The organism is Pseudoalteromonas sp. PAST1 (assembly GCF_021532515.1).
Classification (GTDB): domain Bacteria; phylum Pseudomonadota; class Gammaproteobacteria; order Enterobacterales; family Alteromonadaceae; genus Pseudoalteromonas; species Pseudoalteromonas simplex.
The window spans coordinates 115,343-201,144 of record NZ_JAKGBH010000001.1 but is presented as its reverse complement, the minus strand read 5'-3'; the positions used below and the strand labels follow the sequence as shown (position 1 = coordinate 201,144).

General features: G+C 42.0%; 85 protein-coding genes and 1 riboswitch (1 of these 86 cut by a window edge). Of the genes, 32 read left to right on the top strand and 53 right to left on the bottom strand.

Annotated elements, in window-relative coordinates; genetic code table 11:
• On the top strand, positions 1-497 hold a 497-nt coding region (locus tag L1272_RS00895), incomplete at its 5' end, for an IS3 family transposase (RefSeq protein ID WP_235372572.1).
• A gap of 72 nt (positions 498-569) precedes the next feature.
• On the opposite strand, the gene L1272_RS00890 is transcribed toward L1272_RS00895, so the two are convergent.
• From L1272_RS00890 to L1272_RS00845, 10 genes are all read right to left on the bottom strand, one after another.
• Positions 570-2,048, bottom strand: a complete 1,479-nt coding sequence (locus tag L1272_RS00890; protein WP_235372571.1) for an NAD(P)H-hydrate dehydratase — start codon at positions 2,046-2,048, stop codon at positions 570-572.
• Between the two features lie 118 nt (positions 2,049-2,166).
• Positions 2,167-2,979: an adenosylmethionine decarboxylase gene (gene speD, locus L1272_RS00885; protein ID WP_054552422.1), complete on the bottom strand. Its 813-nt coding sequence runs from the start codon at positions 2,977-2,979 to the stop codon at positions 2,167-2,169.
• A gap of 88 nt (positions 2,980-3,067) precedes the next feature.
• Complete coding sequence (locus tag L1272_RS00880; protein WP_054552421.1) at positions 3,068-3,481, bottom strand: OsmC family protein; 414 nt, start codon at positions 3,479-3,481, stop codon at positions 3,068-3,070.
• A gap of 146 nt (positions 3,482-3,627) precedes the next feature.
• Positions 3,628-3,975 carry a DUF3802 family protein gene (locus L1272_RS00875; RefSeq protein ID WP_054552420.1) on the bottom strand — a complete coding sequence of 116 codons (348 nt, stop codon included), beginning with the start codon at positions 3,973-3,975 and terminating at the stop codon, positions 3,628-3,630.
• 128 nt (positions 3,976-4,103) lie between these two features.
• Complete coding sequence (gene astD, locus L1272_RS00870) at positions 4,104-5,573, bottom strand: succinylglutamate-semialdehyde dehydrogenase (protein ID WP_209327654.1); 1,470 nt, start codon at positions 5,571-5,573, stop codon at positions 4,104-4,106.
• A gap of 18 nt (positions 5,574-5,591) precedes the next feature.
• Positions 5,592-6,608, bottom strand: a complete 1,017-nt coding sequence (gene astA / locus L1272_RS00865) for an arginine N-succinyltransferase (protein ID WP_054552418.1) — start codon at positions 6,606-6,608, stop codon at positions 5,592-5,594.
• Between the two features lie 80 nt (positions 6,609-6,688).
• Entirely contained in the window at positions 6,689-7,894 is a 1,206-nt protein-coding gene (locus tag L1272_RS00860; RefSeq protein ID WP_054552417.1) for an aspartate aminotransferase family protein, read from the bottom strand.
• A gap of 369 nt (positions 7,895-8,263) precedes the next feature.
• Positions 8,264-9,424 (bottom strand): HDOD domain-containing protein, encoded by a 1,161-nt coding sequence (locus L1272_RS00855; protein ID WP_138602479.1) that lies wholly within the window; start codon positions 9,422-9,424, stop codon positions 8,264-8,266.
• A 48-nt stretch (positions 9,425-9,472) separates the two neighbouring features.
• The gene (locus L1272_RS00850) at positions 9,473-10,051 is read right to left on the bottom strand and encodes an anthranilate synthase component II (protein WP_235372570.1); all 579 of its coding nucleotides are present in this window, start codon (positions 10,049-10,051) and stop codon (positions 9,473-9,475) included.
• Positions 10,052-10,133: 82 nt separating this feature from the next.
• Positions 10,134-10,532: an acyl-CoA thioesterase gene (locus tag L1272_RS00845; RefSeq protein ID WP_187489512.1), complete on the bottom strand. Its 399-nt coding sequence runs from the start codon at positions 10,530-10,532 to the stop codon at positions 10,134-10,136.
• Between the two features lie 36 nt (positions 10,533-10,568).
• Here L1272_RS00845 and L1272_RS00840 point away from each other — a divergent pair, with 36 nt between their 5' ends.
• Complete coding sequence (locus L1272_RS00840; RefSeq protein ID WP_235372569.1) at positions 10,569-11,273, top strand: 2OG-Fe(II) oxygenase; 705 nt, start codon at positions 10,569-10,571, stop codon at positions 11,271-11,273.
• 99 nt (positions 11,274-11,372) lie between these two features.
• Here L1272_RS00840 and L1272_RS00835 read toward each other — a convergent pair whose 3' ends face one another.
• The 7 genes from L1272_RS00835 to L1272_RS00805 form a co-directional block, all read right to left on the bottom strand.
• Positions 11,373-12,611, bottom strand: a complete 1,239-nt coding sequence (locus L1272_RS00835; protein WP_235372568.1) for a cysteine desulfurase-like protein — start codon at positions 12,609-12,611, stop codon at positions 11,373-11,375.
• A 9-nt stretch (positions 12,612-12,620) separates the two neighbouring features.
• Positions 12,621-13,253 carry a 2OG-Fe dioxygenase family protein gene (locus L1272_RS00830; RefSeq protein WP_054563473.1) on the bottom strand — a complete coding sequence of 211 codons (633 nt, stop codon included), beginning with the start codon at positions 13,251-13,253 and terminating at the stop codon, positions 12,621-12,623.
• Between the two features lie 195 nt (positions 13,254-13,448).
• Positions 13,449-16,046, bottom strand: coding sequence for a bifunctional aconitate hydratase 2/2-methylisocitrate dehydratase (acnB, locus tag L1272_RS00825; RefSeq protein ID WP_054552411.1), 2,598 nt, complete (start codon positions 16,044-16,046; stop codon positions 13,449-13,451).
• 296 nt (positions 16,047-16,342) lie between these two features.
• Positions 16,343-17,413, bottom strand: coding sequence for an OmpA family protein (locus L1272_RS00820; RefSeq protein ID WP_054552410.1), 1,071 nt, complete (start codon positions 17,411-17,413; stop codon positions 16,343-16,345).
• A gap of 449 nt (positions 17,414-17,862) precedes the next feature.
• Positions 17,863-18,924 carry an OmpA family protein gene (locus L1272_RS00815; protein ID WP_199529774.1) on the bottom strand — a complete coding sequence of 354 codons (1,062 nt, stop codon included), beginning with the start codon at positions 18,922-18,924 and terminating at the stop codon, positions 17,863-17,865.
• Between the two features lie 329 nt (positions 18,925-19,253).
• A complete protein-coding gene (locus L1272_RS00810) occupies positions 19,254-20,666 on the bottom strand; it encodes a protein adenylyltransferase SelO (RefSeq protein ID WP_194442212.1) in 1,413 nt (470 codons plus the stop codon).
• Between the two features lie 8 nt (positions 20,667-20,674).
• Positions 20,675-21,370, bottom strand: a complete 696-nt coding sequence (locus L1272_RS00805; RefSeq protein ID WP_054552407.1) for a DNA-3-methyladenine glycosylase I — start codon at positions 21,368-21,370, stop codon at positions 20,675-20,677.
• Positions 21,371-21,553: 183 nt separating this feature from the next.
• A riboswitch (Lysine riboswitch) is annotated at positions 21,554-21,750 on the top strand.
• A gap of 137 nt (positions 21,751-21,887) precedes the next feature.
• On the opposite strand from L1272_RS00805, the gene dapA reads away from it, so the two are divergent.
• The 5 genes from dapA to L1272_RS00780 all read left to right on the top strand — a co-directional run bounded on the left by dapA (position 21,888) and on the right by L1272_RS00780 (position 27,080).
• Positions 21,888-22,772 carry a 4-hydroxy-tetrahydrodipicolinate synthase gene (dapA, locus tag L1272_RS00800; protein WP_138602467.1) on the top strand — a complete coding sequence of 295 codons (885 nt, stop codon included), beginning with the start codon at positions 21,888-21,890 and terminating at the stop codon, positions 22,770-22,772.
• A gap of 14 nt (positions 22,773-22,786) precedes the next feature.
• Positions 22,787-23,527 (top strand): 2,3,4,5-tetrahydropyridine-2,6-dicarboxylate N-succinyltransferase, encoded by a 741-nt coding sequence (locus tag L1272_RS00795; RefSeq protein WP_054552405.1) that lies wholly within the window; start codon positions 22,787-22,789, stop codon positions 23,525-23,527.
• On the top strand, positions 23,527-24,732 hold the full coding sequence (locus L1272_RS00790) for a PLP-dependent decarboxylase (RefSeq protein ID WP_194442214.1): 1,206 nt from the start codon (positions 23,527-23,529) through the stop codon (positions 24,730-24,732). Before L1272_RS00795 ends, L1272_RS00790 begins: the two co-directional genes overlap by 1 nt.
• A gap of 5 nt (positions 24,733-24,737) precedes the next feature.
• Positions 24,738-25,856 carry a succinylglutamate desuccinylase/aspartoacylase family protein gene (locus L1272_RS00785; RefSeq protein ID WP_138602471.1) on the top strand — a complete coding sequence of 373 codons (1,119 nt, stop codon included), beginning with the start codon at positions 24,738-24,740 and terminating at the stop codon, positions 25,854-25,856.
• Between the two features lie 186 nt (positions 25,857-26,042).
• Positions 26,043-27,080 (top strand): phospholipase A, encoded by a 1,038-nt coding sequence (locus L1272_RS00780; protein WP_054552402.1) that lies wholly within the window; start codon positions 26,043-26,045, stop codon positions 27,078-27,080.
• A 40-nt stretch (positions 27,081-27,120) separates the two neighbouring features.
• Here L1272_RS00780 and L1272_RS00775 read toward each other — a convergent pair whose 3' ends face one another.
• Positions 27,121-28,014, bottom strand: coding sequence for a bifunctional GNAT family N-acetyltransferase/hotdog fold thioesterase (locus L1272_RS00775; protein WP_054552401.1), 894 nt, complete (start codon positions 28,012-28,014; stop codon positions 27,121-27,123).
• A gap of 226 nt (positions 28,015-28,240) precedes the next feature.
• Between L1272_RS00775 and L1272_RS00770 the strand changes: the two genes are divergently transcribed.
• Positions 28,241-28,930 carry a spermidine synthase gene (locus L1272_RS00770; RefSeq protein ID WP_138602475.1) on the top strand — a complete coding sequence of 230 codons (690 nt, stop codon included), beginning with the start codon at positions 28,241-28,243 and terminating at the stop codon, positions 28,928-28,930.
• 169 nt (positions 28,931-29,099) lie between these two features.
• On the opposite strand, the gene dtd is transcribed toward L1272_RS00770, so the two are convergent.
• From dtd to L1272_RS00755, 3 genes are read right to left on the bottom strand one after another with little or no spacing between them, the layout of a single operon-like run.
• Positions 29,100-29,537, bottom strand: a complete 438-nt coding sequence (dtd, locus tag L1272_RS00765) for a D-aminoacyl-tRNA deacylase (RefSeq protein WP_130167197.1) — start codon at positions 29,535-29,537, stop codon at positions 29,100-29,102.
• Positions 29,525-30,478, bottom strand: a complete 954-nt coding sequence (locus L1272_RS00760) for an alpha/beta fold hydrolase (RefSeq protein ID WP_235372567.1) — start codon at positions 30,476-30,478, stop codon at positions 29,525-29,527. The genes dtd and L1272_RS00760 overlap by 13 nt, the downstream gene beginning before the upstream one ends.
• Before the next feature lie 25 nt (positions 30,479-30,503).
• Positions 30,504-31,376, bottom strand: a complete 873-nt coding sequence (locus L1272_RS00755; RefSeq protein ID WP_054552397.1) for a virulence factor BrkB family protein — start codon at positions 31,374-31,376, stop codon at positions 30,504-30,506.
• An 86-nt stretch (positions 31,377-31,462) separates the two neighbouring features.
• Here L1272_RS00755 and L1272_RS00750 point away from each other — a divergent pair, with 86 nt between their 5' ends.
• Both L1272_RS00750 and L1272_RS00745 read left to right on the top strand, forming a co-directional pair.
• Positions 31,463-32,119 carry a DUF2959 domain-containing protein gene (locus L1272_RS00750; RefSeq protein WP_054552396.1) on the top strand — a complete coding sequence of 219 codons (657 nt, stop codon included), beginning with the start codon at positions 31,463-31,465 and terminating at the stop codon, positions 32,117-32,119.
• 132 nt (positions 32,120-32,251) lie between these two features.
• Positions 32,252-33,343, top strand: a complete 1,092-nt coding sequence (locus L1272_RS00745) for an MBL fold metallo-hydrolase (protein WP_138602667.1) — start codon at positions 32,252-32,254, stop codon at positions 33,341-33,343.
• Between the two features lie 15 nt (positions 33,344-33,358).
• Here L1272_RS00745 and L1272_RS00740 read toward each other — a convergent pair whose 3' ends face one another.
• Both L1272_RS00740 and typA read right to left on the bottom strand, forming a co-directional pair.
• Complete coding sequence (locus L1272_RS00740; protein ID WP_054552394.1) at positions 33,359-33,784, bottom strand: BLUF domain-containing protein; 426 nt, start codon at positions 33,782-33,784, stop codon at positions 33,359-33,361.
• Positions 33,785-34,163: 379 nt separating this feature from the next.
• Entirely contained in the window at positions 34,164-35,987 is a 1,824-nt protein-coding gene (typA, locus tag L1272_RS00735) for a translational GTPase TypA (protein ID WP_054552393.1), read from the bottom strand.
• A gap of 507 nt (positions 35,988-36,494) precedes the next feature.
• Here typA and glnA point away from each other — a divergent pair.
• The 5 genes from glnA (at position 36,495) to L1272_RS00710 (ending at position 41,594) form a co-directional block, all read left to right on the top strand.
• Complete coding sequence (gene glnA, locus L1272_RS00730; protein WP_054552391.1) at positions 36,495-37,901, top strand: glutamate--ammonia ligase; 1,407 nt, start codon at positions 36,495-36,497, stop codon at positions 37,899-37,901.
• Positions 37,902-38,034: 133 nt separating this feature from the next.
• A complete protein-coding gene (locus tag L1272_RS00725) occupies positions 38,035-38,556 on the top strand; it encodes a DUF4124 domain-containing protein (RefSeq protein ID WP_235372566.1) in 522 nt (173 codons plus the stop codon).
• Between the two features lie 80 nt (positions 38,557-38,636).
• Positions 38,637-39,707 carry a nitrogen regulation protein NR(II) gene (gene glnL / locus L1272_RS00720; protein ID WP_054552389.1) on the top strand — a complete coding sequence of 357 codons (1,071 nt, stop codon included), beginning with the start codon at positions 38,637-38,639 and terminating at the stop codon, positions 39,705-39,707.
• Between the two features lie 18 nt (positions 39,708-39,725).
• On the top strand, positions 39,726-41,111 hold the full coding sequence (gene ntrC / locus L1272_RS00715) for a nitrogen regulation protein NR(I) (RefSeq protein WP_054552388.1): 1,386 nt from the start codon (positions 39,726-39,728) through the stop codon (positions 41,109-41,111).
• 24 nt (positions 41,112-41,135) lie between these two features.
• Entirely contained in the window at positions 41,136-41,594 is a 459-nt protein-coding gene (locus L1272_RS00710; protein WP_138599054.1) for a cyclic nucleotide-binding domain-containing protein, read from the top strand.
• Here the strand turns inward: L1272_RS00710 and L1272_RS00705 are convergent.
• Together L1272_RS00705 and L1272_RS00700 are read right to left on the bottom strand one after the other, a co-directional pair.
• Complete coding sequence (locus tag L1272_RS00705) at positions 41,591-42,253, bottom strand: hypothetical protein (RefSeq protein ID WP_199528584.1); 663 nt, start codon at positions 42,251-42,253, stop codon at positions 41,591-41,593. The genes L1272_RS00710 and L1272_RS00705 overlap by 4 nt on opposite strands.
• A 57-nt stretch (positions 42,254-42,310) precedes the next feature.
• Positions 42,311-42,598, bottom strand: coding sequence for a hypothetical protein (locus L1272_RS00700; protein WP_062566674.1), 288 nt, complete (start codon positions 42,596-42,598; stop codon positions 42,311-42,313).
• 235 nt (positions 42,599-42,833) lie between these two features.
• On the opposite strand from L1272_RS00700, the gene L1272_RS00695 reads away from it, so the two are divergent.
• From L1272_RS00695 to L1272_RS00680, 4 genes are all read left to right on the top strand, one after another.
• Positions 42,834-43,208, top strand: a complete 375-nt coding sequence (locus L1272_RS00695) for an RNA-binding S4 domain-containing protein (RefSeq protein ID WP_138599152.1) — start codon at positions 42,834-42,836, stop codon at positions 43,206-43,208.
• Between the two features lie 70 nt (positions 43,209-43,278).
• The gene (locus L1272_RS00690) at positions 43,279-43,698 is read left to right on the top strand and encodes a hypothetical protein (RefSeq protein ID WP_138618034.1); all 420 of its coding nucleotides are present in this window, start codon (positions 43,279-43,281) and stop codon (positions 43,696-43,698) included.
• Positions 43,699-43,918: 220 nt separating this feature from the next.
• Positions 43,919-46,669, top strand: coding sequence for an aconitate hydratase AcnA (acnA, locus tag L1272_RS00685; protein WP_199528586.1), 2,751 nt, complete (start codon positions 43,919-43,921; stop codon positions 46,667-46,669).
• A 386-nt stretch (positions 46,670-47,055) separates the two neighbouring features.
• Complete coding sequence (locus tag L1272_RS00680) at positions 47,056-47,301, top strand: hypothetical protein (protein ID WP_054552382.1); 246 nt, start codon at positions 47,056-47,058, stop codon at positions 47,299-47,301.
• On the opposite strand, the gene L1272_RS00675 is transcribed toward L1272_RS00680, so the two are convergent.
• The 5 genes from L1272_RS00675 to L1272_RS00655 all read right to left on the bottom strand — a co-directional run bounded on the left by L1272_RS00675 (position 47,298) and on the right by L1272_RS00655 (position 53,021).
• A complete protein-coding gene (locus L1272_RS00675) occupies positions 47,298-47,840 on the bottom strand; it encodes a DUF4124 domain-containing protein (RefSeq protein WP_166338913.1) in 543 nt (180 codons plus the stop codon). The two genes, L1272_RS00680 and L1272_RS00675, sit on opposite strands and share 4 nt — an antisense overlap.
• A gap of 12 nt (positions 47,841-47,852) precedes the next feature.
• Positions 47,853-48,581, bottom strand: coding sequence for a substrate-binding periplasmic protein (locus L1272_RS00670; RefSeq protein WP_054552380.1), 729 nt, complete (start codon positions 48,579-48,581; stop codon positions 47,853-47,855).
• A gap of 100 nt (positions 48,582-48,681) precedes the next feature.
• Entirely contained in the window at positions 48,682-49,422 is a 741-nt protein-coding gene (locus L1272_RS00665) for a phosphoadenylyl-sulfate reductase (protein ID WP_199528588.1), read from the bottom strand.
• Positions 49,423-49,460: 38 nt separating this feature from the next.
• Complete coding sequence (gene cysI, locus L1272_RS00660) at positions 49,461-51,158, bottom strand: assimilatory sulfite reductase (NADPH) hemoprotein subunit (RefSeq protein WP_138599061.1); 1,698 nt, start codon at positions 51,156-51,158, stop codon at positions 49,461-49,463.
• A gap of 48 nt (positions 51,159-51,206) precedes the next feature.
• A complete protein-coding gene (locus tag L1272_RS00655) occupies positions 51,207-53,021 on the bottom strand; it encodes an assimilatory sulfite reductase (NADPH) flavoprotein subunit (RefSeq protein ID WP_199528589.1) in 1,815 nt (604 codons plus the stop codon).
• Positions 53,022-53,369: 348 nt separating this feature from the next.
• Here L1272_RS00655 and L1272_RS00650 point away from each other — a divergent pair, with 348 nt between their 5' ends.
• Positions 53,370-55,010: an endonuclease gene (locus tag L1272_RS00650; RefSeq protein WP_199528591.1), complete on the top strand. Its 1,641-nt coding sequence runs from the start codon at positions 53,370-53,372 to the stop codon at positions 55,008-55,010.
• Between the two features lie 43 nt (positions 55,011-55,053).
• On the opposite strand, the gene L1272_RS00645 is transcribed toward L1272_RS00650, so the two are convergent.
• The 14 genes from L1272_RS00645 to rpsJ all read right to left on the bottom strand — a co-directional run bounded on the left by L1272_RS00645 (position 55,054) and on the right by rpsJ (position 61,900).
• Positions 55,054-55,644, bottom strand: a complete 591-nt coding sequence (locus L1272_RS00645) for a hypothetical protein (protein WP_199528593.1) — start codon at positions 55,642-55,644, stop codon at positions 55,054-55,056.
• Between the two features lie 72 nt (positions 55,645-55,716).
• On the bottom strand, positions 55,717-56,007 hold the full coding sequence (locus L1272_RS00640) for a hypothetical protein (RefSeq protein ID WP_054552374.1): 291 nt from the start codon (positions 56,005-56,007) through the stop codon (positions 55,717-55,719).
• A gap of 65 nt (positions 56,008-56,072) precedes the next feature.
• On the bottom strand, positions 56,073-56,882 hold the full coding sequence (locus tag L1272_RS00635; RefSeq protein WP_235372565.1) for a hypothetical protein: 810 nt from the start codon (positions 56,880-56,882) through the stop codon (positions 56,073-56,075).
• A gap of 50 nt (positions 56,883-56,932) precedes the next feature.
• Positions 56,933-57,190 carry a 30S ribosomal protein S17 gene (gene rpsQ / locus L1272_RS00630; protein WP_054552372.1) on the bottom strand — a complete coding sequence of 86 codons (258 nt, stop codon included), beginning with the start codon at positions 57,188-57,190 and terminating at the stop codon, positions 56,933-56,935.
• On the bottom strand, positions 57,190-57,381 hold the full coding sequence (rpmC, locus tag L1272_RS00625) for a 50S ribosomal protein L29 (RefSeq protein ID WP_054552371.1): 192 nt from the start codon (positions 57,379-57,381) through the stop codon (positions 57,190-57,192). Before rpmC ends, rpsQ begins: the two co-directional genes overlap by 1 nt.
• Complete coding sequence (gene rplP / locus L1272_RS00620; protein WP_036974208.1) at positions 57,381-57,794, bottom strand: 50S ribosomal protein L16; 414 nt, start codon at positions 57,792-57,794, stop codon at positions 57,381-57,383. Before rplP ends, rpmC begins: the two co-directional genes overlap by 1 nt.
• 12 nt (positions 57,795-57,806) lie before the next feature.
• Positions 57,807-58,508, bottom strand: coding sequence for a 30S ribosomal protein S3 (gene rpsC, locus L1272_RS00615; RefSeq protein WP_054552370.1), 702 nt, complete (start codon positions 58,506-58,508; stop codon positions 57,807-57,809).
• An 11-nt stretch (positions 58,509-58,519) separates the two neighbouring features.
• Entirely contained in the window at positions 58,520-58,852 is a 333-nt protein-coding gene (gene rplV, locus L1272_RS00610; RefSeq protein WP_004588690.1) for a 50S ribosomal protein L22, read from the bottom strand.
• Positions 58,853-58,866: 14 nt separating this feature from the next.
• Positions 58,867-59,145 (bottom strand): 30S ribosomal protein S19, encoded by a 279-nt coding sequence (rpsS, locus tag L1272_RS00605; protein WP_010376377.1) that lies wholly within the window; start codon positions 59,143-59,145, stop codon positions 58,867-58,869.
• 16 nt (positions 59,146-59,161) lie between these two features.
• On the bottom strand, positions 59,162-59,986 hold the full coding sequence (rplB, locus tag L1272_RS00600) for a 50S ribosomal protein L2 (protein WP_054552369.1): 825 nt from the start codon (positions 59,984-59,986) through the stop codon (positions 59,162-59,164).
• Between the two features lie 17 nt (positions 59,987-60,003).
• Complete coding sequence (gene rplW, locus L1272_RS00595) at positions 60,004-60,306, bottom strand: 50S ribosomal protein L23 (RefSeq protein WP_054552368.1); 303 nt, start codon at positions 60,304-60,306, stop codon at positions 60,004-60,006.
• The gene (gene rplD / locus L1272_RS00590; RefSeq protein WP_062568199.1) at positions 60,303-60,908 is read right to left on the bottom strand and encodes a 50S ribosomal protein L4; all 606 of its coding nucleotides are present in this window, start codon (positions 60,906-60,908) and stop codon (positions 60,303-60,305) included. The genes rplW and rplD overlap by 4 nt, the downstream gene beginning before the upstream one ends.
• Before the next feature lie 17 nt (positions 60,909-60,925).
• Positions 60,926-61,561, bottom strand: coding sequence for a 50S ribosomal protein L3 (rplC, locus tag L1272_RS00585; RefSeq protein WP_036974218.1), 636 nt, complete (start codon positions 61,559-61,561; stop codon positions 60,926-60,928).
• Between the two features lie 27 nt (positions 61,562-61,588).
• Entirely contained in the window at positions 61,589-61,900 is a 312-nt protein-coding gene (gene rpsJ / locus L1272_RS00580) for a 30S ribosomal protein S10 (RefSeq protein WP_002957900.1), read from the bottom strand.
• A gap of 431 nt (positions 61,901-62,331) precedes the next feature.
• On the opposite strand from rpsJ, the gene plsB reads away from it, so the two are divergent.
• Complete coding sequence (gene plsB / locus L1272_RS00575; RefSeq protein ID WP_235372564.1) at positions 62,332-64,782, top strand: glycerol-3-phosphate 1-O-acyltransferase PlsB; 2,451 nt, start codon at positions 62,332-62,334, stop codon at positions 64,780-64,782.
• Here the strand turns inward: plsB and tesB are convergent.
• Complete coding sequence (gene tesB, locus L1272_RS00570) at positions 64,779-65,636, bottom strand: acyl-CoA thioesterase II (protein WP_054552365.1); 858 nt, start codon at positions 65,634-65,636, stop codon at positions 64,779-64,781. The two genes, plsB and tesB, sit on opposite strands and share 4 nt — an antisense overlap.
• A gap of 79 nt (positions 65,637-65,715) precedes the next feature.
• On the opposite strand from tesB, the gene L1272_RS00565 reads away from it, so the two are divergent.
• Together L1272_RS00565 and L1272_RS00560 are read left to right on the top strand one after the other, a co-directional pair.
• Positions 65,716-66,177, top strand: a complete 462-nt coding sequence (locus L1272_RS00565; RefSeq protein ID WP_235372563.1) for an EVE domain-containing protein — start codon at positions 65,716-65,718, stop codon at positions 66,175-66,177.
• Between the two features lie 85 nt (positions 66,178-66,262).
• Positions 66,263-67,294, top strand: a complete 1,032-nt coding sequence (locus L1272_RS00560) for a cytosolic protein (RefSeq protein ID WP_235372562.1) — start codon at positions 66,263-66,265, stop codon at positions 67,292-67,294.
• Between the two features lie 110 nt (positions 67,295-67,404).
• Here the strand turns inward: L1272_RS00560 and L1272_RS00555 are convergent, their stop codons facing one another.
• The 3 genes from L1272_RS00555 to L1272_RS00545 form a co-directional block, all read right to left on the bottom strand.
• Positions 67,405-68,820, bottom strand: a complete 1,416-nt coding sequence (locus tag L1272_RS00555) for a mannose-1-phosphate guanylyltransferase/mannose-6-phosphate isomerase (protein WP_235372561.1) — start codon at positions 68,818-68,820, stop codon at positions 67,405-67,407.
• Positions 68,821-68,885: 65 nt separating this feature from the next.
• A complete protein-coding gene (locus L1272_RS00550) occupies positions 68,886-69,659 on the bottom strand; it encodes an amidohydrolase (RefSeq protein WP_235372560.1) in 774 nt (257 codons plus the stop codon).
• Entirely contained in the window at positions 69,647-70,789 is a 1,143-nt protein-coding gene (locus tag L1272_RS00545; protein ID WP_328249572.1) for a methionine aminotransferase, read from the bottom strand. Before L1272_RS00545 ends, L1272_RS00550 begins: the two co-directional genes overlap by 13 nt.
• 99 nt (positions 70,790-70,888) lie before the next feature.
• Between L1272_RS00545 and L1272_RS00540 the strand changes: the two genes are divergently transcribed.
• The 5 genes from L1272_RS00540 (at position 70,889) to L1272_RS00520 (ending at position 75,340) form a co-directional block, all read left to right on the top strand.
• A complete protein-coding gene (locus tag L1272_RS00540) occupies positions 70,889-71,518 on the top strand; it encodes a methylthioribulose 1-phosphate dehydratase (RefSeq protein ID WP_166341190.1) in 630 nt (209 codons plus the stop codon).
• A complete protein-coding gene (gene mtnC, locus L1272_RS00535; RefSeq protein ID WP_235372559.1) occupies positions 71,515-72,201 on the top strand; it encodes an acireductone synthase in 687 nt (228 codons plus the stop codon). The genes L1272_RS00540 and mtnC overlap by 4 nt, the downstream gene beginning before the upstream one ends.
• Positions 72,198-72,740 carry a 1,2-dihydroxy-3-keto-5-methylthiopentene dioxygenase gene (locus L1272_RS00530; RefSeq protein WP_138618490.1) on the top strand — a complete coding sequence of 181 codons (543 nt, stop codon included), beginning with the start codon at positions 72,198-72,200 and terminating at the stop codon, positions 72,738-72,740. Before mtnC ends, L1272_RS00530 begins: the two co-directional genes overlap by 4 nt.
• 1 nt (position 72,741) lies before the next feature.
• Positions 72,742-73,083 (top strand): gamma-glutamylcyclotransferase family protein, encoded by a 342-nt coding sequence (locus tag L1272_RS00525; protein ID WP_054552356.1) that lies wholly within the window; start codon positions 72,742-72,744, stop codon positions 73,081-73,083.
• 94 nt (positions 73,084-73,177) lie between these two features.
• A complete protein-coding gene (locus L1272_RS00520) occupies positions 73,178-75,340 on the top strand; it encodes a winged helix-turn-helix domain-containing protein (RefSeq protein ID WP_138618492.1) in 2,163 nt (720 codons plus the stop codon).
• Between the two features lies 1 nt (position 75,341).
• Here the strand turns inward: L1272_RS00520 and mtnA are convergent, their stop codons facing one another.
• Positions 75,342-76,370: an S-methyl-5-thioribose-1-phosphate isomerase gene (gene mtnA, locus L1272_RS00515; RefSeq protein WP_235372558.1), complete on the bottom strand. Its 1,029-nt coding sequence runs from the start codon at positions 76,368-76,370 to the stop codon at positions 75,342-75,344.
• A gap of 145 nt (positions 76,371-76,515) precedes the next feature.
• On the opposite strand from mtnA, the gene mtnK reads away from it, so the two are divergent.
• The gene (gene mtnK / locus L1272_RS00510) at positions 76,516-77,733 is read left to right on the top strand and encodes an S-methyl-5-thioribose kinase (protein WP_235372557.1); all 1,218 of its coding nucleotides are present in this window, start codon (positions 76,516-76,518) and stop codon (positions 77,731-77,733) included.
• Positions 77,734-77,789: 56 nt separating this feature from the next.
• Here mtnK and L1272_RS00505 read toward each other — a convergent pair whose 3' ends face one another.
• Together L1272_RS00505 and L1272_RS00500 are read right to left on the bottom strand one after the other, a co-directional pair.
• Positions 77,790-79,274: an FMN-binding glutamate synthase family protein gene (locus tag L1272_RS00505; RefSeq protein WP_194442458.1), complete on the bottom strand. Its 1,485-nt coding sequence runs from the start codon at positions 79,272-79,274 to the stop codon at positions 77,790-77,792.
• Positions 79,275-79,456: 182 nt separating this feature from the next.
• Positions 79,457-80,212: an SDR family oxidoreductase gene (locus L1272_RS00500; RefSeq protein ID WP_235372556.1), complete on the bottom strand. Its 756-nt coding sequence runs from the start codon at positions 80,210-80,212 to the stop codon at positions 79,457-79,459.
• A 154-nt stretch (positions 80,213-80,366) separates the two neighbouring features.
• On the opposite strand from L1272_RS00500, the gene L1272_RS00495 reads away from it, so the two are divergent.
• The gene (locus tag L1272_RS00495) at positions 80,367-81,266 is read left to right on the top strand and encodes a LysR family transcriptional regulator (protein ID WP_138618500.1); all 900 of its coding nucleotides are present in this window, start codon (positions 80,367-80,369) and stop codon (positions 81,264-81,266) included.
• A gap of 9 nt (positions 81,267-81,275) precedes the next feature.
• On the opposite strand, the gene L1272_RS00490 is transcribed toward L1272_RS00495, so the two are convergent.
• Together L1272_RS00490 and L1272_RS00485 are read right to left on the bottom strand one after the other, a co-directional pair.
• Positions 81,276-81,566 carry a hypothetical protein gene (locus L1272_RS00490; RefSeq protein WP_235372555.1) on the bottom strand — a complete coding sequence of 97 codons (291 nt, stop codon included), beginning with the start codon at positions 81,564-81,566 and terminating at the stop codon, positions 81,276-81,278.
• A gap of 525 nt (positions 81,567-82,091) precedes the next feature.
• Positions 82,092-83,870 carry a DUF885 domain-containing protein gene (locus L1272_RS00485; RefSeq protein ID WP_235372554.1) on the bottom strand — a complete coding sequence of 593 codons (1,779 nt, stop codon included), beginning with the start codon at positions 83,868-83,870 and terminating at the stop codon, positions 82,092-82,094.
• A 359-nt stretch (positions 83,871-84,229) separates the two neighbouring features.
• On the opposite strand from L1272_RS00485, the gene L1272_RS00480 reads away from it, so the two are divergent.
• Together L1272_RS00480 and ubiE are read left to right on the top strand one after the other, a co-directional pair.
• Positions 84,230-85,216, top strand: a complete 987-nt coding sequence (locus L1272_RS00480; protein ID WP_054552347.1) for a GGDEF domain-containing protein — start codon at positions 84,230-84,232, stop codon at positions 85,214-85,216.
• 121 nt (positions 85,217-85,337) lie between these two features.
• A protein-coding gene (ubiE, locus tag L1272_RS00475; protein ID WP_054552346.1) for a bifunctional demethylmenaquinone methyltransferase/2-methoxy-6-polyprenyl-1,4-benzoquinol methylase UbiE crosses the window boundary here: on the top strand, positions 85,338-85,802 show its 5' portion. It continues 291 nt past the right edge of the window; only the first 465 of its 756 coding nucleotides appear in the window; it begins with the start codon at positions 85,338-85,340; the stop codon falls past the right edge of the window.

Below are 85,802 nucleotides of genomic sequence, written 5' to 3'. Positions count from 1 at the left end.
TTAATGTTGATACAGCAAATACCGTGTGGGTATCAGATATCACACAAGTACGCTGTAAAGATGGTTGGCAGTATTTATGCGTCATCCTTGATTTGTATTCTCGTAAGGTTGTTGGCTGGGTAACAAGTCGGATAAACAACGCCGAGTTAGTTATTAAAACACTGAGAAAAGCATGGTCAGCACGCAAACCTGATGGTTCGAACTTGCTCTTTCATTCAGACCAAGGAGCTCAGTATGTCGCAAAGGAAACAGTGAAGTGGTTAACTAATAGAGGTGTCACAGTGAGTATGTCTAGAAAAGGTAACTGCTGGGATAATGCGTGCTCAGAAAGCTTTTTCGCGCAGTATAAAAAGGAGTGGATAAAGAATTTAAATGAACTGAGTCGTAGTGAAATGACAACACAAACGTATTTTTATATTGAAAAATACTACAACTCAGTAAGAAGGCATGGCACCCTAGGGTATAAAAGTCCCATGCAGTACGAACAAGTTAATTAAACCCCGTGTCTACTTTATCGGGGTCAGATCAGACGGCTGACGGCTGACGGCTGACGGCTGACGGCTGACGGCTCAGTTAACCAACTCCCTCACTATCACAAACAAATCACTCGCTAACATGCCTCTTTCGCCTTCACGTTCTGCGGCAATGTCACCGGCTTTTGCATGTAAGGTTACGCCTAAGCAAGCTGCTTGCTGAGGAGTAAGCCCCTGTGCGATTAGTGCCGCTATAATGCCTGTTAATACATCGCCACTGCCACCAACCGCAAGTGCAGGGTTACCGTCGGTACACACCCATGTTTGGTTATTATCAGCAATTAAACTGCCAGCACCTTTGAGTACACAGGTAGTGGTATAGCTACGTGCGAGCTGCTTTACCGCATGAAAGCGATTTTCTTCAATATCACTAGCACGACAATTAAGTAACCTTGCAGCCTCACCGGGGTGTGGTGTAATAACGGTATTAGCCAATGGAAATGACGAAGCATGCTGAGCCATTAAATTAAGTGCATCGGCATCAATAACCAGAGGCTTGTTATTAGTAAAGCAATACTGCATTACTGCTTCAAAGGTTGTTTCCGACCAAGTGTCTTGACCAAGTCCTGGGCCAATAGCCACACAGGTTGCCCACTCTAGGGCGCTAATCAGGTTTGTATCTGTCACCATAAGTTCTGGCCGGCCAATACTCACTGGTAGAATAGAGCTACTATGGGTATACACTTTGACCATACCCGCACCGGTGCGAAGCGCTGCCTCTGCAGTTAAACGAATAGCGCCTCCAGTGCCTGAATTACCACCAATACACAGCAATTTACCATGGCTGGTTTTATGGCTGTTGTTATCGCGATCAGAAAGCCTCGGCTGTGTCTGATAATTGATAAGCTCTGCCGTGGGTGATGTCAGTTTTAAAAAGGCATCTTCAATACCTAAACCATTAAACTCTAATGTCCCTGCATGCGCTCTACCTTGCCCTGTCACTAAACCTTGTTTAATCCCCACAAAAGTCACAGTGAGCGCGGCTTTTATTGCCACTCCTTGTACGACACCTGTGTCTGCATGAATGCCTGAAGGTAGATCAATAGCAACTATCGGCACTTGGCTTTCGTTGGCAGCTTTAATCAGCTGTGAAAAAGGCTCGCGCACCGCGCTTTGAATTCCCGTGCCAAGCAGGCCATCAAGAATGATATCTGCACGCTCAATAGCACTGGCATCAGCGGTTATTTCCCCTCCTGCGTCGAGCCAAGCTTGCTGAGCACTGAGCGCATCACCTTTGAGCGGTTTATCAGGTATTGCTGCAATAACCGTAACCTGTTTGCCCGCTTGTTTAGCTAAACGAGCAACAACATAACCATCACCGGCATTATTACCAACGCCCGCTAACACAACGAATGTACTTGTTTTAGGAAAATAGCTGATAGCTTGCTGATAAGTCGCCAGCCCTGCTCGCTCCATAAGCTCATACAAGGTGATACCAGAACGCTTAGCTGCGGGTCCTTCATGGTCACGCACTTGCTCTGCTAAAAATACTGACTGCGAGAGAACAACTGACATATCTATCCTTAAATTGGCCTTTTAATCAGCATATAAGCACAGATAAGTGCAGTCAATGAGGCATAAAAAAACGGCGCGTAACTTACATTACGCGCCGTTTCTTTAAAGCTTTAGTGACTTACTCAGTGTCTGGTAAGTTGCGACCGTAGAAGATTTCTTGCATCTCGCGGGTCAGCTTAGAGTAGATAACTTCTTCTTCTTCTTCAGAAAGATCTGCTGTAGAAACACCGAATAGGTAAGTATTCAAGTCAGTTTCTTTTAACATCATCTTCGTGTGGAACAAGTTCTCTTGATACACGTTCACGTCCATCATTTGGTACGCTTCTTTGGTATCTTCAGTCATGTAGTTCTGAATTGAGTTAATTGCGTGATCGATATAGTGTTTAACACCATCTACGTCACGAGTAAAACCACGTACGCGGTAGTCAATTGTTACAACATCAGACTCAAGGCTGTGAATTAAGAAGTTTAACGCTTTTAATGGCGAAATAATGCCACACGTTGATACTTCGATATCAGCACGGAACGTACAAATACCATCATCAGGGTGTGCTTCTGGGTATGTGTGAACACAGATGTGGCTCTTGTCTAAGTGCGCTACTACTGTTTCAGGAAGAGGGCCCGGCGCCTCATCAACGTCATACGTTGTTTGTTGCTCAATTGGCTCTTCAGAGATCAAGATTGTCACGCTGGCACCTTGCGGATCATAATCTTGGCGAGAAACATTTAGAATGTTTGCGCCAATAATATCCACAACTTCACCTAAAATATCGGTAAGGCGATCAGCACTGTACTGTTCGTCGATATATTCAATATATTCTTTACGCTGTTGTTCCGTCTTTGCGTAACAAATATCGTAAATACTAAAGCTTAAGCTCTTAGTTAAGTTATTAAAGCCATGAAGCTTAATTTTATCGAAGGGTTTATTCATGCTAAACCAACCTTAAAACGAGTGAAACCTGCACCAGCAGAAATAAAAGTTCGCGGATTTTATACGAATTTTCTGCTCGGAAAAAGCGTTATTTTACCTGTTCTTGCACAACTTCATGACTATGCGTAATTTCTACTGTCTTATCAAGCATTAAGGCTACAGAACAATACTTTTCAGCAGACAGTTGTACCGCTCTTGCAAGGTGCTTTTCAGAGACATTATCACCGGTAACCACAAAGTGTAGGTTAATCTTAGTAAACACGCGAGGCGCTGATTCAGCACGCTCAGCTGTTAGCTTAACTTGCACATCAGAAAATGACTGCTTGGCTTTTTTTAAAATACTAACAACATCAACAGATGAACAACAACCTGCTGACATTAAAACCATTTCCATTGGGCTTGGCGCAGCACTATCGCTACCTGCATCAAAAACTACATTATGACCTGAATTTGAAAGGCCAATAAACGTATCGCCTTCTACCCATTTTACATTCGCTTGCATGTGCTTTATCTCTTAAAGTTATTTTGCTTGATTGTAAGCAAGTCACACACAGATGCAAGGGATAAGAGGTGAGCTTTAAAGGAAAGCGAGTTGCCTAACGTTGAGCTGCTCGCTTAAAGACTAGAAATTGTGTTGTGCTTTATACATTAAGCACTTTCTACAACAGCACTATCAAATAAGTTTTTCACTAATCCAGCAAACTCATCTATAAACGCGTGCTGTTCAACGGTTACTGTATGATTGGTGACGCTGCTTAGCACTTCTTGTAAGTCATATACGATACCGTCGACTTCGCGAACAATTTGGCTGCGTTGTTCAGTACTAAGCTCTGTGTGTTGCTCGCAAAGTAACATGACATTTTCAGCTATCACATCTTCAATCAGCTCTAACACTGTTGGAGCTCCTGGTTTAATTTGACCCGGCTTCTCAAAAAGCGCTAAATTTTGAGTGAGATACATGACAAGATCATCGTACCCTTGCCTATCTAAAACCATACGACTACACACCTAATAAAAAACTATCTCTTTAGATTTAAGCAGAAAGCGCTTTTAATTGCTACCTTTGCCAAGCATCTCATACAAAAAAAGCAGCCGAAGCTGCTTTTTGTAATGATTTACGATTATTAATCAATTTTTAAGCCTGGGCTTAATGTCGCTGGCATTGCTACTTTTTCAAGTTCTACCGAAGCAACCGGATATGCACAATAGTCAGCAGCATAATATGCGCTTGCTCTGTGGTTACCTGATGCACCAATACCACCAAATGGTGCAGCACTTGATGCACCCGTGATAGGACGGTTCCAGTTTACGATACCCGCACGAATACGACGTAGGAAATGGTCGTAATCTGCTGCACTGTCGCTTAATAAGCCAGCTGATAAACCAAAGCTTGTGTCATTCGCTTTATCAATAGCAGCATCAAAATCAGTGAAACGGAATACTTTAAGCAGTGGTCCAAAGTGCTCTTCGTCTGGGAAGTTAGCGACATTTGTACACTCTAAAATACCCGGAGTTACAAAACCGGTATTTTCTTTATGTGTAAGCTCAACAAGCACTTCTGCGCCAAGCTCAACAAGCTGCTGTTGCGCTTTGACCATACCAGCTGCTGCCGCTGAAGAAATCATTGACCCGATGAAAGGTTGATCTTCTGCGTCGTAGTCACCGACTTTAATTGCTTTCGTTGCTTTAATAAGACCCGCTAGGATGGCATCACCCTGCTCGCCTGCTGGTAAGAATAACTTACGCGCACATGTACAACGCTGACCTGTAGAGATAAACGCAGATTGAATAATATCGTGGATAGCCGCTTTAGTATCAGCAACATCAGTAACGATAAGCGGGTTATTACCACCCATTTCTAAGGCTAAGATTTTACCCGGTTGACCAGCAAACTGTTCATGTAAAATATGACCAGTGCGCGAAGAGCCCGTAAAGAATAAACCGTCAATCCCTTTATGAGATGCCAGCGCTTTACCCGTTTCTACTTCACCTTGCACTAGGTTGATAACACCTGCAGGCAGGCCAGCCTTTTGCCATAACTTTAACGTTAACTCAGCAACTGCTGGCGTTAGCTCAGACGGCTTAAATACCACGGTATTTCCAGCTAGAAGTGCAGGCACAATGTGACCATTTGGTAAGTGACCAGGGAAATTATAAGGACCAAACACAGCTACTACACCATGAGGCTTGTGGCGGATCATCGCACGACCTTGTGGCATTGGGTTTTCAACATCACCTGTGCGCTCTAAAAATGCTTTTTCAGAGATAGCAATTTTACCCACCATCGCACCTGCTTCAGTACGTGTTTCCCAAAGTGGTTTACCTGTTTCTTGTGCGATAGCAATCGCTAATTCTTCGCTGTGCTCTTTAAGCGTTTCTGCGAATGTTTTTACAATCGTTAAACGCTCTGCAAATGTTTTATCAGCCCAGCTGTAAAATGCTTCACGTGCAGCAGCGACTGCGCCGTCTACTTGTTCAGCAGTGGCAGTGTTTGCTTGCCAAATTACATCATTATTTGCTGGGTTTACAGATTGAAAAGTATGACCAAGGCCTGCTTGCCATTGACCATTAATAAATTGCGCTGCATGAGTCATTAATATGTCTCCTGAATTCTATAGTTTTGCAAGTGATACTGAATCACCCGCTTCTAAGTGAAGTGCTTTTGCTAATTCACTTGAGATTGTAATGCTATCGGCATCACATGATAGGCTAACTTGAGTCACGGTTGCTCTAAAATCAGCAATTTTATCATTTGCTAACAATACCGTAGTGTCGCCTTGGCTTTCACCAATTTCTACTTTAACCGTTTGGGCATTTCTCACTGTAGCAATGTTATCAACTTTTGCTTCAACAGTTGGGCCTGCATCAAAAATGTCTACATAACCATTGAAGGTAAAACCTTCGCTCTTTAAAAGTTCAATCGCAGGGCGTGTATTATCATGCACTTGACCAATCACAGCTTGCGCATCTTTGCTCAGTAAGTTGACGTAAATAGGATATTTAGGCATTAACTCGGCAATAAATACTTTTTGGCCAATACCCGTTAAGTAATCTGCCGTTGGAAAGTCCATCGAGAAAAAGTGCTCTTCTAGCCATTGCCAGAATGGGCTTTCGCCATTGTCATCAGAAACACCACGCATCTCAGCAATTACGGTGTCAGCAAAACGCTCTTTATGTTGATTAATAAACATAAAACGCGCTTTTGAAAGCAATTTACCGTTATTATTTTTACGGTAGCCATCTTTTAAGAATAATGTGCACAGCTCAGTTGCGCCGGTGTAATCGTTACACAGGGTTAATATATCAACGGCTTTATACACGTCTAACGTACGAGAAGAATGAATCACTTTGCTTAGATGATAATGATAAAAAGCATCATCTAAACCAACTGCAGCTTCAATCCCCGAAGTCCCTACAACTTCACCCGTTTCGCTATCTTCAAGAACAAACAAGTAACCTTCATCACCTGGCTGTTGCGCAGCTTTTGCAAATGAGCTGACAGAATGATCAATTTTCTTTTGTAATAACTCTTCATTATTAGGCAAAGACGTAAAGCCATGGCCTGACTCATCAGCAATCTTTACTAACGCTTGGTAATCGCTTTGCTGGATTGGGCGAAGGATCATCATAAGTCCGCTTGCTCCCTTATAAATAACGGTAAATTAAGAAATGTGGGCAAGCTTAACTTGCCCTGAAATGACAGTTTCGTTTAGCCGTTAACGACTTTTGCAACTGCTTTTTCGAAACGAGCCATACCTTCGCGGATATCAGCTTCTGGAATTACAAGTGACGGAGTGAAACGAACAACATCAGCGCCAGCTACTAAAGACATAACGCCTTCTGCAGTACCAGCCACTAAAAACTCTTTTGCACGACCTTTGAATTGCTCTGTTACTACAGCACCAATTAATAGACCTTCGCCACGGATTTCAGTGAATACATTGTACTTTTCGTTAATCGCAGTTAGTAACTCACGGAATAACGCTGACTTTTCTTTAACGCCGTTAAGTACTTCTGGTGTATTTACTGTGTCGAATGCAGCTTCAGCTACTGCACACGCAAGTGGGTTACCACCGTAAGTAGAACCATGAGTACCCACTTTTAAGTGCTTAGCAATATCAGTTGTGGTGATCATCGCACCGATAGGGAAACCACCACCTAATGCTTTTGCAGTCGTTAAGATATCTGGAGTTACATTTAGACCTTGATAAGCATAAAGCTCACCCGTACGGCCAACACCGGTTTGTACTTCATCAAAGATTAGTAGTGCATTGTGTTTAGTACACAGTTCACGAACCCCCTCAACAAACTCAGCAGTTGGCGAAATAATGCCACCTTCACCTTGTAGAGGTTCCATCATTACCGCACAAGTATTGTCTGAGATAAGCGCTTCAAATGCCGCTAAATCGTTGTAGTCACAGTGAACGATATCACCAGGTTTTGGACCAAAACCATCAGAGTATGCAGCTTGACCGCCTACTGTTACAGTGAAGAAAGTACGGCCGTGGAAACCTTTGTTGAATGAGATAATTTGTGACTTTTGCTCACCAAAGTTATCAAGTGCAAAACGGCGTGCAAGTTTAAGTGCCGCTTCATTTGCCTCTGCACCTGAATTAGCAAAATATACTTTTTCAGCGAACGTTGCATCAGTTAGCTTTTTAGCTAAGCGAAGCGCTGGCTCATTAGTCATTACATTTGATAAGTGCCAAATCTTTTCGCCTTGCTCTTTTAATGCACTTACAAGAGCTGGGTGACAATGGCCAAGACAGTTAACAGCAATTCCACCCGCAAAATCGATAAATTCACGACCTTCTTGGTCCCATACGCGAGAACCTTCGCCTCGAACTGGAATAACACTTGATGGTGCATAGTTTGGAACCATTACTTGATCAAATAATTCGCGATTGACTGTCATTTTATATCCTCATAATTGTAAGCACACACAGAGTTTGGTGGCGCTTTAAAGCAAAACTAAGCCATTTTACTTAGCCGATTGAGCTTAGCGCAAAATCACCAAAATTACTCTTTGGTTCAATTTTCATTCATCCATTATTTCAGAAAATTTTCGTTATGTCTCTTAGAAAACTTTCATGCAGGCCTTGAAAACAAAGGGCTTGAGATATTTTTTCATGGATAGTGAATAACTATTTGAAGGCCTTTTTTTGCTCGAAATACTACAAAAAGGCGTAAGGCTAGTGAGCCAAGCACTGGCTAATGACAAAAACTTTGTCGCTGTGGATTGATAAACAATGAATGAATAGTCGCAAAAAAATTAACAATTTTTTTAATTAATTTGGATATGAAAGTGCTCAAAATTGCATTTAGCTAACTGTTCAAGCTCCTCCTTAGTGAAATCGAAGTGTGCAAACCAACGCTCAGTTTCGTCACTTTCGACCAATTGATGCTCATTTAAACTTAAAAACTGAGCGTAACAACGTGCTTTTAAAATCACCTTGGTAAGCGGCAAATATTCATCGTTTTTAGCTAATGGAGTCGTTAACTGCTGCATCACCGCATTAAATGGTAAATACCTAAAGGCCATTTGTTCAATTACTGTTGCGGTTACTTTTAATGACAACTTGCTAAGCAAACTACTTAAAAACAAAGGATCAGGCTTGAGCTCTAATAATGCAGTATGCAAGTCTTTCTTTTGTTCATCACGAGCCATAGTTACTTTACGCTGCCAAACTCGCTCAAAAGTGCGTAAATACAAACGTACTAAGGCAATCTTCCCAACATCAAGCAGCATTCCAAGCGTAAATGCATGTTCTTCATTTACGCCATTTAGCTTTGCTATTTCTTGCGCTGCAATGGCACACGCCATTGAATTATCTCTTAGTCGACGCTTTAAAAGCGGGAATGGCTCAGTACTATGGGGCATCCAGTGGCGTACAGCAAATGTCGGCACGACAAACTTCAAGTTATCTAAACCAATGTAACGAAGTGCTAAAAGCGGGTTATCAACTTTAACGGAAGTATGCTTATTACGTTGTTGACGGTAAAAAGGCAAGTTCACAAACGCGACTAGCTCGCGCCCCAGCCAGCTTAAATCTTTAACCAAAGGCTCAAGTCGACCCACTGAAGCTGAACGTACAGCTAAAATATCTAAAATAGCAGGTACACTGTCTTGAATCCCAATCGTTTCGTGAATTACAGTATCAATATCTTCAAGCTGCTTATTCATCGCTGTTTCAATAACTTGATGTAACTGCTTACTCGCTTGAGCACGATATTTATGATGCGCCGTACTTACCTTCTGACGTTTTTTTTCAGCAGCAACTTCTACTTCTAATAAAGTACGTTGCTCCATTGACTCGCCATAATCGATTTCTAAGGTATGAATAAAGCCAATTTGGCGCTGCGCAAAACTATGACCAAGCAAAAGATCGTGCGCGCGCTCATTAAGCACCATCGCAGTCCTTTGTTGTCGGGTTTCTTCAGTCATTTGCACAGGCGTATTGTCGGTCATATTTGTTAATTCACTAGCCTAAGATTAGAAGCGAGTTAAAAAGTTAGCAAGTAATTCAAGCCCTTGTTGGGTCAAAATTGCTTCGGGGTGAAATTGCACGCCTTCAAGTGCTAAATCATTATTCATGATCCCCATAATTTCATCAAAATCAGAATTTTGTTCTGTCCATGCAGTAATAGTGAAGTCACTAGGTAAGCTTTGTTTATCAACCACAAGTGAGTGATAACGACACACCGTCAGCGGGTTAGCTAAACCATTAAACACACCTTGGTTGCTATGCTTAACTAATGATGTTTTACCATGCATCACTTGCTTAGCGCGAATAACATCAGCACCCAGAGCCTGAGCAATGGTTTGGTGCCCTAAGCAAATACCGAGAATTGGCAACTGCCCTTTTAGTTGTTCCACCACTTGTAAAGAAATACCCGCTTCGTTTGGCGAACAGGGCCCAGGTGACAGTACGACGTGCTCTGGGTTAAGTTGTTTAATCTCAGCGATACTGATCTCATCGTTTCGTTTAACTAATACATCTTGATCCAAGCGCTGAAAATATTGCACTAGGTTGTATGTAAACGAATCATAATTGTCGATCATTAACAGCATTGCGTGTAACCCAAAATTACTCAGTCAAAATAATGAAGGCGCATTTTACCCCAAGCACACATAAATGTCGGCAAAAAATGGCTTATTCATCAGCGATTAGATGCGCTGTGAGGTCAGCCCTTTCTTGCTCATTAAGTTTTTGCGAGCATTTATTTGCAAAGTCGTAACGTACTAGTACGGTTTTACCAACGGCACAGCAGTTATCCTGCTGCCAAGCCTCTTGGCGCAGTACGAATGAACTAGAGCCGACATGCTCAACACTGGTTTTCACTGTGACATCGTGACCATAAAACAACTCACCCACAAAGCTTACTTCAACCTTAGCAATGATCAGTTTCCATTCATAAGGGTTTAAATCAGGCGTAAAAAACCTGAAAATAGGCGCTCGGGCGGCTTCAAACCATACAGGGAGTACGGTATTGTTGATGTGCCCTAGCACATCTGTTTCGCTAAAGCGTGGTGTGATAGTTTCAGTAAACATAGTAACCCTATAAAAAATATAAACTAAAGGTAGCTCATGACGGACTTTATTCGCGTATACGAAAACGCCCTCAGCAAAGAATTTTGCGACAACTTTATCACGGTATTTGAACAAAGCCCTCATTTAAAACAAGGCACTACCTCAGGCGGAGTAGATTTAGCGAAAAAAGACAGCCGCGATTTATACCTTAATAATCACTCTGAATACGCTGAGCAACTTAAGCATATTCAACAAACGACTGCGGGTTACGTCTTCAAATACCTTGAAGAGCATATTTTTATGATGATTGGCGCCTTTGGTTTAAAGGTTTACCATCCGCAAACAGGCAAACCTGTTGACCTAACACAAGATAACTTTGAAGAAGTCGGCAAACCACAATTGCCATTACTCGTGCAGCAGATTTTTCGTATGGGTCCAATTCAAGCACAAAAATACGATATCAATAAAGGTGGTTACCCTTATTGGCATAGCGAGGTATATCCGCAAGCAGACCACAACGAAGCTCTGCATCGTGTGCTGTTATTTATGTTTTATTTAAATGATGTAGAAGAAGGTGGTGAAACTGAGTTTTACTATCAACAACGAAAAATATCGCCTAAACAGGGTTCTATGGTCGTAGCACCGGGCTATTTTACCCACACACACCGTGGTAATAAGCCAATTTCAAATGATAAGTATATTTTAACCTCGTGGGTCTTATTCAACCGCGCGGAACAAATATATGGCCAACCACAATCTTAGCGGCAAGCTGTTAGTAGAAAGAATGCAACGTTTGATATCACGCTTTTTATGCTAACAAAAAGCAGCCCACTCGGGCTGCTTAAAACCAACAACTCAGCTTTAATCTGCCAGTAATTGATCAAATAAATCAAAAACCTTATCAAGCTCTTCAATTGTGTTGTAATGCATACAACCAATGCGTACTACACCGCCTGATTCTAATACACCTAGCTGCTTACATAAGCCTTGAGCGTAGAAGTTACCATCCCACACACAAATATGTTGCTTACCTAAAAATTCAGACACAACACGTGGCTCGATGCCTTCAAACGTTAAAGCAAAAGTCGGTGTGCGTGAAGCTACGCGCTCTAGATCATCAATACCGAACAACTTGATGCGCGGGTAATCAGCTAAACGCGTTAAGAAATGCTTACTTAATGTCATTTCGTGCTGTTTAGTCATAGCAAATGCAGCAGCTAATTTATCTCGGCGTGAATGAGTATCATCAAGCTCACTAATTGCAGCAATGTAATCAACAGCAGCAATTAAGCCAGCTAGCGCTTCAAAGCTTTGTGTACCCGTTTCCCAGCGACCTGGCGCAACATCTTTTGCAGGTTCAACTTTATATGGTGTGAAACCTTCAAGGTGCTCACGTTTGCCATAGACAATACCAAGGTGAGGACCAAAGAACTTATATGCAGAGCAGGCTAAGAAGTCACAATCAAGTGCTTGTACGTCTACTAGCTCATGAGGTGCATAATGTACGGCATCAACATAAACTAGCGCACCAACAGCATGTGCAAGCTCAACGATGCGTTTAATGTCATTAATTGAGCCTGTCGTGTTCGACGCATATGTCACAGCAACAAGCTTTGTTTTACTAGATAAAAGGCTTTCAAAATGTGCCATATCTAGGCTGCAATCAGCTTCGTTGATAAGGGTAGTTTTTACTGTCGCGCCTTTATCTTCAGCGGCTTGATGCCAAGATGATACGTTTGAGAAGTGATCGGCATTGGTGACGATAATTTCATCATCAGCAGTCCAATCACGCGAGATGGCACGGCTAAAGCTAAACGTTAAGCTTGTCATGTTTGCACCAAACACGATTTGCTCTTTAGATGGCGCATTTAATAAATCGGCTGCAGCTTGGCGAGCATTTGCCATTAACTCTACCGTTTTATCACTTGAGAAAAATGCGCCGCCTAAGTTTGAGTTGAAGTAACCCAAATATGCACTCATAGCGCTTAGAACTGACTGTGGTACTTGCGAGCCACCTGGGCCATCAAGGAAAATAGGTGACTGACCTGCAACTTGTTGCATAAGTGCAGGGAACTGGCGACGTAATTGCGTTAAGTTCATAGTTTACCCTTACGCAGTTAGTACGAAGCAATCAAGGTAACCTTCTTTGCTTGCGTCTAATTTATTCATTGGTGTAGCGTTGTGCCATACTTCACGGTCATTAATCAGTGCGAACATGCCGTCTTTGATTTCCATTTTGAAACATGGTTCAGCTTGTTGGTGTTCATAAACAAGTAGCTCACCACCCTCTAGGTTTTCGTGTGATACGCCACATACGCATACGTGATCAAAACCATCTTGATGAACACCTTCAGGTGCAGCTGGAGTGTCGCTGTCGATCGCAAGCATTCTGAATTGGTGAATTTCAATATCGCGATCATCGCTGATACCCGTCATATCACGGAACTGATTAACGATTTGCTTCATGCCATCAGTCGCTAATAAGCTATCTTCTAGATTTTCATAAGTACGCTCAACATTACCTTGGAATGTATTGATTGAGTCATCTTGCACGAATGCTTTTGTTGGTTGTAGTTTTAATTCACCATCAACAACTTTAATTACTGAATAACGACGCTTACGAAATTCACCATCTGCGTATGGGTTAGCAGGTAGGTTAGCAAAAGAAGGCTTAACTGCGTCAATATGTGCTTGGCTTACAAAACGAAGCTGTAAAAGGTTCTGGTTGTTTAATGTAGTCATTTCGATCTCGCCTTAATACGTTGAGAATATTGGCGAGGATTTTAATGCAATTGGTAGGAAATTTTTGCGTTATTATGTAAACGCTGATGATGATTTATGTAGCTTTAAGATCGTATTTATAAATATTTTAGAAATTTTATCTAAAATAAAAAGCCCGCTAAAAGCGGGCTTTCTTGTCATTTAATTTAGCTAAAATTAAACAGCTTGCTGAACGATTACTTTGTCTGCCTTTTTAGTGTATTGAGGCATACGGTGGAAGTTCAGGTAACGATAAGTATCAGCTGCAGTTGCATTGATCTTATCTGCATACTCTTGGTACTCAGCAGGTGTAGGTAGTTTACCTAAGATTGCCGCTACTGCTGCAAGCTCAGCTGATGCTAAGAATACGTTAGCGCCAGTACCAAGACGGTTAGGGAAGTTACGCGTAGAGGTAGAAACAACTGTTGCTTTATCAGCAACACGTGCTTGGTTACCCATACATAGTGAACACCCTGGCGTTTCGATACGTGCACCTACGCGACCAAAGATACCGTAGTAACCTTCGTCAGTAAGCTGGTCTTTGTCCATCTTCGTTGGTGGTGCAACCCAAAGTTGAGTTGGGATACGGCCACTGAAACCATCTAGTAGTTTACCTGCAGCACGGAAGTGACCGATGTTAGTCATACAAGAACCGATGAATACTTCGTCGATTTTCTCGCCTGTTACGTCTGAAAGAAGACGCGCATCATCTGGGTCATTTGGAGCACAAAGGATTGGCTCTTTGATGTCTGCAAGATCGATTTCAAGTACGTGCTTGTACTCTGCATCTGCATCAGCTTCCATAAGTTCTGGGTTAGCTAACCACTCTTGCATTGCTGTGATACGACGCTCAATAGTACGAACATCGCCGTAACCTTCAGAGATCATCCACTTAAGCATTACGATGTTTGACTCAAGGTATTCAGCGATAGACTCTTTAGAAAGTTTAACAGTACAACCTGCCGCTGAACGCTCAGCTGATGCATCAGAAAGTTCGAAAGCTTGCTCAACCGTTAGGTGCTCAACACCTTCGATTTCTAGTACGCGACCAGAGAATTCGTTGATCTTACCTTTCTTCTCAACTGTAAGAAGACCTTCTTTGATACCGTAGTAAGGGATAGCATGAACTAGGTCACGTAGTGTGATACCTGGCTGCATTTCACCTTTGAAACGTACTAAGATTGACTCAGGCATATCAAGAGGCATTACACCTGTTGCTGCTGCGAATGCTACCGCACCTGAACCCGCTGGGAATGAAATACCTAGAGGGAAACGAGTATGTGAGTCACCACCAGTACCTACTGTATCTGGTAATAACATACGGTTTAACCATGAGTGGATTACACCGTCACCAGGACGTAGTGATACACCGCCACGGTTCATGATGAAATCAGGAAGTGTGTGGTGAGTGTTTACGTCGATTGGCTTAGGATAAGCTGATGTATGACAGAAAGACTGCATTGTTAGGTCTGCAGAGAAACCTAAACACGCAAGGTCTTTAAGTTCGTCACGCGTCATAGGACCTGTTGTATCTTGCGAACCAACAGTTGTCATTTTCGGCTCACAGTATTGACCAGGACGTACGCCTGGCATGTTACATGCTTTACCAACCATCTTCTGAGCTAATGTGAAGCCTTTACCAGAGTCAGTTACAAGCGCTGGCTTACGGAAGATATCTTCTGCTTCCATACCTAGTGATGCACGTGCTTTATCAGTTAAACCACGACCAATGATCAATGGAATACGACCACCAGCACGCACTTCATCAAGAATTACGTCTGATTTAAGAGAGAAAGTCGAGATTACTTCATCAGTACCGTGACGCTTAACAACACCTTCGTATGGGAAGATATCGATTTGGTCACCCATGTTTAGCTCATCAACAGGTAGTTCGATTGGTAATGCACCAGAGTCTTCCATTGTGTTGAAGAAGATAGGAGCGATTTTACCGCCTAAACATACACCACCAACGCGTTTGTTCGGTACGTGAGGAATATCATCACCCATGAACCAAAGTACAGAGTTAGTTGCAGATTTACGAGACGAACCCGTACCAACTACATCACCAACGTATGCAAGAGGTAAACCTTTCGTTTTAAGCTCTTCTAGTTGTGAGATTGGACCAACTTCACCTGGCTTTTCAGGATTGATACCATCACGTTCGTTCTTCAGCATTGCTAAAGCGTGTAGTGGAATATCAGGGCGAGACCATGCATCTGGTGCAGGTGAAAGATCATCAGTATTTGTTTCGCCAGTTACTTTGAATACGGTAACTGAGATTTTTTCAGCAACTGCAGGCTTGTTCACAAACCACTCAGCATTTGCCCAAGATTCGATTACTTGCTTAGCAAATTCGTTACCCGCTTTCGCTTTTTCTTCTACATCATAAAAAGCATCAAACATTAATAATGTGTTTGATAAACCTTTAACAACGATTGGCGCTAACGCTTCGTCATCTAAAAGGTCAATCATAGGCGCGATGTTGTAACCACCTAGCATAGTACCAAGTAGCTCAGCTGCTTTTTCTTTTGATACAAGTGGAGAGCTCGCTTCACCTTTTGCAACTGCAGCCAAGAAACCTGCTTTGATGTAAGCAGCATCATCAACACCTGGTGGCACACGGTTAACTAGAAGATCAACGATAAACTCTTCTTCACCTGCCGGTGGATTTTTGATTAATTCAATAAGATCAGCCGTTTGCTGAGCATCTAATGGCGCTGGTACGATACCTAACGCGGCACGTTCTTCTACGTGTTTACGATATTCTTGTAGCACAATATTGCCCTCTTGGTGACGTGAAAGTACTCGGTAGTATTAAGCTAAATACCAATTAAGACCCAGTACTTATAGTATTCTGACAGTTAATTATAAAGCTTTTAAGTATAGATGAAAATCCATGCGGTAAGTAAGGAGTTTAATAGTCACTATAAATATCATGAATAGTACTAGAAAAAAACGCTATTCAAATGAATATTTATTAAGAATCATTCCTATCTAACCAATTCCTAGTACTTAGAAAAGAAAAAACCCAGCACTAGGCTGGGTTTTTAAAATTTGCGTAAAGAGTTAGATTAACGCTCTACTTTAACACGTTCAATGACAGTTACTTTCGCTTCAACACGACGGTTTTCGGCGTGAGCTTCTGGTGTGTTTGCTGGGTTTTTAAGACGCTCTTCACCCATACCAACAGTAGTTAGACGCATTGGATCAATGCCATCTTCGATTAGTTTCTTAGCAACCGCATCAGCACGTTTCTTAGATAACCACTTATTGTAGTCAGCTTTACCTACTGATGAAGAATGGCCTTCAAGCACTACGTCAGTACCTGGGTGCTCTTTTAAGAATGCTGCTGCAGCATCAATATCATCTAGGTATTGTTGAGATACTTTAGATGTGTTGTTAGGGAACGTGATTAGTAAGCTCTTAGTTACTTCACGATCTTCATATAGCGTACAACCAGTGCCATCCACAGCGTCAGTCATTGGTGTATTTGCACATTGATCGTCTGCATCAGGGATATTATCGCCATCGCTATCTACTGGTTCTACAGCAACAGGAACAACCGTAGGAGCAGGCTCTACAGGCTCAGCTGGCGCGCTTTGAGCACCGAAGATGTAGCTAAGACCTAATTTAGCACCCACATCTGTATAACCACGATCTAGACCTTGGTATAAAGACGTTTCTGCATTAAATGCGAAATGCTCTGTAAAGTAGTGTTGATAACCTGCACCCACATTAGCAAACATTAAATCTTCATCAACCGCATCAAGATTTTTTAAACCAAAAATACCGTAGAAAGGACCACCACCAAAGTGGTAAAGACCATCAATACCGTAACGCTTACCACTTTCTGAACCACTCATCGACGTACCGTCGTTTAATTCAGCTTTCCAGTCAAAATCCATATCAGCGTATTCTAGACGCGCACTCCAGTAATCACTGAAGCGGTAACCTAACTCTAGACCCCAGCCTGTTGAATCATCAACATCAAGACCGCCTGGTGCGTAGTCACGAACATTTTCCCATGAATTATCATAGTAATCGCCAAACGCACCAATATAAAAACCTTGCTTTTCAGCAGCGAAGCTAGAAGCACTTGTTGCAGCAAGCGCTAAAGCTATAGTTAGTGATTTTAGTTTCATGTTTCCTTCCCTTCCATTTAAGTAACTAAAGGCTGTGTAGCCTAAACTCTGTCAAGATAGATGATGAGTAATTAATCCAAACTTAATAAACTAAAACTACAATAAATTTGTTAATTTCAAAACACCACCTAAAAAAGTGACGTTTAGCACCGTCGAAATGCCATAGAATGCCATACCAAATTAACAGTGCTCAAAAAAACTCTAATTTACCTAGTGATAATTACACGAGATAACAATAAGAACATAGTACAATAATCACCCATTTGCTGCGATGATTCAAATCAATATAAGTGTACCTTATTTTTATACCATGCCGTATACCTTTAAGAGTATCGCGTTTATTAAAAAAGTAAATGCGTTTTTAAGGTATAAAAAAAGCTGAACCATAAAAATAGTTCAGCTTTAATCTCAAGATTATTAATAAATTACAATAAGCTAATAGTAATCTATTACTTACGCATAACCTTTACACGTTCAACCGTACTAATTTGTGCTTCAACACGACGATTTTCTGCATGCGCTTCAAGCGTATATGCTTTGTTCTTCAGGCGTTCTTCACCATAACCAACCGTAGAGATTCTATCTGATGAGATACCGTCTTTAACTAACTCTTCAGCTACATCTTTAGCACGTTTTTCAGAAAGCTTCATGTTGTAATCCGCATCACCAACTGCTGATGCATGACCTTCAAGAACAACTGATGTGCCTTCGTTTTCTTTCATAAATGCTGCAACATCAGCAATATCGCTGAAGTATTTATTTGGTACTTCTGCAACATCATGCGGGAAAGTAACTAGTAAAGTGATTGTTGCCTCTTTTTCTTCATAAAGAGTACAGCCCTTGCTATCTACCGCATCAGTCATTGGTGTATTTGCGCATTGGTCATCAGCGTCCATTACGCCATCGTTATCGCTATCTGTAGGTCCACTTACTACAGGAGCTGGCTCAACAGGAGCCGCAGAGCTGCTTTGATTACCAAAGATATAGCTTAAACCTAACTTAGCACCCACATCGGTGTAACCACGATCAAGGCCTTGGTACAAAGAAGTTTCGGCATTGAAAGCAAAGTTATCTGTGAAGTAGTGTTGGTAGCCAGCACCAACGTTTGCAAACATTAAATCCTCATCAACAGCATCAAGGTTTTTCAAACCAAAAATACCGTAAAATGGGCCACCACCGAAGTGATATAAACCATCAATACCGTAACGCTTACCACTTTCAGAACCGCTCATCGATGTGCCATCGTTTAGTTCAGCGGTCCAGTCAAAATCCATATCAGCATATTCTAAGCGAGCACTCCAGTAATCGCTAAAGCGATAACCCAGCTCTAAACCCCAGCCTGTTGAATCATCAACATCAAGGCCGCCTGGTGCGTAATCGCGAACATTTTCCCATGAATTATCATAGTAATCGCCAAATGCGCCGATATAAAAACCTTGTTTCTCAGCAGCAAATGTTGAAGCACTAGTTGCAGCAAGTGCCAAAGCTATAGTCAGTGATTTCAGTTTCATTGTTTCCTTCCCATTTTCATAATAAAGCTCGTAAGAGCTCGTATTTTTTGAGTAATCAAAACTTTAACAATACAAAAAACGATTAGTTACTTTGCATTGACATTCAACTTATTAATTAATCCATAACTATTAAGGTACTAATAATAGCCTAGCCTAATTTCGTAGATAAGCGATTAAATGTATGACCAAACCAGCTTCGAATACCGTATGAGATCATCTTTTAAAGCAATAGATTAGCCTAAAACCTATAATACCACCGCCTATTAGAGCGCTCAATCAGCATACAGTTAAATTCAATAAATAGGAATTTTCCTAGTTAATTTAAATGACTAGGTCCCACAAAAAGTTTGATAATTTTTATCATAATCTTTTGGGGCCTGAAGCCATTCAAATTGACGCTCATCGTAAACATATGGATCGTTAAATGCTTCTAAAAAGGCGTCTTTTAATGAACTTTCTCCCGATGCTTCGTATTCCGCTAGGATCATTTCAATAGTATGATTACGTGGAATGACTGCAGGATTAACAGCGCGCATAGTTTCATAACTTTTAGACGAAGTCCTCACGTTCCACTTTTTATGCCACTCTTTTAAACTAGTTGGAATTGCAAAATCCGCAAGTAAAGATTCAGTCAGAGCATTGAAAGTATTAGTATAATCGAGCTGATGTTGCTTCATTAAACCTAGCAACTCTGAAACTAAAGCATGATCGCCTTCGTGCTGACCTGCTAATCCTAATTTCTGCTGCCACATAGTATTAAATGCATCATTAAATTTAGCTGCAAAGCCATTTACAACCGGTGAGAGTTGTTCGACGGCACTCTCTTGATCAGCAAATAACGGAATTAAGCTTTCAGCCAAGCGTGCAATATTCCAATTAGCAATATTCGGTTGATTTCCAAATGCATAACGCCCTTGATGGTCAATCGAACTAAATACCGTGTCTAGGTCAAACTGATTCATCATCGCACAAGGGCCATAGTCAATGGTTTCACCACTAATCAAGGTATTATCTGTGTTCATCACACCGTGTATAAAGCCAATTCGCATCCAACTGATAACCAGCTCTATTTGCTTATCGAGTACAGCAGTTAAAAACTCAATATAACGCTGCTCACCCGTACTGTTAATGTCAGGAAAATGACAATTAATTGCGTAATCAACGAGCTTCTCTAGCCCTTCTATATCACCTTGTGTAGCTAAGTATTGAAATGAACCAACACGGATGTGACTTTTAGCTAGGCGAGTAACAACTGCCCCCGGGCGTGGTGGCTGACGATATACCGTTTCGCCAGTTGTAACCACAGCTAAACAGCGCGTAGTTGCGATGCCAAGCGCATGAAGTGCCTCACTCATAATGTACTCTCGAACAGCTGGACCAATGGCACAGCGACCATCACCACCGCGCGAGAACACTGTTGCTCCAGCGCCTTTTAGCTGCAAGTCCCACAATGTGCCATCTTTATCTGCAATAGCCCCAAGTAAATGCGCTCTACCATCACCAAGACGCGGTGAAAAATGACCAAATTGATGACCTGAGTAACCAAGAGCAACCGGTGCAACGTCGTTATCTATCGTTGAACCAGATAGCAATTTAGCTAAAAATTCGCTGTCGTGTTTAATTGCGAAATTATCAGCTAGCTTGTCATTAAATAGCAGTAATTGCGGCTCGGCAACGGCGCTCGGCATATCCTTGATAGCAAGTAGTTCACTAATATCTGTGTATCGAGTTTGCAGTTTCATAACTGTCCTTAACGTGTTGCGACACCCACACGATTATCGCCTACACCATAGGCCACTAGTTGGCTTAGTGCCTGCAGGCTGTAACCGCTTTGCTGTTGTAATTCGTTGAAAAAATCTTGCGCTGCTTGCAGTGACTTTTTAGTTTGTAAGCCGCCATCTATCAACTCATGGGCACGCAAATAGGCTTCTACATCCCGAGAAAGTAAAAAAGTATCTTTACCAAGCGCTCGTAAAGCGTATGGGCCAGTATTTCCCCCTAAACGCGCACCATGCTTTTTAAGATAAGCCCACAAACCAATAATATTGTCAGTAGGCCAATCTGCAATAAATTGGCTAAAGCTGCCATGCTTCTCAGCAACTTCGTGGATCATGTACGCATTTTCTGGGATCGTTTGTACTTTTTTAAAATTACGAACAATTCGCTCATCACTGGCTTTTTGCTCGAGCATATCTGGCGGCATCATCAACAATTTTTCTACACTGAAATCCCAAAACACATCACGAAAACCAGCCCATTTATTATTGATAACAGACCAATAAAAACCGCTTTGAAAGACTTTACGCGTGAACTCTTCTAACCATAAATCGTCATGCATTTTAGCAATATCAGCATCGTCGAGCGGGTTTGATAACAGTGCTTGCAGCATTTCTTCACTGCCCTTTCGAGATACGGCTCGTTGATAAATATCGTTAAATTTTTCCATCATTTTTCCAATTGATTTGGTTAGCGCTAAGTGTACGTAAAAACACGGTTATACGTAACCATGTTGCAAATTCGGTCACTAAAAAACAAATTCCTCGCCTTGACACCTAGACGGCTAAAATGCTTTAATCGCTGCAAATACCCTATTTAAGTATGTTGGCTTTAACCTTTAAAGCGAGCATAAAGGGCTGGAAGAGGTGCGTTATTCAGGTAGCGTATGGGAAGAGCACAGACTCTGTTGATCATACGTGAGGGGAATTAACGCCGAGAAGTAACACCGTTTGTGAGGTGCTTATTTCGGGCGACTGGGCTGAATCCCAGCGACTGTCACCAACAATAGCAAAGTGCTATTGATTAGTTTGGTGGAGAGCTTCTGGTCTTAGTATAATAAGGCCGTCGCGTCTTTATTATTTTAAGCCCATTCGCTCTTCGAATTATACCTTGTTCGAACGACGACATGCGGCTCCATTCAAATGTTCCCGCATAAACTCTTCGAATACCTTATAAGTTCGTGAGAGATGATCAACAATTTTGATTTAAACGACTATCCATTATGGACAGCGCTTGTCACGCCATTTTCTGAATCTGGCGAGGTCGATTACACGGCCCTTGAACAACTGGTCGCTGAGCAGCAAGATGCAAATAACGGCATTTTATTACTTGGCAGTACCGGTGAAGGACTGGCGCTTTCACTCAAAGAGCAACAAGCCATCGTTGAGCATGTTTGCCAATTAGCACCGAGTGTACCACTCATGGTTGCTGTGGGCGGCATGAACCTCAAGCAACAAGTTGCTTGGGTTGAATACTGCAACCAACTACCTATTCATGGCTATCTATTGGGCTCACCTCTGTATGCAAAACCTGGGGTAGTTGGCCAAACACATTGGTTTGAAAGCCTTCTTGATGCAAGTAATCACCCATGTATGCTGTATAACGTACCTGGACGCAGTGCAGTTGAGATTTCACCGCAGGTGATCAAAAACCTTGCTGACCACAAAAATCTTTGGGCTTTAAAAGAAGCCAGTGGCGACATTAGCAAATTTGAAGGCTTTAGAACGGCATCGCCAACACTGGCCATATTTAGTGGCGATGATGCTCTTATGCCGTATTTTGCTCAAGCAGGAGCAAAAGGTTTAGTTTCGGTTGCCGCGAATGCTTGGCCGAGTCAAACCCATGAGTTTGTTAAACGCAGTTTAAGTGGTCAATACCCAAATCTATTCACCGATTGGTCGCAAGCGATTCAAAGTTTATTCGCTGTGGCAAATCCAATCCCCGTAAAAGTACTGATGCACCTGCAAGGTAAAATAAATACCCCGCATTTACGTCCGCCGCTTACGCATTTAGAGCTTGAGCAAACAGACAGCATCACCCACGCAAACAACACAATTTTATCTTGGAACTAAAAACAGGTTTTATCATGAGCTGGTTAGAATTATTAAACAACTTAGAATCAGGCGCAGTTCGCGCGGCAACACAAGACGAGAACGGCAACTGGCACGCCAATGTTGAAGTTAAACAAGGCATTTTAGAAGCCTTTAAAAATGGCACAAACACTGAGTTCCCGGGTGGTTTTGTTGATAAGCACAACTTAGCTCCACAAGGCTTTGCAGCCGATGCTGGCGTGCGTATGGTACCAGGTGGTAGCAGTGTTCGTCGTGGCGCACACGTTGCTAAAGGCACCATTATCATGCCACCAGCATATGTAAATATTGGCGCGTTCATCGACGAAGGCACGATGGTCGACAGCCACGCATTAGTGGGTTCATGCGCACAAGTGGGTAAAAATGTTCATCTAAGTGCAGCAGTACAATTAGGTGGTGTGCTTGAGCCAATTGGTGCCAGCCCTGTGGTTATTGAAGATGACGCATTCATCGGTGCAGGCTGCGTTATTGTTGAAGGTGTGGTTGTGAAAAAAGGTGCTGTACTTGCGCCAGGTGTACGCTTATCTGCAACTATTCCTGTCTACGATTGCGTTAACGAACGCCAGCTAGACAAAGGTGAAGCCATCCCAGAAAACGCGATTGTGATCCCAGGCTCTCGCCCAGCTTCAAATGCATGGGCTCGTGAACAAGGTCTTAGCATGTCGTGTGCATTGATCGTGAAATACCGTGATGAACAAAGCGATGCATCATTACTGTTAGAAGAGGTTTTACGTTAATGAGCTTTTTGAGCACGCCCATCAAGCAAGCGGTTGAGCAAGTTTCAACGCATCTTGATACGCCATTTTTTATCTATGATTTAGATAAATTAACTGCACATTTAAATCAACTGACTGCGCAAACCGATGTGAAACTTTGGTATGCCGTTAAGGCCAACCCGTTGTCTCGCATTATTCAATGTTTAGACAGCGCAGGATTTAACTTTGATGTTGCAAGTAAAGGTGAACTTGAGCAAGTACTTGCCCAAGGCATCGATAGCGAGCGCGTGCTCAACACTGGGCCTGCAAAGAGCCCTAAACAAATTTCACATTTTATTGCTCGCGGCGTACGTACTTTTGTCGCCGAGAGCATTAACCAAGTGCGCTGGTTAAACGAACAAGCAACAAAAGCAAATTGTCAGCTGCAAGTTCTATTGCGTGTTCAACTTCGTTGGCCAGACAGCGAAAAGAATCCACTTGGCGGCGATAACCTTACTCCTTTTGGTTTGGGCTGCGATGAGTGGCAAGCACTCACTGCAAGTGATTACCCAGCTCTTAGCTTTGATGGTCTGCATATTTTCCAATGGGGCAATATGCTGAGCACTGACAAGCTCGCCGAGCTATGGCGCGCGATGATTGCGCCACTGCAACAGCTAGCACGCTCATTAAACATTAACCTTAATATTCTCGACTTAGGGGGTGGCTTAGGCATTCCTTATACTCAAAATGCTAACCGACTCGATTGGTCTGCACTTATTGAGACTTTGGCTAGCATTAAAGCAGATGCCGGTGTCAAAGAGCTTTGGATGGAACTTGGCCGCTATGCGGTGGGCGAATGCGGCCATTACGCAACGCCAGTTGTTGAGCGTAAAGTAAATTACAATCAACAGCAGGTGATTTTATCAGGCGGTATTAACCATTTACTTCGCCCAGCTGTGACAAGCCAAGATTTCCCTGCGGCCTTACTTCGCGAATCGACGGCTGAGCCTGCGGCAATGACTTTATACGGCCCACTTTGCACCGCCCTTGATTGCTTAGGTGAACACCAATTAGCGAGCGATTTAAATGAGCAAGACTGGTTGGTATTCAGCCAATGTGGCGCGTATGGCTTTACCGAAAGTATGCCGTACTTTTTATGCCACGAATTAGCGGCTGAATACATCCTTGAACAAGGCAATATTGAGTGCATTCGTAGCGCTGAAGATGCCAGTTATTATTTAAGGTAATCGCCATGAGTAAAGAATTAATCAGCCAAGAGAATATTGTGGTTGGCGAGATTGCCAACGGCCTACCTCTGACAATCCCAGTGTATCGCTTAAAAGGGGATGGCACAGGCCCAAACGTGTATATACAAGCCAATATGCACGGCGCTGAAGTACAAGGTAATGCAGTAATTTATCAATTGCTTGAGCAGCTAAAATCACTCAAGCTGCGTGGCGATATTACCCTAGTGCCTTATGCCAACCCTATTGGTTGCAATCAAAAATCAGGTGAGTTTACTTTAGGTCGCTTCGATCCAATTACGGGCACCAACTGGAACCGCATGTACCGCTTTAATAAAGCGTTACCGTCACAGATTGCTGAACAGCACAAAGACTGTGATGATGCGACCCTTAAAGCGGCGTTTAAACAGGCACTCGTTGCTGACATCGATAGTCAATTAACGGGCCCTGATTACAGCCTAACAACGGGTAAGCGTATTGCCCTTAACTTGCAAAAGCTTGCCCATCAGGCAGATATTGTTTTAGACCTTCACACTGGGCCTATCTCAAGTAAGCACTTATATTGCCCTGAATACGCCAAAGACAGCGCAAGCTACTTCAACATCGAGCATGTGTTACTGATCCCAAGTGATTTTGATGGCGCGATGGATGAAGCGAGTTTCTGCCCATGGTGGTCACTATCTGAAGAGCTTGCCAAACAAGGCCGTGAATTTGCTGTTCAAGTCGAAGCATTCACTGTTGAACTTGGTAGCCAAGAAAAAATCGATTTAAGTGCGGCACTTGAAGATGCAAATAGCATTTTAAGTTACCTCAATCAAAAAGAGGTATTAGTTGATGCTGCGTATCATCCAAAAGCGATGACACGCTATGCCTGCATGCTTGAAGATTATGTAGCTTACTATGCCCCTATGGGTGGCATGGTTGAATACCTTGCCCCACTGGGCGGCCATATTAAAGCTGGTGAGCCTATCGCCCATATTTTAAGAATGGAGCGCTACCTTTCTGAGCAGCCGCTACAAACATTAAGTTTTGATAAAGACGCCATTGCTATTTTGCATTTTGCTTCAGCAAGCGTGAATCAAGGTACCGAACTTTATAAGTTTTTTACCAACGTATTTGAGCTATAAGCTCATCCCTTCTCATTGCGTGAGAGTCAACGGCTTATGCTCTTAGGCCGTTACAGCAGGGCTCCAAGCTTAGCTTGGGGCTCTCTATTTACCTAAAATTTCAACAATTCAGTACAAGTTCACGGTTACTTATGTAAAAATCGTTATAATTATACCTACTTACAAGTCTACTGAAAGGGAACTGCAATGGGATGGCGCATTTGGCTGGCAGCCGCTGGCTTATTTTCTGTACCTGTATTTGCTCAAACTGAACAACCACAAACTAACGAACAAGATGATGCTCTAGAACTCGTAAAGCAGTGTATTTTGAACGAAGCTATTGGCGGTGACGGCAAGCAAACACTCGAAGAACTTCGTAAAAAGTGCTCTGATTTAGATGAAAGCAAAAAGCTCACCGCTTTAGACAAACGTAAAGCGCGTGAAGAAGTGAGCAAGAAAAACCGTAATGTGATCACCCCACATAAGCGTAACTATATTTTACCGCTTTCTTACGTATCTAATCCGAATGAGCGCCCTTTTGATGGCCTAAAAGACCTTGCTGAGCAAACTGATGGCGAGCCACTTGATAACCTGGAAGTAAAATATCAACTATCAATTAAAGTGCCAATCTTCGAAGACTTCTCTGATAAAGATCAGGGCGTATTTTTTGCATTTACCATGCAATCGTTTTGGCAATTTTACAATAAAGATATTTCATCGCCGTTTCGTGAAACAAACTACGAACCAGAGATCTTCTGGGTGAACTACCTTGATCCTGAGCATGTGCTTTGGGGCGATGAAATGGCGATTGCAATTGGTGCTTCACATCAATCTAATGGCCGCAGCCAGCCTAATTCACGTTCGTGGAACCGTATCTATGCTGACTTCTTATGGGAAAAAGATGGCTTTGTATTTAGCTTTAAGCCTTGGTACCGCATTCCTGAAGACAAAAAAGACGATGAACTAGAAGCTAAAGGTGATGACAACCCTGATATCTACAAATACATGGGTTACTTTGAATTCTCGGGTGCATACCGTTACAACGAGCATGAGTTTAGCTTTATGACCCGTAATAACTTAAATTCAGATAACCGCGGCGCAATCCAACTAGACTGGTCTTTCCCTCTTTGGGGCAGATTACGTGGTTATGCACAATACTTTAATGGTTATGGTGAGAGCTTAATTGATTACAACGCCGATATTGAACGTTTTGGTGTGGGTATTCTGTTAACTGACTTGCTTTAACTTAAAGAGCGAGCTTTAGTTAGCTCGCTCTGAATATTCGTTATTTTTTAACGATGAAGTGACCTTCAAATTCTGCTACTAGCACATCACCATCGTATACATTCACTGGCACATGGTAGCTTGCTTTGCCATTGTCCTCTAGCTCCGCCAACTTGCCTTTACAGCCAGCCAACTCAACACTCCCGCGAGGATCGTTATTCAGTGGTTTAAGGTATTTAATGTTGGCATCTGCTAACACGATATTCCCTTCAAGGCCAGCTTCTTTAAGCGCTAGGTAAGTTGCGCCCCAGCCTGTTAAGGTCGCTAAACTATAAATCGAGCCGGCAAACATAGTGTTATGAAGATTTAAGTTCGCATCTAGATCAGCGCGCGTAGTAAACTGCCAATCGGTATAGCTTTCTACTTTAATTCCCATTGCATCGCTGATAGGGATCGACTCACGCCACGTGTTTTGTAGTACTTGTGTCCAGTTTGGATGACGGAACCAACCCGGCTCAGAGGGTTTTTGTTTTACCATTTTCCAATGCTGTACATCGTCATAGGCAAGGTGTGCTTTTTCTTTTAATTCGTAGCCATGACGCTTATAGAAATCAAGGGCTCGCTCACGAGCAAACAATACCAGTTCATCTGCATCTTGAGTCCATGCGATTTTTTCTAATTCATGTAATAAACGGCTACCAATATGCTGGTTACGATTACCTTCAGCAACCGCCATATAACGAACTTGCGCTTGCTGATGATTATTAAAATGCAGGCGAGCTACGCCTAATACTTCGCCATCATTATTTTTGATAAAGCGGTGCTCAGCGTCTTGCTCTAAGTCATCTTGTTCAGAACCGCGCGGCTCGCCCCAGGGTGCTCTTAAAACCTGCCAACGTAATGAATAGTACGCTTGCCAATCTTCGCTGCTTTGCGGGGTGGTCACTTTAAACATAAAAACTCCTGTGATAATTCAGCCACGGGTCTGTTGTTTTTCTCATGGCCTTTTGAATGCGAATTACGATACGCGATCTTCTATCAAGTTGGAATAATACTTTGGTGACCCAGCCTAAATTATTATTCACAGCTGTAAAAACCAATGCACAATTGCACTTTATGCTTACTGGTCTATGCTGAAATAATTGTCTAATTATTATAATAACACGCTAAAGGCCCGAAATATGGAACATTTTCTTGAACCCAGTGGCGCAGTAAAACATAGTTTTATTGAGGACTGTCACCGATTAGGGCAGCTCATTTATTGGCATAAACAAGGCAATTACAGTATTCAAGTTAGGCAACTTAACCAATTACGCTGGTTACTGATCAACGAAACTCTGCAATCGGTCATTGAAAAACGCCGACCTGCCAGATTACTTTTCCCTCATTTACAATACCTTGCAAAGCTATGGCAAGACTTAGAGGAACCGAAAAAGATTTTAGAATTAGGCCTAGGCGGTGGTGCTATTCGTAACTACTTACAGCACACCTACCCTGATAGCCAACTGACATCGGTTGATAAAAACCCCGACATAATTCACTGCTATAAACGTTACTTTGGTGGCGACCATGCCAATAACCTGCACTGTTTTGATGCGCAGCAAGTATTAGAGCAAAACAACGAATACAATTGGATCATCTTAGATTTATTCAGTGAGGTAGATGCACCATTATTTTTATACAAGCACCTGTTTTACACCAAACTAAGAGCAGCGATGGCAAAAGATGGCTTGTTGTTCATTAATTTTTTATCCAATCACCCATCGCAACTAAAACAACTTGAGCACCTGCTAATCACCGAGTTTGGCAAGCGCCCAAGCATTGTAAAAATCCCCGACTACGTGAATCATATCGTGATGATCAAAAAATAAAAATACTTATACCAATCCGCTTAATTAAGTAGTCTATTTTGAGGCAATAAAACCTCGTTGATAACAAGGCAAAAATTTCGTTATTTAGTTGTTCTAAATGAGAAATTTATAACGCAGTTAGCGACAGGTTTAATCCCTCAAAATGATTAAGTATTATTGCGGGTTGGTATTACACAGATAAATTAAAAGTAACTGGACCATCGTTACATAGGCTTACTTGCATATCAGCACCAAATTGCCCTGTAGCCACTGTTAAGCCTGCTTTTTTAGCCTCTGCAATAAAATACTCATAGAGCGTATTGGCTTGCTCTGGCGTGCCAGCACTTGAAAAGCTTGGACGCATACCCTTTTTAGTGTCGGCTGCTAAGGTAAACTGCGAAACCACTAAAAGCTCACCTTTGATATCATTCAAACTTAAGTTCATCTTTCCTTGTTCATCGGTAAAAATGCGGTAATTGCTGACTTTGTGTAAAAGCTTCTGGGCGCTTTGCTCGGTATCCTGTTTTTCAACACCTAATAGCAGCAAAATACCTTGTGAAATTTCACCCACTACTTCGCCTGCCACTTCTACTTTTGCTTGTTTTACTCTTTGAATTAAGCCTTGCATTGATCCCTCGATAACTTGATATACATTAAATCTGCGGCACGTCGCATTGCCGCCAAGTATACCTGATTATCGCTGCTGTGCCCAATGCCATCTAAAATCAATAATTGTGCATTTAACTGTTCAGCAAGCTGCTGTACGGCACTATATCGACAGATCAAATCGGCGCGGCCATGAATAAACCAAATCGGTAAATGAGTCAGTAAATGTGCATTTTCTGCGATAAAGCCTTCTTCAATGAAACAGTGATGACGAAAGTAATGCACCATTAACTTTGCTTGATTTAACCCGACATGGGGCTCCTGTAAACTCCAGTTTGTCAAAGGCTCACCATGACATAGCACCTGCTCCCAATGACACCATAACTTGGCAAATTTACTGGCTTTAATTTGATCATCATTGTTTAGTTGCTGCTGATAAAAGTCGAGTAAGGCGTGCCAATCAGTGTAATCATGTGCAAATTCATTAAAGCACTCAGGGTAAAAATGCGCGCCGGCTCCTTTTGTTGTGTAAAGCCACTCGAAGTCACTGTTACATGCTAAAAAGCTAGCCCGTAAAATAAGCCCTGCAACATGCTCTTGGTGATGAATAGCATAGACAAGTGCCAAAGTGGCACCCCATGACTCACCACACACCAGCCACTTTTCAATACCCAGTTGCTGGCGTAAATACTCGAGATCGGCAACTAATTCTGAGGTGGTATTGGTTGAACTATCATGGGGTGTTGAGTGACCGCAACCGCGCTGACTGAACATGATCACTCGAAAACGTTCTAAGTCGAAAAAGCGGCAATTTTCAGGGCATAGACCCGCACCAGGACCGCCATGGCATAACACCACAGCAATCCCTGTAGACGCACCATATTCTTGCACATGGATTTGATGACCATCGCCAACACTTAAGTGATAATCACGGTTGGCAACATATTGTGGATGTAACTGCACCTCGCTCTCCTTAGGTGCAGTGAATTTAAACCTCTATATCAGGCGTGTCCTCGATATTCTCAGGGCTGATACATACAGTAAATTCTGCACCGAGTAATACGACAATCCACGACAAATACACCCATACAAATAAAATAGGGATTGTCGCCAACGCCCCATAAATAACTTCGTATGATGGGAAGTGGCTGATGTACAAAGCAAAGCCTTTTTTTGTCAGCTCAAACAACATAGCTGCAAACAAAGCGCCCGGAATTGCCGCTCTAAATGGAACTCGTGTGTTAGGAACTAAAGTATAGAGCATAATGAAGCCAATCATTGAAATTATGTAAGGTAATAACTTCAATAAAAAGCCGCTAAAGCCGGGGATACCTTGATCGGCAAACGACACTAACGACACGATGTATGAAGTAACACCAATACTAGCCCCTAATAATACAGGGCCTAGACTAAGCACCATCCAATAAACGGCAAACGAAATCATCATTGGACGCTTTTTCTTAATACGCCAAATTCGATTTAATGTAGCATCGACATTGCGAATAAGTAACAAAGATACCGCCGCTAAAAAACCCACACCAACGGCAGTCATTTTATTCGCATTACCGGCAAAAGCGCTGATATGCTCTTTAATTACATCTGTAGAGGTCGGCACAAGATTAGTAAACAAGAAGTTTTCTATGGTCACTAACGTGCTTTCGAATCCTGGAAAAGCAGAAAAAATAGCCACACCAACCGCCACTAAAGGCACGATTGATAATAAGGTTACATAAGCCAAATAACCCGCATTGACTGTGATTTGATCGTCAATACAACGATTGAGATACTGCATCCACCAAGCAGGTTGTTGTTTTAAGAAAATGCTTATTTGCAGCTTATACCGACTGAGCTTCTCGTCCATAGAATCTAATTTCTGCTAAAATGTTTTGATAATCATAGCAATCCACCACATAATTTGAAATGACAGGTACCTAAAAAGGATTCTCAATGAAAAAACTGACACTTTTAAGTGCACCACTATTTGCAGTTACAATGGCATTATCGGGCTGCCAGTCAGCTTATTACTCAGCCATGGAGTCTGTCGGTGTACATAAACGCGACATTTTAGTGGACCGCGTAGAAGAAACAAAAGAAGCACAGCAAGAGTCACAAGAAGAGTTTCAATCAGCACTAGACAGATTAACCACGCTGATCAACTTTGATGGTGGTGAGCTACAAGATGCCTACAATCAACTGAATGATGATTACGAGTCGAGCTTAGCTGCAGCGAACGACGTTACAAACAATATCAATAAAGTAGAAGATGTAGCTGAGGCACTGTTTGATGAATGGGCCGACGAGCTAGAGCAATACAAAAGCGCCTCACTAAAACGTGAAAGCAGCAAAAAGCTCAACGCAACTAAGCGCCAATTTGATCAACTGCTTCGCTCAATGCGCAGTGCAGAAAGCAAAATGGAACCCGTGTTATCATCTTTACATGACAACGTTTTGTACTTAAAACATAACCTAAACGCACAGGCTGTTACAGCTATCAAAGGTGAGTTCACAAATCTTAAACGCGATATTAAAGTGTTAATGGACGATATGAACAAATCAATTGAAGACTCGAATAAGTTCATTGAGCAAATGAATAAAGCGGGCTAATCAGCTCAAGCTATTAATATCAAAGCCTACTTAAACGTAGGCTTTTTTGTGTAACCTCTTGTTACTTTTTAATGATTTATCTTAATTTTTATTTTGCTAAACTCACGGCAAAGAATAAAAAGTAAGCATAGTATGCATTTAAAAACACTCTCAACACTTATTGCAGCAGCACTTATAAGCGCATGTAGCAACTCAAATACAGTGAATGTTATTGCCGGTGAAGGCACTATAACCCCATTAAAAACTGAAGGAGATTTCGAAGGTCGCTACCACAACCTTTATCCGGGTGATAAAGAATACCCAACAACCTGTACAGACAATTGCTATGAACCATCAGAGCTACTTATATGTGATGACAGCAATTCTCAGTGCCAATATCAAGCAGAACAAATAGTTCCAGCAACAAATACAGGGTTTATAGTCCGTTGGTTAGGTCATGCAGGCTTTTATATTCAATCACCAAATGGTGAACAACTGTTGTTTGACCCTGTTAAAGATCAGTTTGACTCACCCGTAGACTTGGCCTTTAAACTTGCTGGTGGCAGTTATCGTAAGCCCGGATTTTGGCCTACTAAATCAGAGCTCGAAGGTTTAAACGCGGTAATGTACTCACACATTCACTATGACCATTTTAATAAAGCAGATATCGAAGAAATTGGTAATGCTCCCCGCTATTTAGTGCCACTAGGCTTTGCAGATAATTTTCCGACTGGTGGCTTTAATATTTCAGAGATGGCGTGGTATGCAAGTACACAAATTAATGACCTAACGATTCATTCGGTGCCGGCCCATCACTTTAGTAGTCGCATTATGGTTCCCTTTATTTACGACGACCACAATAAAGACTTATGGAATGGTTGGCTACTTGAGCAAAATGGTAAGACCTTGTTTTTTGCTGGTGATACCGGTTACTCAAAACACTTTCAAGATATTAAGCAAAAATACGGCGAGATTGATGTGTGCTTAATGCCAATTGCTTCCTACTACCATGAAGAAGATGGTAAGTGGTATCGTTATGTTCATACTACACCTGAAGATGCATTAAACGCGGCAGAAGAGTTAAGCTGTAAAGTGATGATCCCATGGGGTTACGGCAACTCAAGCTGGCAAATGGGTGACCATTCAAGTCATTCGGCATTACTTAGGTTGTTAAATATGCAAAAGCAGATGAACAGCCAAGTTCCGGTTTATATAATGAACGAAGGAGAGCAAATCTCGCTTTAAAGGTACGGGCTAATATTAAATAACTTTATCCAGCATGGAGTCTCGCAAAGCAAGCATCAATTTGTGAGCACTTCCTGCTGACATTGCTAATGGATTAAAATCGCTAGTACCTGAGTATTTAATATTTAATGGCGTTGTTAGTTTTGAATATGGTATGTACCCCATCGACCATTTTTCGAATTCCCGCTCTGCAATTTCGCAATAGTTCAGCATGATAATGTTGCGATGCCTTTTATCATTCAAAATACGATGATACGTTGCATTCACTGCTTTTCGCGATCCTTCAAGACACTGCATAAAATGAGTACTATTAAAACAAAGTAGCCCTGTTACATTACATTCAGCATTTTTCTTTTTCGCCTTTTCGAGAATATCCTCAATATCATTAGGCCCAAACCCATCGCTAATTTCACTTGTATAAATCAGTCTAACTAAATACATCTTACTCTCCTGCAAGTTGGATTTAGAAAAGATAGTACAGATGGGGGAGTTAGTAAAAAGTGGTTAGTGATTAGTGGTTAGTGGTTAGTGGTTAGTGGTTAGTGGTTAGTGGTTAGTGGTTAGTGGTTAGTGGTTAGTGGTTAGTGGTTAGTGGTTAGTGGTTAGTGGTTAGTGGTTAGAACAAAGTAAAATACATTCCTCAACAACAAGATTGTTTGTGTAATTACATAAAAAATAAAACCACCCTCTCGATCAACTGATATCTGACTTCTGAAATCTAACTTCTCGATTTTTTACGGCTGACGGCTAATCATTACAACAAAAAACCGCCGTATTTTTCAATACGGCGGCTTCTATTTTGCAAAACTAAAAGACGTTATTAGTCTTTAGCTGCACGGCTCGCACGCTTACGCTCACTTTCAGTTAAGTGACGCTTACGAATACGGATGTTCTCAGGTGTTACTTCCACTAACTCGTCATCATCGATGAACTCAATCGCTTGTTCAAGCGTGTAGTTTAGTGGTGGAACAAGCGTTTGTGCTTCATCTGTACCCGATGCACGAACGTTTGTAAGTTGCTTACCTTTAAGCGCGTTTACAGTTAGGTCGTTGTCACGGCTGTGGATACCGATAACCATACCTTCGTAAACTTCAACACCGTGACCGATGAATAACTTACCACGGTCTTGTAAGTTGAATAATGCGTTAGTAAGTGCTTTACCAGTTGCGTTTGCAATCATTACACCATTCTTACGAGCACCGATAGTACCGCCTTTATGTGGACCGTAGTGATCAAATGTGTGGTAAAGAAGACCAGAACCAGACGTTAATGTCATGAATTCAGTTTGGAAACCAATTAAGCCACGGCTTGGGATCATAAAGTCCATACGTACACGGCCTTTACCATCTGGAGACATGTCTGTTAGTTCACCCTTACGAAGACCAATTTGTTCCATGATAGAACCTTGGTGCTCTTCTTGACAGTCGATTGTAAGTGTTTCGTATGGCTCTTCTTTTTGACCATCAACTTCACGAAGGATTACTTGTGGACGAGATACCGCAAGCTCGTAACCTTCACGACGCATGTTCTCGATTAAGATACCTAAGTGTAACTCACCACGACCAGAAACACGGAAGCTATCTGGGTTGTCAGTTTCTTCAACACGTAATGCAACGTTGTGAACAAGCTCAGCTTGTAAACGCTCAAGAATGTTACGTGACGTTACGAATTTACCTTCTTTACCAGCAAATGGTGATGTGTTTACAGAGAACGTCATTGTTACTGTAGGCTCATCAACGCTTAGTGGTGGTAATGCTTCAACGGTGTTTACATCACAGATAGTGTCTGAGATTTTCAGCTCACCAAGACCAGTGATTGCAATGATGTCACCTGCGCCTGCAGATTCTGCTTCATGACGCTCAAGACCTAAGTAGCTCATTACTTGGCCAACTTTACCGTTACGCTTAGTACCGTCTGCGCTTACAACAGTAACCTGTTGGTTAGGACGAACAGTACCACGCTTGATACGACCTACACCGATAACACCGATGTATGAGTTGTAGTCAAGCTGAGAAATTTGCATTTGGAAAGCACCTTCAGGATCTGCATCCGGTGGAGATACTTCGTCAACGATCATCTGGAACATTGGTTCCATGTTATCTGATGGCTCGTCTAAATCCATTGTTGCCCAGCCGTTGATAGCTGATGCATAGATTACTTTAAAGTCTAACTGTTCGTCAGTTGCACCTAGGTTATCGAATAAATCGAAAACTTGGTCCATAACCCAGTCAGGACGTGCGCCTGGTTTGTCGATTTTGTTGATAACAACAATCGGCGTTAAACCTTGTGCGAATGCTTTTTGCGTTACGAAACGCGTTTGCGGCATTGGACCTTCTTGAGCATCAACAAGTAGTAATACTGAGTCAGCCATCGAAAGTACGCGTTCTACTTCACCACCGAAGTCGGCGTGTCCTGGGGTGTCTACGATATTGATATGGTAGTCGTTCCAAGAGATAGCTGTGTTCTTAGCTAAAATGGTAATACCACGTTCTTTCTCAATGTCGTTTGAGTCCATTACGCGCTCTTCGTTACCGCCGCGCGTTTCTAATGTGCCTGATTGCTCAAGCAGTTTATCAACCAAAGTTGTTTTACCGTGGTCAACGTGGGCGATAATCGCTATATTTCTTAACTTTTCGATGCTCATATTTTTTCTCAGAGAAATTGAATCTCATTGATCCTGCAAGATCTACGCAGTCACCTGCGTTTTCACCAGATGTCCCAGCATAGGATTTAAAAGGGCGCATATTATCCCTTAATAATGGCATGGATGAAAGTTTATCCAATATAAATTTATAAACTTTCTTCAGGCTTTTTATAAGTATCTGTTTTATAAATGACAAATTTATGAAAATTAAAGTGAATCTGAGCTCAATACTGGCGAAATTTTAGTTTTTGAACCATATTTTGGCACTAAATAGTGTTCATAACCGAAAAATTGGCACGCTCAATAATTGTGCAAAACAAGGTCGCACTTTTTACGCACCAGAATGATCTTTTTACGCACCAACTTAGTGCAACAAAAGTTAACAAAACGAAGTCCTGTTCACTTTTTACAAGCCTAAACAAGGTGTTAAAAACATGGCACGAAACCAGCTTATATAAGCGAAAAGCAATAATGCAGCAAAAATAAAACCCAACAATTGGAGGACACATGTCACAATCGGTTTTAGATTTTATCAAAGAAAATGACGTTAAGTTCATTGATTTACGCTTTACTGATACCAAAGGTAAAGAACAGCATGTTTCTATTCCTCATCATCAAATTGATGAAGATTTCTTCGAAGACGGCAAAATGTTTGACGGTTCTTCAATTGCTGGCTGGAAAGGTATCAACGAATCAGACATGGTACTTATGCCTGTTCCTGAGTCTGCGAAAATGGACCCGTTTTCTGAAGAAGCTACACTAATCGTACGTTGTGACGTCGTTGAGCCTTCAACACTTCAAGGTTACGAGCGTGATCCACGTTCTGTTGCAAAACGCGCTGAAGAGTACATGCGCTCTACTGGTATTGCTGACACTGTATTATTCGGTCCAGAGCCAGAATTCTTCCTTTTTGATGACGTTAAATACAAATCAGACATGTCTGGTTCTATGTACAAAATCGATTCTGTAGAAGCAGCTTGGAACTCAGATAAAGATTATGAAGGCGGCAACATGGGTCACCGTCCAGGTGTTAAAGGCGGTTACTTCCCGTGTTCACCTGTTGATTCATCACATGACTGGCGTTCAGCAACTTGTTTAGTTCTTGAAGAACTAGGTCAAGTAGTAGAAGCTCACCACCACGAAGTAGCAACTGCAGGTCAAAATGAGATCGCAACTCGCTTCAATACAATGGTATTAAAAGCTGACGAAATCCAAGAGATGAAATATGTTATCCATAACATGGCTCACTTATACGGAAAAACAGCGACATTCATGCCTAAACCAATCGTAGGTGATAACGGTTCTGGTATGCACTGTCACCAATCTCTAGGTAAAGATGGCGTAAACATCTTCGCTGGTGACAAATACGCAGGTCTTTCTGAAGAGGCACTTTACTACATCGGTGGTATCATCAAGCACGCTAAAGCAATCAACGCATTCGCTAACGCGTCAACGAACTCATACAAGCGTTTAGTACCAGGCTTCGAAGCTCCTGTAATGCTTGCATACTCTGCACGTAACCGTTCTGCTTCAATCCGTATCCCAGTGGTACCGTCTGCAAAAGCACGTCGTATCGAAGTACGTTTCCCTGATCCAACAGCTAACCCATACTTAGCATTCTCTGCAATGCTTATGGCTGGCCTAGACGGTATCAAGAACAAGATCCACCCTGGCGATGCAATGGACAAAGATTTATACGATCTACCTGCTGAAGAAGCAGCTGAGATCCCACAAGTTGCATCTTCTTTACAAGAAGCACTTGCATCATTAGACGCAGACCGTGAGTTCTTAACTCAAGGTGGCGTATTCACTGATGACCTAATCGATGCATACATCGCGCTTAAGAGCCAAGAAGTTGAAAAACTTAACATGACAACTCACCCAGTTGAGTTCGAAATGTACTACAGCGTGTAATACACGCTGTATCAGAATTATCTAAAAGATAATAAATGTGTGTTCTCAAGCCCGCTCTGCGGGCTTTTTTAATGGTAATTGAGCGGGTTCTACTCTACAGTTTTAGTTAAGTGAAAAAATGCAGGGTCGCAGGGTGAAAAGCACAACCTTATTGGTATTATCGTTATTATTTGCAAGCTTTTTTGGTTATACAGCAGCACAAAAAGTCTATTCTTGGAAAGATGAGAATGGTGTATTAGTATTTTCTGATACTCCTCGCCCCGGTGCTACTGAGGTCAAGTTAAATACCCAAAACCTTACAATGCCTGCAGCTGATACCAGTATTCTTGATACTGCTCCAAGTGCAGTCCCTGTTAACTTTAAAGTGTCAATTGCAGCCCCCGCAAATGAAGAAACTGTGAGAGAAAATACAGGTTCTGTTTATGTTACTACACGAATCAGCCCCCGTTTTGAAACTGGTTTCAAAGTTCAATTACTCGTTGATGGTTCACCTCATGGCGCACCAAGTAATAGCACGACCTTTGCTCTAAGAGAGGTCTTTCGAGGCGAACACACATTACAAGCGAAACTTTTTGATGCAAATAATAAACTCGTTTCAGTTAGCCCAGTCAGCACTTTTTTCATGCACAGAACTTCAATTAATAACGGAAATTAGAATTTTCGACATGATGTCTCGCAAAGCAAAAAGAGTATGCTAAGCTGCACTAAATTGAAACGCACTAAAATGGTGCAACCATGCTCAGAGATTTACATTTTAATTCTCAATTACTCGACAGTATTTGGAAAAATTTAAGTACTGCTGTTATTTTACTCGATCATGATTTTAAACTGGTTTACGCAAACGATAGCGCCAGTGAGCTTTTAGGTTTAGGCCCAAAACGTATCATCAACCAACCGTTCGACAACCTATTTAACTACCACTCGATAGATTTAAAACGTATTGCTCAGTATTCGTTGTTTGACGGTGTCGATTGCCACCAACATAGAGCTGACGTGGTGTTCGTCGATTCTCGCCATGCCAAGTTAACTATTAGTACACGCCGAATAAGTAGCAACGATGAAAATTATATCCTGTTCGAATGCCGCCAAATGGATGATGAAATTCGCCATGACCAAGCTTCGAATCAAATGCATCAATATCAAGCTGCCCGTAACCTTATTCGTGGTTTAGCACATGAAATTAAAAATCCTTTAGGTGGAATTCGCGGAGCGGCGCAATTATTGCAGTATGAGGTTGATCAGCAAGAACGTGATCAATGTGCCGAATTAATCATTGAACAAGCAGACCGTTTACGCGAGCTTGTCGACCGTTTACTTGGTCCGAATCAACTGCCACACAAATCCCATGGCAATATTCACCAAGCGTTAGAGTCGGTGATTAAACTGAGCATGTTAGACAACAATGCCAATATCACTTTAGTGAAAGACTATGATCCAAGTATACCGAGTGTATACATAGATCAGAGTAAAATTCAGCAAGTGGTACTGAACATTATTCGTAATGCACAACAGGCACTTGTTGATGGTGGCGAGATAAGGATAAAAACTCGCATCAATCATCAACACAGGCGCCCGGGTAAGGCACCAAAAAAAACCTTGCTGATCCAAATTTCGGATAACGGCCCAGGTATAGACAAGAGCTTACGTGAAACCTTGTTCTACCCAATGATCACCAACAAAGAAAATGGATCAGGGCTTGGTTTATCGATAGCGCAAACCTTGGTTGACCAACATGACGGCCACATTGATTGTGACAGTTGGCCAGGCCATACAGAATTTAATATCTATTTGCCTTTTACGGATTAATGGTTTTTTGGAGTAGTCATGAAAACAGTCTGGTTAGTTGATGATGATGCCTCAATTCGCTTTGTATTGGAAAAAGCGTTGGCACGTGCAGGATTTGACACTGAAAGCTATGCAAACGCACAAGATGTGCTTAACGCATTAAAGTTTAGCCAGCCCACGGTATTGGTATCTGATGTGCGTATGCCTGGCATGGACGGTATGGCGTTACTCGAAACAATTGCCGAGCAAAATCCTGGCTTACCTGTTATTATCATGACAGCTCACTCGGATTTAGATTCGGCGGTAAATGCCTTCCAAAAAGGGGCGTTTGAGTACCTCGCCAAACCGTTTGACTTAGACGAAGCCGTGGCACTGGTAGAAAGCGCATGTCGCGCTAACTCAACGAAGAAAACTAAACGCAAACAAGCACCACAAACCAATGCGCATATCATCGGTGAAGCACCTGCAATGCAAGAGGTGTTTCGCGCGATCGGTAAATTATCAGCATCAAGTATGAGCGTGCTGATTAATGGTGAGTCAGGGACAGGTAAAGAGCTAGTTGCAAGCGCCCTGCATAACCACAGCCCACGCAAAGAAAACCAATTTATAGCTCTGAATATGGCTGCCATTCCTAAAGAATTAGTTGAGTCAGAGTTATTTGGCCACGAAAAAGGCGCATTTACTGGAGCCGACAGCATTCGTAAAGGCCGTTTTGAACAAGCGAATGGCGGCACCTTATTTTTAGATGAAATTGGTGATATGCCACTCGACGTTCAAACACGTTTATTACGCGTGTTAGCCGATGGTGAGTTTTACCGAGTGGGCGGCCATCAAAGTATTAAAGTTGATGTACGTATTATTGCTGCAACGCACCAAAACCTCGAAGACTTGGTAAAACAAGGTAAGTTTCGTGACGACTTATTCCACCGCTTAAACGTAGTGCGTTTACGCTTACCCGCGCTGCGTGAGCGTACGGAAGATATTGAACGACTAGCACAACACTTTTTACATAAAAGTGCCAAAGAGCTGCAAGTTGACAGCAAAATTTTAAGCCCAAAAGCCACTGAGCAACTACGCCTATTTAACTGGCCAGGTAACGTGCGCCAATTAGAAAACACCTGCCGTTGGTTAACCGTTATGGCGCCGGGTGAACTTATTAGTGAACAAGATTTACCACCTGAAATCGTCGCAGTTACACCAATCGAGCAAGAAGGCGACTGGCTAGATGCATTTCAACAATGGCTTAACCTTGAACTTAAACAAGGTAAAGAGAATATTTGGCCTGCCATTCAAGCACAACTCGAGACTCGCTTGATTAAAACTGCTCTTGCCAACTGCGCTGGGCACAAGCAAGAAGCCGCAGTGAAGATCGGCTGGGGTCGTAATACATTGACCCGCAAGCTAAAAGAGCGCAATATTAGCTAATTTCGCGCAACCCAATGTGAGTCAATGAATTTAATCGAGCACATTCCACTAATTAAACAAATGGAAATTATTAACAGATTACCATTTTTTAGAGAGTTCACATTAAGCGAACGACAAGTGTTATTAGAGTCATTCAGTCATTTGTATTTGGTCAAACAAGGCCGCGCTGTTTTCAAACAATACGATACTGATAAACGACTTTATATTGTGCTAAGTGGCTCACTGATGGTATTCAAACAAAGCCATCTTCTTGAACTTGGCACGATTGAGCCTGGCGAATTTATCGGTGAAGGTGCTTTTATCAATAACCGCGAGCACAGTACGAGTGCGCGCGCAAAAGTTGATACCATTTTGTTAGCTATCACCCCTGAAGCACTTACCCGCTTGCCGAATGTGATCCGCGAGAAAATTAAAGATCGCATAATCGAAGGTATGAGTGAACGTATTACTAAGTTAAGCACTTACCTTGAGTCACGTAGCTAGTCCATATACACAATTTGAAATGAGCAATTTAACCAACTTGGGCTATTAACGCGAGCCGTGTAACGGTAGGTGTCTGATGGTTTCATACCAAAAGGGGTACTCACTTCTGGCGTTAAATGGCTGTAACTTTGCGAATAGTTTTTATAATAAATGACTAGGTGGCCGTATAAGTATTCCCAATCAAGAGTAACTTTACTACCGCCAGCAAGAGTAAAGTGAGCTTGCTTATCACTGAATGTAACAACAAGATCATTATACTTGTCTTCAACACATCCTGTGGTGAGTACACGAGCCGGCATAGTAAAATTAGTGGTAGTATTTTTAGCTTTTAAATAAAAGCCAATATTGCCATGATTGTAAAAGTGGTTGGCATCTGTGGTGTATTTGATTTCAACTTCATAACCCAATCCTTGCATAATTTCAGCAAGTTGCTCAGTTTCATGAGTGAGGATTTTATCACTCGATAACATTAAGGTTGCATCCGCAAACTCTCTTGGCACTGGGAGCTGAGTGTATTCATAGGGTAAGCTTTGCTTATTTAATGCTTGCTCTAATGATTGCAACTGCGACTGATCAAGATTTTCTGTGTATACGTAGACTGTAGCTTGCTGACAACCAGTCAAAATTAAAAATATGGCTGCCGAAATTATCCTTTTCATATTCTTTCTCACTTTAGATTACAAATGTAGTCTAAAGTGAGAAAAACAATAAATCAATTAATTAAGATGTTTTTTTAGCCAACTATTAACACTTTGACGGGTATATAAAATATCTTTAAATAAACGGTGAGTTTGATGCTGAAGCAGTTTTTCTTTATTTGTTTCCCCTGAACTTAACTGGCTATGGTTATCATTAAAACGCGAAATTAACGCAAAACCTTGTTCTGACTTTTCAGGCTGAGATTTAATTGTTTGCGTTAACAAAGCTCGCACATCATCTGCAGCAAGCAATGACGAATCTTGCAAACCCATTAACTCTTTTCTTAGCGCTGATCTTACGCCCATTACAACTTCTCCTGAACGAATAAAAAATGAAACGGACATGCATTTAGCAATTTGTACACCAATTCCGAACGCGCGCAGTGTACCCAGTAAATACTGCAGTTTTTTTACTGTTTATAAAAATGTCAGATTTTTTATTGCTGTAAATTTTAACCGCCTGAAGAGCTTAAAAATTTAATCTTGGTTCAATTGAGTGCTAGGCTTTATAATGGCTGCGATTGAATTAAGAGAGACCAACATGAACGAAGATTTCATCGAAATTGAACTAGAAGAAGAGCCAATAGAGTTATGCAACTTGTTAAAAGTGCTCGACCTAGTCGAAACAGGCGGCCAAGCAAAAGCCTTAATTGGTGAAGGTTATGTTGGGGTTAACTATGAAATTTGTACAATAAAACGGAAAAAATTATACAGTGGTGACGTGTTGGCTTTCGATGGTGAGTTGTTCCAACTTACTTTAAGCGAAGATGCAACACCGAATCCTCGCCCACCGGAACCTGTACAAAAAGCACAACCACAAAGCACTGAAGAAGCGCCAAAAAAATCGAAGCGTAAACGTACTAAAAAACCAAAAGTAGACGAAAAAACCGGCCGTCGCCCTATCTCTTTTGGTTAACTAGAGCTTGCTTAGTTAGCATAAATCACCTTTAATTGAATGCGATTATAACAACAATAAAAGGTGATTTATGAATCCTCCAGCTTGGCTCAAGCCACTTGCTTGGGCAGCCCTTGTATGGAATCTTTTAGGTGTCATTGCATTTATAATGCAACTGTTGATCACACCCGAAATGATTAACCAACTCCCCGAAGCACAACAAGCCGCATACCGCGACATACCGCTCTGGTCAACGGCTGCCTTTGCGATAGCCGTGTTTGCAGCAAGTTTTGCGAGCATCTTATTACTGACAAAAAAAGCCCTTGCGCGCGAGTTATTTTTAATCTCGTTTATCGCCGTATTAGTCCAGCAATATTATAATTTTGTGGTGATAGATAGCCTTGCTATGTTTGGTACTAGCGCATTAGCAATGCCATTGTGCGTGATCGTTATTGGTTTACTATTATTGTTTATTAGCCATAAAGGTAAACAACAAAACTGGCTTAACTAAAAACACTTATTTCTGAGGGTAGTTTAAAGTGACTACCCTTTTTATCTGCCCCCTTCCCTTGAAATAAATCACATCAGCAGCAACTATATTAGGTAGCATATTTTTTCATCAGCTAGATGAATTTCTCAGCTGGTATTAAGTTTGCAATAACACTGTGTCTATTTCGAAAAGGAAACAACAAAGCAAGCCAAATTGCTTGCTCAAACCACAGGGGCAAATAATGAATAACAGTTTTGATACCCAAAAGCAGCTTACGATTAATGGTGAGCAATATCATATTCACTCTTTACAAGGTTTAGGCGACAAAGCAAAACGTCTGCCATTCTCTCTAAAAATCTTACTTGAAAACCTGTTGCGCAATGAAGATGGCGTTAATATTAAAAAGCAAGATATCGATGCTTTACTAAACTGGGATCCACAAGCGAAACCATCAGCAGAAGTCGCGTTTACGCCCGCTCGCGTTGTAATGCAAGATTTTACCGGCGTACCCGCCATTGTCGATTTAGCCGCGATGCGTGATGCCATGGAAAAACTTGGCGGCGACCCTGCGAAAATTAATCCACTGTCGCCTGCCGAGCTTGTTATTGACCACTCTGTGCAAGTTGACGGCTACGGTGAAGATGATTCATTCGACTTAAATGCAAAACTTGAATATGAGCGTAACAAAGAGCGTTACGAATTTTTACGCTGGGGGCAAACTGCCTTCGATAACTTGAAAGTCGTGCCACCAGCAACCGGCATCGTACACCAAGTAAATTTAGAATATTTAGCCCGCGTGGTATTTAACGATAGTAAAAATGGTAAATCACTCGCCTACCCAGATACCCTAGTCGGAACCGATTCGCACACCACCATGATCAATGGTCTTGGGGTACTAGGCTGGGGTGTCGGTGGGATTGAAGCCGAGGCCGCAATGCTTGGTCAACCAATCAGCTTACTTATTCCACAGGTCGTTGGCTTTAAGCTCAATGGTCGCCTGCCAGAAGGTACGACCGCAACCGACCTTGTACTAACCGTGACAGAAATGCTGCGTAAGCATGGCGTAGTAGGTAAATTTGTTGAGTTTTATGGTGATGGTCTAGCTGATTTACCACTTGCAGACCGTGCAACTATTGCAAACATGGCGCCTGAGTATGGTGCAACCTGCGGTATTTTCCCAATTGATGATGAAACCATCAACTACCTACGTTTAACTAACCGCGATGACAAACAACTTAAACTCATCGAGGACTATGCTAAGCACCAAGGTTTATGGCGTAACCCTGGCGATGAAGCTCATTATACCGACACACTAGAGTTATCACTTGACGATGTTGTGCCAAGCCTTGCTGGACCTAAGCGCCCGCAAGATAGAATTGCCCTTGATAAAGCAGGTAGCATCATTGGTGAGCATTTAAAAGGCTTTCAAGAAGAACGTATGCAACATCGCGATAAAAGCGATGTTCAAGAGGCGCGCATTGAAGACGAGGGCCCAACCACTAACCCTGATGAGCCAGTAAACGAAGCACAGTTTATGGGCGCAGCTAAGGTTAACTTTAAAGGCGAAGAGTTTGAGCTTAATGATGGTGCTTGTGTCATTGCTGCAATTACAAGTTGTACAAACACGTCAAACCCAAGTGTTATTTTAGCTGCTGGCCTAGTGGCTAAAAAAGCCAAACAATTAGGATTAAAGGTTAAGCCATGGGTTAAAACCTCACTTGCTCCTGGCTCACAAGTGGTGACTGATTACTTGAAAAAAGCCGACTTAATGGATGATTTAGATTCGTTAGGCTTTAACCTTGTCGGTTATGGTTGTACAACCTGTATCGGTAACTCAGGGCCTTTAGCTGATGAAATCAGTGAAGCAATTCAAAAACATAAACTGGTTGTAAGCTCTATTTTATCGGGTAACCGTAACTTTGAAGGCCGTATTCACCAAGATGTGAAAATGAACTTCTTAGCCTCACCACCCCTTGTGGTTGCTTACGCAATTGCGGGTCGTACAGATATCGACGTTTACAATGAGCCGCTTGCGCAAGACCCAAATGGTAATGACATTTATCTAAAAAATATTTGGCCAAGTGTTAGTGAAGTGAACGAACTCGTGCGCGAAACTGTCACCAAAGAAATGTTCGCATCAAGCTATGGCAATGTGTATCAAGGTGATGATCGTTGGCAGAAAATTCAAATTCCTGATGGCAAACTTTATGATTGGGATGATGCGTCAACCTACATCAAAAAAGCGCCATTCTTTGATGGCATGGAGATTGAGCCTCCTGGCATTCCTAGCATTAGTGGTGCGCGCTGTTTAGCAAAATTAGGTGACTCAGTAACCACTGACCACATTTCGCCAGCAGGTGCGATTAAAGCAGATGCCCCAGCAGGTCTTTACTTGCAAGAGCACGGTGTGCAAAAAGCACAATTTAACTCGTACGGTTCGCGTCGTGGTAACCACGAAGTAATGATGCGAGGTACCTTTGCTAATGTGCGTTTACGTAATCTATTAGCACCGGGTACCGAAGGTGGTGTGACCCGTATGCAACCAAGCGATGAGCTCGCCAGCATTTATGATGCAGCGATGCAATATCAGCAAGATGGCACGCCACTGATTATTTTAGCGGGCGCGGAATATGGCACAGGCTCATCACGCGACTGGGCTGCTAAAGGTTCACTTCTGCTTGGTGTTAAAGCCGTTATTGCACAAAGCTATGAGCGTATTCACCGTTCAAACCTGATTGGTATGGGTGTTTTACCCCTACAATTTAAAGAAGGTGAAAGCTATGAGTCACTCGGTTTAACCGGCCAAGAGTCGTTCGATTTTGAAGGCTTATACGACAAAACCAATGAAGTCAGTGTGATTGCCACTAACAGCGAAGGCAAACAAATTAGCTTTAGTGTTGATGTACGTATAGATACCCCGAAAGAATGGGACTACTACAAACATGGCGGTATTTTACAGTATGTTCTGCGTAATATGCTGGCTGAGCAGTAATTGCTTTTAAGTTAACTAAGGGGCTGAATTTTCAGCCCCTTTTTTGTTTAGAACACCAGTAATACCAATCCGCAATAATACTTAATCATTTTGAGGGATTAAACCTGTCGCTACCTGCGTTAAAAATTTCTGATTTAGAACAAACTAAATAACGAAATTTTTGCCTTGTTATCAACGAGGTTTTATTGCCTCAAAATAGACCACTTAATTAAGCGAATTGGTATAAATTACAGTTTAGAGCAACACACTTATTTACAAAAAATGAAAAGCGCATAAAAACCAGCGCGTTAAAATTAGACAAATAACCGACACTTGCTTGATTTAGAACAATCCTCTTAATGACAACAGTACCTACACTTTAATTAAGGCTAAAGTGAGGTGCTTGTATGACTGAACAAACCATCATTCGAATCTTAAAAACCTTTATTATTTTAGGTATTTGTCTAATCATTTTGGGGCATTCTTTATTAGCCGGCAATTACTTAAGTGATAGCATGGGTATACATGGCATTATGATAAGCGCAGCGTGTATTGCTGTTGGTGTGCTGTTCTCGTTACCCACCAAAATTTATCTCACTATTTTACTGATGAAAATGGAAAGCGATCTCACAGCTCAAAACAAACAAAGCTAATTCCCACCTTGCTCTTTGAGCTGCTGCTCAAGTTGCTTGTTACGTTGCTCCATAAGCTGTTTTACTTGCTCAGCATCTTGCATCATCTTTTGTACATTTTTAGGGTCGTATATCCCAAGCGCTGAAGGTACTTCGTCAGTTTTAACTGTTGCAGCTTGCTTTTCATCAGCTTGAAAAGTCTCTGCAGGTAACACAGTTATATCGTTCGGATCCAAAGTTACTGTAGTACTAACGTAATTAGGGTGAGGGGTATCAGCATAGTGCCACTGACCATGTTCATCTTGCCATTTATACACGACGACAGGTGCATCCGCGTTTTTGCTAAAGCTCAACGTCTCAGTGAGCTTTTTTGCTTGGCTGGTCAGTGTATCGGCACCTTGCGAAGCAAAATCACTCACATCACCACTTACTTTTTCTGCGTAACGCTCGAACATGCTCAGCTCTAGGTAAGGTTTACCGTCTGGCTTTTTAATGTAAAACAGCAGGGCAACACTGGTCAGTAGCAACATAACCGCAAGATAACAAAAACGCTTAATCATTCCATTTACCGATTATTGGTAGTTACTCTCAATCTTAGCAAATTCACCGGATGATTTAAGATTTTTCATAAATTCGTTAAATTGCTCGCTCATATGCTTACCTTTTTCATTGTATGTAAACTGTAATTGCATCGGCGCTCTACCCACACTGTAATCACTTACCGTGAATTTCTTAAAGACATGATTTCTTGAGGCATACCACTGCAATGTGTTTTTTGAGATGACGGCAACACGTTGATTTTGCTGCATATCGACTAAAGCATTCAACATATCTATTTCAGAGTAAAAATCTTCACGATGCAACTTGCCAGCTGCAAACAATGCTTCAAATTGCGGGTAAGTGTAACCAAAGCGAGCCATCAACACATAGCCGCCGAGCTCATCAATCGCTGGAATATGACAACCTCTGGGCATAACTAAAATATCTTCAACAATCGCAATACTATCACTCCAATAATATTGATTATCTCCACGATACCATTGCTCAGACTCTAAACGAACATCAACCTGACCCTCATCAAGTAAATGCTGCGAACGCACTTCTGGTACCAGCATGTACTGAAGATCATAATTATATTTTTCGGCAAAGCGGCTTAATAGGTCAGCGACTAGGCCTTTTTGACCGCTATCAACAAAATGATAAGGTGGGTAATCCGTGTCATACAACGCAACACGTAAAGTTTCTGCTCGCACTAAAGGCGTAATTAATAGCAATAATAAAAAAACAACGGCACGACTCATAATTTTCTCTCATAAAATTGAGCCAGGGATTGTATATAAATAGCACAAAAAAAGCGCAGGCTAAGCTGCGCTTTGAGAAAATTCTGATAGGAATTTAGGATTAGATACCGTCACCATCAATATGTAAGCCACATTCACGGTTTAAACCGAAGAAACGCGTTTCTTCTTCTGTCATGCCAGGCTCAAGTTTACGGGTGGTGTGAACATCCCCCATAGACACATAACCTTGCTCCCAAAGCGGGTGATACGGCAAATCATGCTTAGTTAGATACTGATAAATATCGCGGTTATTCCACTCGATAAGTGGGTACACTTTCACTGTGCCACGGCTAATTTCAACAATTTGCTTATCAGCACGGCTTGATGACTGGTCACGGCGCAAACCACTAAACCAGGTGCCTGCTTGCAGCTCGTTTAAAGCGCGAGTCATTGGCTCAACTTTATTCAGTTGATTGTACTGCTTAATACCCTCTTCACCTTGCTCCCAAAGTTTACCAAACTTTGCTTCTTGCCACGCTGGGCTAAGCTGTGCTTTATAAACCTTAAGATTAAGCGAAAGTCGCTCCGTCATTTGTTCAATGAACTGATAAGTCTCAGGGAACAAATAGCCCGTGTCAGTCAGTACCACAGGAATATCTGGCTGCTTTGATGTCACTAAGTGCAACATCACAGCCGCTTGAATACCAAAGCTCGACGACAAAAAGTGCGTGCTTGGTAAGTTTTCAAGTGCCCACGCAACACGCTCTTCTGCGCTTTTATCAGTCAGAAGACCATTAATATCAGCCAGCATGGCTGTTTGGTCTTCTTTGCTCATCGTTAAGATGTCTTTAAATTCACTCATGGTTAATTCCAAACCTTAAAGCGGTGTCGCTTATAAAATTATGCGTGAAAATCGGTTACTGAAACTTTAACTTCAGCAACAATGCCTTTGCGAATTACAAAATCACCAAAACACTCGCCTTCATTACGCTCACTTGCCCATTGGCCAATTAGCTTATCGAATGCGTCTAGGTATACGTCTTCGCCGACATTTTCTAAATACAATTTTGGAATACGCGTGCCTTCGCGGTTACCGCCTAAGTACACGTTGTATTTACCCGGACCTTTACCAACCAGACCCGCTTCTGCCAACATGGCGCGGCCACAGCCATTCGGACAACCCACAACACGCATAATGATGTTGTCATCGCTAATGCCGTGCTTAGCTAATAGCGCTTCTGTTTTCTCAATTAAGCTTGGTAAATAACGCTCTGCCTCAGCCATCGCTAGCGGACAGGTTGGTAATGCCACACACGCCATTGAGTTTTTACGCTGCTCTGTATGGCTGTCATCAATTAAGCCATGGTTGCGAGCAATTTCTTCGATTACCGCTTTTTGATCAGCCGGAACACCTGCGATGATCAAGTTTTGGTTTGCAGTCATGCGGAAATCACCTTGGTGAATTTCAGCAATTTTACGACAGCCTGTTTTAAGTGGTTGGTTTGGGTAATCTAAAATACGGCCACTTTGGATAAACAGCGTTAAGTGGTGCTTACCATCAATACCTTCAACCCAACCGATACGGTCACCACGGTGAGTGAACTCATACGGGCGGCTCTGCTGAAATTGAACACCGGCACGTTTTTCAACTTCAGCTTTAAATACATCAGAACCTACACGGTCTAGTGTGTATTTAGTTTTCGCATTTTTACGATTTGAGCGGTTACCCCAATCACGCTGTACAGACACCACGTGCTCAGCAATTTTTAACGTGTGCTCAAGTGGAATGAAACCAAAGTCATCTGCTTTACGAGGATACGTTGCTGTATCACCGTGAGTCATCGCAAGACCACCACCCACTAACACGTTAAAGCCAACCAACTTGCCGTTTTCTGCGATTGCCACGAAGTTTAAGTCGTTCGCATGCACATCCACTTCATTGTTCGGTGGAATTGTTACTGTGGTTTTAAACTTACGCGGTAAGTAAGTTGAACCTAAGATTGGCTCTTCAGTAGTTTCACTCTTTTCGCCATTTAACCAAATTTCAGCGTACGCTTTGGTTTTTGGTAATAGGTGCTCAGAGATCTTCGCTGCCCACTCGTAAGCTTCTTGGTGAAGCTCAGACTCAACTGGGTTCGTTGTACATAATACGTTTCGGTTTACGTCGCCCGCCGTTGCAATTGAGTCAATACCCACGCTATTAAGCATTTGGTGCATACCTTTAATGTTTGGCTTAAGCACACCATGGAACTGGAACGTTTGACGCGTGGTTAAACGAATACTGCCATAGCTGGTTTTCTCTTCAGCAAACTTATCAATCGCTAACCATTGCTCTGGCTTGATGATACCGCCAGGCATACGAGCACGTAACATTACGTTATGTAACGGCTCTAATTTTTGTTTAGCGCGCTCAGGGCGAATGTCACGGTCATCTTGCTGGTACATGCCGTGGAAACGGATCAGTTGGAAGTTATCAGCAGTGAAACCACCGGTGATCTCGTCTTTTAAATCTTGCTCAATTGTGCCACGTAAAAAGTTACTTTCTCTTTTCAAACGCTCGTTATCAGAAAGCTTTACGTTTTTGTCTTGTTCGCTCATGGTATTTCCTAAATTTGTTACAGTGACGGCTGTTAGCTTTTAACGTGATTAGTACACGTCTTTCTGATAGCGATTTGCGCTACGTAAATCTTTTAAGTATTGCTCAGCTTGTTCATCATCTTTGCCGCTATTTTCTTTGATAATGTCTACAAGCGCCTGATGAACATCTTTCGCCATACGGTTTGCATCACCACAGATATAGAAATGAGCACCCGCTTCTAACCAAGCAAATACTTCTTGGCTGTTTTTACGAAGCTTGTCTTGAACATATACTTTTTCCGCTTGGTCACGGCTAAACGCCACATCCACTTTAGTCAATAAACCTGACTTCAAGTAACTTTGAATTTCTACTTGATATAAAAAGTCTTGGGTAAAGTGTGGGTTACCAAAGAATAACCAGTTTTTACCGCTTGCTTCACGGGCATCACGCTCTTGTAAAAACGCACGGAAAGGTGCAATACCCGTACCCGGACCTACCATGATAATTGGCGTTTCATCATTAGCCGGTAAACGGAAGTTATCGTTATGCTCGCTGAATACTTTTACTTTGCAGCCTTCCTCAGCACGACGTGCTAAATAGCCAGAACAACCACCTAAGTGCTCGCTGCCGAATGCATCAAACTCAACCAGACCCACCGTTAAGTGAACTTCTTCTTCAACTTCTGCTTGGCTAGATGCAATCGAATATAAACGTGCTTGTAGTTTACGTAAGCAGTCTACTAAGGTTTGTGCTTCAAGCTGAGCTGGGTTTTGACGAATAATATCGAAGATTTGGCGAGGCTCAATGTACTCACGCATTGCCGCTTTATCTTCAACTAACTTTAATAAATCAGGGTTGCCCGTTGCTGTTGCATATTTTTCAACAAAGCCTGGGTATGACTGAGTTAGTTCTAATTTTTCGATTAACGCATCACGAATACTTAGTTCTTCGTCGCCGAGTTCAACCGTACTAGATGCATCGATTTGTGTAAGCGTAAGTACTTCATCAACAAGCGCTTCGTCATTTAAGAAGTAAACGCCTAGCGAATCACCCGGTGTATAGGTGATGTCTGAACCTTCTAATGAAATTTCAACATGACGCACATCTTTGGTTGAATCACGACCGGTAATTTTTTGCACAACGCTTAGCTCTGCAGCAAATGGGTTTTGCTTGGTGTATTGGCTTGCTGCTGGTGCCGCTGCACCAAATGGCATCGCCACAACTTGACCACCACTTGCTTGCTGCTGCGCTTTAAGATCAGGTTCAAACGCATCAAGTGCACCGTCAATCCACTTAGCAGCTTCATCATCGTAATCAACATCTAAGTCAGCACGCTGGAAAATAGTTTCTGCGCCAAGCTTGTTAAAACGCTCTTCAAAATCTTTTGCTGTTTGGCAGAAGAACTCGTAGCTTGAATCACCTAAGCCGATCACAGCCACTTTAACACCATCTAGTTTTGGTGCTTTTTTAGTCGTTAAGAATTCATGCAGACTTTCAGCGTCTTCTGGTGGTTCACCCTCACCATAAGTTGAAACAACAACCGTGATGAACTTTTCTTTTTTCAGGGCAGTTGGTTTGTAGTCAGCCATGTTTACTAACTTAACCGTTAGACCGCGCGACTCTGCTTGCTCTTTTAACTTACTTGCCACGCCTTTTGCGTTACCCGTTTGAGAGCCGTATAAAATAGTTAGCGGGGCCGCATCACCTGAATCTGGAGCGGCTGCAACACCACCGGTTAATGCACCTGCGTTGGCATTTGCAGCTAAGTAACCACTTACCCACGCTTGCTGAATTGGATTAAGTTCAGCCACTAAGCCTTGCAGCTTTTGTACTTGCTCTTGCGATAGCGGGCTCGCCGCTGCATTTAGTTGACTTAACAACATGAATTTATTCCTCGTAACCCTGAAAAGTTAACTGCGAAACGAACTTGCTACCGTCATTTCGCGAACAATTTTTTCGACTTTAAAGACCTAATAAAAACGCTTTAAAGGTTTATCTGAGCGTGAAGAATAACGAGGTCTGAGGCGATTAAAAAAGAATAGAATCTGCTTTGATATTCCATTTAGTTATTAATTTAGTATTTATCCAAAAAAAACATGTTAAAAGCAAAAATTCCCAAATAAGAAACTTTTATTAATTAACATTATTGCAACATAAGCCAATTAGCCTATACTCGCTGTGTTCATTTTAAGAACAGCAAAAACTATTAAAATATAAAAAAGGAAAATACAATGTCACACGGGACATGTAAAAAATATATGCTAGCCAGTGGCTTACTGTGCCTAGCGAGTTCAGCATTGGCAAATGTTAATAACGCCAGCTTCGAAAGCTGGTCAGCAAACACCCCTGCAAGCTGGAGCACCATAGATAGCGGTATTAGCCTTAGCGCTAATAGTAATGTGGTTTACTCAGGTAATTACTCAGCGCAAGTCGTGGTTAATACTGGCACGCAAAGTAATACCGATTTACAGCAGCTAGTTGATGTAGTGGCGGGTGAAACTTATGAGTTTTCAGCTTGGGTTTACCATACAGAAGGCGGCGTAAAAGCTCGCTTAGTGGTTGATGGCTATCAAGGCTATTCTAATTCAGCATTAACTAATCAATGGCAACAAATCAGTTATCAGTACACAGCCTCTGCTACCACATCAATTAATATTGGCCTGCGCTTTTACGACGTAACTGGTTTTGATGGCAGCGAAGTAGTTTATGTAGATAACTTTGCACCAAGCACTGGCGCAACCCCACCACCTTCGGGCAGCTGCGCCTATAACCAAGTGTCTTTAACCCTCACTACCGATAACTATGGAGAAGAAACCAGCTGGCAAATCACCAATAGCCAAGGTAGTGCAGTAGCATCAGGCGGCAGCTATGCAGCAAATACTCAGTACAGTGAGCAAGCATGTTTAACGGATGGTGACTATAGCTTTACTATTTTTGATAGTTATGGTGATGGCATATGCTGCTCATTCGGCAATGGCAGTTACAGCCTTTCATTAGGTCAAACAGTACTTGCCAGTGGTGCAAGCTTCCAAAGCTCAGAAGCAACGCCGTTTAGCCTAGGCGATAGCTCAGGCGGCGGTGACGGTGGTGGTACAACCCCAACAGAGCCATCGGGATACTATGTTACAACGCAAGGCCTTAGTGGTTATGCACTAAAAACAGAGTTATACAACATCATTAAAGATCACAACTCACAAGGCTATTCTGCGATTTGGAGCTTTTACGATGTTGCTTCACGCGATAAGTATTTTGAAAACGACAACTCTATTTTAGATCGTTATTCAGAAAACCCTGCAGGCCAAGACAGCTACAACTATGTTGCTGTGAGCGACCAATGTGGGACATACAACAGCGAAGCAGACTGCTACAACCGTGAGCATTCTTTCCCGAAAAGTTGGTTTGGTGGAACAATTGAGCCTATGAATTCAGACGTACATCATATTTTTGCCACTGACGGTTATGTCAATTCAAAACGCAGTAACTACCCATTTGGTGAAGTAGCTAGTGCAAACTATACTTCTAGTAACGGCAGCAAAGTAGGTAGTGCAGCCAGCTCATTAAATTACTCAGGAACGGTTTTTGAACCAATTGATGAATTTAAAGGTGACTTTGCAAGAGCGTACTTCTATATGGCAACACGCTATGAAAACGTGATTGGCTCATGGCAAAACAACACAACCTACAGTAACGCTGTACTGAATGGTTCATCTAATCAGGTCTTTGAGAGCTGGGTCGTTACTATGTTATTAAAGTGGCATAACGAGGATCCCGTTAGCCAATTAGAGCTTGACCGTAACCAAGCCGCTTATGAACATCAAGGTAACCGCAACCCATTTGTGGATCACCCAGAATTTGTAGAAATGATTTGGTAACTTCGTTAAGCCAAGGCGCTTAGTTTCGGCTAAGTGCCTTTTTTCAGTCAAGCATAATGACTTTGTTTTCGTGAATTAACTCTGATACATAGCGTTTTTCTAAATGCCACGGATGACGCTTCCAGCCCTGAAAACCAAAACCTGCTATATGCACTTTTGAAAACAATTTAAGGTAGTGAACAATCGCTAAAGTTCCTGAACTTGGGCAATATGGCTTATGTATTGTTGGCCCTAACGTTAAAAGATACTCAAGGACTGATTGGCGAAATTGCTGGGTTAACCTTTCTTGCTGTAATCCTTTGCCATATTTATTAAACAAAGCGTCACCATGGTCAAGCCGGCTTTGACGGCGGATCAGTTTGAATATGTGCTGCATAAGTAAATTTGGCGCAGGATCAGTGACGACAACTTTACTTATCCCTTCAAGCGGCATCACAAGCGGATCAGTAAGTAAGCTTTGCGCCTGCCTTCCTCGGCCCAGTAGCCATAGATCAGTGCATCGCCTACCTAGGTGCGTAGGCATTGCTGCACAGCGGTTAAAACGAACGACACGAGGGCAACAATCAATCAGCTTAGCAAGCTCGGTATTTATTGGGCCATTACCTATAATAATTATCTCTGGCTGCTCATTCATGATGCAGAAACTCCGTTTCAATCCTTAAAACAGTATTATTTCACCCAACCTTTGTGACCTAATAATGACAGCTCATAATAATTCTAACGAATGTGAAAAGCGCTTATGCGCAACAAGTAAATTATTACCGACTTGAGATTGGGCACTATAGCCAAGAAGCTGTAACACCTGCTTTAACAGTGCTTGATGCTGCTGTTGTTTTGAATGGTTTACTACTTCTAATACCTCCAGCATGGCCAGTGCATAGCTAGAGCCTGATTGGAGTGATTGCCAAATACGCGTTTGTATTTCAATAACTTGATAAATTGAAGTTTTATAAGTATTAATCTGCAAGCTTAATAGATAGTTTTCTAATGGATTCATTGTAGCGCCCTTTTAAAAACGCCACTTTAAAAGCTCAAGTTAAGTTGAGGTAAAGTGTTTTTTTATTAGTTTTTACTCCACTTATTCATTATTTCTTTAAATAATTTAGCATCCTTGTCTTCACAAGGTCTGGGCGAACCGCTTGGCACTCCAGATTTACCAAACACTGAATTAAAATCGATGCCATAACACATACCATTTAGCACCTCGATGCGCTTGCTGCCATCACCACTCTGCCAAACGACTTTTGCCTTATCTGATACTGTTAATTGCACAGGTACAAATATCCTGCCTACAGAAGAATTACTATTTGCGGCGTTCACCTGACCAAATAGCGATGCATTAGAAGAGTCATTTTCAAACTTAAGTTCTGGAATTGGCGCATACGGGTTGAGCTTTTTAAAGGGTACTTCGGTTATTTTTGAGTGTTCAGGTGCCTGATCAGGCTTTGCGACCTCAGTTGTCACTTCTTGGGATTCACTAACTGAGTATTCAACAACCTTAGCATCTCTTTTCTGCTTAGGACTGCTATGAGGAGTTTCCTCTCTTAGCGGCAAAGCCTTCGCTTCATCAACTATTTCTGGCGGCTGATCCGATAAAGGTTTGTCTTGAGTCTTCTGCAAACTTGGTAGCTTTGTTAAATCGACACTCACATACGCGTTGATTACCTTGGGCGGTTCTGTGACGGCGGGAAGCTTCACAAACTTGCCATATCGAGCTAGTAACAACAAAAGCACAGTATGTAGCGATATCGAGATGATCCATGCTTTGTAATTCCCTTTTAACACCCAAGCGCCTCGCTTTTTATTTTTAAGAGTGCCAGATGAGTGAAATAGTTCATCAGAAAATGGCGGTAAGCGGTATTTTAAAAACAAAAAGCCCCAGCAGATGCCGGGGCTTTTTAGTAAGGAAACTTAATTAAAAATTAAGCTTTCTTTGGACGCTCAACAACGTCTACTAAAGTCCAAGACTTAGTCTTAGAAATAGGAGCACACTCAGAAATAGTAACTACGTCACCAGTTTGAGCTGTGTTGTTTTCGTCATGTACGTGTAGTTTAGTCGTACGTTTGATGAATTTTCCATATACTGGATGCTTCACGTAACGTGCGATAGCAACAGTGAAAGATTTATCCATCTTGTCGCTGATTACACGGCCTTGAAGAGTACGGATTTTATCGCTCATTATTGACCTGCCTTCTGGTTAATAACTGTTTTTACACGCGCGATATCGCGACGTACTGTTCTTAGCGTGTGTGTCTGAGCTAACTGACCAGTGCTTGCTTGCATGCGCAGGTTGAACTGCTCACGAAGAAGTCCTAGAAGTTCAGCATTTAGCTCTTCTACGCTTTTGTCTTTTAGTTCGCTAGCTTTCATTACATCACCGTCCGAGTTACGAAAGTTGTTGTGAATGGTAATTTACGCGCTGCAAGGTTAAATGCTTCACGAGCAAGCTCTTCAGAAACACCTTCCATTTCGTAAAGTACTTTACCAGGTTGAATTTCAGCAACCCAATATTCAACAGAACCTTTACCTTTACCCATACGAACTTCTAATGGTTTGTTCGTAATTGGCTTATCTGGGAATACACGAATCCAGATTTTACCTTGACGCTTTACGTGACGTGTCATAGCACGACGAGCTGCTTCGATTTGACGAGCAGTCATACGGCCACGGCCAGTAGCTTTCAAACCGAAAGTACCGAAGCTTACTTTGTTACCGTTTTGCGCTAAACCGCGGTTGCGGCCTTTGTGCATTTTACGGAATTTTGTACGTTTTGGCTGTAACATTACTCGCTACCTCTACTTAGCACTTTTTTTGGCTTTCTTTGGCGCGCGTTTAGCTGGCTTCTCTTGCTCTTGTACTAGTGGTAAACCACCAATAACTTCGCCTTTGAAGATCCAAACTTTAACACCAATGATACCATAAGTGGTTAAGGCTTCAGAAGTTGCGTAGTCGATATCAGCACGAAGAGTATGTAGAGGTACACGACCTTCACGATACCATTCTGAACGTGCGATCTCAGCACCGCCAAGACGACCGCTAACTTCAACTTTGATACCCTTTGCACCAATGCGCATTGCATTTTGTACCGAACGCTTCATAGCGCGACGGAACATAACACGACGCTCTAGCTGTGACGCAATACCGTCAGCTACTAGTTGTGCATCAAGTTCAGGCTTACGAACTTCAGCGATATTAATCTGAGCCGGAACACCTGCAATCTTAGTTACTGCTTGACGTAGTTTTTCAACGTCTTCGCCTTTTTTACCGATAACAACACCAGGACGAGCTGTGTGAATTGTTACACGGATAGATTTAGCTGGACGCTCGATAACGATTTTAGACACAGAAGCCGCTTTTAATTCCTTAGTAAGGAAAGTACGTACTTTGTGATCGCCAAAAAGCTGATCAGAGAAATCTTTTGAATTCGCGTACCAGGTAGAAACCCAAGGTTTAGAGATACCTAGGCGAATACCAGTAGGATGAACTTTTTGTCCCATTACTTATACTCCTAGCTATCTGAAACCACAACAGTGATGTGGCTTGTACGCTTAAGGATGCGGTCTGCGCGTCCTTTAGCACGTGGCATAATACGCTTCATTGTTGGACCATCGTCCACAAAGATCGTAGTTACACGAAGCTCATCAATGTCAGCACCTTCGTTATGCTCTGCGTTAGCAATAGCAGACTCAAGTACTTTTTTAACTAATACAGCCGCTTTTTTAGGGCTGTACGCCAGGATTTCTAGAGCGCGATCAACCGGAAGTCCGCGGATCTGATCTGCAACTAGACGTGCTTTTTGCGCCGAACCAGAGGCGAATTTATGTTTAGCTAATGCTTGCATTTATCATTCCCCTCTTAACGTTTCTTCGCTTTCTTATCCGCAGCGTGACCGCGGTAAGTACGAGTTGGTGCAAATTCACCTAGTTTGTGACCGATCATTTCGTCTGTGATGAACACAGGAACGTGCTGACGACCATTATGGACAGCGATGGTCAATCCGATCATGTTAGGTATGATCATTGAACGACGGCTCCAAGTTTTAATTGGCTTCTTGTCACCGCTTTCCAACGCTTTCTCTACCTTCTTCAGCAAGTGTAGGTCAATAAAAGGACCTTTCTTGAGAGAACGTGGCATGGCTATTCCTCAACTATTATTTAGTACGACGACGTACGATAAATTTATCAGTACGCTTGTTCTTACGTGTCTTAGCACCTTTAGTCGGTTTACCCCATGGAGACACAGGATGACGACCACCAGATGTACGACCTTCACCACCACCGTGCGGGTGATCTACCGGGTTCATGGCAACACCACGAACTGTCGGACGGATACCACGCCAGCGATTTGCACCAGCTTTACCTAGTGAACGAAGCATATGCTCAGCATTACCTACTTCACCAAGTGTTGCGCGACAGTCAGCTGGAACTTTACGAACTTCGCCAGAACGAAGACGTAGAGTTACGTATTGACCTTCACGAGCAAGGATTTGAACGTATGCACCAGCAGAACGTGCGATTTGCGCGCCTTTACCTGGTTTTAATTCTACGTTGTGAACAGTCGAACCTACAGGCATGTTACGCATTGGTAACGTGTTACCAGCTTTGATTGGTGCATCAATACCAGATTGGATTGAATCACCAGCTTTTAAGCCTTTAGGTGCAATAATGTAACGACGCTCACCGTCTGCATATAATACAAGAGCGATGTTTGCGCTACGGTTTGGATCATACTCTAGACGCTCAACAACAGCTGGAATGCCATCTTTAGTGCGTTTAAAGTCGATTACACGGTAATGATGCTTATGACCACCACCGATGTGACGAACCGTGATACGACCTTTGTTATTACGACCACCAGACTTAGAGTTTTTCTCTAGTAGTGGTGCGTAAGGTTTACCCTTATGTAGATCTGGGTTAACCACTTTAACCAGGTGACGACGACCCGCAGAAGTTGGTTTACACTTTTGAAGTGCCATAATTCTAACTCCCCTTATTACTCGGCGCCGCCGACAAAGTCTAGCTCGCTACCTTCTTTAAGAGTAACGTAAGCTTTCTTCCAGTCTGAACGACGACCGAAACGCATGCCAGTACGTTTTGTTTTACCCTTAACGTTTAGTGTGCGAACACCAGTTACTTCTACTTCAAAAAGCTTTTCTGCTGCAGCTTTGATTTCAGCTTTAGTTGCATCAGAAGCTACTTTGAAAACAATCGTGTTGTTCTCTTCAGCAGCGATAGTGCTTTTCTCAGAGATGTGTGGAGCAAGGATCACTTTTAAAAGACGTTCTTCACGGATCATGCTAGCGCCTCCTCAAGTTGCTTAACAGCAGCAGCTGTAATAAGTACCTTATCGAAAGCGATTAGGCTTACAGGATCGATACCAGCTACATCACGCGTGTCAACCTTGTATAGGTTACGTGCCGATAAGAAAAGATTCTCATCTACTTCTTCAGTCACGATTAGAACATCTTTAAGCTCAAGTTCTTTAAGCTTAGCAACTAGTTCTTTAGTTTTTGGTGCTTCAAGACCAAACTGCTCAACAACGATTAAACGCTCTTGACGAACTAATTCAGATAAGATGCTTTTGATCGCACCGCGGTACATTTTACGGTTTACTTTTTGGCTGTGATCTTGTGGTTTAGCTGCGAAGCTAACGCCACCTGAACGCCAAATTGGGCTACGAATTGTACCAGCACGTGCACGGCCAGTACCTTTTTGAGACCATGGTTTTTTACCACCACCGCTTACTTCAGAACGTGTCTTCTGAGCACGAGTACCTTGACGAGCACCTGCTGCGTAAGCAACAACTACTTGGTGTACTAATGCTTCGTTAAACTCACGTCCAAAAGTAGCTTCAGAAACTTCAAGAGCGCCAGAAGCGTCTTTAATTGCTAATTCCATCACTAAATCTCCAGGACTTATGCTTTAACAGCTGGTTTAACGATAACGTCACCGCCGATAGCGCCAGGTACTGCACCTTTAACTAAAAGCAAGTTACGCTCAGCGTCAACGCGAACTAGTTCTAAGTTTTGAGTCGTTACACGCTCAGCACCCATGTGACCGGCCATTTTCTTACCTTTAAACACCTTACCAGGTGATTGGTTTTGACCGATTGAACCAGGAGCACGGTGAGATAGAGAGTTACCGTGAGTAGCGTCTTGCATGCTGAAGTTCCAGCGCTTAACACCACCTTGGAAACCTTTACCTTTAGAAGTACCGGTTACGTCAACTTTGTTGATTTCGTTGAATAATTCAACAGTAAGCTCAGCGCCTACTTCAAAATCGCCTTCACCACCATTTAGGCGGAATTCCCACAGACCGCGACCCGCTTCAACACCAGCTTTAGCGAAGTGACCCGCTGCTGCTTTGTTTACACGGCTTGCTTTTTTAGTGCCTGCGGTTACTTGAAGCGCGTTATAACCGTCAGTTGCTTCAGATTTGATCTGAGCAATGCGGTTAGGTGTCGCTTCGATAACTGTCACAGGGATAGATACACCATCTTCAGTGAAGATACGTGTCATACCCACTTTACGACCGACTAGACCTAATGCCATTTTCCTAAAACCTCTCTAATCTTCCGATTAACCCAGGCTGATTTGAACATCAACACCAGCAGCAAGATCTAAACGCATTAGAGCGTCAACAGTCTTGTCAGTTGGTTCTACGATGTCGATCAGACGTTTATGGGTGCGGATTTCGTACTGATCACGCGCGTCTTTGTTAACGTGCGGTGAAGTTAGTACAGTAAAACGTTCAAAGCGTGTAGGTAGTGGGATTGGACCACGTACTTGAGCGCCAGTGCGTTTCGCAGTTTCCACGATTTCCGCCGTTGATTGGTCAATCAAACGGTGGTCAAAAGCTTTTAGGCGAATACGAATGCGTTGATTTGACATTCTTAAACCTCAATATAAAGAGCATTTAAAAAGAGCATAAAAAAACGACCGAAACAATCTTAATAACTAAGATGTCGGCTGCTTTCTTATATCTACGTTGAATTCCAAATCGGAATTCCTGTTTATTAGCTTGAAATCCAAGCTTAATCTTTCCTTCCAAGTTCCCGAGGGAATTTTGAAATCCTGCGTATTATAGATAGATTGGTGATAAATGCAACAACTATTTTGAAAATCTCAAAGGTCTAAATTAAATTTTGTTTAATTTTCGAACTTTATCAATAACATTAGCGTCTTTAAATTATACTTGTGCGAGTAAAGAGGCTAGAAAATCGCTTTTAAATGGTCAGTCCAGTTAATAATTGTTATTCTATGCCGCTTATTTTTGACCAGACTCGGTCTATTTAATATCTACTAATAACTTTGGTGAGTTGATGCGTATCATTAATCGTTGTTTAAATTTCATTTCTGCCGGTATGAACCGCTTGTTTGTAAAAAGTAAGGTGCTGCCAGAAAATCCGATTGAACAATACAACCTAAACCCTGCCAACCCTACTTTTTATATTGTTAGGCTAAATGCACGCTCTGATTTAGCAGCACTGGCAAGGGTATGTAAAAAAAACGGCTTACCTAATCCGACCGAAGAGCAGTTATTAGGTAATGCTGAACTTGATCGCTTTATCGGTATTCAAAACCCACCACCGCTATTTGGTAACAAAAGCAAACCAAGCAATGCCCTGCAGCAAGGCAAACAAATTATTGATCACCTGATGCAATCAGGTGAGAAAAACGTCCAAGTGATCCCAGTGACTATTTTATGGGGCCGAAACCCAGGCAAAGAGAAGCCAGGCTTAGGCACGTTAGTGTCGCATTCGTTAACCCCAAGCTGGTTTCGCAAGTTCTTTGTATTGCTATTTTCTGGGCGCGATAACTTTATTCGCTTTAGTCAGCCGCTCGATTTATCGTTATTGGTCAATGAAAAAGCCGATGTTGATGAACTACCACATAAGCTTTTACGTGTTGCTCGCGTGCACTTTCGCCGTCAAAAATTGGCAGCGACAGGCCCGAAAATGCCATCACGTGAACAGCTATTTAATTCGCTACTTGCCTCACCAACAATAAAAAAAGCAATTCAAATAGAAGCGAAAGAAAAAAACATTAGCCAAGAGCAAGCGCGCCAAAATGCGCTGAAGCTACTTGATGAGATTGCCGCTAATTATAGCGATGCCACCATTCGTGTTGCAGACCGTATTTTAACTTGGCTGTGGAATAAGCTTTATAACGGGATTGATATTAAGTTTTCAGAACAAGTGCATGAGCTCACAGATAAAGGCCACGAGATTATCTATATGCCTTGTCATCGCTCGCACATGGATTACTTATTGCTGACCTATTCTATTTACCATTTAGGCTTAGTTCCGCCGCATATCGCTGCGGGTATCAACTTAAACTTCTTCCCGGCAGGGGGAATTTTCCGTCGCAGTGGTGCTTTCTTTATTCGCCGCTCATTCGCAGGCAATAAGTTATATTCAGCTGTATTTAAAGAGTACCTGAGCCAGTTATTTATCAAAGGCTATTCAGTAAAGTTTTACACTGAAGGTGGTCGTAGCCGTACTGGTCGCTTGTTACCGCCAAAAACAGGTATGCTCGCCATGACATTACAAGCCATGTTACGTGGCATAGACCGCCCTATTTCAATTGTGCCTGTATACATTGGTTATGAGCACGTAATGGAAATTAATACCTACTTAAAAGAGCTTGCCGGTAACGATAAAAAAGGTGAGTCGGTATTAGGTATCTTTAAGGCGATTAAAAACCTGAAAAACTATGGTCGTGGTTATTTAAACTTTGGCGACCCTATTTCGATAAACCAATACCTCAATGACCAACAACCTGACTGGCGCGAGTCTATTCACCCAACCGACGTGCAAAAGCCACAATGGCTTGGTCCCCAGGTTGCCAACCTTGCTGATAAAGTAATGGTTAATATTAATAGCGCCGCTGCACTCAATGCGGTGAATCTACTTGCGATGATATTACTGGTAAATGATAAACACGCATTAAGTAAACCTAAGCTGATTGCTCAGCTTGAGTTTTATCTACATTTACAGCGTAGCGCCAGCTACAGTGAAAAGGTGACCACACCAGACGAAAGCGCCGATCAGCTACTAGAGCATGCCCTTAAACTTAATAAGTTTGATGTGATCAGTGATGAGTTCGGTGAAATTATCGCGATTAACGATAAAGAAAAAACACTGTTCAACTACTACCGTAATAACGTATTGCACTTATTTGCAGTACCGAGCTTATTGGCGCTGCATTTATTCAAAGCACATCAAACTACCATGGCAGATTGCCAAGCCTTAATTGCACGTTTTTACCCGCTATTTGCCAAAGAGTGGTTCTTGCATGAGTTAGATGAAAACTACATTACGCGCGTACTTGCAAGCTTCGTTGATCAGGACCTGATTGAAATTGATGGCGATAATATCAAGATCACAAACAGCAACGACTGCTTAGCGAAACTCGAAATGCTTGGTCGTGCCCTAAGCTTAACACTACAACGCTACGCTATCGTGGTTGGTTTTATTCAAACTAGCAGTGGTATTGAGCGCGAAGAACTTGAACACGAAAGCCAAGTATTAGCAGAGCGCTTGGGCACCTTGCATGGCATTAAAACTCCTGAGTTCTTCGACAAAAAAGTACTTATTGGTTTTATTTCAAGCTTGCGAGAGCAAAAGCTAATTACCGAAACAGAGCAAGGCTTAACGGGTAGCAATGAACTATGTGAGGTGTATTTATACCTTAAAGCATTGCTGCCAGCACGGGTCTGGCAGTCAATTGACGATATAGTGCAAAGCCAAGCTCAGCACACAAAAGATTAACGCTGACGCATAACCCCTTCTTGGATCGTTGAGGCAACCAAATTGCCTTGACGGTCAAAGAACTGACCTCGCACCAAACCACGACCAGAGCTCGCACTTGGGCTATCAATCGAATATAAAATCCAATCGTCTAGTCTAAACGGGCGGTGAAACCACATTGCATGGTCAATCGTTGCAACCTGCATATTCGGCTGCATAAACGATACGCCGTGCGGCTGTAATGCAGTTGGTAAAAACTCAAAGTCAGATGCATACGCAAGTAAGTAATTATGAATGCGCTGATCGTCAGGCATCTCACCATTAGCTTTAAACCAAATATGCTTAACTGGCTCCATCACTTGTGGTTTGAATGGGTTATGAAAAGTCACAGGGCGCATTTCAATTGGCACTTCACGGATGAACTTATTTCGAATTGGTTCAGGAATAAGCTCTGCATTTGCTTGGTAAAATTCAAGCGATGACTTTAATTCTTCAGGCTGTGGTACATCAGGCATCTGCGCTTGATGTGATAAGCCCTCTTCTTCACCTTGGAAAGAAGCGGTCATGTAAAAAATCGGCTTACCATATTGAATTGCTTTTACACGGCGAGTACTAAAACTTTTACCATCACGTATATTTTCTACATCATAGACAATCGGCTTTGCAGCATCACCTGGGCGCAAAAAGTAAGAGTGTAAAGAGTGAACAATACGCCCTTGTGGTAATGTTTCTTTTGCGGCAGATAGAGCTTGGCCCATTACTTGGCCACCGAAAACCGCTCTAAATCCTAAATCTTGGCTTTGCCCGCGATACAAGCCTTGCTCAATCTCTTCTAACGACATTAATGACAGTAGGTCATCTAATACTTGGCTCATTTATTTATCCTCAATCCCGACAAGCGTTTAATGATACTATAGACTAATTGGAAGTAAATCTTTGTAAGAGCACCTCATTATGGCTTATTGGCTTTTTAAAACCGAACCCGATGCATTTTCAATTGATGATCTAAAAAACGCACCTGAGCAAACCTCTATGTGGGATGGCGTGCGTAATTATCAAGCCCGCAACTTTCTGCGCGATGGTATCAAGCAAGGTGACTTGGTGATGATTTATCATTCAAGTTGCAAACAGGTGGGTGTTGCTGGTATTGCTACGATAACTCGCGAAGCTTATGCCGACCCAACACAGTTTGATTTAAATAGCGATTACTACGACGCCAAAGCAACCGCTGATAACCCGCGCTGGTTTGTGGTCGATGTGCAATATCAATCACACCTTAAAAAGCTAGTTAGCCTGCAAGCGATTAAAGCCAATGATGCAATCACCGAAATTGCCCTTAAAAAAGGCGGCCGATTGTCAGTAATGCCTGTCACCGAACATGACTGGCAACAAATCATCGCAATGAGCGAGGGCTAAGCGTATAAAGTAGCGGCCATTTTTAATGAGCTGCTATTTTTGCTATAATTTCGCCCCTTTATTTTAGAGGTACTAAGGGGGATGTATGAAATTACTGTATTGGTTAGAGGAATGGACCCGTCTTCCCCGCGATGAGCAACAAAGCCTTGTACCTATGACTGGCGGTGATTTGCTCGGCGATGTTTATGTAAAATACCATATCATTGATGCCAATAAGCCCCTGCTAATTACCTTCTCTCCTGCTGGAACAAATTATCAAGAACATGATATTAATGATGATTTTTCGCCTTGGGCTTATAAGCTCGCGAAAAAGCAAGATGTGAATATTATCGCCTTTCAACATTTAGGCATTAGCAACTGGTTTAGGCACCGCAATCTGTTGTTTTTCATTGAGCAGCTAGCACCACTGATTGGCGGATTCAAAGAGCGGTTAGGTTATGGTTTGAGCCGAGGAGGCTTTGCCGTTGGCGCCTTTGCCAATCTATTAAAGCTTGATAAAGTTTTACTCTTTCACCCTGTTAGCACAAAAAACAAAGAAAAAGCACCATGGGATGACCGTTCAAGCACTGACATCGCGCAAAAATTCGATTGGAACGGTGACTACCACGATTTAGATTTAGGCCATGCAAAGGGTTATATTATTTACGACCCAACTAATCGTATCGACCGAGCTCATGCTAAACGTTACCCACAACTCACCCACTTACGCGTGTTTGGTATGGGCCATAGTGTTCATGCAACATATTTAAATAAGTTTGGCTTTTATAAAGATGTTGCTGTTGATTTTATAAGCCACCAGCAAGTTGATATCGCCCAATTCCGCCAGCAAACCAAGACGCTGCGCTTTAAAGAAGACTATTATCGTCGTCTAAATAAGGCAAACAAGAGTTCGCCACATCGTTTAGCCTTACTAAGCACCGCGCATACAATTTTAGCTGAAGAAAAAGCCGAGCACATGCAAGAGCAAAAAGATGCGATTGATGTGCAACCGCTGATTGATGTTGCAATCAAACATCAAGATGAGCACCCAAACGATGCAATTAAGGTCTTAGAAGTAGCGCAGCAACTCTCACCGGATGATCCTGTGATAGACCATAAACTAAAACAGTTGAAGTGATACAGCAGCTGTAAGTTTAGAAGCATTAGCAGTAAGCGGCAAAAATCCAACTTATGATTCAAATAAGCTCTGTTAAAAAGCCTCTTTTTCGATAAGCTTAAAGCTTCCAGCTATCCCCTCCCATACCTATCATCAAATCGCTCGATGTCAGTTTCATCAAGTATCGCTCCGGTTTGTACTTCGATAACGATTAGTGGCGTGTATTGTTGATTAGCAAGGCTGTGTAGCTGCTTAGCCGCGATGTAACAAGATTGGTCGGCGGATAATTCAAATTCATCATCACCTACTCGCACGCTTGCCACTCCAGATACGACAACCCAATGTTCTGCACGGTGCTGATGGCGTTGAGTTGAAAGCTTTGCGCCGCTGTTTACGATTATTTTCTTTACTTTAAAGCCAGTGCTTTCAATTAAAGTTCGATAGTTGCCCCAAGGTCTGAATACGGCTTGATGGTGGGTTAGTTTATCGCTATCAACAACAGCAAGCTGTTTAAGTAAATCAGGGAGCTTATCGAGCGCACTTTTGTCTGCCACTAAGGTGGCATCATGAGTATGTATAATTGCTTGATTACTCACGCCGAGCGCCGCAATAGTGTGGTCAGCCTCGCTGATCAGTAGATTATTTTCGCTATCTAAACTCACCCCTTGTGAAGCTAAATAGTTGCCATGATGGTCTTTTACTGCGATTTTCGATAATGCAGAAAAGCTGCCAACATCGCTCCAATTTAAGTCAACAGGTATAACAGCAACGTTAGCGCTACGCTCCAAAATAGCATAATCAATAGAATCACTTGGGCATGCTGTGAGCGCACCCGCAACAGGCCGTTGAAACCCTAAATCTGCGGTGAAGCTAGCCGCTTTTGCGACACTGTCAGCAATCTTTGGCGCAAAACGATTAAGCTCACTCAAGTACACATCTGGCAAAAATAAAAACATGCCGCTATTCCAGCCATACTCACCACTGGCAAGGTATTTTTCGGCTAATTGCAGAGCTGGTTTTTCTTTGAACTCAGCCACCTTAAAACAGCCTTTATGAGCCAACTGTTCACCTTGGCGAATATAACCATAGCCGGTATGTGGCTCAGTCGGAGTAATGGCAAAGGTTACTAATTGTTGTTGCTGACAAAGCGATATCGCATTATCGAAGCAGGCAATAAGTTTATCAAAATCACTGATATGGTGATCAGCAGGCATGACTAGTAAGGGATCGGTTAGACCATTTTGCAATGCAAATTCAGCGGCTAGGGCAATCGCGGGGGCTGTATTTTTACCTTCAGGTTCAAGCAATAAAGTATAGCTATCTGTGATTTCTGCAATTTGCGCTTTAGCGATAAAGCGATGCTCTTCATTGCACACTAGAATTGGCGCATTAAATCGTGAGTCAGCCACTCGTAAAAGCGTGCTCTGTAACAGTGATTTTTCGCTAAGCAAAGGCAAAAACTGCTTAGGCATCGCTTTACGCGACAAAGGCCATAAACGAGAACCTATGCCACCAGCAAGAATAACGGGGGTGATTTTGCGACTCATGATTGCTTAAAGTAAATAATCCAACCATGAGTTTAACAAATTTTTGAGTATGCGGCTTCGAGCAATTACAGTAACTGAAATTGATCAGCATCTAAGTGAGCAGGAAACGCTCTTCGAAAGTCATCAAGCGGTGATTTTTCTAAGCGCTGAATAATGATACCCGATTGGCCATCTTCGAGCTTAGCCAAGGTGTCACCTTTAAAATCATAAACGGCAGTTCCACCACTGTGGGCAACATTATTACCATCAGCACCAATGCGATTGACACCCACGACATAACACAGGTTTTCCATTGCGCGTGCTTTTAGCAGGGTATCCCAGACATGGCGACGAGCTGCTGGCCAATTAGCTACGTTGATCATCACATCGTAGTCGTTGCAATTACGCTGAAATACAGGAAAGCGTAAGTCGTAACACACTTGCGGCAAAATGCGAAAATCATTGATAGCGAATATCTCGCGATGCTCGCCTGCTGCGACGAAATTGCCTTCGTTACCTAAACAGAATAAATGGCGTTTGTCGTAATACTTCACTTCGCCATTTGGCCAAACCCAATAAAAGCGATTAGCCTTTTTGTCGCCTTTTGCAACTAAAACAGAGCCTGCAACCACAGCATTTTTTTGCTTAGCTGTGGCTTTTAACCAGCTAAGTACCTCGCCTTGTTGTGGTTCGCTGCAATCTAGATTAATCGCAAAACCAGTGGCAAATGTTTCTGGCAAGACAATTAAATCAACTTGCTCGTTTAAACTGTTAAGCTGCTCAGTAAAGTGCGCAAGGTTAGCGCTTTTATCAAGCCAATGCAGTGATGACTGCACTAAAGCTAAGGTTAAAGTTGGCATAAAATCTCCGCGGCACATTTTAATGTGTCATCATTTTTAGCAAAACATAAACGAATCACTTTGTCGCTGCTTGCACTATTATAAAACACACTGAGTGGTACAGCTGCAACACCCGCTTGCTCAACCAACCATTGGCAAAACTCAACATCATCAAGATCAGACACATCACTGTAATCGAGTAGCAAAAAATAGGTGCCTTCACTTGGTAATATTTTAAAACGGCTTTGCGCTAGTGCTTCGCTGAGCAAGTCGCGTTTTTGTTGATAAAAACAACTTAGCTCATCAACATGCTCAGGCTCTAACTCAAGCATATCGGCTAATGCATGCTGGGCAGGCGTAAAACTTGAAAAGGTCACATATTGGTGAATTTTACGAAACTCCACCATCAGCTGAGCGGGTGCAACACAATAACCCATCTTCCAGCCGGTGCTGTGAAAGGTTTTACCAAAGCTTGAGATCACAAAACTGCGTGCAAATAACTCAGGGTCAGTCAGCGCACTTAAATGCAAAGCACCATCAAAGGTAATGTGCTCATACACTTCATCACTAATTACATATAAATCATGCTTAGTAACAAGCGCTTTAAGGGCATTTATATCTTCTGCTTTAAAAATTTTACCGCTTGGGTTATGTGGCGTGTTGATGATGATGACACGTGTTTTGTCTGTGATGACATCAGCTACGGCTTGCCAATCGATTTTGTAGTCTGGCGCATGTAAGGCAACGTGAACTGAGCGACCGCCTGCAAGTTCAATTGCCGGCTGGTAAGAGTCATAAGCGGGGTCAAACACCACCACTTCGTCACCCTCTTTGACAAGTGCTTGAATCGCTACAAATAATGCCTCTGTTGCCCCTGACGTAACAGTAACTTGTTGCTCGTAATTTATGTTGTTATGGTATTTTCTCGCTATCAGAGCTGCTATTTGCTGTTGTAGCTTTGCAACCCCACTTGAAGGCGCATATTGATTTGCTCCCTCAAGTACATAATGATTGAGCTGTTTTTTTAGTAATTCTGGTGCATCAAATTCAGGAAAACCCTGAGATAAATTAAGCGCTTGGTGCTTATTTGCTAGAGCGGTCATTTGACTAAAAATACTGGTGCCTAAATTCGGCAATTTACTTTCAAACACAGAGGTTCCTTAAAGATGGTTTTGCGCCCGAAGCGATGCTATCATTGCTTAAAACAGATGTATAGCCGTCTAAATAACTTTTAGAATGTCGAGGAATATATGCATAACAATACCGCTATTTCAGAACTAATTGAAGCTGGTAAATGGGTAAGCCAACGTGGCTGGGTCCCTGCTACTGGTGGTAACTTTTCAGCCCGCACTGCAAGCGGTTATGTCGTCACAGCAAGTGGTTTCGATAAAGGTCAACTCGGCACTCATGCATTTATTGAATTTGATCATGAAGGCAATCGTACTAAAGGCTCTGGCAATCCATCAGCTGAAACTGAGCTACATTTGAATATGTATAAGCTTATCCCATCAGCTAAATTTGTTTTGCACACTCATTCTGTTGCGGCAACCGTGTTATCTCGTGTGATCAAAGGCCACGCTATCAATTTGCATGGCTACGAAATGCAAAAATCTTTAAGCGGTATCAAATCGCACTTAGATACCTTAACTATTCCCATTTTTGATAATGACCAAGACATTGACCGTTTAAGCTTACTAGTCAGTGATCATCACCTTCACACCCCTATTGAGCATGCCGTATTAATTCGTGGCCATGGTTTATATGTCGTTGGTCGAGATATCAAAGAAGTACTTCGTCATTTAGAAGGATTAGAGTTTCTATTTAGCTGTGAGCTTGAGCGCTTAAAACTAGAAGGTATTCAAGCTGGAGTTCAGCCATGATCAAAGCAATTTTAACCGATATTGAAGGCACAATTACCCGCATTTCTTTTGTTAAAGACGTATTATTTCCTTATGCGGCAGGGCAATTACCTGAGTTTGTAAAGTCACATCAAAGTGACCCAGAAGTAGCAGCCCAAATTGAGGCTGTTAAGGCACATATAGAGCAACCAGAAGCCGATATCGACACGGTTATTAGTCATTTAATTCATTGGATTGAAACGGATCAAAAAATTACCCCACTTAAGCAGTTACAAGGGTTAATTTGGCAAACAGGCTACGAAAGTGGTGATTTTACTGGCCACCTTTACCCTGACGCTTATGACTTTTTACAAGCCCAAAAACATGCTGGTAAAAGTTTATATGTCTACTCATCAGGCTCAGTAAAAGCCCAGCACCTGATTTTTGAGTTTTCTGATTATGGTGATGTTAGACCTTTATTTAGTGATTACTTCGACACTAAAGTCGGTGCAAAACAACAGCAAAGCTCTTATGAGAATATTATCGCCGAGCTGCCATTTGACGCTGCCGAAGTATTGTTTTTAAGCGATGTGGTGGCAGAGCTTGATGCTGCCAAAGCTGCAGGACTTGGCACTTTACACCTTGTTCGCGATGGACAAGCAGTAAGCGACGCTCACCCATACATTAACGATTTCACAGCATTTAGTGCGGAGCTTTTAGCATGAGCCAATTAACTATTTTTAATGATAACAACGCAAACAACATACTGTTTCATAGTGAAGACTTAAGCGCGATTGCCAATGAACTAAATACCGTTGGCGTTCGCTTTGAGCAGTGGCAAGCAACAGCACAGATTGACCAAGAGACCAGTCATGACGCAATTTTAACTGCTTATGCTAAAGATATAGAGCGCTTAAAAGCTGAAGGGGGCTATCAAACAGTGGATGTTATTTCGCTTGCTAAGGGTAATCCGAATGCCAGCGAACTACGCGGTAAGTTCTTGTTTGAGCATACACATAGCGAAGATGAAGTTCGTTTTTTTGTGAAAGGCCAAGGCTTATTCTGCTTACACCTAGGCGATAAAGTGTATCAAGTGCTGTGTCAACAAGGCGACCTAATTTCAGTACCAGAACTCACACCACATTGGTTTGATATGGGCAGCGACCCTGAGTTCACAGCAATTCGCTTATTCAATAATACCGAAGGTTGGGTCGCTAAAAGCACTGAGTCAACTATTGCTACCAACTTCCCGCTGCTGGACTAACATGGAAAAGCTATTTTCTTACGGTACATTACAGTACCCGCAGGTTCAGCTTGATACCTTTGGGCGTTTGCTCGAAGGTCAACCTGCTACGCTAACTGGGTATGTCATTGGTGAAGTCGAGATCACCGACGAAGCCGTGCTTAAAAGTAGTGGTCAACGTTTTCACCCGGCGTTAATCAAAACAGGCAAACAAAGTGATATTGTTAATGGCACTATTTATTTAATCACTAAACGTGAGCTCAATCAGGCTGATGCTTACGAAGTAGATGATTATCAACGAATCGCAGAAACATTCCAATGTAACAACCAAGCTTGGCTATATGTTGCAAAAAACAGCCTTTAATTTACAAATATAAAACAAAAAGACCCAAATCAAGAACAAAAGCTGTTATTATCTTCCCTATCAAAATTAATATTTTTTAGTTAAAGGACTAAACATGGGGTCGGCATTTTCACCCTTACGCGATACCGTTATTTATGTGGGTGAGTGGCAATTTAACACTCAGCAGCAAACCATCAGCGATGGCACTCATAAGCGTGAACTAGAACCTTTATTGTTTAAATTGCTGTGTTTCTTTATTGAGCATAATGATCGCATTATCACTCGCCAAGAGCTGGTTGAGAATATTTGGCAACAAAGTTTTGTTGATGACAATGCTATTAACCGTGCCATCTCTGAACTAAGAAAAACTCTCAAATCAGAAAAGCAGCCCGGGCAAACTATTAAAACCCATTACCGCAAAGGTTATAGCCTATTTATTAAAGTTAAGCCTCTTGAGCCCACCCCCATTTCAGACCCACAAATAACAGAAGATAAAAACACAGAACATAAAGAAGCTGAAACTCCAGTTAATACAACTCCCCTTAACGTGCAAAAAGCGCATTCTTCACGCTGGCCATGGTCTTTTGCGGCCTTAGCGCTTGGTTTATTGATTGCGGCTATTTGGTTGTTCTTACAGCAACCTAAAGTAAATGATGAAGCACAAAACGAAGCGCCATTTTTAGACCTGCAAGCCGAAACGATTTCATGGCATAAGGGCACTCACTATCAATTATTGCTAAATCACGACAAAACGCAGCTTGCCTATGTGCTGCAAAATGACAATCAACATATTTATGTTGTCGACTTAACGACAAAAAAAGAGTACTCAATTACATCTGGCGCTGTCTTTTTACAGGGCTGGTCTGAAGATGGCGAGCGGCTATTTTATAGTTCATGTGAAAACAGTGACTTCAATGATTGTAGTGCTTGGCAAGCAAGCAATTTGCTATCAAATGAAGTATTACTAAAGCCAGTTACAAATCAATCTATATTAAATATCACACCAGATCAGTACATTGAAATTGGTAATACGGCAATTACAAGACGTAATAATTACCGTGGCTTAACTCACCTATCTGCTCTGTATGCGCAAGACTTAAAGACCGGTGAAGAAATTCGCATTACATCACCTAATATTACTGGCACTGGCGATTATATTTTAACAACACTTAAAAACCCCAACCGTGTTATTTTTGAACGCCACAATGTTGGCCAAGCAGAAATTTATATAGCGAATTTAGACGGTAGCTCACTCAAACTTTTAACCACCAACGAATACCGAGCTTGGGCTGCAACTTATGATAAACAAACTAACTCGCTTGTTTGGTATAACCGCGGTAAATTAACTATTGAATCATTTTCATTTGATACCATGAGTCGGGGACAAGCCATTAAAGCCCCAGTAAAACGAGCAAATTACGCTTACCCTCTTAATAAACAAAGTGTACTGATCAGCACTGATTTACACGACAGTGATGCGGCTATATTTGACATAAAATCAAAACAAATGAGCTATATTGCCACAGCTAATAAGCATGAGGATGATGTTGTCGCACTACCGAATAATGATGTCTACTTCGCTGATCTTGAATACTATAAACGACAGCACTGGCTCAGAAAAAACAACCAATATATAGATATAACCGACAAAATTGGTGAAGATACCACCATTATTTCTGCAAATAACGACAGCAGTCAGCTGGTGAGTTTTAATAAAAGCAATCAAAAGCTAAGCTTATTAAATGCCAATGACTTTTCAGAAGTTAAACACTGGACACTACCAGGAAACAGCAAACTAGCAGCAGTCAGAGGTAATAAAATTGCAGTAATCTTTACCGAGCTTAGTAACCAGCAAAACCAACTAATGATTTTGCACACCAACAGCGATCAGGTTGTCAAAAGCACCATCGACACCCCATTGGCAATTGCTTGGTATGATGATAATCAGCTAATCGTCCATTCTAAATACGGAAAATATTTGCTTTTAGATAGTGACAGCAATACTTATAGTGAGCTGATAACTCCTGACAAACTAATCGAGCTAAAGCCTTCAATTATCACTATGACAAGCAACCATCACAGCTTATATATTGCCACAAATAATGAAATTTATAGTATTGACTTGGCAAACATACAAGATGTTGATCTAGCAATGAAAATGCGGCCCTTACACTATATAACGCATATCAATGCGAGTAATGACAAGCTGGCGATTTCGTTACTAACCGCAAATAGTCAAAATAGCATTGAGCTCTACACTAAAAAAAGCGCAGAGTAATTTACGATTTTAACTGTTTTAGAATACCTTGCTCGATATCGGATTGGTTATAAACGCCGCTATCGAGCACCCAGCCTGTGACTAGGCTAGCCGGTGTAACATCAAATGCCGGGTTATGAACCTTCGCGTTAGTTGGTGCCCATATTGCTTCGCCAAAACTGCCACTAACACCGCGCACTTCATTAGGGCTGCGTTGCTCAATTTCGATATTCGCACCACACGCCGTTTGTGTATCAAGTGTCGTAAGTGGCGCAACGACATAAAATGGAATGTTATGAAAATGCGCTAACACAGCAAGGTTATATGTACCTACCTTATTAGCAAAGTCACCGTTTGCAGCAATACGGTCAGCACCAACAAAGATTTTATCAACTTTGCCCGCAGCCATTAAACTCGCCACCATGTTATCGCAAATCAAGGTATAAGGAATTTGCCAGCGCTCAAGCTCAAAAGCCGTTAAGCGGCCGCCTTGCAGTAACGGCCTCGTTTCATCAACCCAAACATGAATATCACCGTGGCGTTGCTGCGCTTTATGAATAACCCCTAATGCAGTACCGACACCCGCAGTCGCTAACGCACCGGTATTACAGTGCGTTAAAATGTTATCACCTTTATCAACCAAGGCAGCACCACGTTCTGCCATGCTATCGCAAAGGGCAATATCTTCTTTAAATAACTGCTCAGCAGTAGAGACAACAGCTGCAACATAATCACTCTCTACAAGCGCTACGCGTAACTTGGCCATGCAGTGCATAAGGTTAACGGCGGTTGGGCGTGTTGCTTCTAGTTCATCTATAGCAACCGCAAGTGCTGATTGACTCATGCCCTGCTCGGCTAGGTGTGCAACCAACAAGCTAGCACCTAAGCCGATTAAAGGCGCTCCCCGGATTTTCAAAGTCAGAATCAAATCTTTCATCGTTTCAACATCGTTACATACATGCCAATGCTGTTGATGTGGCAACAAATACTGATCAAGCACGGTTAGCGTACCTTGCTGATATTTAATACTGCTGGCGATGAGATCTTGCATAATGAATCCGAATAACTAATGAATAACTAATTTATGTGAATAGTTATTTTACATCAGTTTTGATAACTAACAAGCTAGATGTATGGACATCTAAACGGTTACAGGTATAGAATGCTCAAAGTTAATTGTATTACGAGATAGAGCCATGGCTAAATACACTGCCTTTAATGCAGAGCATGCTGTTGATTACATTAAAGAACTTGTTAAAAGTGAACTAATTTCAGTCTTCCCTGCTGATGCAACACTGACTGCATACGAGTTTGGAGATGGAAACTTAAACTTAGTTTTTCGGGTTGCTGATCAGCACAACAACAGTGTAATTCTAAAGCAAGCACTCCCTTATGCCCGCTGCGTAGGTGAGTCATGGCCATTATCGTTAGACCGCGCCAGAATCGAAGCCGAAGTATTGATTAATCATGGTAAGTTATGTCCAGAGCATACCGTGGCGATATTACATCACAATGTCGAGCTGGCATTAACCGTGTTAGAAGATTTAGGTGAGTTACAAATTTTACGTGGCGCACAAATCAACGCAGAGCAATTTCCCTTATTGGCCAGCCATGTTGCGCTCTACTTAAGCCGAACAGGCTTTTATAACTCAGACTTTTACTTATCTGCTGAAGATAAAAAAGCCAAAGTCAGTCAATTTATTAACCCTGATTTATGTAAGATCACAGAAGACTTATTTTTCACTGATCCGTACATTGAGCATGAGCGCAATAATTTCCCTGCAGAGCTTACTGAGCACGTCGAAAGTATTCGTAATAATGATGCTTTAAAACTAGCCGCAGCTAAATTAAAAGCGAAATTCTTATCGTGCCCGCAAACTTTATTGCATGGCGATATGCACAGTGGCAGCATTTTTGTTGATAGCAAAACCACTAAAATGATCGACCCAGAGTTCGGCTTTTTTGGCCCTGTTGGTTTCGATATCGGCTCATTTATGGGTAACTTGCTACTAAATTACTGTGCCCAAAACGCCCGTATTACAGAGCAAGCAAAACGCCGCCAGTATCAAACCCATTTATTAACTTGCTTACAAGACTGTTATAGCCAATTTGAACAACATTGGTTAAACCTAGCAAGCAGCGAAGCAACTGATATTAGCTTTGCAAACCGCGCCTTTAGCGAAGATTACTTACAACACGTATTGCGTGATGCGATTGGCTACTGTGGCGCTGAACTTATTCGCCGTACTATTGGTTTAGCCCATGTTGCAGATATAGACGGTATTGAAGATGCACAAGCTCGTTTAGCAGTACAACAGCAAACGCTCGTACTCGGCGAGCAACTGATGCTCAATGCCACAAGCTGTAACAATAAAGACGAGTTCTTTTCGTTGTTAATCAGTTTATTAAACTGATAGTCAAAAAGTAAAAAGGCGCTCAATGCGCCTTTTAATTATTCAACTCAACTAGATTATTTATTGTAGTGCTCATACATTTTATCGAGCGGCTCTGATAAACCATTTTCTTGTACCACTCGCACATGCTGGCGAGCTAACTCGCGGGCACTTGATACACCACATGAATGAGCAATCAGCCCTGCACCATAATGAATAAACTTATTATAATTGGCGACACGTTGTGCCTTATCGGTCACATCTAGGCCCCGCTGTAAGCGCTCATTATGAGTCGTAATACCGGTCGGGCAGGTATCTTTATTACATTGTAGAGCCTGAATACAACCTAGCGAAAACATATGACCACGCGCCGACACAATAAAATCAGCACCCAGCGCGAGTGCCCAAGCCACTTTTGACGGTACGATTAGCTTACCCGATGCAATCACTTTCACTCGTTCTCTGAGACCATGTTTTTTTAGCAAGTCAACAACCAAAGGCAGGCTCTCTCGTAGCGGTAAACCAACTGAATCCATTAAGGGTTGAGGGGCGGCGCCCGTTCCACCGTCGGCACTATCAATAGTGATAAAATCAGGGGCAGATTCAATACCACGGTTATTTATTTCACTAAACAAGGTTTCGAGCCAAGTGTATTCACCAATAACCGCTTTAAAACCGGTTGGTTTACCTGTGGTACTGCGTACCGTTTCAATCATATCGAGTAAATCTGCTGGGCATTTAATCTCTGGGTGACCATTTGGACTAATCGAGTCATGCCCTTCAGGAATACCCCGAATTTTTGCAATTTCAGCAGTCACTTTGCGCCCTGGTAACATACCCCCTTTACCGGGTTTAGCACCTTGACTCATTTTAATTTCGAACATTTTAACTTGTTCGTGCTCAGCAATCGCTTTGAGTTTTTCGGGGCTTAATTTACCGTGCTCATCTCGTACACCATATTTTGCCGTGCCAATCTGAAACACAATATCGGCGCCACCTTCAAGGTGGTAAGGGCTGAGCCCTCCTTCGCCGGTATTCATCCAACAGCCGGCTAATTTTGCCCCTCGCGATAATGCGCGAACAGCGGGCTTAGATAATGCGCCAAAGCTCATACCTGAAATATTAAATAACGAGTTTGTTGTATAAGGAGCTTGGCAATAAGGCCCTAACGTGACTTCGCTTGGATCAAGTGCATCTTCATCTAAAGTCGGAAACGCACAGTTCATAAACATCACAGTGCCCGTTGCTTCAAGGCTTTGGGTTGAACCAAAGGCCGTAGTACGGTCAACATTTTTCGCAGCACGATACACCCAGCTTCGCTCAGCTCGGTTAAATGGTAGTTCTTCCCTATCCATAGCAAAAAAGTATTGTCGGAAGAATTCACCTTGGCGCTCAAAGAAATAACGAAAGCGGCCAATCACCGGGTAGTTACGGCGAATCGCCTGTTTAGATTGCGTCACATCACTAATGTAAAAGCACACAATCACCAGCAAACCTATACCGAGTGCAAAAATAAACAAGCTGGCAAATACATCGATACTAAAAATTATAAAATCACTCATCCAAGGCCCCTTTGTGAAATGACATCCTTCAAAGCATATAAGGTGTTTATATTACGTGCAATAAGCACTTCATATATTTAAGGTTTCGTTGGTTCAAAGAATAAGTATTTACAAAATAGAAGTGATAAGAGCATTGAATTCAAAAAAATAGGTATGCCGAGGTTGACGGCACACCTAATCAATTAGCGTGTTGTATAGCCGCCGTTAGCAAAAATAGTTTGCCCAGTGATCCACCAACCATCAGTCGCTAAAAATTTAACGATCGGTACGATATCTTCAATTTGTGTTAATTGGTTTCCCATTGCTTGTGATTTGTGAAATGCCACACGCTCTGGCGTTTCTTCACCATAAAAGAAAGGCGTATCCATTGGACCAGGACCAATACCTGTAACCGAAATCCCACGACCAGAGAACTCTTTTGCAGCAGCTCGGGTAAAGTGCTCAACAGGTGCCTTACCGCCAGCATATGTTGAATACCCATCTGTAAATGCGGCGAGTAAAGAGGTGACTATTGTGATGATTTTGCCGTTGTTATTTAACTGCTTACCCGCTTCTTTTATAAAGAAATACGCTGTTTTTGAGTTAACATCAAACATCGAATCATAATCCGCTTCTGATGTTTCAACTATTGGCTTTCTTAGGACCTTGCCAACTGTATTTACAGCTATATCGACACCACCAAAAGTAGACTTAGCAAAATCAAAAAGCGCCGTTACATTATCAGCCTTAGACAAATCACCTTGAAACGTCACCACCTCACCTCCTGCCGCTAGAATCGCATCAACAGTCGCCTCAGCTTCCGCTTTCGAAGAGTCACTATGATAGTGTGCAACAATTTTTGCACCCTCTTTAGCAAACTCTTGGCTGATCAAGCCACCTAAATTTTTGCCACCGCCAGCAACAACCACCACTTTACCTTTAACATCAGGTTTTGACATTCCTATCTCCTTTAAGTAATTCATATCAAAGTCAGTAAGTAACCTAAAACGGATTAGGCGTACCTATTCTCAATTCATTACTTTATCCAATTGAATAAAGTGCGGGAATTAGGTGAATATGCAATTACTGATTGTCAAAAATGCAATTAACTAAATGCACGATGCTAAGTCACTGTTTATTCGAGTTGTAGAAGCTGGCAGCCTCAAAAATGCTGCGGCACAATTAGGGATCGAACCTTCCTCTATCAGCCGTAAAGTTGCTGCACTAGAGAAGCGCTTAGGGGTAAAATTACTTAATCGTTCAACTGTTCGTACTACTCCTACAGAACAAGGACAAACTTATTTTGAACGACTAAAAGATATCCTTGATGCTCAACAAGCATTAGACGAAGAAATCTCGAACAGTATTCATAAAGTAAGCGGCACTTTAAGAATAGGAGCCCCAGTCGACTTTGGATCGCAATTTGTCGTCCCAGTATGTAGGGCAATGCAAAAGCAATACCCTGACTTAAATTTTGAATTATTCCTTGGTAGTGATTTTGAGAACTTATTTAGCAATAAAATTGACGTTGCGGTGAGAATTGGTGAGTTAGCCAACTCGCAGCTTATTGCCAGAAAACTTGGAGAAATCCCCAGAGTTCTGGTTGCGAGTCAGCAGTATTTAGAGAAATTTGGTATACCATTGAATCCTATGGATCTTGAACAACACAATTTTATTTTTTATTCACAAAAACAAGCAAAAAGCGATATTGAATACCTTAATTTTACTCGTTTTCCACATGTTAAAATGCACAGTAACTTCACAGTTAATAGTGTGTCTGCGGTGAGAGACCTAGTCATTAATGGCGTAGGTATTCACCTTGGGCCTCTTTGGTTTTTCTCAGAGGCTATCCACAAAAAGCAGCTCATTCCTCTGCTAACAGATTATCAGTTAAAAAGTTACTCATCACATGCAGTGTATAAAAAGCAACCTTACACACCACAAAAAATTAAGGTGTTTATTGATAAAATGAAAGAAGCCGTTAGCACATTACACAACTCAAGTTTCAACTAATATTACTAGTTAATCGTACCGCATTGTCCAGCTAACAATCTTACCCTGCTCTACCACTAATAAAAAATTTGCTGGGCTGGAGTAACCATCATTGTTTTTATAAGTACCAGTGACAACGACTTGATTACCCGTCATTTTTAATACAGGTTCAATTACTTGGCCATGAACATTGATAATGTCTGATTCAAGCCAGCTTTTAAATCTATCACCACTATTCTTACGCTTATACCAACGTTCATATTCTTGGCTTGCATTGTCGGCAAAAACAGCTCGAATTTGTTCCTCATTATTATTTTTCATTGCATTAAGCAATACTGTAACAACCTCTTTGGGTGTAGGTTCCTCTTTTGCAAAAACTGAATTTTGAAAGCTGAATATACCCAAACCACCTCAAGATGCGAGTTTCAGTTGGAATTAAAAGCGATTTAGGCAAGGCATTGATTGCAAGTAATAGTGGTTCTATTGTTAAAATCAATAACGCAGTATAAATCGCTTTTAAACCAACCCTTCGGGCGCTTCACAGGCACTTACTCTCATCGTTGTTACTTCTTAAAAGGGACTGCCATTCTTGCAAAGTAACGCCTTGATATTAAGCACCTGTGAAACGCTGAATTCTGCATCTTGAGGTGGCTTGGGTATAAAAGCAATACACTTAAAAGTAAAAGGCGAGCTTTTGGAATAATGTCCATTTAATCTACTCCTAACAAATTTGATTAAAATAATATTACCCAAAGATAAATAACAAACGCGCTAGGAGAATTCGCATTTTATTAATTAAAAAAGGCGTGATGTAAATCACGCCTCTTCTTTTATACTGCTATACAGCTATGCTACTCGTTTTGCTAATTCAGCTTTAATGTAAAGTTGAATTTGCTCTTCAAGCACTGACATTGGCACTGAGCCATGACGTAATATTTGATGGTGGAATTCGCGAATATCAAAGTCTTGGCCAAGCGCTTGCTCAGCTTCGTGGCGTAGACGTTTAATAGTTAGCTCACCAATTTTGTATGACAACGCTTGTGCAGGCCATGAGATATAACGATCAGTTTCTGTCTTCACATTATGCAATGAAAGCGCGGTGTTTTCGCTCATAAACTTCATTGCACGCTCGCGGCTCCAGCCATACATATGCATACCTGTATCAACCACTAAACGTGCCGCTCGCCACATCTCATAAGTTAAACGACCAAAGTCACTGTATGGGTCTTGATAAAAGCCCGCTTCGATACCTAAAAACTCCGAATATAAGCCCCAACCTTCACCAAATGCCGACAAATATGCATTACGGCGATAACTTGGTAATGACTCAAGTTCAGCATTTAGCGAGATTTGTAAATGATGCCCAGGTACTGCTTCGTGTAAAGTTAATGCTTCAAGAACATACAACGGGCGCTTATCTAGCGCATAGGTATTAACCCAGTAATAACCTGCTTGGTCATCACGGCGAGAGCCTGAGTAACGACCCGTTGTATATTTAGGGGCAATACTCTCTGGCACTGGCGCAACACCGTACGGCATTCTTGGCAAGGTGTGGAATAACTTAGGTAACTGCGCATCCATTTTCTTGGCAATGTAAGACGCTTCTTTTAGCAAATCTTTTGGTGTTTTTGCGTAAAATTGCGGATCAGTACGTAAAAAGTGCACAAAATCAGCAAACGAGCCTTCAAAGCCTACTTTCTCGATAATTTTTTCCATTTCTGCGCGAATACGCGCGACTTCTTGTAAACCCAGCTCATGGATTTCTTTTGGCGTCATATCTGTGGTGGTGTAGTACTTAGCGCGATTTTCGTAAAACGCTTTGCCATTCGGCGTACTTGAAATACCAATATCTGTACGTGCACCCGGTTGATATTCATTGTTAAAGAAGGTTAAGTAACCTTGATATGCCGGAATAACTTGTTCTGTGATAATGGTTTGCGCTTGCTTTTGTAGCGCTGCAAACTCGCTATCACTTAGGCCTGCCGTATTATTTAAAAATGGTTTGTAGAATTCAGACTTAGTAGCATCATCAACAATATAAGCCGTGATTGAGTCTTGATAACCTTCTAAAACAGCCTTTGGCTGGGTTAGGCCCACTTCAAGCCCCTTTCGCATCCAGCCGATATTTTGCGAAAAATAGCGAGGAATTTGCTGTAGTTTAGCAAGATATAGCTGGTAATCTTGTGGTTTTGTGTAATCTGAGCTGGAGATCATAAATGACAAGCTAGAATGGAACCCATATTCAGATGTCAGCGGCATATAGTGCGCATTAAACACATATTCATCGACACTATTTTGCACTTGGCCGCGTAAAATAGTCAGGTTAATGCGATTTTCTTCCGATAACTTATCACGGTCGATAGCGTCTAGCTCGGCAAGTAACTCTGTATTCTTTTGGTATTTTTGTTCTAAAAATTCAGCCGATAGATTTTCTAATAAATAACCATCAACGCCATTATCTTTACCATACGGGCTGATGCTTTGGCGGTAATTAACAATATTTTCGGCTACTTGAGTAAATTGCTGATCAGCATCAATATTTGTTACTTGGCAAGCGCTTAAAGTACACGCTAAAGCAACCGCAATAACAGAACGATTTAAAGTTCGCGACAGTGTTTGTTTCATAGCATTCTTTTTAGTTTTAATCAGTATCGCTAAAGTAGCGCAGCACTGGCTAAAACCCAAACAAATGCGACCAAGCTCAGGTTAAATACGCTCAAATTAACAACGGTGTATAAATAAGAATGAGCAAGGTTTAAGCAATTTTTAATTACACTTGTTAAAGTTGTTGAGAAAATCAGCTAATAGACACAAACGAAACAAATTTAAGTTCCAAAGTAAGCGATTTTGCTTTTAAATAGGCTGATTACAGATTACTGTAGACTCAGTATTTATGCTTGGAAGCAGCTATACCTTACGGAAGAGATGATTAATTGGTTGATATGCGTATTTAGTGGTATTGAAAAATGATGTTCCATGATCCCATGGCTATTGCTCAAGAAAAAATGACAAAGGTATGTATCTTTTTAGAACATCATGCATTACCGCCGTCACCACTTAACTACCAAGTTGTTTACACCTACGTCAGCCAGTCTAACCCTAAACTTAACGCCGCTATTGACCGTGCCATCGCACAAAGAAAAACCATCGATTGTGTCTATGTAGAACAGCTTTATTTCGATTTTATAGAGCAAGGGCATAAAATGAAAACCGCCATTGTTCGCAACGTTGACTCAGTAATTAACACCCTTTCGCGAAATGCTAACAATAACGAGCAAAATATTGTGCGCTTTGCTGATCAAGTCACGGAATGTGTTCATTCAATTGATGAAAACAATATTGAGCAAACGCGTCATGCATTAAAAATGCTCAGTAAGCAATCTGAAGTCCTGCTCAATCAGCATCGTCAATTTAAGCAAGAAATAGCAAAAGCCAAATCACTACAAGAAAAAACCCAAAAACAGCTCACTCAATTACGCAAACAACACATCACCGACCAACAAACCGGCTTATACAAGCGCCATTACTTAAATCAACAAACTCAACTTTGGGTCGGCCAAAATAAAGCGGTTTGTGCTATCTCTATTCACATTGAGAACTTAAACCATTTTATTGAAAACTATGGTGATGTGATTGGTGAAGTAATTTTAAATAAAGTCGCCAAGCAGGTGCAAAAATACGTACAAGAAAGCGGCTTACCTGGGCGCACAAGTAAAGATGAATTTACCATCTTACTTGCTGATATTGAGCCTGAAACTGCCAACTTAATAGCCGAAAAAGTACGAAATGGTGTCGAAAAGCTGCGCTTTGTCAGCTCAAAAAATGGCACCAAACTCCCCGCTATTACCTTAGCCCTAGGTATCGCTAAACATGAAGGCGATGGCGACTTTAACAGCTTAGCCCGTAAAGCCTCTTTAGCAGCTGCGAAAGCCAAGTCGCTTGGGCAAAGTAGTTTTATTGCCGGCCAATAAAGTTTAAAACTGCGCTAAGTCATGAAAAGCCACGCTAATCTGATGATTTAGTTATAATCAAATTGCACCCCACAGCTACAATCAAGTACACTAGTCTTTATTGCCACGATAGAGATTAATCATGAACGAGAATCAAGAAAAGACCACGCATTTTGGCTATAAAACCGTTGCTGAAAACGACAAAGCATCAATGGTTGCAGATGTATTCCACTCAGTCGCTGCAAAGTATGACGTAATGAATGATCTGATGTCGTTCGGTATTCATCGTTTATGGAAACGCCAAACTATTGCAAGTTCAGGTGTTCGTAAAGGTCACTATGTATTAGACCTTGCAGGCGGTACAGGTGATTTAACCGCTAAATTTAGTCAGCTAGTGGGTGAAACGGGTCAGGTAATCTTAGGCGATATTAACTCTTCAATGCTGAAAGTTGGCCGTGAGAAACTTCGAAACCTTGGTCGTGTTGGCAATATCGAATATGTTCAAATGAATGCAGAAGCATTGCCATTTCCTGATAACAGCTTCGACTTAATTACGATTGCCTTTGGTCTTCGTAACGTGACCGATAAAGATAAAGCTCTACGCTCA

Bases quoted from the DNA above. Each gene is read 5' to 3' on its own strand.
- L1272_RS00890 (WP_235372571.1), bottom strand. From the start codon at position 2,048: ATGTCAGTTGTTCTCTCGCAGTCAGTATTTTTAGCAGAGCAAGTGCGT.
- speD (WP_054552422.1), bottom strand. From the start codon at position 2,979: ATGAATAAACCCTTCGATAAAATTAAGCTTCATGGCTTTAATAACTTA.
- L1272_RS00880 (WP_054552421.1), bottom strand. From the start codon at position 3,481: ATGCAAGCGAATGTAAAATGGGTAGAAGGCGATACGTTTATTGGCCTT.
- L1272_RS00875 (WP_054552420.1), bottom strand. From the start codon at position 3,975: ATGGTTTTAGATAGGCAAGGGTACGATGATCTTGTCATGTATCTCACT.
- astD (WP_209327654.1), bottom strand. From the start codon at position 5,573: ATGACTCATGCAGCGCAATTTATTAATGGTCAATGGCAAGCAGGCCTT.
- astA (WP_054552418.1), bottom strand. From the start codon at position 6,608: ATGATGATCCTTCGCCCAATCCAGCAAAGCGATTACCAAGCGTTAGTA.
- L1272_RS00860 (WP_054552417.1), bottom strand. From the start codon at position 7,894: ATGACAGTCAATCGCGAATTATTTGATCAAGTAATGGTTCCAAACTAT.
- L1272_RS00855 (WP_138602479.1), bottom strand. From the start codon at position 9,424: ATGACTGAAGAAACCCGACAACAAAGGACTGCGATGGTGCTTAATGAG.
- L1272_RS00850 (WP_235372570.1), bottom strand. From the start codon at position 10,051: ATGCTGTTAATGATCGACAATTATGATTCGTTTACATACAACCTAGTG.
- L1272_RS00845 (WP_187489512.1), bottom strand. From the start codon at position 10,532: ATGTTTACTGAAACTATCACACCACGCTTTAGCGAAACAGATGTGCTA.
- L1272_RS00840 (WP_235372569.1), top strand. From the start codon at position 10,569: ATGACGGACTTTATTCGCGTATACGAAAACGCCCTCAGCAAAGAATTT.
- L1272_RS00835 (WP_235372568.1), bottom strand. From the start codon at position 12,611: ATGAACTTAACGCAATTACGTCGCCAGTTCCCTGCACTTATGCAACAA.
- L1272_RS00830 (WP_054563473.1), bottom strand. From the start codon at position 13,253: ATGACTACATTAAACAACCAGAACCTTTTACAGCTTCGTTTTGTAAGC.
- L1272_RS00820 (WP_054552410.1), bottom strand. From the start codon at position 17,413: ATGAAACTAAAATCACTAACTATAGCTTTAGCGCTTGCTGCAACAAGT.
- L1272_RS00815 (WP_199529774.1), bottom strand. From the start codon at position 18,924: ATGAAACTGAAATCACTGACTATAGCTTTGGCACTTGCTGCAACTAGT.
- L1272_RS00810 (WP_194442212.1), bottom strand. From the start codon at position 20,666: ATGAAACTGCAAACTCGATACACAGATATTAGTGAACTACTTGCTATC.
- L1272_RS00805 (WP_054552407.1), bottom strand. From the start codon at position 21,370: ATGGAAAAATTTAACGATATTTATCAACGAGCCGTATCTCGAAAGGGC.
- dapA (WP_138602467.1), top strand. From the start codon at position 21,888: ATGATCAACAATTTTGATTTAAACGACTATCCATTATGGACAGCGCTT.
- L1272_RS00795 (WP_054552405.1), top strand. From the start codon at position 22,787: ATGAGCTGGTTAGAATTATTAAACAACTTAGAATCAGGCGCAGTTCGC.
- L1272_RS00790 (WP_194442214.1), top strand. From the start codon at position 23,527: ATGAGCTTTTTGAGCACGCCCATCAAGCAAGCGGTTGAGCAAGTTTCA.
- L1272_RS00785 (WP_138602471.1), top strand. From the start codon at position 24,738: ATGAGTAAAGAATTAATCAGCCAAGAGAATATTGTGGTTGGCGAGATT.
- L1272_RS00780 (WP_054552402.1), top strand. From the start codon at position 26,043: ATGGGATGGCGCATTTGGCTGGCAGCCGCTGGCTTATTTTCTGTACCT.
- L1272_RS00775 (WP_054552401.1), bottom strand. From the start codon at position 28,014: ATGTTTAAAGTGACCACCCCGCAAAGCAGCGAAGATTGGCAAGCGTAC.
- L1272_RS00770 (WP_138602475.1), top strand. From the start codon at position 28,241: ATGGAACATTTTCTTGAACCCAGTGGCGCAGTAAAACATAGTTTTATT.
- dtd (WP_130167197.1), bottom strand. From the start codon at position 29,537: ATGCAAGGCTTAATTCAAAGAGTAAAACAAGCAAAAGTAGAAGTGGCA.
- L1272_RS00755 (WP_054552397.1), bottom strand. From the start codon at position 31,376: ATGGACGAGAAGCTCAGTCGGTATAAGCTGCAAATAAGCATTTTCTTA.
- L1272_RS00750 (WP_054552396.1), top strand. From the start codon at position 31,463: ATGAAAAAACTGACACTTTTAAGTGCACCACTATTTGCAGTTACAATG.
- L1272_RS00745 (WP_138602667.1), top strand. From the start codon at position 32,252: ATGCATTTAAAAACACTCTCAACACTTATTGCAGCAGCACTTATAAGC.
- L1272_RS00740 (WP_054552394.1), bottom strand. From the start codon at position 33,784: ATGTATTTAGTTAGACTGATTTATACAAGTGAAATTAGCGATGGGTTT.
- typA (WP_054552393.1), bottom strand. From the start codon at position 35,987: ATGAGCATCGAAAAGTTAAGAAATATAGCGATTATCGCCCACGTTGAC.
- glnA (WP_054552391.1), top strand. From the start codon at position 36,495: ATGTCACAATCGGTTTTAGATTTTATCAAAGAAAATGACGTTAAGTTC.
- glnL (WP_054552389.1), top strand. From the start codon at position 38,637: ATGCTCAGAGATTTACATTTTAATTCTCAATTACTCGACAGTATTTGG.
- ntrC (WP_054552388.1), top strand. From the start codon at position 39,726: ATGAAAACAGTCTGGTTAGTTGATGATGATGCCTCAATTCGCTTTGTA.
- L1272_RS00710 (WP_138599054.1), top strand. From the start codon at position 41,136: ATGAATTTAATCGAGCACATTCCACTAATTAAACAAATGGAAATTATT.
- L1272_RS00705 (WP_199528584.1), bottom strand. From the start codon at position 42,253: ATGAAAAGGATAATTTCGGCAGCCATATTTTTAATTTTGACTGGTTGT.
- L1272_RS00700 (WP_062566674.1), bottom strand. From the start codon at position 42,598: ATGGGCGTAAGATCAGCGCTAAGAAAAGAGTTAATGGGTTTGCAAGAT.
- L1272_RS00695 (WP_138599152.1), top strand. From the start codon at position 42,834: ATGAACGAAGATTTCATCGAAATTGAACTAGAAGAAGAGCCAATAGAG.
- L1272_RS00690 (WP_138618034.1), top strand. From the start codon at position 43,279: ATGAATCCTCCAGCTTGGCTCAAGCCACTTGCTTGGGCAGCCCTTGTA.
- acnA (WP_199528586.1), top strand. From the start codon at position 43,919: ATGAATAACAGTTTTGATACCCAAAAGCAGCTTACGATTAATGGTGAG.
- L1272_RS00680 (WP_054552382.1), top strand. From the start codon at position 47,056: ATGACTGAACAAACCATCATTCGAATCTTAAAAACCTTTATTATTTTA.
- L1272_RS00675 (WP_166338913.1), bottom strand. From the start codon at position 47,840: ATGATTAAGCGTTTTTGTTATCTTGCGGTTATGTTGCTACTGACCAGT.
- L1272_RS00670 (WP_054552380.1), bottom strand. From the start codon at position 48,581: ATGAGTCGTGCCGTTGTTTTTTTATTATTGCTATTAATTACGCCTTTA.
- L1272_RS00665 (WP_199528588.1), bottom strand. From the start codon at position 49,422: ATGAGTGAATTTAAAGACATCTTAACGATGAGCAAAGAAGACCAAACA.
- cysI (WP_138599061.1), bottom strand. From the start codon at position 51,158: ATGAGCGAACAAGACAAAAACGTAAAGCTTTCTGATAACGAGCGTTTG.
- L1272_RS00655 (WP_199528589.1), bottom strand. From the start codon at position 53,021: ATGTTGTTAAGTCAACTAAATGCAGCGGCGAGCCCGCTATCGCAAGAG.
- L1272_RS00650 (WP_199528591.1), top strand. From the start codon at position 53,370: ATGTCACACGGGACATGTAAAAAATATATGCTAGCCAGTGGCTTACTG.
- L1272_RS00645 (WP_199528593.1), bottom strand. From the start codon at position 55,644: ATGAATGAGCAGCCAGAGATAATTATTATAGGTAATGGCCCAATAAAT.
- L1272_RS00640 (WP_054552374.1), bottom strand. From the start codon at position 56,007: ATGAATCCATTAGAAAACTATCTATTAAGCTTGCAGATTAATACTTAT.
- rpsQ (WP_054552372.1), bottom strand. From the start codon at position 57,190: ATGAGCGATAAAATCCGTACTCTTCAAGGCCGTGTAATCAGCGACAAG.
- rpmC (WP_054552371.1), bottom strand. From the start codon at position 57,381: ATGAAAGCTAGCGAACTAAAAGACAAAAGCGTAGAAGAGCTAAATGCT.
- rplP (WP_036974208.1), bottom strand. From the start codon at position 57,794: ATGTTACAGCCAAAACGTACAAAATTCCGTAAAATGCACAAAGGCCGC.
- rpsC (WP_054552370.1), bottom strand. From the start codon at position 58,508: ATGGGACAAAAAGTTCATCCTACTGGTATTCGCCTAGGTATCTCTAAA.
- rplV (WP_004588690.1), bottom strand. From the start codon at position 58,852: ATGCAAGCATTAGCTAAACATAAATTCGCCTCTGGTTCGGCGCAAAAA.
- rpsS (WP_010376377.1), bottom strand. From the start codon at position 59,145: ATGCCACGTTCTCTCAAGAAAGGTCCTTTTATTGACCTACACTTGCTG.
- rplB (WP_054552369.1), bottom strand. From the start codon at position 59,986: ATGGCACTTCAAAAGTGTAAACCAACTTCTGCGGGTCGTCGTCACCTG.
- rplW (WP_054552368.1), bottom strand. From the start codon at position 60,306: ATGATCCGTGAAGAACGTCTTTTAAAAGTGATCCTTGCTCCACACATC.
- rplD (WP_062568199.1), bottom strand. From the start codon at position 60,908: ATGGAATTAGCAATTAAAGACGCTTCTGGCGCTCTTGAAGTTTCTGAA.
- rplC (WP_036974218.1), bottom strand. From the start codon at position 61,561: ATGGCATTAGGTCTAGTCGGTCGTAAAGTGGGTATGACACGTATCTTC.
- rpsJ (WP_002957900.1), bottom strand. From the start codon at position 61,900: ATGTCAAATCAACGCATTCGTATTCGCCTAAAAGCTTTTGACCACCGT.
- plsB (WP_235372564.1), top strand. From the start codon at position 62,332: ATGCGTATCATTAATCGTTGTTTAAATTTCATTTCTGCCGGTATGAAC.
- tesB (WP_054552365.1), bottom strand. From the start codon at position 65,636: ATGAGCCAAGTATTAGATGACCTACTGTCATTAATGTCGTTAGAAGAG.
- L1272_RS00565 (WP_235372563.1), top strand. From the start codon at position 65,716: ATGGCTTATTGGCTTTTTAAAACCGAACCCGATGCATTTTCAATTGAT.
- L1272_RS00560 (WP_235372562.1), top strand. From the start codon at position 66,263: ATGAAATTACTGTATTGGTTAGAGGAATGGACCCGTCTTCCCCGCGAT.
- L1272_RS00555 (WP_235372561.1), bottom strand. From the start codon at position 68,820: ATGAGTCGCAAAATCACCCCCGTTATTCTTGCTGGTGGCATAGGTTCT.
- L1272_RS00550 (WP_235372560.1), bottom strand. From the start codon at position 69,659: ATGCCAACTTTAACCTTAGCTTTAGTGCAGTCATCACTGCATTGGCTT.
- L1272_RS00540 (WP_166341190.1), top strand. From the start codon at position 70,889: ATGCATAACAATACCGCTATTTCAGAACTAATTGAAGCTGGTAAATGG.
- mtnC (WP_235372559.1), top strand. From the start codon at position 71,515: ATGATCAAAGCAATTTTAACCGATATTGAAGGCACAATTACCCGCATT.
- L1272_RS00530 (WP_138618490.1), top strand. From the start codon at position 72,198: ATGAGCCAATTAACTATTTTTAATGATAACAACGCAAACAACATACTG.
- L1272_RS00525 (WP_054552356.1), top strand. From the start codon at position 72,742: ATGGAAAAGCTATTTTCTTACGGTACATTACAGTACCCGCAGGTTCAG.
- L1272_RS00520 (WP_138618492.1), top strand. From the start codon at position 73,178: ATGGGGTCGGCATTTTCACCCTTACGCGATACCGTTATTTATGTGGGT.
- mtnA (WP_235372558.1), bottom strand. From the start codon at position 76,370: ATGCAAGATCTCATCGCCAGCAGTATTAAATATCAGCAAGGTACGCTA.
- mtnK (WP_235372557.1), top strand. From the start codon at position 76,516: ATGGCTAAATACACTGCCTTTAATGCAGAGCATGCTGTTGATTACATT.
- L1272_RS00505 (WP_194442458.1), bottom strand. From the start codon at position 79,274: ATGAGTGATTTTATAATTTTTAGTATCGATGTATTTGCCAGCTTGTTT.
- L1272_RS00500 (WP_235372556.1), bottom strand. From the start codon at position 80,212: ATGTCAAAACCTGATGTTAAAGGTAAAGTGGTGGTTGTTGCTGGCGGT.
- L1272_RS00495 (WP_138618500.1), top strand. From the start codon at position 80,367: ATGCACGATGCTAAGTCACTGTTTATTCGAGTTGTAGAAGCTGGCAGC.
- L1272_RS00490 (WP_235372555.1), bottom strand. From the start codon at position 81,566: ATGAAAAATAATAATGAGGAACAAATTCGAGCTGTTTTTGCCGACAAT.
- L1272_RS00485 (WP_235372554.1), bottom strand. From the start codon at position 83,870: ATGAAACAAACACTGTCGCGAACTTTAAATCGTTCTGTTATTGCGGTT.
- L1272_RS00480 (WP_054552347.1), top strand. From the start codon at position 84,230: ATGGCTATTGCTCAAGAAAAAATGACAAAGGTATGTATCTTTTTAGAA.